General features: G+C 51.8%; 102 protein-coding genes, 1 tRNA gene and 1 other annotated feature (1 of these 104 cut by a window edge). Of the genes, 18 read left to right on the forward strand and 85 right to left on the reverse strand.

Annotation, left to right across the window (positions count from 1 at the left end; translation table 11 throughout):
• The 4 genes from PGL01S_RS11100 to PGL01S_RS11115 all read left to right on the forward strand — a co-directional run.
• On the forward strand, positions 1-562 hold the 3' portion of the coding sequence (locus PGL01S_RS11100; protein ID WP_127494491.1) for a FecCD family ABC transporter permease. The gene continues 425 nt to the left of window position 1, outside the view; the window shows 562 of its 987 coding nt (coding positions 426-987); the start codon falls outside the window, past its left edge; it ends in the stop codon at positions 560-562.
• Positions 559-1,602 (forward strand): FecCD family ABC transporter permease, encoded by a 1,044-nt coding sequence (locus PGL01S_RS11105; protein ID WP_127494493.1) that lies wholly within the window; start codon positions 559-561, stop codon positions 1,600-1,602. The genes PGL01S_RS11100 and PGL01S_RS11105 overlap by 4 nt, the downstream gene beginning before the upstream one ends.
• A 21-nt stretch (positions 1,603-1,623) precedes the next feature.
• On the forward strand, positions 1,624-2,415 hold the full coding sequence (locus tag PGL01S_RS11110) for an ABC transporter ATP-binding protein (RefSeq protein WP_127494495.1): 792 nt from the start codon (positions 1,624-1,626) through the stop codon (positions 2,413-2,415).
• Positions 2,416-2,764: 349 nt separating this feature from the next.
• Positions 2,765-4,051: a GHKL domain-containing protein gene (locus tag PGL01S_RS11115; RefSeq protein WP_127494498.1), complete on the forward strand. Its 1,287-nt coding sequence runs from the start codon at positions 2,765-2,767 to the stop codon at positions 4,049-4,051.
• Between the two features lie 547 nt (positions 4,052-4,598).
• Here the strand turns inward: PGL01S_RS11115 and PGL01S_RS11120 are convergent.
• A complete protein-coding gene (locus PGL01S_RS11120; protein WP_127494500.1) occupies positions 4,599-5,909 on the reverse strand; it encodes a replication-associated recombination protein A in 1,311 nt (436 codons plus the stop codon).
• A gap of 284 nt (positions 5,910-6,193) precedes the next feature.
• Between PGL01S_RS11120 and PGL01S_RS11125 the strand changes: the two genes are divergently transcribed.
• The 3 genes from PGL01S_RS11125 to PGL01S_RS11135 all read left to right on the forward strand — a co-directional run bounded on the left by PGL01S_RS11125 (position 6,194) and on the right by PGL01S_RS11135 (position 11,733).
• Complete coding sequence (locus tag PGL01S_RS11125) at positions 6,194-6,763, forward strand: GNAT family N-acetyltransferase (RefSeq protein ID WP_127494502.1); 570 nt, start codon at positions 6,194-6,196, stop codon at positions 6,761-6,763.
• A gap of 39 nt (positions 6,764-6,802) precedes the next feature.
• A complete protein-coding gene (locus tag PGL01S_RS11130; protein WP_127494504.1) occupies positions 6,803-8,290 on the forward strand; it encodes a methyl-accepting chemotaxis protein in 1,488 nt (495 codons plus the stop codon).
• Between the two features lie 155 nt (positions 8,291-8,445).
• Complete coding sequence (locus PGL01S_RS11135) at positions 8,446-11,733, forward strand: PAS domain S-box protein (protein ID WP_127494506.1); 3,288 nt, start codon at positions 8,446-8,448, stop codon at positions 11,731-11,733.
• 276 nt (positions 11,734-12,009) lie between these two features.
• On the opposite strand, the gene PGL01S_RS11140 is transcribed toward PGL01S_RS11135, so the two are convergent.
• The 17 genes from PGL01S_RS11140 to PGL01S_RS11215 form a co-directional block, all read right to left on the reverse strand.
• On the reverse strand, positions 12,010-12,765 hold the full coding sequence (locus PGL01S_RS11140) for a tRNA threonylcarbamoyladenosine dehydratase (RefSeq protein ID WP_127494508.1): 756 nt from the start codon (positions 12,763-12,765) through the stop codon (positions 12,010-12,012).
• Between the two features lie 84 nt (positions 12,766-12,849).
• Positions 12,850-14,652: an aspartate--tRNA ligase gene (gene aspS / locus PGL01S_RS11145; protein WP_127494510.1), complete on the reverse strand. Its 1,803-nt coding sequence runs from the start codon at positions 14,650-14,652 to the stop codon at positions 12,850-12,852.
• 24 nt (positions 14,653-14,676) lie between these two features.
• Positions 14,677-15,927 carry a histidine--tRNA ligase gene (gene hisS / locus PGL01S_RS11150; protein WP_127494512.1) on the reverse strand — a complete coding sequence of 417 codons (1,251 nt, stop codon included), beginning with the start codon at positions 15,925-15,927 and terminating at the stop codon, positions 14,677-14,679.
• A 710-nt stretch (positions 15,928-16,637) separates the two neighbouring features.
• On the reverse strand, positions 16,638-16,805 hold the full coding sequence (locus PGL01S_RS30815) for a hypothetical protein (RefSeq protein ID WP_015845938.1): 168 nt from the start codon (positions 16,803-16,805) through the stop codon (positions 16,638-16,640).
• Between the two features lie 91 nt (positions 16,806-16,896).
• Positions 16,897-17,340, reverse strand: a complete 444-nt coding sequence (gene dtd, locus PGL01S_RS11155) for a D-aminoacyl-tRNA deacylase (protein WP_127494515.1) — start codon at positions 17,338-17,340, stop codon at positions 16,897-16,899.
• 17 nt (positions 17,341-17,357) lie between these two features.
• Complete coding sequence (locus tag PGL01S_RS11160; protein ID WP_127494517.1) at positions 17,358-19,541, reverse strand: RelA/SpoT family protein; 2,184 nt, start codon at positions 19,539-19,541, stop codon at positions 17,358-17,360.
• 119 nt (positions 19,542-19,660) lie between these two features.
• Positions 19,661-21,427 carry a sensor histidine kinase gene (locus PGL01S_RS11165; RefSeq protein ID WP_127494519.1) on the reverse strand — a complete coding sequence of 589 codons (1,767 nt, stop codon included), beginning with the start codon at positions 21,425-21,427 and terminating at the stop codon, positions 19,661-19,663.
• A gap of 1 nt (position 21,428) precedes the next feature.
• Positions 21,429-22,232 (reverse strand): response regulator transcription factor, encoded by an 804-nt coding sequence (locus tag PGL01S_RS11170; RefSeq protein WP_127494521.1) that lies wholly within the window; start codon positions 22,230-22,232, stop codon positions 21,429-21,431.
• Positions 22,233-22,349: 117 nt separating this feature from the next.
• Positions 22,350-24,044, reverse strand: a complete 1,695-nt coding sequence (locus PGL01S_RS11175; RefSeq protein WP_127494523.1) for an extracellular solute-binding protein — start codon at positions 24,042-24,044, stop codon at positions 22,350-22,352.
• Positions 24,045-24,159: 115 nt separating this feature from the next.
• Entirely contained in the window at positions 24,160-25,059 is a 900-nt protein-coding gene (locus PGL01S_RS11180) for a carbohydrate ABC transporter permease (RefSeq protein WP_127494525.1), read from the reverse strand.
• 36 nt (positions 25,060-25,095) lie between these two features.
• Positions 25,096-26,055 (reverse strand): ABC transporter permease, encoded by a 960-nt coding sequence (locus PGL01S_RS11185; RefSeq protein WP_127494527.1) that lies wholly within the window; start codon positions 26,053-26,055, stop codon positions 25,096-25,098.
• A gap of 320 nt (positions 26,056-26,375) precedes the next feature.
• Entirely contained in the window at positions 26,376-26,888 is a 513-nt protein-coding gene (locus PGL01S_RS11190) for an adenine phosphoribosyltransferase (protein WP_127494695.1), read from the reverse strand.
• A 45-nt stretch (positions 26,889-26,933) separates the two neighbouring features.
• Entirely contained in the window at positions 26,934-28,967 is a 2,034-nt protein-coding gene (gene recJ / locus PGL01S_RS11195) for a single-stranded-DNA-specific exonuclease RecJ (RefSeq protein ID WP_127494529.1), read from the reverse strand.
• 25 nt (positions 28,968-28,992) lie between these two features.
• Positions 28,993-29,883 carry a cation diffusion facilitator family transporter gene (locus PGL01S_RS11200; RefSeq protein WP_127494530.1) on the reverse strand — a complete coding sequence of 297 codons (891 nt, stop codon included), beginning with the start codon at positions 29,881-29,883 and terminating at the stop codon, positions 28,993-28,995.
• Between the two features lie 96 nt (positions 29,884-29,979).
• Positions 29,980-30,900, reverse strand: a complete 921-nt coding sequence (gene secF / locus PGL01S_RS11205) for a protein translocase subunit SecF (protein ID WP_127494531.1) — start codon at positions 30,898-30,900, stop codon at positions 29,980-29,982.
• Complete coding sequence (gene secD, locus PGL01S_RS11210) at positions 30,890-32,122, reverse strand: protein translocase subunit SecD (RefSeq protein WP_127494533.1); 1,233 nt, start codon at positions 32,120-32,122, stop codon at positions 30,890-30,892. Before secD ends, secF begins: the two co-directional genes overlap by 11 nt.
• Positions 32,123-32,217: 95 nt before the next feature.
• On the reverse strand, positions 32,218-32,457 hold the full coding sequence (locus tag PGL01S_RS11215) for a post-transcriptional regulator (RefSeq protein WP_127494535.1): 240 nt from the start codon (positions 32,455-32,457) through the stop codon (positions 32,218-32,220).
• A gap of 197 nt (positions 32,458-32,654) precedes the next feature.
• Here PGL01S_RS11215 and spoVB point away from each other — a divergent pair, with 197 nt between their 5' ends.
• A complete protein-coding gene (gene spoVB, locus PGL01S_RS11220; protein WP_127494537.1) occupies positions 32,655-34,214 on the forward strand; it encodes a stage V sporulation protein B in 1,560 nt (519 codons plus the stop codon).
• 75 nt (positions 34,215-34,289) lie between these two features.
• Here the strand turns inward: spoVB and PGL01S_RS11225 are convergent, their stop codons facing one another.
• Positions 34,290-35,042, reverse strand: coding sequence for a YetF domain-containing protein (locus PGL01S_RS11225; RefSeq protein ID WP_127494539.1), 753 nt, complete (start codon positions 35,040-35,042; stop codon positions 34,290-34,292).
• A gap of 116 nt (positions 35,043-35,158) precedes the next feature.
• On the reverse strand, positions 35,159-36,478 hold the full coding sequence (locus tag PGL01S_RS11230) for an ArsB/NhaD family transporter (protein ID WP_174806551.1): 1,320 nt from the start codon (positions 36,476-36,478) through the stop codon (positions 35,159-35,161).
• A 149-nt stretch (positions 36,479-36,627) separates the two neighbouring features.
• Between PGL01S_RS11230 and PGL01S_RS11235 the strand changes: the two genes are divergently transcribed.
• Positions 36,628-37,020: a TIGR04086 family membrane protein gene (locus PGL01S_RS11235; RefSeq protein ID WP_127494542.1), complete on the forward strand. Its 393-nt coding sequence runs from the start codon at positions 36,628-36,630 to the stop codon at positions 37,018-37,020.
• An 87-nt stretch (positions 37,021-37,107) separates the two neighbouring features.
• On the opposite strand, the gene yajC is transcribed toward PGL01S_RS11235, so the two are convergent.
• The 36 genes from yajC to PGL01S_RS11415 form a co-directional block, all read right to left on the reverse strand.
• Complete coding sequence (gene yajC, locus PGL01S_RS11240; RefSeq protein WP_127494544.1) at positions 37,108-37,422, reverse strand: preprotein translocase subunit YajC; 315 nt, start codon at positions 37,420-37,422, stop codon at positions 37,108-37,110.
• 31 nt (positions 37,423-37,453) lie between these two features.
• Positions 37,454-38,587 (reverse strand): tRNA guanosine(34) transglycosylase Tgt, encoded by a 1,134-nt coding sequence (tgt, locus tag PGL01S_RS11245; protein ID WP_127494546.1) that lies wholly within the window; start codon positions 38,585-38,587, stop codon positions 37,454-37,456.
• A gap of 49 nt (positions 38,588-38,636) precedes the next feature.
• Complete coding sequence (gene queA, locus PGL01S_RS11250) at positions 38,637-39,683, reverse strand: tRNA preQ1(34) S-adenosylmethionine ribosyltransferase-isomerase QueA (protein ID WP_127494548.1); 1,047 nt, start codon at positions 39,681-39,683, stop codon at positions 38,637-38,639.
• Between the two features lie 7 nt (positions 39,684-39,690).
• Positions 39,691-41,796, reverse strand: coding sequence for a SpoIID/LytB domain-containing protein (locus PGL01S_RS11255; protein WP_127494550.1), 2,106 nt, complete (start codon positions 41,794-41,796; stop codon positions 39,691-39,693).
• A complete protein-coding gene (locus tag PGL01S_RS11260) occupies positions 41,796-42,239 on the reverse strand; it encodes a thiol-disulfide oxidoreductase DCC family protein (protein WP_127494552.1) in 444 nt (147 codons plus the stop codon). The genes PGL01S_RS11255 and PGL01S_RS11260 overlap by 1 nt, the downstream gene beginning before the upstream one ends.
• 5 nt (positions 42,240-42,244) lie before the next feature.
• On the reverse strand, positions 42,245-43,246 hold the full coding sequence (ruvB, locus tag PGL01S_RS11265) for a Holliday junction branch migration DNA helicase RuvB (protein ID WP_127494555.1): 1,002 nt from the start codon (positions 43,244-43,246) through the stop codon (positions 42,245-42,247).
• A 20-nt stretch (positions 43,247-43,266) separates the two neighbouring features.
• Positions 43,267-43,905, reverse strand: coding sequence for a Holliday junction branch migration protein RuvA (gene ruvA, locus PGL01S_RS11270; protein ID WP_127494557.1), 639 nt, complete (start codon positions 43,903-43,905; stop codon positions 43,267-43,269).
• Positions 43,902-44,402, reverse strand: coding sequence for a crossover junction endodeoxyribonuclease RuvC (gene ruvC, locus PGL01S_RS11275; RefSeq protein WP_127494559.1), 501 nt, complete (start codon positions 44,400-44,402; stop codon positions 43,902-43,904). Before ruvC ends, ruvA begins: the two co-directional genes overlap by 4 nt.
• 150 nt (positions 44,403-44,552) lie before the next feature.
• Entirely contained in the window at positions 44,553-45,143 is a 591-nt protein-coding gene (locus tag PGL01S_RS11280; RefSeq protein WP_164775442.1) for a BofC C-terminal domain-containing protein, read from the reverse strand.
• 217 nt (positions 45,144-45,360) lie between these two features.
• Positions 45,361-47,691 (reverse strand): LysM peptidoglycan-binding domain-containing protein, encoded by a 2,331-nt coding sequence (locus PGL01S_RS11285; RefSeq protein ID WP_174806552.1) that lies wholly within the window; start codon positions 47,689-47,691, stop codon positions 45,361-45,363.
• Positions 47,692-47,848: 157 nt separating this feature from the next.
• A complete protein-coding gene (pheA, locus tag PGL01S_RS11290; RefSeq protein ID WP_127494565.1) occupies positions 47,849-48,721 on the reverse strand; it encodes a prephenate dehydratase in 873 nt (290 codons plus the stop codon).
• Positions 48,718-49,692 carry a homoserine kinase gene (thrB, locus tag PGL01S_RS11295; RefSeq protein WP_127494567.1) on the reverse strand — a complete coding sequence of 325 codons (975 nt, stop codon included), beginning with the start codon at positions 49,690-49,692 and terminating at the stop codon, positions 48,718-48,720. Before thrB ends, pheA begins: the two co-directional genes overlap by 4 nt.
• Before the next feature lie 58 nt (positions 49,693-49,750).
• A complete protein-coding gene (locus PGL01S_RS11300) occupies positions 49,751-51,037 on the reverse strand; it encodes a homoserine dehydrogenase (protein ID WP_127494569.1) in 1,287 nt (428 codons plus the stop codon).
• Positions 51,038-51,055: 18 nt separating this feature from the next.
• Positions 51,056-51,493 (reverse strand): ACT domain-containing protein, encoded by a 438-nt coding sequence (locus PGL01S_RS11305; protein WP_127494571.1) that lies wholly within the window; start codon positions 51,491-51,493, stop codon positions 51,056-51,058.
• A gap of 146 nt (positions 51,494-51,639) precedes the next feature.
• Positions 51,640-52,959, reverse strand: a complete 1,320-nt coding sequence (gene obgE, locus PGL01S_RS11310; protein WP_127494573.1) for a GTPase ObgE — start codon at positions 52,957-52,959, stop codon at positions 51,640-51,642.
• A 13-nt stretch (positions 52,960-52,972) separates the two neighbouring features.
• The gene (locus PGL01S_RS11315; RefSeq protein ID WP_127494575.1) at positions 52,973-53,710 is read right to left on the reverse strand and encodes a Spo0B domain-containing protein; all 738 of its coding nucleotides are present in this window, start codon (positions 53,708-53,710) and stop codon (positions 52,973-52,975) included.
• A 165-nt stretch (positions 53,711-53,875) separates the two neighbouring features.
• The gene (gene rpmA, locus PGL01S_RS11320; protein WP_015845972.1) at positions 53,876-54,187 is read right to left on the reverse strand and encodes a 50S ribosomal protein L27; all 312 of its coding nucleotides are present in this window, start codon (positions 54,185-54,187) and stop codon (positions 53,876-53,878) included.
• Between the two features lie 17 nt (positions 54,188-54,204).
• Positions 54,205-54,540 carry a ribosomal-processing cysteine protease Prp gene (locus tag PGL01S_RS11325; RefSeq protein ID WP_127494577.1) on the reverse strand — a complete coding sequence of 112 codons (336 nt, stop codon included), beginning with the start codon at positions 54,538-54,540 and terminating at the stop codon, positions 54,205-54,207.
• 12 nt (positions 54,541-54,552) lie between these two features.
• Positions 54,553-54,864 carry a 50S ribosomal protein L21 gene (rplU, locus tag PGL01S_RS11330; protein WP_015845974.1) on the reverse strand — a complete coding sequence of 104 codons (312 nt, stop codon included), beginning with the start codon at positions 54,862-54,864 and terminating at the stop codon, positions 54,553-54,555.
• Between the two features lie 164 nt (positions 54,865-55,028).
• Positions 55,029-56,279, reverse strand: a complete 1,251-nt coding sequence (locus PGL01S_RS11335; protein ID WP_244935566.1) for an Rne/Rng family ribonuclease — start codon at positions 56,277-56,279, stop codon at positions 55,029-55,031.
• An 84-nt stretch (positions 56,280-56,363) separates the two neighbouring features.
• On the reverse strand, positions 56,364-57,245 hold the full coding sequence (locus tag PGL01S_RS11340; protein WP_127494580.1) for a M50 family metallopeptidase: 882 nt from the start codon (positions 57,243-57,245) through the stop codon (positions 56,364-56,366).
• Positions 57,238-58,227, reverse strand: a complete 990-nt coding sequence (locus PGL01S_RS11345; protein WP_127494582.1) for a M23 family metallopeptidase — start codon at positions 58,225-58,227, stop codon at positions 57,238-57,240. The genes PGL01S_RS11340 and PGL01S_RS11345 overlap by 8 nt, the downstream gene beginning before the upstream one ends.
• Before the next feature lie 516 nt (positions 58,228-58,743).
• Entirely contained in the window at positions 58,744-59,892 is a 1,149-nt protein-coding gene (locus tag PGL01S_RS11350; RefSeq protein ID WP_127494584.1) for an FtsW/RodA/SpoVE family cell cycle protein, read from the reverse strand.
• A 7-nt stretch (positions 59,893-59,899) separates the two neighbouring features.
• Entirely contained in the window at positions 59,900-60,691 is a 792-nt protein-coding gene (gene minD, locus PGL01S_RS11355) for a septum site-determining protein MinD (RefSeq protein WP_127494587.1), read from the reverse strand.
• A gap of 13 nt (positions 60,692-60,704) precedes the next feature.
• Positions 60,705-61,361 carry a septum site-determining protein MinC gene (gene minC / locus PGL01S_RS11360; protein WP_174806553.1) on the reverse strand — a complete coding sequence of 219 codons (657 nt, stop codon included), beginning with the start codon at positions 61,359-61,361 and terminating at the stop codon, positions 60,705-60,707.
• 66 nt (positions 61,362-61,427) lie between these two features.
• On the reverse strand, positions 61,428-61,961 hold the full coding sequence (gene mreD / locus PGL01S_RS11365) for a rod shape-determining protein MreD (protein WP_127494589.1): 534 nt from the start codon (positions 61,959-61,961) through the stop codon (positions 61,428-61,430).
• A 1-nt stretch (position 61,962) separates the two neighbouring features.
• Positions 61,963-62,799 (reverse strand): rod shape-determining protein MreC, encoded by an 837-nt coding sequence (mreC, locus tag PGL01S_RS11370; RefSeq protein WP_127494592.1) that lies wholly within the window; start codon positions 62,797-62,799, stop codon positions 61,963-61,965.
• 77 nt (positions 62,800-62,876) lie between these two features.
• Complete coding sequence (locus tag PGL01S_RS11375; protein WP_127494594.1) at positions 62,877-63,905, reverse strand: rod shape-determining protein; 1,029 nt, start codon at positions 63,903-63,905, stop codon at positions 62,877-62,879.
• A 41-nt stretch (positions 63,906-63,946) separates the two neighbouring features.
• Complete coding sequence (gene radC / locus PGL01S_RS11380) at positions 63,947-64,633, reverse strand: RadC family protein (RefSeq protein WP_127494597.1); 687 nt, start codon at positions 64,631-64,633, stop codon at positions 63,947-63,949.
• 84 nt (positions 64,634-64,717) lie between these two features.
• Positions 64,718-65,344 carry a Maf family protein gene (locus tag PGL01S_RS11385; RefSeq protein WP_244935567.1) on the reverse strand — a complete coding sequence of 209 codons (627 nt, stop codon included), beginning with the start codon at positions 65,342-65,344 and terminating at the stop codon, positions 64,718-64,720.
• 42 nt (positions 65,345-65,386) lie between these two features.
• Positions 65,387-65,629: a DUF4321 domain-containing protein gene (locus tag PGL01S_RS11390; RefSeq protein WP_015845986.1), complete on the reverse strand. Its 243-nt coding sequence runs from the start codon at positions 65,627-65,629 to the stop codon at positions 65,387-65,389.
• Positions 65,630-65,691: 62 nt separating this feature from the next.
• Positions 65,692-67,197 carry an SPOR domain-containing protein gene (locus tag PGL01S_RS11395; protein WP_127494603.1) on the reverse strand — a complete coding sequence of 502 codons (1,506 nt, stop codon included), beginning with the start codon at positions 67,195-67,197 and terminating at the stop codon, positions 65,692-65,694.
• A gap of 152 nt (positions 67,198-67,349) precedes the next feature.
• Complete coding sequence (murC, locus tag PGL01S_RS11400) at positions 67,350-68,738, reverse strand: UDP-N-acetylmuramate--L-alanine ligase (RefSeq protein ID WP_127494606.1); 1,389 nt, start codon at positions 68,736-68,738, stop codon at positions 67,350-67,352.
• 7 nt (positions 68,739-68,745) lie between these two features.
• A complete protein-coding gene (locus PGL01S_RS11405; RefSeq protein WP_127494609.1) occupies positions 68,746-70,122 on the reverse strand; it encodes a bifunctional folylpolyglutamate synthase/dihydrofolate synthase in 1,377 nt (458 codons plus the stop codon).
• A 27-nt stretch (positions 70,123-70,149) separates the two neighbouring features.
• On the reverse strand, positions 70,150-72,801 hold the full coding sequence (locus tag PGL01S_RS11410) for a valine--tRNA ligase (RefSeq protein ID WP_127494611.1): 2,652 nt from the start codon (positions 72,799-72,801) through the stop codon (positions 70,150-70,152).
• A gap of 224 nt (positions 72,802-73,025) precedes the next feature.
• Positions 73,026-73,260: a binding site (T-box leader), on the reverse strand.
• A gap of 72 nt (positions 73,261-73,332) precedes the next feature.
• On the reverse strand, positions 73,333-74,835 hold the full coding sequence (locus tag PGL01S_RS11415; RefSeq protein ID WP_127494614.1) for an MDR family MFS transporter: 1,503 nt from the start codon (positions 74,833-74,835) through the stop codon (positions 73,333-73,335).
• Positions 74,836-75,067: 232 nt separating this feature from the next.
• On the opposite strand from PGL01S_RS11415, the gene PGL01S_RS11420 reads away from it, so the two are divergent.
• Complete coding sequence (locus tag PGL01S_RS11420) at positions 75,068-75,670, forward strand: TetR/AcrR family transcriptional regulator (RefSeq protein ID WP_164775443.1); 603 nt, start codon at positions 75,068-75,070, stop codon at positions 75,668-75,670.
• Positions 75,671-75,721: 51 nt separating this feature from the next.
• Here PGL01S_RS11420 and PGL01S_RS11425 read toward each other — a convergent pair whose 3' ends face one another.
• From PGL01S_RS11425 to PGL01S_RS11515, 19 genes are all read right to left on the reverse strand, one after another.
• Positions 75,722-77,131: a LysM peptidoglycan-binding domain-containing protein gene (locus tag PGL01S_RS11425; protein ID WP_127494619.1), complete on the reverse strand. Its 1,410-nt coding sequence runs from the start codon at positions 77,129-77,131 to the stop codon at positions 75,722-75,724.
• Between the two features lie 107 nt (positions 77,132-77,238).
• Positions 77,239-78,237 carry an RluA family pseudouridine synthase gene (locus PGL01S_RS11430; RefSeq protein WP_127494621.1) on the reverse strand — a complete coding sequence of 333 codons (999 nt, stop codon included), beginning with the start codon at positions 78,235-78,237 and terminating at the stop codon, positions 77,239-77,241.
• 30 nt (positions 78,238-78,267) lie between these two features.
• Positions 78,268-79,569, reverse strand: coding sequence for a glutamate-1-semialdehyde 2,1-aminomutase (gene hemL / locus PGL01S_RS11435; protein ID WP_127494623.1), 1,302 nt, complete (start codon positions 79,567-79,569; stop codon positions 78,268-78,270).
• A 6-nt stretch (positions 79,570-79,575) separates the two neighbouring features.
• A complete protein-coding gene (gene hemB / locus PGL01S_RS11440; protein WP_127494625.1) occupies positions 79,576-80,571 on the reverse strand; it encodes a porphobilinogen synthase in 996 nt (331 codons plus the stop codon).
• 54 nt (positions 80,572-80,625) lie between these two features.
• Positions 80,626-82,188, reverse strand: a complete 1,563-nt coding sequence (gene cobA / locus PGL01S_RS11445) for a uroporphyrinogen-III C-methyltransferase (protein WP_127494627.1) — start codon at positions 82,186-82,188, stop codon at positions 80,626-80,628.
• 4 nt (positions 82,189-82,192) lie between these two features.
• Positions 82,193-83,167 carry a hydroxymethylbilane synthase gene (gene hemC, locus PGL01S_RS11450; RefSeq protein ID WP_127494629.1) on the reverse strand — a complete coding sequence of 325 codons (975 nt, stop codon included), beginning with the start codon at positions 83,165-83,167 and terminating at the stop codon, positions 82,193-82,195.
• Between the two features lie 19 nt (positions 83,168-83,186).
• Entirely contained in the window at positions 83,187-83,825 is a 639-nt protein-coding gene (locus PGL01S_RS11455) for a precorrin-2 dehydrogenase/sirohydrochlorin ferrochelatase family protein (protein WP_164775444.1), read from the reverse strand.
• A 14-nt stretch (positions 83,826-83,839) separates the two neighbouring features.
• The gene (gene ccsA / locus PGL01S_RS11460) at positions 83,840-84,655 is read right to left on the reverse strand and encodes a cytochrome c biogenesis protein CcsA (RefSeq protein ID WP_015846000.1); all 816 of its coding nucleotides are present in this window, start codon (positions 84,653-84,655) and stop codon (positions 83,840-83,842) included.
• Positions 84,656-84,701: 46 nt separating this feature from the next.
• Complete coding sequence (gene hemA, locus PGL01S_RS11465) at positions 84,702-86,072, reverse strand: glutamyl-tRNA reductase (RefSeq protein WP_127494633.1); 1,371 nt, start codon at positions 86,070-86,072, stop codon at positions 84,702-84,704.
• 195 nt (positions 86,073-86,267) lie between these two features.
• Positions 86,268-86,666 (reverse strand): adenosylmethionine decarboxylase, encoded by a 399-nt coding sequence (speD, locus tag PGL01S_RS11470; RefSeq protein WP_015846002.1) that lies wholly within the window; start codon positions 86,664-86,666, stop codon positions 86,268-86,270.
• 363 nt (positions 86,667-87,029) lie between these two features.
• Complete coding sequence (locus tag PGL01S_RS11475; protein WP_127494635.1) at positions 87,030-87,620, reverse strand: non-ribosomal peptide synthetase module; 591 nt, start codon at positions 87,618-87,620, stop codon at positions 87,030-87,032.
• A gap of 181 nt (positions 87,621-87,801) precedes the next feature.
• Positions 87,802-88,407 carry a ribosome biogenesis GTP-binding protein YihA/YsxC gene (gene yihA, locus PGL01S_RS11480; protein WP_015846005.1) on the reverse strand — a complete coding sequence of 202 codons (606 nt, stop codon included), beginning with the start codon at positions 88,405-88,407 and terminating at the stop codon, positions 87,802-87,804.
• Positions 88,404-90,914: an endopeptidase La gene (gene lon, locus PGL01S_RS11485; protein WP_127494637.1), complete on the reverse strand. Its 2,511-nt coding sequence runs from the start codon at positions 90,912-90,914 to the stop codon at positions 88,404-88,406. Before lon ends, yihA begins: the two co-directional genes overlap by 4 nt.
• 36 nt (positions 90,915-90,950) lie before the next feature.
• Positions 90,951-92,654 carry an ATP-dependent protease LonB gene (lonB, locus tag PGL01S_RS11490; RefSeq protein WP_127494639.1) on the reverse strand — a complete coding sequence of 568 codons (1,704 nt, stop codon included), beginning with the start codon at positions 92,652-92,654 and terminating at the stop codon, positions 90,951-90,953.
• Positions 92,655-92,825: 171 nt separating this feature from the next.
• Positions 92,826-93,935, reverse strand: coding sequence for a flavodoxin-dependent (E)-4-hydroxy-3-methylbut-2-enyl-diphosphate synthase (gene ispG, locus PGL01S_RS11495; RefSeq protein ID WP_127494641.1), 1,110 nt, complete (start codon positions 93,933-93,935; stop codon positions 92,826-92,828).
• Between the two features lie 91 nt (positions 93,936-94,026).
• Positions 94,027-95,283 (reverse strand): ATP-dependent protease ATP-binding subunit ClpX, encoded by a 1,257-nt coding sequence (clpX, locus tag PGL01S_RS11500; RefSeq protein WP_015846009.1) that lies wholly within the window; start codon positions 95,281-95,283, stop codon positions 94,027-94,029.
• A gap of 27 nt (positions 95,284-95,310) precedes the next feature.
• Positions 95,311-95,898: an ATP-dependent Clp endopeptidase proteolytic subunit ClpP gene (gene clpP, locus PGL01S_RS11505; RefSeq protein ID WP_127494642.1), complete on the reverse strand. Its 588-nt coding sequence runs from the start codon at positions 95,896-95,898 to the stop codon at positions 95,311-95,313.
• 219 nt (positions 95,899-96,117) lie between these two features.
• Positions 96,118-97,422 (reverse strand): trigger factor, encoded by a 1,305-nt coding sequence (gene tig / locus PGL01S_RS11510; RefSeq protein WP_127494644.1) that lies wholly within the window; start codon positions 97,420-97,422, stop codon positions 96,118-96,120.
• A gap of 88 nt (positions 97,423-97,510) precedes the next feature.
• Positions 97,511-98,404: a hypothetical protein gene (locus PGL01S_RS11515; RefSeq protein ID WP_127494646.1), complete on the reverse strand. Its 894-nt coding sequence runs from the start codon at positions 98,402-98,404 to the stop codon at positions 97,511-97,513.
• A gap of 265 nt (positions 98,405-98,669) precedes the next feature.
• Between PGL01S_RS11515 and PGL01S_RS11520 the strand changes: the two genes are divergently transcribed.
• Positions 98,670-98,746: transfer RNA gene (locus tag PGL01S_RS11520), tRNA-Arg, on the forward strand.
• 108 nt (positions 98,747-98,854) lie between these two features.
• On the opposite strand, the gene PGL01S_RS11525 is transcribed toward PGL01S_RS11520, so the two are convergent.
• Positions 98,855-99,256: a winged helix-turn-helix transcriptional regulator gene (locus tag PGL01S_RS11525; RefSeq protein WP_127494648.1), complete on the reverse strand. Its 402-nt coding sequence runs from the start codon at positions 99,254-99,256 to the stop codon at positions 98,855-98,857.
• Between the two features lie 196 nt (positions 99,257-99,452).
• Between PGL01S_RS11525 and PGL01S_RS11530 the strand changes: the two genes are divergently transcribed.
• Positions 99,453-100,142 carry an NAD(P)H-dependent oxidoreductase gene (locus PGL01S_RS11530; RefSeq protein ID WP_127494651.1) on the forward strand — a complete coding sequence of 230 codons (690 nt, stop codon included), beginning with the start codon at positions 99,453-99,455 and terminating at the stop codon, positions 100,140-100,142.
• A gap of 54 nt (positions 100,143-100,196) precedes the next feature.
• Here the strand turns inward: PGL01S_RS11530 and PGL01S_RS11535 are convergent, their stop codons facing one another.
• Both PGL01S_RS11535 and PGL01S_RS11540 read right to left on the reverse strand, forming a co-directional pair.
• Positions 100,197-100,802 carry a P-loop nucleotide/nucleoside kinase family protein gene (locus tag PGL01S_RS11535; protein WP_127494653.1) on the reverse strand — a complete coding sequence of 202 codons (606 nt, stop codon included), beginning with the start codon at positions 100,800-100,802 and terminating at the stop codon, positions 100,197-100,199.
• Positions 100,803-100,967: 165 nt separating this feature from the next.
• Positions 100,968-101,309, reverse strand: a complete 342-nt coding sequence (locus PGL01S_RS11540; protein WP_127494655.1) for a hypothetical protein — start codon at positions 101,307-101,309, stop codon at positions 100,968-100,970.
• Between the two features lie 132 nt (positions 101,310-101,441).
• On the opposite strand from PGL01S_RS11540, the gene asnB reads away from it, so the two are divergent.
• Positions 101,442-103,286 carry an asparagine synthase (glutamine-hydrolyzing) gene (gene asnB / locus PGL01S_RS11545; protein WP_127494657.1) on the forward strand — a complete coding sequence of 615 codons (1,845 nt, stop codon included), beginning with the start codon at positions 101,442-101,444 and terminating at the stop codon, positions 103,284-103,286.
• A 207-nt stretch (positions 103,287-103,493) separates the two neighbouring features.
• On the opposite strand, the gene rdgB is transcribed toward asnB, so the two are convergent.
• The 3 genes from rdgB to PGL01S_RS11560 form a co-directional block, all read right to left on the reverse strand.
• Positions 103,494-104,126, reverse strand: coding sequence for an RdgB/HAM1 family non-canonical purine NTP pyrophosphatase (gene rdgB / locus PGL01S_RS11550; RefSeq protein WP_127494659.1), 633 nt, complete (start codon positions 104,124-104,126; stop codon positions 103,494-103,496).
• A gap of 4 nt (positions 104,127-104,130) precedes the next feature.
• Positions 104,131-104,868, reverse strand: a complete 738-nt coding sequence (gene rph / locus PGL01S_RS11555; RefSeq protein WP_127494661.1) for a ribonuclease PH — start codon at positions 104,866-104,868, stop codon at positions 104,131-104,133.
• 160 nt (positions 104,869-105,028) lie between these two features.
• Positions 105,029-106,093, reverse strand: coding sequence for a GerMN domain-containing protein (locus PGL01S_RS11560; protein WP_127494663.1), 1,065 nt, complete (start codon positions 106,091-106,093; stop codon positions 105,029-105,031).
• Positions 106,094-106,225: 132 nt separating this feature from the next.
• On the opposite strand from PGL01S_RS11560, the gene PGL01S_RS11565 reads away from it, so the two are divergent.
• The 3 genes from PGL01S_RS11565 to PGL01S_RS11575 all read left to right on the forward strand — a co-directional run bounded on the left by PGL01S_RS11565 (position 106,226) and on the right by PGL01S_RS11575 (position 108,247).
• The gene (locus PGL01S_RS11565; protein ID WP_127494665.1) at positions 106,226-106,765 is read left to right on the forward strand and encodes a phosphatidylglycerophosphatase A family protein; all 540 of its coding nucleotides are present in this window, start codon (positions 106,226-106,228) and stop codon (positions 106,763-106,765) included.
• 130 nt (positions 106,766-106,895) lie between these two features.
• Positions 106,896-107,531: an adenylyl-sulfate kinase gene (gene cysC, locus PGL01S_RS11570; protein WP_127494667.1), complete on the forward strand. Its 636-nt coding sequence runs from the start codon at positions 106,896-106,898 to the stop codon at positions 107,529-107,531.
• Positions 107,528-108,247: a sulfotransferase family 2 domain-containing protein gene (locus tag PGL01S_RS11575; protein ID WP_127494669.1), complete on the forward strand. Its 720-nt coding sequence runs from the start codon at positions 107,528-107,530 to the stop codon at positions 108,245-108,247. Before cysC ends, PGL01S_RS11575 begins: the two co-directional genes overlap by 4 nt.
• 42 nt (positions 108,248-108,289) lie before the next feature.
• Here the strand turns inward: PGL01S_RS11575 and PGL01S_RS11580 are convergent, their stop codons facing one another.
• On the reverse strand, positions 108,290-109,276 hold the full coding sequence (locus PGL01S_RS11580) for an MBL fold metallo-hydrolase (protein ID WP_127494671.1): 987 nt from the start codon (positions 109,274-109,276) through the stop codon (positions 108,290-108,292).
• 87 nt (positions 109,277-109,363) lie between these two features.
• Positions 109,364-110,434, reverse strand: coding sequence for a type 2 isopentenyl-diphosphate Delta-isomerase (fni, locus tag PGL01S_RS11585; RefSeq protein ID WP_127494673.1), 1,071 nt, complete (start codon positions 110,432-110,434; stop codon positions 109,364-109,366).
• A gap of 260 nt (positions 110,435-110,694) precedes the next feature.
• Here fni and nagB point away from each other — a divergent pair, with 260 nt between their 5' ends.
• Together nagB and nagA are read left to right on the forward strand one after the other, a co-directional pair.
• Complete coding sequence (gene nagB / locus PGL01S_RS11590) at positions 110,695-111,420, forward strand: glucosamine-6-phosphate deaminase (RefSeq protein WP_127494675.1); 726 nt, start codon at positions 110,695-110,697, stop codon at positions 111,418-111,420.
• Entirely contained in the window at positions 111,420-112,598 is a 1,179-nt protein-coding gene (gene nagA / locus PGL01S_RS11595) for an N-acetylglucosamine-6-phosphate deacetylase (protein ID WP_127494677.1), read from the forward strand. Before nagB ends, nagA begins: the two co-directional genes overlap by 1 nt.
• A gap of 116 nt (positions 112,599-112,714) precedes the next feature.
• Here the strand turns inward: nagA and PGL01S_RS11600 are convergent, their stop codons facing one another.
• Both PGL01S_RS11600 and PGL01S_RS11605 read right to left on the reverse strand, forming a co-directional pair.
• Positions 112,715-113,512, reverse strand: coding sequence for a DeoR/GlpR family DNA-binding transcription regulator (locus PGL01S_RS11600; RefSeq protein WP_127494679.1), 798 nt, complete (start codon positions 113,510-113,512; stop codon positions 112,715-112,717).
• A 2-nt stretch (positions 113,513-113,514) separates the two neighbouring features.
• Positions 113,515-114,471 carry a sugar kinase gene (locus tag PGL01S_RS11605; protein WP_127494681.1) on the reverse strand — a complete coding sequence of 319 codons (957 nt, stop codon included), beginning with the start codon at positions 114,469-114,471 and terminating at the stop codon, positions 113,515-113,517.
• Between the last annotated feature and the right edge of the window lie 30 nt (positions 114,472-114,501).

Here is a 114,501-nt window from a genome sequence, read left to right on the forward strand (position 1 = left end):
CGTCAAAATCACGTTGGCGGGTGCTTCAATCGCCGCATTCTTCGCGTCGCTCACCCAAGGCTTTATGCTCTCCAGCGGCAAAATGTTCGATCAGGTGCTGGTCTGGCTTGTCGGCTCGGTTGCCGGCCGCGACATGCATATGCTTGTCAGCGTGCTGCCTTACATGGCGGTTGGCCTAATCATTGCCATGGCACTTTCCCGTCATTTGAACGTCCTTGGCATGGGCGACGATATTGCCCAGACGTTGGGCCAGCGGACCGCTGTTGTCAAATGGCTCGCTTCCGCAGCGGTTATTCTGCTGGCGGGCGCATCGGTTGCCGTTGCCGGCCCGATTGCTTTCGTGGGTATCATTATTCCGCATATCGTCCGTTATTTCGTTGGCGCGGATTATCGCTGGGTTATCCCTTATTGCGCCGTTCTTGGCGGCGTGTTGCTGGTAGCAGCCGACATCGGCTCCCGCTACATCGCAATGCCGCGAGAGGTGCCGGTGGGCGTTATGACCGCCGTAATCGGAGTACCTTTCTTTGTCTATATCGCCAGGAAAGGAAGACAGACATCATGAGCAAATACAAGACGGTCCGGCTGAGCAGCCCCAAGCTGTCCTATCTTCTCGAACGCAGAGCATTATGGACAACGCTCTTTTTGCTCCTGCTATGCGCTGCGGGCGCCATTATAAGCACCGGAATCGGCAGCCAGTTCATCTCGCCCCTTGACGTGGTCAAATCGATCATCGGCAAAGGGAGCGCCATGCATGACGTTATCGTATTAAAACTTCGGCTGCCTCGCATCGTAATCGCCATGCTTGTTGGAGCGGCCCTGGCTTCGGCTGGCGCCGTGCTGCAGGGACTGATCCGCAATCCGCTGGCTTCGCCCGATGTTACCGGGATAACGGAAGGTGCGTCCCTCGGCACGGTCTTGTTTCTCTTTTTCCTTGGCGGCCATGTCTCCGTCCATTGGATGCCCGTAGCCGCGATTCTCGGCGCTTACGCGGTTACGTTTATTCTCTATATTCTGTCCTGGAAAAACGGCGCTTCGCCGCTCCGGATGGTTCTCATCGGAACCGGATTGTCGGCTGCGTTCAAGTCCATCTCTTACATGTTTATTATTTCCAGCCCTTATTTCCTGGCAAACCGGGCGATGACCTTTATGACGGGCAGCATCTACGGTTCCTCCTGGGCGAAGGATGTTTATACGCTGCTTCCATGGCTGATTGTCCTGCTTCCTGCCACGTGGCTCATGGCCCGTCATATTAATGTACAAGCGCTTGGCGATGAGGTTGCCGGCAGCGCAGGCGCTCACGTGCAGAAGCACCGGTTTATCCTGCTGCTTCTAAGCGTATCGCTGGCAGGGGCTGCCGTTGCGATTGGCGGCGCGATTGCCTTTATCGGACTGATGGCCCCGCATATGGCGCGGAAGCTTGTCGGCTCATCCTTTGGCGGTCTGCTGCCTGTCAGCGCTTTGATTGGCGCTATTTTATTACTTGTATCCGATCTGATTGCCCGAACTGTCTTCGCTCCGCTGGACATACCGGCCGGCGTCTTCACCGCGGCGATCGGCGCGCCGTTCTTCTTATTTATGTTATATCGCCACCGCAACCAATAACGAAGCTGGAGGAAGTCAACCATGAGCATGCTTGAAGCGAAAGGAATCTCCCTTTCTTACGGCGGAGCATCCATATTTGAACAATTAAACCTATCCATCCCCGATGGTAAAATAACAGTCCTGATCGGAAGCAACGGCTGCGGCAAATCCACGTTGCTGCGAGCCCTGTCCAAGCTGCTCAAGCCAACCAAGGGCGAAGTAACGCTTGGTGGCAAGGATCTGTCGTCCATACCGGCCAAGGCTGCCGCCAAGCAGCTTTCCCTGCTCCCGCAAGGCCCTGTTGCTCCGGAAGGACTTACCGTGCTGCAGCTTGTGAAGCAGGGCCGTTATCCTTACCAAACCTGGCTGCAGCAATGGTCAAAGGAAGACGAAGAAGCCGTGCAATCCGCCTTGCGCGCAACAGGCATTGAAGAGCTCGCGGAGCGTTCCGTCTCCTCCCTCTCGGGCGGGCAGCGGCAGCGCGCCTGGATCGCCATGACATTGGCGCAGCAGACAGGCATTATTCTGCTTGACGAGCCTACCACGTATTTGGACCTGACGCATCAGATTGAGGTGCTTGATCTGCTCCAGGAAATGAACGAGCGGGATGGCCGGACCATTGTTATGGTTCTGCATGACATTAACTTGGCCTGCCGGTACGCCGATCATATTGCAGCCGTGAAGAACGGTGCCATCTATTCGCAAGGGGCGCCTTCCGAAATTGTTGATGCTTCGATGATCGAGGAGGTGTTCCACCTGAAATGCGATGTCATTCGGGATCCGCTGTACGACACGCCGATGATTGTGCCCCATGGGCGGAAAAAAGCGAAGTAACGCCGAGGGGTAACATGACGAGGGATAGTGAATTGATCGCCATGGACAGGTATATCTCCTTCCAGCCGCTGTTGTTCTCCCTTTTCCTTATTCAAATGTTTATCGTTGAAAAGGGAGAACAAAGGCGGGCGCTCCGCTCTTCCACGAGATATACCTTTACCCCGGCGCCATTCACTTTTAAAAAAAGAATAAAGAAGGAAAAGGACCACTAATTAGGTCCTTTTTATTTTTCATAAAATAAGGGTTGATGTAGGTATGAATTTGATTAATAATGAAGATTGGACGTTTTTTACAAATACAAAATATGTATATTTATGCATACAATCTATTTTGAAAAGGATTATTACATATGAATTCTCGAAGGCAACTTCTTTTTTTAGTAACTTCCTTTACTATATTGAGTATTTTAACCTGCTCAAAACTCGTTCTGACTTATTACTCCACGGGGAACGCAACTCAAACGACTTTGGCGAAGCAGTATATAACCATTGCGCAAGATATGGCGGCCGGACTGGACAAAACGGCGTACGAACGTTTTCTTCAAACCAAGCAGCCGGATCCCTCCATCATTCAGTATCTCGAGGAGTACCGCTCCCGGATCCATGCTCTGTACGTTTATACGCTGCTCCTGGATGACACGGATGTCGCCAAGGTGATGTTGTCGGCGGTTCCAACCGAGTCCGAGCTGCTGCCAATCGGCTCTCCTTGCACGGTGCCGCCCAAACAGGTCAATCAGGCTAAAGACGGATTGGAGTATTATACCGGCATCATACAGGATAAGACGCATGGCGTCTATTTGTCCATAGGCGTGCCTATTGTCAGCGAGTCCGGGAAGCTGCTTGGCGTTATGGCCATCGATATTGATGCCAGCCAGCTGGAATCCATCAGCCAAGAGGTTATTAACAGCAACAAAGTCGTCTTCACCATCGACATTCTTTTTGCCGTCATTTTGCTGCTCGCCTTTTTTGTCCTTAGAAAATGGCACAAAACACGGCTCAAGCAGGATCTTTACGAATCCGAGCAAATGTATATTTCCGAGATGGGGAAAGTCATCGATTCCATCAAATCCAGCCGTCATGACCGAATGAACCATCTTCAGGTGCTTCACGGTCTACTGACGCTGAAGAAGTACGACAGGGCAACGGAATATTTGAAGCAGCTTGCAGCCGACTCCAGGGCTCTTGATCTGTCGATGAAAATCAATAATCCGGTTATTCTGATTTTGTTCCAGAGCAAATGGGAGCTGGCGCAATCCAAAGGCATAGAGATGCAGTTTGAGACCGGTACCGATGAATACAGCAAAATCGAATCGATGGATCTGGTCAAAATATTCTCGAACCTGCTCGACAACGCCATTGAAGCTACCGAGGTTTACGAGGGCAAGCTGTCGCGGCGTATTGTGGTGACCTCCCGCTCCAAGGGTGTCAAAACCGTCTATACGGTAGAAAATCCGGCCATATTGCATGCGAAGGATCAGAAGAATTTGTTCCACACCGACGGATATACGACCAAAGCGAATCCGAACGCCATGCGCGGCAACGGGCTGTCGATTATAGCAAAGACGGTTCATAAATATAACGGCGATATCCGCTTCCGCTACGAAAACGAAACCGTCAAAATTCAAATTACGCTCTAAGAAAAGAGGACCTTCCGCCGGAAGGTCCTCTTTGCGAATTATTTGCCTCGCTTCTCCGGGTACCTCTCGATAATGTCCCACGTACTGTATTGTCGTATCCGAATATAATTAATAACAACTGTCATTAAAGACACTACTCCGGTAAAAGTATATATCGCCGTGCTCTTATCGTTTTCAGCGGAAGCCCAAGACCCCAAACCGTAAATTAAACAAATAAGAGTTAAGATAGAGCCTGCTAGTATATAGGCGAATCTTCTGAATCTCGACCTTTTCATCTTAGTCATAAAATATTGGTAACAAGTTTCGCATATAACTGTTTTTCTTTTTCCAACCAGCTGTAAACATTCTGGGCAGTAGTCTTTCCCGCAAAAAGGGCAAGTTGTTGCATATTCCTTTTCATCATGCACAAAACAAGTTTTCAAGATGATATCCCCTTATTATAAAAAATCTCCGTTTCGTAATGACAGTATATCTTTGATCCTATTCGTTGTCTGTCGAATAATGTAAAATAACAGGAAAGGACCTTCCGCCGGAAGGTCCTTTCCTGTTATTTTTTCCGCTGCCGGAGCTCCTGGTTCTGGCGAATTTTCCCTTCCATCCCCTGCTCGGTCGCTTTGTAGATCGTTACGCCCTTTAAGTTGTCCGGCAAATATTGCTGATTCACGTAATGGCCGGGGTAATCATGCGGATACTTGTAGCCCTCGTGGCCAAGCTGCTGGGCGCCTTTGTAATGCGTATCCCGCAGATGAAGCGGCACTTCCGCTTGTCCCGCCCCCTCGATAACGGACATCGCTTTGCCGATCGCAACCGCTGCCGCATTCGACTTCGGACTCTCGACGGCAAACAATATGGCCTGAGCAATATTGTACTTCGCCTCCGGCCAGCCGATCTTATGGTACGCATCCATGGCCGTTACCGCCTGCACCATCGCCTGCGGATTGGCAAGACCGATATCTTCGCTGCAAGCCACGATAAGCCGCCGGAGGAAGGTCATCGGATCCATGCCAAGCTTCTCGACCGCATAGAGAAACCAGAACAAAGCGGCATCGCTCGAGCCCCGGATACTCTTATGGAACGCCGACAGAACATCATACTGCGTAGACGTATCCGCCCGGACGGTTGGCTTCCGGATCGATTCCTGCGCAACCTCCATCGTAATCCGGACCGAACCGTCCGGCTCCGAAGGGGTTGTGACCGCTGCGAGCTCCAGCGCATTCAGCGCGCGGCGGATATCGCCGCCCGCCATCTCCGCGATGTGCTGAAGCGCCTCTTCCTCGGCGTGAAGCGTCATAAAGCCAAGTCCGCGGTCCCTGTCCGTCAAAGCCCGCTTCATGGCCTCCAGCGCATGCTTCTCATTAAGCGGCTCCAGCTGGAACAGCGTTGAGCGGGACAAGAGCGCCCCGTTCACATGATGGAACGGATTCTCCGTCGTTGCCCCGATAAATATAATGATCCCCTGCTCAACGGCCGGCAGCAGCGCGTCCTGCCTGGACGTGTTAAACCGGTGAACCTCGTCGAGGAACAAAATCGTTTTTTTGCCGTACATCAGCTTGTTTGTCTTCGCCGTGTCAATGACTTCCCTGACGTCCTTCACCGACGCGTCTACCGCGTTTAGCTTGACGAACTCCCCTGCCGTACGTTTCGAAATAATATTCGCGAGCGTCGTTTTGCCGCAGCCCGGAGGGCCGTACAGCAGGATCGACGATACCTGGTCGCCTTCTATCGCCCTGCGCAGCAGCTTGCCCGCTCCAATGATATGCTCTTGCCCGATATAGTCATCCAGCGTCTCCGGCCGCATTCGGTCGGCAAGCAGTCTTGCCCGCGGCGTCTCCGCCTCCTGATAGGAGAATAAATCCATTATGAAGTCACAACCTTTTTACCTGCATAAATGCGTTACTATGATGATAGCATACTCGCACATACGTTCGCCACCATTCGGAAATGGGACTGTTGCCATATTTTTTTGTTAAAACCTAGTTAATTTGTAGGTATTACTATAATATTTCACTACTAAAGAGCCGATATAAATTGCAGGAATATATTTCCTTTGTCATGCCGCGCAAAGCGGATGGCAAGCCACGAGAGGGAACTTAAAGAGATAAAAAACATTAGACAGAGAGAGAGGATAAGGAGAGTTGTGTTTTGTTCAAATCTGTGAAGAGCGAATGGGAATTAGCGGTGTTCAACAGCATTTGGGTCTCTGTATGGGAGGAAAAGGGCTATGAGCTCGAGCATGCGGCACAGGTCGTCGAACGGTACCTGGCTGTAGCCGAGGACGGACAATGCGTAGGAACGTCCGAAATTAAACCTTACCTGCCCGGCCTTAACGAGATCGATACGGTCGCTCCTTTCCAACAGCATTTCAAAATCACCGAAGATCCCACCCGCGTAGCGGAAATCGATAAAATCGCAGTCTTACAGCATTATAGAGGACAACAGCCGATCTCGGATTTATTATCATCCGCCGTATATTGTGCCGAGAAGTACAATTTCCGCTACTTTATATCGCTGCTGGAGCCCGTATTCTACCGTGCTCTACGAATTACTTTCCGCGTTCCGATGGAAAAGGTTGGCGGCAAAACGTTCTATAAGGGAGATGACGTCATTCCCGTCATTTTCGACATGGAGTCCATCTACCGCAATAAAGAACAATACAACTGGCTGGTCTATCCGGCCGCCTCGCCTGCCAGATCTGCCAGCAGAGCTATGTAAGCCTTATAAAACCACTGTGTAAAGGTAGAGATCACGACTATGACCAAAGATCAGCTTATACTCGACAAACGGAATCGTTTATTTGTAAAAATTTTATGGGGACTGCTTGCTCTAGGCCTTCTTGCCGATCTAGGAGCAGGTCTCGGGACGGATATGATTGTTCTGCTGGCTGTCGTTGGCCTTATCAGCTGCGGGCTGGCAACCTTTATGACTTACAAACGGATTATGGTCCAGTACATCATGTACGTCGTTCCGGTCATTCTAACCGCCTTAACGGTGCTGCTGATCGTATCCGATCCGCATCCGATTATAAGTACATATTTCCTCGTCTACGTTAATATTGCCGTCATGACGCTTTACGCGGATTATAAGCCTATCATCTTCACCGGTGTTCTCGGCATGGGCGTCAGCACGTACATTTTCCTGGATTCCGATTTGCAGCAGCAGTTATTCCCGAATGATTCTCTGCTCTACCTGTTCTTATATCTGATCTTTGCGACGGTCGCGCTCTCCTTCTCCGCGAAATTCAGCCAACGTCTGCAGTCCGATGTTACGAGCGAGCGGCGCGAAGCGCTGGAAGCGAAGGAACTGACCGAGAAGGTCGTCGAGAAGCTGAAATCGATGATTCTTATTCTTGGCGAATTCAGCAACGAGCAGAAAGGCACGGTCGAATCGACCGGCCAGATCTCGCGCGAGGTCACCACTACCTTTGCGGAAATGTCCGCTTCCATTGAGAAGCAGACAAGCATGGTGCTTAGCGTCAGCGATTCCGCCCACACGATTGAGAGCGCCGTCTCCCAGCTTCGCGAAGGCTCAACGCAGCTGCAGCAGTATTCCGCGGATACGGCCGTGCTTACCGTGGAAGGCAATGAGCTGATCCAGACCTTAACAACGGATGTGAACAGCGTCAAGGCGATTATCGCACAGACCGTATCCTTAATGGAGCAGTTGATTGAGCAGAACGAGCAGGTTAGCTCGATCGTTGGCTCGATCCGGGAGATTTCCGAGCAGACGAATCTTCTGTCCCTGAATGCGGCGATCGAAGCTGCCCGTGCCGGCGAGCATGGCCGAGGTTTCGCTGTTGTTGCCGGTGAGGTTCGCAAGCTCGCTGATAACGCGAATATTGCAGCCGGCGAAATTACGAACATTCTGAGTACCATCCATACGTCGGTTACAGCCGTAAGCGAGCAGGTGCATCTCGGTCAGCAGGCTGTGGATACCAGCTACGAAGCATCGCAAAAGGTAGAAGGCATTATCAGGAGGATTAACAGCAATACCGAGCAGGTCAAGCAGCAGTCCGATACCGTTGGCGAATCCTCCAAACAGCTGTATGACCGTTACTCCTCCATCGCAGACGAGATGACGGGCATGGCGGCCATAACCGAGCAGAATATGGCTTCCGTTGAAGAGGTTTGCGCGAGCATGGAAACGCAGGATGTGAAGATCGGCCATCTCGTGGAAGGTTACGCGCAGCTGGATGTCTTGATCTCCGAGCTTAAGCAGTTGGTTGAGCCAACAACTAAATAACGTAAAAGACAAAAACCGCAAGCGGATTCCGCTTGCGGTTTTGTTCTTATTAACAGCCCCGTCCATTTATGACTTCTCATAGTAAATCGACAAAAAAATACAAAGCTTGATATAATGATTCAACATACATAGTTGCAGGTGGGCGGAAAACTGATATGAGTTTATTTAAGCTGGATTTCTTGAAGAAAAATAAGAGACAAGAGGATATCCCGATTCTTTCCGAATGGTTTAATACTTCCTTGTTTGACCATCGGTCAGACATCTTCCTGCTGTTCGATCATAACGGACGTCTGACCGAAGCGAACCAGGCCTTTACGAATACATTAGGATACACCCCGGAAGAATTCAAGCATATGACCTACGGTTCCCTTTTACCGGGCAATCAGCGTCAAAGGGCAAAGGAGCATTTCGAAAGGCTGCTGCAGGGCGAAATTCAAATTTTCGAAATCCGCGTTCTTCATAAAACAGGCCCCTTCATCGATCTGACGGTTACCGCTTTCCCAAGAAAGATAAACGATGAGATCGACGGATTCTACGCCATTGCAAAGGATCTGTCGGATATCAAATTAATGGAGCAGCGTTACATTTCCCTGTTAAAAAATATGTTCAGCGCTGCCTTTATCATCGATTTGCAAGGCAACATCCTTGACGTGAACGATGCGGCCGTTAAATTAACCGGCTACGGCAAAGAGGAGCATATCCACTTTAGCCAATTCATTAAGCCTGAGGACCTTGAGCAAGCGACGGCTTATAATCAGAGGGCTCTTGATGGCGAGACTCTGTCTTTTCAGATCGCCATTCTCCATAAACACGGACATAGCGTTGATGTCATGACGACCCTCTCCCCTATTTTTATGCATGAGCAAATTACGGGCATCATTGGAATAAGCAACGATATCTCGGACGAGACCAGAAACAAGCAATTATTTCAGATTAACAAGCAGCGCTACGAATCCCTTTTTGAACAGAACCCCGATGCGATCTCTTATTTTGATTTGAACGGCAACTTTATGGATTGCAACTCCGCACTCGAAAAAATATTAGGCTACTCCAAAGAGGAATTATTGTATTCCAATTATAGTCGCTTGATTGCCGAGAATGAACGGGATAAAGCCCGCATTTATTTCGATCAGGCGCTGCAGGGTACGGTCCAGAGCTATGAACTGGTATGCCGGCATAAGCAAGGCCATCTGGTCTACATGAAAATGACGAAGCTTCCCATCACGATTGACAACCGTATTGTGGGAATTTACTCCATCGCCAAAGATGTCACAACGAAAAAACAAGCCGAGAATGCCCTTATCGAAGCCGAATCCAAATACCGCAGCCTGGTGGAAAAATCGATTGTTGGCGTCTATATCATTCAAAAAAATATCATCTTGTATGCCAATCCCCATCTGGTAGACATGCTTGGATATAAAGAAGCGATTATTGGAATGAGCATTTGGGACATTGTGTATCCGGACGACTACTCGTTTGTAAAACGAAACATTCAAATCCTGTATAACGAATCCGATGCCATACGTCATCCTCTGCGCGTGTTAACGGCGGAAGGGAAAATCCTTGAAGTAGAGATGTATTCCAACCGGATCATGTATCAAGGCGCCCCCGCCGTCATAGGTACCATCCTTGATGTGACGGAGCGGAAACGAGCCGAGGAATTGAATGCTTTTCTCGCCTATCACGACGCCTTAACCGAGCTTCCCAACCGGAGAAAGTTCGAAGAGATGCTGGAGCATGCCTTGGAGACAGCCAAGATAACCCGCCGTCATTTCGCGGTCATGTATCTCGACATGGACCGATTCAAATATATCAATGACTCATTAGGACATGCCGTTGGAGACCAGCTGTTGATTGCCTTCGCCAAACGCCTGCTGGAGCAGATCAGGGAGAACGACTTTGTCGCTAGAATGGGCGGGGATGAATTTACCGTCATTCTCCCGCACATCAAGGATAATAACAGTGCGATCGAAGTCGCCAGGCGTATTATAGAGAGAATTCGAGAACCCTTTATTATCGGGGATTACGAGCTGTATATTACAACGAGCGTAGGAATCAGCATCTATCCTAACGACGGGGAAGATTGTTCCACTCTGATGAAAAACGCCGACTCCGCTCTTTACCGGGCTAAAGACCTTGGTAAAAACGGCTATCAGATTTTCACCTCTTCGATGAACGTGCAAACCTACAAAATCTTTACGCTGGAGAAGGACCTCCGCAAGGCTATTCAGCGTGAGGAGCTGGAGATGTATTATCAGCCGAAGGTGAATATCCATACGGGCGAAATCGTTGGCGCCGAGGCGTTAATCAGGTGGAATCATCCTGAGTGGGGACTGATAGCTCCGAATGAGTTTATACCGATATCGGAAGAAACCGGATTAATCGTATCGCTTGGCAACTGGGTTAAGCGGACGGTATGCCGTCAAAACAAAGAGTGGCAGCTTGCGGGTCTAAAACCTATTCCGATCTCGATTAACGTAACGGCCAAACGGTTCCTATCCAAAGATATTATGGACTCCATCCAGCAGATTTTAGCCGAGACCGAACTGGAACCCCGGTACTTGGAGATTGAAATTACCGAATCCTCTCTGCTCGAAAATGCGGAAACGGTCATGCATACTCTTGATGCGCTGAACAAGCTTGGCGTTACTATCTCGCTTGACGACTTTGGAACGGGCTACTCTTCCTTATCCTATCTGAAAAGATTCAAGCATACGATCGGCATTCTGAAGATTGACCGGTCGTTTATTCATGACCTGCATCAAGGCAGCGACGATAATGCTATTATCAGCACGATTATTCAACTCGCCCAGCATATGAACATGTCGGTTGTGGCGGAAGGAGTAGAGACTGAGGAGCAGCTTCATATTCTCAAGCTTCTGAAATGCGATTTGGTGCAAGGCTACCTGTTCAGCAGACCCGTGCAAGCCGAAGCGTTTGCCGAATTGCTGAAGCGCGGGATGCTGACTCCCCTTATTAAAGGTGCTGATGCTCCATTCGAGAACAGACGGGCCTATTTCCGGGTTCATCTTCCTCACCCTATCAGCGCTTTAATGACCGTCAAAGAGATCAACGGAAGAAGCATTGACCTTGGCAAAACGGAAATCGTCATCGAAAATATAGGAGCCGGAGGCTTGCGATTTTTGTCCTCCATCCAGCTTGCCGTCCATTCCGGAATTCTGTTAGAGATCGAAGCCCAGCTTCTCTACAAAAGCTTCAAGCTATACGGCAAGGTTGTCTGGCTACAGGAACTGGAACCCGGCATTTATCAATACGGCTTGGAATTCCACATCGATGACCATGAACGAACGCCGTTAACCCGTGTCCTCAACGCCTTATCCGTGCAAATCATGAAGAACCCGATTGTTCCCGGCTGCAGGTTCATAAAAGAAGACAGCATTCAATATCTCCGTGCCTTCTCCGACCATCGCTCCTCCCTCTAATCCCAAAAAGAACCGCAAGCGAATCCCCGCTTGCGGTTCTTTCCGCCCCCTCCCCATGCAGGATCTTTTGGCACTGTCTTTTTCTTTTGATGCTGTGGGATTGGAAGAAAAGTATCGTCTGGAGGAGCGCAGCGCTTGCCTTTGCTTGTGCTTTGCCACCTCTGAATATTGTTCATGCAAAGCACAAGCAACAGCAACCGGAAGAGGATACTTTTCTGTAAATCCCACCCCAGCATCAACAAAAAAGAAAGGCCGCCCCAAAGGACAGCCTTCCTTCTATACTTCAATACCATGCTTCGCCAACAGATCCTGCACCACTACGCTTACCATGATAAGCCCGGCAACCGGAGGCACAAACGCGTTGCTCGCGGGCGGCTGCTTCGCTTTGCGGATCTCCGGAGCATTCTCCGGCACGATGCGCTGCGTCACGTCCTCGCGAGGCTTCTTGGGCAGCTCATCGGAGAAGACTACCTTCACGCCTTTCTTAATGCCGTCCTTGCGCAGCTTCGTGCGTACCACGCGCGCGATAGGATCCGTATGCGTCTTCGAGATGTCCGCAACGGTAAATCTCGTCGGATCCATCTTGTTCGCGGCACCCATGCTGGAGATGATCGGAATTTTCCGCTCCAGGCATTCCTTGATCAGATGGACTTTATACGAGATCGTGTCCGAAGCGTCCACGACATAATCAAGTTCATAAGCAAACAGCTGCTCATACGTCTCTTCCGTATAGAACATCCGCAGCGAGATGACATCGCATTCCGGATTAATCAGCTTAATCCGGTCGCGCATCAGATCAGCCTTCGGTTGTCCAACCGTTGTGGTGAGCGCATGAATCTGGCGGTTCACGTTTGTAATATCCACAACATCCTTATCGATAAGGATGATCCGGCCCACGCCGGTCCGGGCAAGAGCCTCGGCCGCGATGGAGCCTACGCCGCCGATGCCAAGCACGGCGACGGTACTCCCTCTCATCACGTCGAGGCCTTCCGGACCGATCGCAAGCTCGGTGCGAGAAAATTGATGCAGCATAATTCGTTGCCGCCCCCTAAAAAGAATTGTCACCTAAACAGCCTTATGGCTGTTCGTGATGATTCTTACATCGAAAGCATAAGCTTAAGCTTGCTTGTTGCCTGCAGCAGCCGCTTCCGGCTTAGGCTTCAGAACAGTGCGGATATGGAGCTGCTCAAGCTGCGACAGCTCGACCGGAGACGGTGCGTCGCAGAGCAGGTCGGTTGCGCTTGCCGTTTTCGGGAATGCGATGGTCTCGCGCAGGTTCGTGCGGCCTGTCAGCAGCATGACGAGACGGTCGAAACCGAATGCGATACCGCCGTGCGGAGGCGTACCGTAATCGAATGCGTCAAGCAGGAAGCCAAACTTCTCATGCGCTTCTTCCATGTTGAAGCCAAGCGCGCCGAACATTTTCTCCTGAATATCGCGTTTGTAGATACGCATCGAGCCGCCGCCAACTTCGTAGCCGTTCAGAACGATATCGTAGGCTTGCGCGCGGATTTGTCCCGGATCCGTCTCGAACAGGTGCAGGTCTTCTTCCTTCGGACGCGTGAACGGGTGGTGAACCGCTACGAAACGTTTTGCTTCTTCGTCCCACTCGAGCATAGGGAAGTCAACAACCCATACGAACTTGAACTTGGAGTCGTCGATCAGACCCAGCTCACGGCCGACTTTCAGACGCAGGTTGCCCAGAACGTCGGCAACGACTTTCGCTTTGTCGGCGGAGAATGTCAGGAGGTCGCCCTCTTCAACGTTCAGACGCTCAGTCAAAGCTGCGATTTCTTCAGGCTTCAAGAATTTAACGATTGGACCTTTCCACTCGCCGTCTTTAATCGTGATCCATGCCAGGCCTTTACCGCCGTAACGGGCAGCGAACGGCTGCAGATCGTCAAGCTCTTTGCGGCTCCAGTGGCCGCAGCCTTTTGCGTTGAACGCCTTCACGACGCCGCCGCTTGCCGCAACGCTTGCAAATACTTTAACGTCGCTGGTCGCAACGATATCGGTAATATCTTCGATTTCCATGCCGAAACGAAGGTCAGGCTTGTCGGAGCCGTATTTGTTCATTGCATCCGCGTAAGTAATGCGTTGGATCGGAAGCTCAACCTCTACGCAAATCGTTTCGCGGAACAGGCGCGCAATCAGCTGCTCCATCATGCCGAGCAATTGATCTTGCGTCAGGAACGAAGTCTCGATGTCGACTTGCGTGAATTCCGGTTGACGGTCAGCGCGAAGGTCTTCATCACGGAAGCAGCGAGCGATTTGGTAATAACGCTCAATACCGCCGACCATCAGCAATTGCTTGAAGATTTGCGGCGATTGCGGCAACGCGAAGAATTCGCCTTCGTGAACGCGGCTTGGTACCAGGTAATCGCGAGCGCCTTCCGGCGTGCTTTTTGTCAGGATTGGCGTTTCAACGTCGATAAAGCCTTCACCGTCAAGGAAGTCGCGGAATACTTTTGCCGCTTTCGAACGCAGCAAGAGCGTTTTGTGCATTTCCGGACGGCGCAGGTCGAGGTAACGGTATTTCAGGCGAAGCGATTCGTCTACTTCAACGCCGTCTTCGATAGGGAATGGAGGCGTCTTCGCAGCATTGATCACTTCAATCTCCGTCACGCGGATCTCGATTTCGCCTGTTGCCAGGTTTTTGTTAACCGTCTCCGCATCGCGTTCCACAACCGTACCTTTAACAGCCAGTACGAATTCGTTACGCGCACGGTCGGCGATTGCCAAAGCTTCGCCGGAGAAATCAGGGTTAAATACGGTTTGCACAATACCTGTACGGTCGCGCAGGTCGATGAACAAGACACCGCCAAGGTCACGGCGGCGTTGTACCCAGCCGTTTAGTGTTACTTCTTCGCCAATGTTGGCTTTTGTTAAAGTGCCGCACTGATGAGTTTTCAGCATCATAATGGATGTAACTCCCCTTTATAATTAGTTGGATTTCAGTTCCGAAGCCAGACTTGCAAGCGCCACTACGCGCTGCTCGCCTGTTGCCATTTCCTTCAAGGCAATCTCGCCGCGCGTCAGTTCGTCATCGCCGAGAATAGCCGTATACCGGGCTTGCAGACGGTCTGCCGATTTCATCTGCGCCTTCATTTTACGGCCCAGATAATCGCGTTCCGCGCGGATACCGGAGGTGCGCAGCTCGTAGACCAGTCTTGTTACTTCCCGTTCTGCCGCTTCGCCCAGCGCTACCACGTACACGTCAATCTGATGCGCGTTGTCCAGCTCGGCTTGTTGATGCTCAAGCAGCATAATCGTGCGTTCCAAGCCAAGGCCAAGTCCTACGCCTGGTTGATCCGGTCCGCCGATCTCGGCTACAAGTCCGTTATAACGGCCGCCGCCGCCAATCGTATCGATAGCGCCGATCCCTTCCGCCTTGTATTCGAAAGCGGTGTGAGTATAATAATCGAGGCCGCGAACAAGTCTTGGATTGATCGAGAATGGAATGCCCATATCCGTCAGGTACGTTTTTACCTTGTCGAAGTGGGTATTGCATTCCTCGTCCAGGCTGTCGAGAATCGATGGCGCCTCTTCAAAGCGGGCCTGATCGGTCTTGCAGTCGAGTACGCGCAGCGGATTGCGCTCCATGCGGGACTGGCAGTCCTTGCAGAGCTGGTCGCGCATCGGCATAAGGAAAGCAAGCAGCTTCTCCCGGAAGGCTGCGCGAACCGCGGGCGTGCCAACCGAATTGATCTCCACGCGGACGCCCTTTAGTCCTACCTCCTTGTAGAAGGTATACCCCAGCGCGATAACCTCCGCGTCAATCGCCGGATCCACCGATCCAAGCGCTTCGATCCCAAATTGGTGGAATTGGCGGTAACGGCCAGCCTGCTGGCGCTCGTAACGGAACATCGGTCCGATATAATACAGCTTCGAAACATCCGGTTCTCCGAACAATTTGTTCTCGACGTACGAACGGACAACGCCCGCCGTTCCTTCCGGACGAAGCGTAATGCTGCGATCGCCTCGGTCCGTGAAGGTGTACATCTCCTTCTCCACGATATCCGTCGTTTCGCCTACGCCGCGTTGGAACAGCTCCGTAGCTTCGAAGATTGGTGTCCGAATCTCGCGGAAATTAAAACGTCGGCAAATGTCGCGGGCTTTCTGCTCCGCATACTGCCAGCGCTCAACTACTCCAGGCAAAATATCCTGCGTGCCCGGTGACTTTTGAAAAGCCATTGCAAACCCTCCTAAAAAGAATTGTCGCGTCTTTTGCGGTAATTCTTGCTTCGTAAGCATAATCCAAAAGAATTGTCGCGTCTTTTGCGATGATTCTTGCCTCGTAAGCGTAATCTTCATAACAACTCATAATCACGCAAAAAACTCCCGCCCCTAACGACATGCCGTTAAAGGCTAATCGTTAGGGACGAGAGTTGAACTCCCGTGGTGCCACCCATATTCCGGACAATGCAGTCCGCTCATTAACGGTTAACGCCCGTTACACGCAGATTGGCTAATGGCAATGATCCTGCGGATCATTCGTTCACCGTCTGTTCTCCGGAAGGTCGCTTCATCCTGTCACCATAAAGACGCTTGCAGCCTTGGCGCCTCTCTCTGGGTACGTGCACGGGATTACTTTGTTCCATCAACGAATCAAAATTTATATACTGAGTCCTAATTCTAACCGTGTCGACAAAATAAGTCAATAGTCAATCACATTTCATCAGTATGCCTCTTTGCGGACAAAAAAAAACCTGCAGCCATCGTTGCAGGTCCAGAAATTATATTTTTAAAAAGGGGGTCGAGATTTATTATAGGATAGCGATGTTAAAAAACCGTTATAAACTCATTACAGTAATGTTACAAAATAGTAAGCGGTTCATTTACGAACATTCGCTTTTGAAGAAAAAAAGCTGCCCGGCAAGAGCAGCCTTTCCCTTAAGTTCCACTTACATGCGTCCGCCGGGCTCACGCCGGTTCGAAGGGAATGCGAAAAATTCCTCCGCCGTCTCCACCTGCTCCTCCAGCCTCGACATCACGATCGCTTCGCGGCGATCCGTATGAAGAAGTCTGCGGGAGGCCCGCTCCACGCCTTGTTCCTTGCGGGATTGATGCATAAGTTAAGCTCCTTCTGCCAACAGATACTTGAGGCCGATTAAGCCATGCCTGTCTCTATTGTTGCCAGCCGGAGCCTATCTTACCCGCTATTTACTGCTTGCTGTCGATAATTAATGTCACGGGTCCCGAGTTCACGAGAGCGACATCCATCATCGCGCCGAAACGGCCCGTCTCAACGATCAGGCCTGCCGCGCGAAGCTGCTCGTTGAACCGATTGTACAGCGGTTCCGCCAGCTCCGGACGCGCGGCAGCCATAAAGTTCGGACGCCGCCCTTTCCTGCTATCCCCGTACAACGTGAACTGCGAAATCGATAAAATCTGTCCGCCGACGTCAACGACGGAGAAGTTCATTTTCTCATTCTCGTCCTCGAAGATCCGCAGACCCGCTACCTTATCCGCCATCCAGCGGATATCCTCTTCCGTGTCTTCATGCGTGATTCCGACGAGTAGCACGAGACCGTTATCGATTGCCCCAACGACTTCCCCGTCGATGGTTACGCTTGCCTGCTTGCTGCGTTGCACAACTACCTTCACTGCGGGTAAACCTCCAACTAGCTGTTCATAATGCGCTGAACGGAGTAAACATCCTGAACGCGTTTGATTTTCTCTACTACCGAGGACAAATGATCAATATTACGGATAAGCACGGTCATATGAATCATCGCCATTTTGTTCTTCACCGAACGGCCCGTAACGGCCGAAATATTCGTCTTACTCTCGGACACGGCCTGCAGAACTTCGTTGAGAAGTCCCGAACGGTCATGACCGGTTATTTCAATATCTACGCTATAGTTGGATTCAATCGAATCCTCCCACTCCACCTCAATGACGCGGTCCGCCTCTTCACCCTCCGAATTGAACGGAATGTTCTGGCAGTCCATCCGGTGGACCGACACGCCTCTGCCCCGGGTAATATAACCGATAATCGTATCGCCCGGAACCGGGTTGCAGCATCGCGCAAAGCGGACCAGCAAGTTGTCGATTCCTTTTACCGTTACGCCGTTGGTCGGACGGTTCTTGCGGTGGCCCGGAGATTTCATCTCCTTCGGCTCGGAGGTCAGCTCGATCAGATTGGACTTTTCCGCTTCCTTGCGAAGCTTCTCCGTCAGACGCGTACAAATCTGAGCAGCCGTAATGCCGCCAAACCCGATAGCCGACATCATATCTTCGATATCGTTGAAATTAAACTTGTTCGCCACTTCCTGCAGCTTGTCGTCGCTCATCCAGGCAGACGGCTCAACGCCCAGGCGCTTCAGCTCTCGCTCGAGCAGATCGCGGCCTTTGGCCACGTTCTCTTCCCGCTTCTCGCGCTTGAACCATTGGCGGATCTTGCTGCGCGCGTGGGAAGATTGCGCGATCTTCACCCAGTCCTGGCTAGGACCGTAGGAATGCTTCGACGTTAAAATCTCGATAATGTCGCCGGTCTTCAGCTTATGGTCAAGCGGTACAATCCGTCCGTTGACCTTCGCGCCGATCGTCCGGTTGCCGACCTCCGTATGGATCCGGTAGGCAAAGTCCAGCGGTACCGAGCCGGCAGGCAGCTCAATGACTTCGCCGCTTGGTGTAAACACAAATACAAGATCGGCGAAAAAGTCCATCTTGAGCGATTCCATAAATTCCGAGGCGTCGCGCGCTTCGTTCTGAAGCTCCATAATTTCGCGGAGCCAGGACATTTTGTCCTCGAAATTGTTGTTTGGAACAATAGTCCCTTCCTTGTAAGCCCAATGGGCTGCGATACCGTATTCGGAGGTGCGGTGCATATCCCAAGTACGGATCTGCACTTCCGTCGGCTCCCCGTTTGGTCCGATTACCGTCGTATGCAAGGACTGGTACATGTTAGCCTTCGGCATCGCGATATAGTCCTTGAACCGACCCGGCATCGGCTTCCACAACGTATGAATAATGCCAAGCGTGGCATAACAGTCTTTGATATTGTCTACGATAATCCGGATGGCCATCAAATCGTAAATCTCGTTAAACTGTTTGTTTTTGACGGTCATTTTCTTGTAGATGCTGTATATATGCTTCGGACGGCCCGAAATATCCCCATCGATGCCCATCTCTTCGAGCTTCTCTTTAATCCGGCCGATTACATCTGAAATAAACAGCTCGCGCTCCGCCCGCTTCTTCTTCATCAGATTCGCGATCCGGTAGTATTGCTGCGGATTCAAATACCGCAGAGCGATATCTTCCATTTCCCATTTAATCGCGGAAATACCGAGCCGGTGAGCAATCGGGCAAAAGATTTCCAGAGTCTCGTAGGCGATGCGCCGCTGCGCTTCCTCGGACTGGAACTTCAGCGTGCGCATATTATGAAGGCGGTCCGCCAGCTTGATCAGAATAACCCGGATATCCTGCGCCATCGCCAGGAACATCTTCCGGTAATTCTCATTTTGCTGCTCTTCCTTCGAACGGAACTTGATCTTCTCGAGCTTCGTAAGTCCGTCGACCAGCATTGCGCAGGTTTCGCCAAAATTCGCGCGGATGACCTCAAGGTCAACTGTCGTATCTTCTACCACATCATGCAGCAGCGCTGCGATAATCGACAGTACGTCCATTTGCATATCCACGATAATTTCCGCAACGGCAACAGGGTGAAGAATGTAAGGCTCCCCTGACTTGCGCACTTGTCCGTGATGGGCTTGGTCCGCAAATTCATAGGCTTCCCTGATGCGTACAAGATCCTGTTCTTTTATATAGGCCGACGCCTTTTCGATTAACTGCTCTATGCCCATGAATTGTCCTTTCCGAACGCTTGACTCCGATTCGCGCATTTTCCGAGTTTTCTTAATATTATGCTGGAAGTAGGCATCCGCGTCAACCTGCATCCCTCACCAAATTTCGCGCGGGGAAGCTAAACGGAATCGGCCGGAATGCGAATATGAACACGCGTGCCTTCACCTTCCGCACTCTCAATCGCCACGCCAAATTCTTTGCCGTAATAAAGCTGTATCCTCTCATGTACATTACGGATTCCGTAGCCTACGCGTTCCGCTCCTTCTCCGCTAAATATATGGAAAATCGTCTCCTGGGGCATGCCATTGCCGTTGTCCGCAATAATCAAATGGACAACCTCCCCCTCCAGATAGCCGCTCACGTGCATATCAATCTGGTCTCCGCGCCAAGCATGCTCGAGCACATTCTCAACAAAAGGCTGAACGATCAGCTTGACAGTCGTGAGTTCGACAATTTCCGGGGAAATATTATAGTTGATTCGGACCCTGTCGCCGTATTTAATCTGCTGGATGTCCATGTAAGCCCGAACCTGCTCGATTTCCTTGCCGATTGGTATAATGGTCTGACCTTCATTCAAGGACAACCGGTAAAACTTGGCCAGATTCATGACCATCTGATGCTGCTTTTCGACCTGCCCGAATTTGGCCAGCCGGCTGATCGAGGAAAGCGTATTATATAAAAAATGCGGATTGATCTGCGCTTGAAGCGTCTCCAGCTCCGCCTCTTTCTTTTTCAAATTTGTCGTATAGACCTCTTCAATCAGGTTTTGCGTTCGTTTGCCCAGCTCATTAAGCGAAGACGCAATCGTCGTAAATTCATCGTTGCCGCTGTAATGAATCCGCCGCTGAAAGTCTCCTTGACGGAAGGATTGGAGTACGGACATCACCTTTAACACCCGCCGTGAAAACGTTCTCGAGACAAACGTCGCGACCAGCAAAATCAGTACGCAGCTCGCGCTGCAAATAATTAGCGTCAACAGCTTGACCTTTTGCGTATCCTTCTCTAACACCGAGGATGGAACCATTGCCGTGAGACTCCAATTCAGACCGGGAAGCGGCTGCCGGATAACGAGATAATTTTTGCCTCTCCCCTCATCCCACAATTGCTCCGTCGACTGCTCGGTTGCTCCCGATGCATACAAAATATTCCGGTTGCCATCGGTAATAAACAAGGTGCTGCCTGCGCCAATCTTGCGGGAATCCACGCTCTGGAACAAATCGGACAAATAGACGCTGATTCGCATAAAGCCGATCTCTTTCGGCTTGGCCGACTCCAGATCAACTAACCTCCGGAGAAGCGATATCCGGTTATAACGATCGTCATCCTCAATCTGTTTCCACTGTTTCGTCTCTCCGTATTGCTCGGCGGGGAATGATTCATACCAGGGCTTTTGCGTAATCCGATTCAAATGAAGCAGGTCAAAGAACTTGCCCTTCAAGGCAAGAGGATCGATATTTTTGCTGTCGTAGTAAACTTCCGGCAATGTCTCATTGCGCAAATAAACGGTCAGCCACATGCTGCGGTTCGTCGATTCGATGGTCTGCCGGAACTTCGGAAGCAGTAGCTTGGTGGTTGCTTCATAGCTGACCCAGCCTTCCTCGTAGTGCAGCAGCTGCTTCGACAAGGTTGTATCATAATAGAGAAGATCGGATAAGCGGACCGTATCCTCCAATTTATAGACGACGTTATCTTCGATTTGCTTCAACGTTCCTTTAATGGTGTTCGTCGTATTCGAACGGATCGAATCCGTCATGATGTCGCTGGCGAAATAGCCAAGCAGAAAGATTGGTATAATGATCAGCATCATATAAGAGATCAGCAGCTTGATGCCAAACGGAATAAACTTGCGGGGATGATTAGTGCCTGTAAGCGGCGATTGCGTCATATTAACGGTGTCTCCTGAATTCGATTGGCGTCATGCCGAAGGTTTCTTTAAACTGCCGGCTGAAATAAGGCATGTAGCGGTAACCCACCTGGTCAGCGACCTCATATATTTTTACCTTCGGATCCTTCAGCAGTTCTCCCGCCCTCTCCATCCGCATCGTGATGACATATTCGCTGAAGCCTACCCCCATCTCTTCCTTGAACATCAGACCCAAATAATTAGGGGAAAAAGCGAACCGGTCAGCCACTTCCTTGAGCGTAAGGGAACGATTCAGATGCTCCTTCATATAGGCGGTTACTTCCAAAATAAGCTTCGTATGCTTGCCCGGTTCAACGGTATCGGTCTGAGGCAGAGGCTGATATCGGGGAGCCGTACGTTTGGCAGCCTCCCGCCATTGCCTTTCTTCTTCCTGCTTTCTCGATACTTCATCCAGCTCCTTGGTCACGTGAACCAGCGCGTCAACAAGCTCGGAATCGTCCATCGGCTTCAGCACGTAGCTGTATGCCCGAAGGGACAAGGCTTGCTTAACGTAATGGAAATCCTGATACCCGCTGACGAAAATCACTCTAAGCCCCGAGCAGCTTTCGGTCTCCTGCGCCTTGCGCGCAAGCTCCAGTCCGGACATGCTGGGCATATGCACATCCGTAACGAGAATATCGATCTCCCCGTCCTTCAATACCTCGTAAGCGTCAAAGCCGTTGTTGACGGCTGCCACAACCTCAAGCCCAAGCTCGGTCCAGGGAATAAATAAACGCATGCCTTCCAGGTCAAGCACTTCGTCATCCGCAATCAACACTTTATACATGAGGCATCTTCCCCCGTTCCTGCAGAGTGGTTAAGCCGTGAAACGGCAGAACCGCCCCTATGCATAGGGACGGCGCCGACCGCTTGACCAAATTATACTCCAGCATTAGCCTGGATGTTAATTGCCTTTCATGCTTTTTAAGTTTTCCTGCCATTTCGTTGTCTTGTAAGCAAGCAGCTTGTCGTAGCCAATTGCTTCGGCATCCTTCTGCGCTTTATCGAGGATCGCAAGAACCTCTTCATCGCTCTTCGCGTACAGTGCTTTTGCTCTTGCTTCCTTGTACAGCTCTTCGAAGGTTTGTGCGATAATGCCTTCCTCGGAATCAGGAGCCGGCGCAAGGTTGATGAATTCCGTAGCGTTCTTCTGCGTTTTCCACGTAATCGCATTTTGCCAGCGCGCTTCCCATGACTGCTGCTCTTCAGGCAAGGTCAGCTCGAATTTCATTTTGGACGTATCGATAAAGACGGTGTTGCCGTTCCATTGGAAGTTAACCGTTGCATCCATCATTTTCGTGCGGCCTTCCACGTCGGAGGTGTAAGCATCCGTAAAGATTGGGGAACCGTCCGCGTCCGTGCCTTTCCAATAGATGCCTTCAGGACCCCAGAACAAGGTTCGCGTGCCTTCAGGACCAGTCAAATAATCGAGGAAAGCGAAAATTTTCTCCGGATCTTTAGCCGATTTGGTAATGACGCTTACGTTCCAGCCCAGCTGCGTGTAAGTGCCTGCCCAAATTTTATTCTTATCGAGTCCTGCTTTATGAACCGGCCACACCATCATGTAACCGGAATTCGGATCCTTCTTCTTCAGCTCGGCGTCGCCAACCGCGCCGTATTCCGTTGGGCTCGCGCCGGCAAATACCGCGGCCGTTCCGTTATAGGCCTGCTCCTTCACTTGATCCTTCGTTTGCGTCAGGGCATCCGGAGACATCAGCTTTTCGCGGAACAGCTTGCTTGCGAACTGCATCGACTCGCGGAAGACCGGATCAAGGAACAGCGAGGTGAGCTTATCGCCGGTAGGCACGGCACGGTTCGAAACATAAGCCGGCGAGTAATCCTCACCGAAGGCCGAATACAACACGTCAAGGCCTTGGCCGTCAATCGCCAAATCCGGGTTAAACGGCGTTACGTTCGGATATTTCTCTTTGACCATTTTCAAATAGTTGTAGAAATCGTCCGTTGTTTCGAGAGCCGGCTTGCCGAGCTCCTCATAAATCTTTTTATTCAAAAGGTAGCCGGCGTTGCCGTTTGGCTGGGACGTATACCAGTTCGGGAACTGATAAATCTTGCCGTCCTTCGAACGCAGCATGTTGATCGCCTCTTCGCCAACCCACTTCTTGAAATTCGGATATTTATCGAGATAATCGTCAAAAGGAACCAGCATGCCCGCTTCGCGCAGCTTCTCTACATCCGCTCCGCGGTCCATCCAGATGACATCCGGAAGGTCGCCAGAGGCAATCATGGTGTTCAGCTTCTGTGCGGCATTGCCGCCCGATTGAACCGGCGTAATATCGACCTTCATATTGTCCTTAATCCATTTGGTTGCTTCATCCCCGCCCCAGGCTGGCATCGAATACCAGTCGTAATGCCCGTAAAAAGAAAACTTCAGCGGCTCGCTGCCAAGCTTCCATGCTCCCGAATCGCCAGCCGTGTTCGCGGGCGACTCGCTTTCAGCCGGCTTTTGGCTGTTTGTCGCTGCCGGTTCGTTGTTTGTCTTGTTTCCGTTACCGCTGGAGCATCCCGTCATTGCCAAAGTGATCGCCATTACGCTTGCTAGTCCAATCGTTGCCGATTTCCTCCATCTGCTCATCTTCATAAAACCCCTCTCTCCCATGCTTTTAATTATGTTCAGCGGAAGCGGATTTGTCGATCCATGCTGCCGGGCAAGCGTATCCGTTTCACGTTGAAAACGCTGGTTGGACGCAAGCTCCCTATTCCTTCAAAGAGCCTACCAATACCCCTTTTACGAAATACTTCTGCACGAACGGATACACGGCGATAATCGGAATGGTAGCCACCATCATCGTAGCCATCGAAAGCGACTTGCTGGTCACGCTTTTCATCGAGCTGAGCCTGCTCTGGGATGCGGAATCCAGCTGCGAGAACTGCTCGCTCATAATATTGGAATTCAGAATCTGCTGCAGCATCGTCTGAATGGGAATAAGCTTTTCCTTCGTAATGTAGAGACTTGGGTAAAACCAATCGTTCCAGTGCCCCACTGCCGTAAATAAGGCGAGCGTAGCGATAACGGGACCGGATAACGGCAAAATGATGCGAAAGAATGTTGCCCAGTAACCGCAGCCGTCGATTTGCGCCGATTCCTCGAGACCTTTGGGAAGTCCCTGGAAGAAGGTCCGGAATATAATCATGTTCCATACGCTGATCAACCCCGGAATGATAAAGACAAGAAAGTTATCCATAAGGCCGAGACCGCGGATTAACAGGAACGTCGGGATAATGCCCCCGCTGAAGTAGAGCGTAACAATGCAGGCGATCATATAAAACTTGCGGCCGATCAGCTCGCGCTTGGTCATGCCGTAAGCGAATATGGCGGTAAACAGAATAGAGCAGGCTGTGCCAATCACCGTCCGCATGACGGAAATATAAAATCCGTTGATAATCCGTTTGTCCTGGAAAACGATTTCGTAGTTATCGACCGTAAAAGCCCTCGGCCAGAAGGTCACGCCTCCAAGCGCCGTGTCCATCCCCTTGTTAAACGAGATTACCGCGGCGTTCCAGAACGGATAAAAGGTAAAGAAGGCGATAACGGTCAGGCTGATATAAACGAAGATCGATAAGCTTCTATCGCTTAAGCTGGATTTGATTCTCATACGCGGCGGTCCTCCTTGTGCGATTATGTGCTTGCCTTACCATAAGCTGTTGCCGGTTCTTCTTGCCAGCAGATTGGCAAAGGTGAGCAAGCCAACGCTGATTACGGCCTTGAACAATCCAACTGCCGTCGCATAGGAGAAGCGCTGTCCGGTTATCCCCGTTCTGTACACGTACGTATCCAGCACATCCGATACGTCTCTCAGTACCGGATTAACGCCGAGCAGGAGCAGATCCTCAAAGCCTGCGCTAAGCAGGTTGCCGATTGCGAGTATAAGGAAGATGATGACGACGGGCATAATCGTTGGAATCGTAATCATAAAGATTTGCTTGAACCGGCTTGCTCCGTCGATGGAAGCGGCTTCGTACATGTTAGGGTCAATGCCGGCAATCGCGGCCAGGTAGACGATAGAGCTGAAGCCGATCTCCTTCCAGACCCCCGTCGTTACGATAATCGTCCAGAAGTATTCCGGAATGGACAGGAAGCTGATCGGTTCTTTGATGAGATGCACGGACTGGAGCAGAATATTCAGGCTGCCGTTCTCCACCGACAGGATCGACATCGCAAAGCCCGACACGATAACCCACGATAGGAAATGCGGCAAATAGCTCACTGTCTGTACAACGCGCTTAAAGTACATGTTCTTTACTTCGTTCAGCATAAGCGCCAGAACGATTGGCGCCGGGAAGCCGAATAAGAGCTTCAATACGCTGATGATGATCGTATTTCGCATCACCCGTTCAAACTCCGGCGCATGGAAGAACATTTCGAAATGTTTAAGCCCCACCCAAGGGCTGTCCAAAAACCCTTTAAAGATGCTGTAATCCTGGAACGCGGTCAATACGCCGTACATCGGTATGTAACTGAATACGAAAATGAGCAGAAGCGCCGGAATAACCATCAACTGCAAATCCCATTGCTTAACGAAGCGTACCAGCTTGGATTTGCGCTTTAGCGCTTGTTGTTTCTCTGCAACGGCTACGGTGATCTCTGTCATTCGTTGTCCCCCCAAAAAGAATGGCAACACGTTTTTGGTTGCGATTCTTGCTTCGTTAAGCTACAGATGGAAGCAAGTGGTCTTGCTTTTATTTTAGAATTAGAGAAGGTTCGTTTCTATTTGCCAGACCAACGAAAAATGATACATTTCAATTGATTAATGTTATTTTTCATAACACTCCATTCCGATGTATGCGGTTGCATTTTTAGCCCGGAAAATGAATCCGTTTCCACCTCACATCTCTTGAAAGGTGTATGAAAACAAAAAAAAACTGCCCCTTCCGCTCACGCGTCAGGGACAGTTAAGGTAAAGACTTGATTTTAGTATGTTACGAGGGAGAACACTTCCACGCCTTCCAGCTTCTCGCGGCCCGTCAGGTAGGACAGCTCGATCAGGAACGCGGCGCCAACCACTTCGCCGCCCAGCTGGCGGACAAGGTTCATCGACGTCGCGATTGTACCGCCGGTAGCAAGCAGGTCATCCGCAATAAGTACGCGCTGACCGGGAGAAATCGCGTCCTTATGCATCGCTAGGCTGTCATTGCCGTATTCCAGGTCGTAGCTGGCCTGAATCGTCTCGCCGGGCAGCTTGCCGCTTTTGCGGATTGGCGCAAAACCAACGCCAAGCGCCGTAGCAAGCGGAGCGCCAACAACAAAGCCGCGCGCTTCCGGTCCTGCGATAATGTCGATTTTCAGATGCTCAACCGCTTTGCGGATATCCTCGATAGCAGCACGGTATACGTCGCCATCCTTCAGAAGAGTTGTAATATCTTTGAATCTAATGCCTGGTTGCGGAAAATCGGGAATCACCCGGATGTAGTCTTTGAAATTAATATCGCTCATTCTCTTGTTCAATCCTTTCTCTACTTCCCATATCAATTATGCCATTACTTCGTTTGGAACATACGGCGAACGCAGCCTTTCGGCTTCGCGTTTCGCCTCTTGATACCTTTGCGACGTACCAAGATCACGCTTTTGCGGCGCTTCGGCAACAACGAAATGAGTGCCGTCAACCGCAATAAAGCCAAGCTCGAGGAATACCTCCAGCATGACGGTTATCATCTGCTCCGGCCAGCCGCATTGCCCGGAAAGATAGGCTTCGATTCCTTTTGCCGGAATACGCTGTTTTCTTCGGAGCAGCTGGTATACCTGTCCGAAGTGCTCCCGTTCAGGGAATCTCGCAAGCGCTCCCCCGAAATACAGATCATGAATATGAAGTTGGGCTTTGCGCTGGCCGTTCCATTCGTTAATCGACAGCTCGCCGACGAGATCAACGGGCAGACCGGCCTGCAGCTGATTCGACAGCTCTCCCAATCCGAATCCTACCGCATCCAGGGACGCACGCCCGCTTCGGAGCGACAGCTTCAAATGCCTGGCATCCTTGCCCATCGTTCGATAGTCGGACAGCTCGGCGGATTGCAGCAGCAGCCTAGGCGAAGGATTGCCCGCTCCAAACGGCTCAAGCAAAGCAAGCTGGCCGATCGTATGGATGCTTGCGTCCCCAACCGAGCAGACCAGATCAATAGCCGTCTTCGGAATCCAATCCTGCTCCGTCATCCATTCCATCGCCAGCTCGCCTAGCTTCTCCTCGAATGCAGGCAGCTGATCGCGGTGAAGGCTCATGCCGGCCGCCGCCTGATGACCGCCGTAATGGTCCAGCAGCTCGTCGCATTCGGTTAACGCGGCATGAAGATCATAGCCTTCAATGGATCTCGCCGACCCTTTGCACATTCCGTTGTCCGGATCGATGCCAAGGATAATAACCGGCTTGTAATAGCGCTCCAGGATCTTGGAAGCAACAATTCCGATTACGCCAACGTTCCAGCCTTCTCCAGCCAGGACGATGACGGCAGGCTCGGGTCTCGCTGCCGCTTGCGCAGCGTCCCGTTTCCCCTGCCACTGTTGTTCGGCTTCCTTCACGATGCCGTCTACGATTCGCTGTCTTTCCTTGTTGAGCACATCCAGCGAAGATGCTGCCCTTATGGCCTCGTCGTAATCGCCGGTCGTCAGCAGCTCTACCGCGCGCTTCGCATGATCCAACCGGCCCGCGGCGTTAATGCGCGGCGCCATGCCAAAAGCAACGGTCGTGGACGTCACTTGATCCAGCTCTATCCCGCATGCTTCCGATAAGGCGCGGAAGCCCGTATTTCCGGTATTTTGCAGCCGGGCGAGTCCAGCCCGGACCAATACCCGGTTCTCATCGGTGAGCGGCATGATGTCCGCAATCGTGCCAAGGCTGACAATATCCGTCCATTCCATTGGAGGACGCCCCATAAGAGCCGTTGCCAGCTTGAAGGCTACGCCAACGCCGGCCAATCCTTTGAACGGATAAGGGCAATCCTCCCGCTTCGGATTAACAACGGCAACCGCATCCGGAATCCGCTCCGGCGGTTCATGATGGTCGGTTACGACGATATCAATGCCTAGCGACTTCGCATATTCCACCTGCTCGTAAGCGCTGATGCCCGTGTCAACCGTGACGATTAGACGAACGCCGTCAGCAGCAGCCAGATCAATCGCCCCGGTATTCAGGCCGTAACCTTCCAAAGCGCGATGCGGAATATAATAATCAAAGGAATAACCTAATTCGCGGAATACATGAATCAGCAGCGATGTACTGGATACCCCGTCCGCATCGTAATCCCCGTAAATCCGAATGAATTCACTGTTATCCGCCGCCTGCCGAATCCGGTCAACGGCTTCTTTCATGTCCTTCAGCAGATACGGGTCATGCAGCCGGTCTTCCCCTCCCCGCAGGAAGGTTTCCGCCGCTTCCTTATCCTTATAGCCTCTCTGAACAAGAAGCTTGGCAACAAGAGGAGGAATTCCGAGCTGTGCCGACAACCGTTCCGCCTGCTGCTCATCCTCATTATTCCAAGGCGCCAAATTCCAGCGTGTTTTTGCCTGTATCACGCTAAAGTTTCAACCCCTTTCCATTCTATTGCAGAAGCGTTGGCATTTGCTCCTGGTTCGGATCATGATTCGATTTGTAAGGATAACCGGGATCATAAGGCTCTACATGGATCGTCACGTCCGTTACATGGCCGAACCGGGTAAGCAGCAGCTGCTTCGTCCGCTTAGCAATTTCATGGCCTTCCAATACGGAAATACGCGGATTTACACTGATCACGATATCGGCAACAACATAATGCCCTTGTTCCTTAGCTTGAATCGATTCCACGGTAATAACCCCTTCTACCCGCTGAATCAGCTGCATCAATATTTCCGTGTCTTCGCTTTGGATCTCAGCCTTTGCATCTTTTCTTACAAATCCGGCGATCGTGCGATAGCCGCTTAACATGACAATGACTGCAATCACAATTGCAGCCGCAGGATCCAGATAATACAAAGCCGGCAGCGCCGCTGCCTTCCCAAGCATGGCTCCACCTGCTCCAACAAGCGCCGCAAGCGAGCAATACAAGCTTGAGCCGCGCTCCTTCTGGGAAAAGAACATCTCACGAACAAGCAAACTAAGGAGAATGGCGGCAAGCGCGGTCCAGTGCGGCGGTTTATCGACCCCTTCCGCAATGGAGCGAATGGCGGAAATGCCAATCTCCAGGCTTGTAATCAGAAAAAACACGGCCAGGAAAACTTTCGTCAGCGCTTCAGTCCGGAGCATCGCGGCCGTTTTCTTGCTTCCCTCCTGCTTACCGGACAACAAAGCAAAAGCGGCGGCACATTCTGCCGCCGTACGGAAGGCATCGGCGAGCAGCGATTTGCTGCCCGCGAGTCCGCCTACTATGCCTTTAAACAACGCCAGCGCCGCAGTTCCCCATAAGCCCGCCTGTTCAGCCGGCTTTGCCTTCGCATATCGTTGTTCGGTTGACATTTATGCCTCCAGCGTGGAATGGAACGCCGGTAATGGAACAAGCCGGCTTCCATTCCACTTTTTCATAGAGTATTTTTCTATATTTGAAGCTAAAGCTTATACCGCTTTTTTAGCCGCTGCTTTCGTAGACGGCTTTTGCTTGCTCTTCATAACCATCCACAGCGGAGCCGCGATACAGATCGAAGAATAAGCGCCGCTCGCAAGACCAATCATCTTCGCGAGAGCGAACAGCTTAATCGATTCGCTGCCGAAGATGAACAGGCACGTAGCGATAATGAGAACGGCGAGCACCGTGTAAATGTTACGCGCCATCGTTTGCCACAAGCTTTGGTTCACAAGATCGCCGATTTGATCGGCATTTTTTGTTTTGGCAAAACGAAGATTTTCGCGGATCCGGTCGAAGATAACGATTTTATCGTTAATCGAGTAACCGATCGTTGTCAATACGGCCGCGATAAACGGCAGGTCAACCTGAAGACGGAAAATCGAGAACATCGTAATAACGACAAAGGCATCATACAAAATCGCAATGTTGGCCGCAAGCGCCATACGCCATTCGAAGCGGATCATTACGTAGAGCATAATCGCTACGCTCGCGATAATAACCGCGTAAATCGCTTTGACGCCAAGCTCCTGCGCCATATCCGGCGATACGACGTTAACCTCGGAAGATACTTTATCGCCGTATTTTTCTTTGAAAGCATCCTCGATCGCTTTAACCTTCGCCTGTTCGAGGACGTCGTCGAAACGGGCAGATACGCGGTCGCCGTTAGTGCCGCCTACCGTAGGCGTAACATTGGTATAGCCTTGTTGGGACAAAATATCTTTGGCTTCCGCCTGGGTAATCTTCTTGCCTACGAGAATATCCATGTTGGTACCGGCCTTGAAGTCAACCCCGAAGTTCATATGGAAGATGCTGACCATCAAAATGCCGACAATCGTCAAAATAGCCGAGAACAAGAAAAACTTGTTGCGGTGTTTAATAAAGTCGAACCGAACCTTTGCATTATAGAGCACGGATTTCTGCCTCCTTCACGCCGTAGTAGCCAGGTTTAGTAAAGAGGTTACTGCGGATCAGCAATTGAATCAGCAGACGCGCCAAGAAGATGTTGGTCACGATACTTACGAGAATACTGAAGATCATCGTTAGAGCGAAGCCGCGGATTGCGCCGTTACCGATGAAGTAAAGGACCGCACAAGAAATGATATTCGTTACGTTCGCGTCCATTATGGTACGGAACGAGTTTTTCGAACCGGCCTTCAGGGAAGACAGCAGGCTCTTGCCGCTGCGAATCTCTTCCTTGATCCGCTCGTACATAATGATATTGGCGTCAACCGCCATGCCTATACCGAGCACAAACGCCGCGATGCCCGGCAAGGTTAGCGTAGCGTTCATCAGCTCAAACACCACAACGAGCAGCCAAGTATAGGAAATAACCGTAATACCGGCCACAAAGCCAGGAACACGGAACAAGACGACTAGCAAAATCAAAATGATAACTGTGCCGATAACGCCAGCGCCTACTGTATCCTCAAGAGATTTTTGACCAAGCTTTGCGCCTACGCTTTGCGTATATTTCTCCGTCAGCTTCAGCGGCAATGCGCCGAGGTTGATCGTGTCTTTTAGGTTATTAGCCTCGTCAAGGGAATAGTTACCCGAGATTTGTGCCGTACCGCCTGTAATTGGATAGTTGACCGATGGGCTGGACAACAATTTGTCGTCAAGGTAAATCGACAACGTTTTGCCTGTCAGCTTGGTTGTTACATCCTCGAACTTTTTAGCGTCTTTCAGTTTGATGGTAATCATCGGATTGCCCAATTGGTCAAACTCGACTTTGGCGCCATTCTGCACGAAGTCGTTGCCTTGCAGCTCTACCGTGCCGTCCGGACCGCGGAATGTCAGATTAACCGGCTTTTTCAGCATTTCCCTGATTGCTGTTTCGTCCGTAACGCCAGCAATTTTTACGCGGATCCGGTTGCTGCCTTCACGTGTAATTTCAGGCTCGGCAATCCCGTTCGCGTCAATCCTTTGCTCCAGGCTTTTCGCTGTTTCCTTGAGCGATTCAGGCGTTACCTGTTCGCCGCCTTCAAGTGGTGAGGCTTCGTACAATACCTCGAATCCGCCTTTCAAGTCAAGACCGAGCCGGATATCTTTGACAAGAGCCGGGCTCGTCCATGCGATAGCGCCAAACATGATGACAACGACCGCAAGGAAGGCAGTTAATCTCTTCCAGTTCATACGTACATAGTCCCCCTTAAGATCTCAATATTCCTATTATACTTAGGTTGTACTTGCGTGTAAAATTGCACGACAAAAAAAAGAAAACCCTTCCGTTAGAAATGGTTTCCCCGAAAAGCGCTCAGCGTCATAAAGTTCATAAATTTTGTCACCTTTAAGGACAAGATATCGTTTACGATCTGATGAAGCTCCGGCTGACCGGTCTTGCTATACTTCTCGCTTACGCATTCCCAAATCTCTTTCCCCGTTACATGTTCGTATCCGATGAGATGAAATTCTTCCGCCTTGCTGTTGCACAGCTGTTCGATCGCGCTGTTCAGATCCTCATCTCCCACGGCTGTCTCCTCCTTCTGGCCTTGCAAATGCCTATCCCGATAGTGATAACTGTCCTCCTACCTATTCGCTGCCGCTTGTCGATTTTCCTGCTGAATCTTTTGAATTGATAAATTTGGATGATTCATGATTCGGACATGCCGCGCATAAAGATGTACGGATACAATAGGTGGGATTATTGAAGAGATGAGGGCGACGAATGACGAAGCAAACGTTTATAAAAGGGGCTATGATTCTGCTGGCCGCCGGCATCATTAACCGGCTGCTCGGTTTTGTTCCGCGTATTGCTCTCCCGAGAATCATCGGAGCGGAAGGCGTCGGGCTGTACCAGCTCAGCTACCCGTTCTTGACGGTTATGCTGACCGTTATAACAGGCGGCATTCCGCTGGCCATTACCAAATGGACGGCTGAAGCCGTATCTCGCGGCGACTCTACGCGGGTCAAACAAATTTTCCGGACAGCAATGGGCCTTACAATCGTACTAGCTATCGTGATGACGGCTGCGCTGCTCCTCTTCGCGAAATGGATTACGACCCATCTGCTAACCGACTCCAGGGTCTATCAGACGTTTTTGGTTATGACGCCTCTGATGCTTATCATAGGAGTTTCCTCGGTCTACCGGGGCTACTTCCAAGGCATGCAAAATATGATACCGTCCGCTGCCTCGCAAATCATTGAAACCGTCATCCGCATAATCGGCTCCCTAACCTTTGCTTCCCTGCTGCTTCCGCGGGGGATCGAATGGGCTGCTGCCGGCGCCATGCTTGGAGTTGTCGCGGGAGAGATTGGCGCTCTAGCCGTTCTTCTCTGGACATATGCGAAGGAACACGGGAAGTCCAAGTCCGCTCCAAAACATGAATCCGATGATCTGCACGAAGAAAATACCCCGGTGCTTCGCCGCTTGCTTGGCCTGTCCATTCCGGTTACCGGAAGCCGGATGGTTGGCTCCTTGTCTTATTTGCTGGAATCGATTCTAACCGCCCGGAGCCTTGCTGCCGCGGGAATTGCAACCGGTGTAGCCACTGCCCAATACGGCGCGCTGCAAGGGATGATCATTCCGCTGCTGCTCCTGCCAACGGCGCTAACCTTCTCGCTTGCTTCCTCCCTGGTTCCTTCATTATCCGAAGCGGCGGCCAAGGGAGACAAAGCATCCATCCATATCCGCATGCATCAATCGATGCGGCTGGCTCTTGTTGCGGGAGCTCCGTTTGTTGTCGTGATGTGGCTGTTTGCCGAACCGATCTGCCGTCTGCTCTACAATCAGGCAGATATTGCTCCGATGCTCCAGCTGATAGCTCCGATCGGCATATTCATTTATTTGCAAGCTCCCCTGCAGGCTGCTCTTCAAGCTTTGAACAAGCCCGGAACAGCGCTGATGAACACGTTTATCGGGGCGGCCGTCAAACTCGTTCTGATCGTTATGCTTGCCTCAAAGCCCGAGCTTGGCATATACGGCGCGCTTATCGCGATTAACGTCAATATCGTGCTCGTTACGGTCCTCCACGGCATCAGCGTATTGCGCTTTATTGGCTTCCATATGCAGGTTCTCGATTTCGTAAAGGTTGGAGCAGCCATGATCGTTATGGGCGCTGCCGCCAGATGGATGATGAACACCCAGCCATTAACGCTCGAATGGATCAATCTGATGCTGGCCTGCATGATCAGCGGAATCCTGTATCTGCTCTTAATGGTCTGGATGAAAATAATCGACCGCTACGATATCGCCCGCATCCCGGTTCTGGGACAATGGTTCAAATGAGACGCCGCAAGAAAAAGCCGTGCTTTCTTGACCGGAAGCGCCCCCCTGTCCAAATACGTCAGGGGGGCGTTCCGGCTAGGAGCGCGGCTTTTTGTCGCAATCGATAAACAGCTTTCCTTTATGGTCAATCGTGCAGAGAAAGACTTCCTTGAAATCGTGCACGCCCTGTTCCTGCAGCACATTTTTTAGCCAGAATCTGGTTTTGTCGAGCTTGGCCAAATTCTCATCCTGAACTTTGCCGTCCATGATCAGCGGGATCGGCAGCATTTCGAACCGGAAACGGGCAGGCGTCTGGGATTGAGGCTTTAAGATGGGCTCGTCAGCAGCCGTCTTTGCTTGTTGCTCTTTTTGCGGCTCCTCTTGTTCCTTGGTCTCCGCGTTTTCTTTCTCGACAATCGATAATTTGCCCGTCGTCTCGAGAATCGCAAACTCGACATCCGCCACGTTGGTGATCTTATTTTCCCTTAATTGAAGCAACAAATCGTCCAGATTATAGCGCTGCTTGCGCATGACATCCCGGTTAAGCTTGCCTTTCGCAATGATGAAGCTTGGTTTCCCGTCAAACCATAACCTGAGCTTGCGGTTTTTCAAAGCAATAAACGCAATGCCCACCTGAACGATTAACAATACGACCATGGGCAAAATGCCTTCCCACATGGAACGGTCTACATCTTCGATGACGATAACGGCAATCTCGGCGATCATGACGGAGATTACCAGGTCAAACACGGAAAGCTTTCCAATTTCCCTTTTTCCCATAAAACGCATGATCAGAAATACGATGAAGTAAATCAATACGGTTCGGAGCAGCATGCTCCCATATTCCATCCTAACCGCCTCCTCGTTTTTGTCATGCCAGCTTCGGAACAGCACGTAAAGCTATTCTGGCCTTCAGCCTGACACATCATGCGATAAACGGAGTAACGAATTTATGGGTAAATAACCTATGGCAGCACAATAAAATAGATATATATGGTGGATATAACAAGGGCAAGCAGCGTTAACGGCGCTCCGATTTTCAGGAAGTCCATGTAGCTGAAGCCTTTGCCTTCCCGCATGGCGAGACCCGCTACAACTACGTTTGCCGATGCCCCGATAAGGGTTCCGTTGCCGCCTAAACAAGCGCCAAGCGATAGCGACCACCATAAAGGATTAAGATCATCGGGATTGGCAATGTTCATCTGAACTCCCAGATCTTGAATAAGCGGAATCATCGTCGCCACAAACGGGATATTGTCTATCGTCGCGGAAGCGATACCCGACACCCATAAGATCAGCATAGAGGTCTTGGTCATATCGCCGGAAGTAATCTGCAGCGTGACATTGGCCAGATCCGATATGATGTTCGTCTCCACGAGACCGCCAACAAGCATAAACAATCCGATAAAGAAAAAGATCGTCTCCCACTCCACCGTGTCAAAGGCCGCCTCAGCGTCCTCCCTCTTCACCCCGATCAACATAAGAAGCGTGGCACCGCCCAAAGCAATCGCTGCCGCTTCAACGTGAATGACCGAGTGTAGAACAAAGCCGGCAATCGTCAGCAGCAGGATGGTTAAAGACTTTATCATCAACTTACGGTCCGTGATGTAATCCTCCGCTTTTAAGTCCATAAGCTCTTGCTTTGATTCGTCGGTTACAATGAGCTTTTTCCGATAAATCCAGACAAGCAGGGCGATTGTGACAACCAGGATAACAAGAATAACCGGCGCAAGGTTTACAAGAAAATCATTAAACGTTAAATTCTCGTTCCCCGAACCAATCATGATATTAGGCGGATCGCCAATCAAAGTAGCCGTTCCTCCGATATTGCTCGACAAGATTTCAGCCAGCAGGAATGGCACCGGCGTGATTTTCAGTATACGGGTAATCGAGAACGTAATCGGAACGATCAAAAGCACGGTCGTTACATTATCGAGAAAAGCCGAACCGAGACCCGTAAGCAAAGACAGGATAATAAAAATTTTAACCGGGTCGCCTTTCGCGGTCTGCGCCGCTTTTACGGCTGCATACTGGAACACGCCTGTCTTATTCGCAATGCCAACCAGGATCATCATCCCAATCAACAAGAATATGGTTCCCCATTCGATGTGTTCGGTAAAAGCCAGCTTCATATCCAATACGCCAAGCACAATCATGATGACCGCACCAAATAAAGCAATGACGGTACGGTTTATTTTCTCCGTAATGATGATGGCATACGTTATGAGGAAAATAACGACAGCAGCCGTTACCTGCCAGGCAGCAGGATGGTAAATCTGTTCCAAATCAACAACTCCTTGTTTCAGCGATTCAAACAATAAAGCACATTATACAAAAAAGTTGTAAATATCGTCCAGTCAAGCCAAACGACAGGTCTATTCGGGGCAGCTTGACCATAAGGTGTACTAATAGTCTTGTACAAGGGGGGAATAAGATGAATTCGATCAAATCGATCGCCCGGCCGCCGCGTATCGGCTCTCCGCTAATTGCAGGCGTTATATATTCGATTATTTGGCTTGCTATAGGCGCACTGTTGCTTTCGTGTTTGCTTTACTTCAGCAATATGAAGGAAAACAACCTGCCTCAGTACTCGCTTGCCATCCATGGCTTCTCCGCTCTGGCCGGAGGTTTCGTGTCGGGCAAACGCTCCGGCATGAAAGGCTGGTATCATGGCGCCCTGCTTGGCCTTATTTACGGCATTACCGTGTTAACCATCGGTTTCTTGGCAGCCAACAGCGGATTGTCCGGCAAAAGCGCCATTATGCTGCTTGCCGCTATGCTGGCTGGCGCCTTTGGCGGAATGATCGGGGTTAACCTTAAGAAATAACGGTAATGAATAACGAGGCCTCTGCACATACTACATGCATGCAAAAAAAGAAGCTGACCCTAAGGATCAGCTTCTTTTCATTTCGCATTATTCCGTTGCTGCCGGTGCGCTGTTCAATACGGAGCTGATTGCGCTGCGGTCAAACGTCATCTTAGTCGTATCGTTTACGCGAAGTACAACCGTGTCGTCCGTAAGTTCAACGATTGTGCCTTGAAGGCCGCCAATCGTTTGAATTTTATCGCCCTTCTTCAACTGGCTGAGAAGCGAGTTCCGCTGTTTCGTTTTCTTCTGTTGCGGACGGATAAGCAAGAAATAGAACACTGCAAACATCAGAATAAAAGGCCAAATCATTTGGAAAATATTCGTGCTGCCTGCTCCATCTGCTGCTAGATATGTCGTCATGGAAATTCCCCCCTTTCCCTAAAATCTAAGCTTAAAAGCCCTTCTCGTTATCAAACAGTCCATACTTCGTGAAAAACTCGTCGCGGAAATCAAGAAGCCTGTCTTCCATAATCGCCTGACGCACATCACGCATGAGCTGTAATAGGAAATGCAAGTTGTGATAGGTCGTAAGCCGGATGCCAAACGTCTCGTCCGCTTTGAGCAGATGGCGGATATACGCTCTCGAGTAGTTTTGGCAAGTGTAGCAGGAGCATTCCGGATCAAGAGGACCAAAATCCTCAGCGAATTTCGCGTTGCGTACAACAAGACGGCCTTGGCTTGTCATCGTTGTCCCGTTGCGGGCAATACGCGTCGGCAATACGCAGTCGAACATATCGACACCGCGGATCGAACCTTCGATCAATGCGTCCGGCGAACCAACGCCCATCAGATATCTTGGTTTGGTTGTTGGCAGCTCAGGTATCGTGTAATCAAGCACTTCATACATCAAATGCTTAGGCTCGCCTACACTTAGTCCACCAATAGCATACCCCGGGAAATCCATGGAAGTCAAATCCTTCGCACTCTGGATCCGCAGGTCTTTGTACATGCCTCCCTGCACGATTGCAAACAATCCTTGGTCATGCTTGCGGGCATGGGAATTAAGGCAGCGCTCCGCCCAGCGCGTCGTGCGCTCAAGCGATTGCTTCACGTAATCATAATCAGCCGGATACGGCGGGCATTCGTCAAAGGCCATCATAATATCCGAACCAAGCGCGTTCTGGATCTCCATTGCCTTCTCCGGAGAGATGAACAGCTTGTCCCCGTTCAGATGGGAGCGGAATTGAACGCCTTCTTCCGTAATTTTGCGCATGTCGCTTAAGCTGAATACTTGAAAACCGCCGCTGTCGGTCAGAATCGGACGGTCCCAGTTCATGAATTTGTGAAGGCCTCCTGCCCGGCCGACAATGTCATGGCCAGGGCGAAGGAACAAATGGTACGTGTTGCTCAAAATGATTTGAGCGTCCATCGTTTTTAATTCTTCCGGACTCATCGTCTTAACGGTTGCCTGGGTCCCTACCGGCATAAACGTTGGCGTCTCGATAACGCCGTGCGGAGTGTGGACTCGTCCAAGACGCGCGCCGGACTGTTTGCAAACTTTAATTAATTCATATTTTACAGCCACTAGTCATTCTTCCTGTCTATTTGAATTATCGTGCTTGCGCAAGCTGGTGCTAATAGATAAACATGGCGTCGCCGAAGCTGAAGAACCGGTATTCTTCACGGACAGCTTCCCCGTAAGCCTTCATTATCGCATCCCGTCCGGCCAGTGCGCTGACCAGCATAACAAGCGTCGATTTCGGCAAATGGAAGTTTGTCAGCAGGGCATCTACCAGCTTAAAGTCGTATCCCGGGAAAATAAAAATATCCGTCCAGCCGTTGCATGCCTCAATAGATCCGCCTTCAAACCTTGCGGCTACCGTCTCAAGCGTTCTCGAGGAGGTTGTGCCCACAGCTATTATACGGGCTCCCGACGATTTGGCTTCATTTATTATTTCGGCATTTTGTTCATCCAGCTCGTAATACTCCGAATGCATTTCATGCTCTTCAACTTTATCAACGGACATCGGCCGGAAGGTGCCCAAACCGACATGCAGGGTAATGTAGGCAAGCTTAACCCCTTTGTCGACCAGCTGCTGCAGAAACTCCTTCGTGAAATGAAGCCCTGCCGTTGGAGCTGCCGCAGAGCCCTCATGCTTGGCGTATACGGTCTGGTAGCGTTCTCTCTCCTCAAGCCTTTCCTTGATATAAGGAGGCAGAGGCATTTCCCCCAGACGGTCGAGCAGCTCCTGGAAGATGCCCTCGTACTGGAAGCGGATCGTCCGTCCTCCCATATCGCCTTCATCCTCCACTACCGCACGAAGAAGAGGTTCACCGCTTCCGTTGTCGCCGAACCACAACTCGGAGCCTACCTTTATACGCTTGGCCGGCTTGGCCAAAGTCTCCCAGCGGTCGCCCTCCAGCTGTTTCAGAAGCAACAGCTCGATCTTCGCGCCTGTATCGGGCTTTACTCCTGTGAGACGGGCCGGAATAACGCGCGTGTTGTTCAGAACAAGCACATCTCCCGCTTTCATATACTCGGCGAGATCCTTAAAGGTGCGGTGGGCGATTTCGCCCGTCTCTTTGTTAAGCGCCAGAAGTCTGGATGCCGTACGATCCGCAAGAGGCGTTTGGGCAATCAGATGTTCGGGCAATTCAAAATCAAACCAATCTACATTCATGAATCAATCATTCCTTAGCGATGGTTACATCTTTATAGTAGTATTGCAAGATATAAGAGTAGTCATACCCTTGCTGCGCCAGACCTAATGCTCCGTATTGAGATAATCCGATCCCGTGGCCGTTCCCCGATCCGACAAAACGGAAGGAAGGATCCTTGGTTGTCGCGCGGAGCTGGCTGTCTCCGTTCATAACCATAACGTTGCCGTCAGCCTGCGTGACTTTGCCGCCTGCCTGAATCATATAGACAGGCTGCGCGGAAGAAGTCTTCGTGCGGGTCGAGCCGTTAGCCCCAAGCATGGTCACCTTGGCCGTCTCGTCTACCTTAAATAACGTGCTAGGCAAACCGCCAAGCGCCGAACGAAGCGCATCTGGATATTTTACATTGTAAGCCTGTCCATTGACAAGCAATTGGGTAACACGGCCGGATGGTCCAGTTTTTCCGACCTGCAAGGAAGTGATCGGCCCCGTAACGCTCGCCTGCTTCGTCATCGTAGCGAGAAGCTCCGCGGACGTAAACGGACCTTTCACCCAGGACATCGCGTTATTCTCGACCGCTTTGTCCAGAACGGCAACAACCGTTCCTTTATTCACTTGTCCGACTAACGCAACGGAATCTTCCACCTTCGGATTTTTCCGCACTTTGGAGCCGTCCGTATTCACGGTCATCAGCTTAACGCCTGCCGCATTCGTCTGACCCGAATCGGTCAGCAGATCCTCGCGGATATAACCGGTCGCGTTGTTCGGAAGAGCAACGCGGTACCAGGCATACAAGCCTTTCTCCGAAGAGCTGTCCGTCGGGCTGGAAACGCTCTTCAGGTAGGCAACGGAATTGCCCCAAATTTCCGAAGCATCGGCCGTTTTGCCACCGCCGTTCGACGAGAACAAGGCCTCAATAAGCTTGCCGTTGTACAGCATCACTTCGCCGGCCGTCTCGTCCACCGCTTGAATGGTAGCAGGCTTCTCGGTTACAGTGCCTTGATATTCCTGGCTGCTTACGGTATCCACCACATTGGCGATTTGGAAGCCTGAACCCTGGTACAACGCATACGTGCGTGCCGCTACCGCCTGGGCTTTAAGCGCTTCAAGCGGCCATGACGCGATCATCTCTCCGCCTACTACCGAATACAAATATTGCTCGAACGGCAGCTCGTTAACGACGGCCAGCTTGCCGTTAAATTCGCTGACCTCGAATTGCCCCCGGTAAGTCCGGCCGCTGCGTTCCGTCAACTTGATCGCGCTGTCGCCGGCCGGCATGATCCGTACTTTAGCATTATTAACCGGGAACGCGTAAAGCGTAACCGGGTTGTCAGCTTTGCCGCTTAATGTATGGTCGTTGCGTTCCAGAAGATAAGCGGAATCGTCCGCCGTCTTCAGCCCGCTGCCCGCTGCGCCGGCTGCCGTCTTCACGACGTTAAGCTCGGCCGAGCTGGCTGCCGCGCCAACAAACACGGAATAACGCGCATTTGCGCTTCCGTCAGTCTTGCGTACGCCTACGAACGCATCCACTCCCGCTGCGCTAAAGGCATCGGAAGCTTTTACCGCCTCCGCTTCGGAAGCGTAAGTTGTTGCGCTTTCCAGATGGAACGGTCCTTGAATAACCGCTTTAGCGCTTCCGATAAGCTTGCTGATCGTGCTGTCCGCCGACCATTTGGTCATGGCCGCCGCAGCATCTGCCGCATTGCCGTATGTACCTTCCGCTACCTGATAAACCGTCTTTCCTTTTTTCTTCAGGGACGTAATAAAGCCGCTCCCCGACAAGGCTTGCAGCCTCTTATAAACGGCGAGAGCCGTATCAAAGCTTTCCGTCTCGATTACTTTTACCTTGTAGTCGTCCTTCGCAATCCGGGACTGCACATTCGCCCCGGTATTAACCCACGGTACCGTACCCGAAGGATCGCTCATGCCTATCGTTAAACCGCCGGCAGAAGAAAATGTAGCCGCAGCCGTATTTGCCTGATATTTCCCCGGCAATTGCAGATAGATGGCAACACGGATCGTATCAAGCTGCGGAACGGCGCCAAGCGAAGGCTTGGCCCACCAAGTCGATACAAACAAAAGTCCGGCGATCGTAAGCAGGGATAACCGCTTAAACGACCATCGTTGAAATTTCATCAATGATTCCCCTTTCCCTTCTCATGCTGCGAAGGCAAGCTGCACCCATTCACGGAGCAGCTTTGCTCCGTACGTCCAAACCAGTCATAGCGGCGTTTCGCAATGTATCGGTACAACCAATCGCCAATCCGGCTTAAGCCGGGCATGCGGTAAAGCGAGGCAAGCAAGCGGAAGCCTTTTATGGTGCGCAAAATCCGGACAACGCCGTCAGCGCCGGCAAACAGCCGGCCTTTTTCGTCTGCCACATGCATCTTCTCGTATAAGTCCGCTTCGGCAACCTTCTCGATTCCCGGGACACGATTTTCCGCGTCGCCAAGCGATTGAATAGGCACAAAAATCAGATCCGCGTTGGAACGGAGCTCTTGCAGCTTCTTGACCGTTCCCATGCACAAGTTGCAGGTTCCGTCGTATACGACATACAGCTTTTCCCGCTCGCTCCTCATCTTCCTCACCTCTCAGGTATAGGCATGCCGAGATGACGGTAGGCCTGATCCGTCGCGATTCTGCCGCGAGGCGTCCGCTGCAGAAATCCGATCTGCATTAAGTAAGGCTCGTAGACATCCTCAATCGTCTGGCTTTCTTCGCCAATGGACGCGGCAATCGTATCCAGGCCGACCGGACGGCCGGCGAACGTCGTCATCATGGCCAAGAGCATCTTGTGGTCGATACTATCTAGACCCACCGGATCGACTTGCTGCAGCTCCAGCGCGGACTTCGCAATCTCGTGCGTAATAATGCCGTCTCCGCGCACCTGCGCGTAATCGCGTACCCGCTTCAATAGACGGTTCGCGATACGCGGCGTTCCGCGGGAACGCATCGCGATTTCTTCCGATGCTTCTCCGATAATGGCAATGTCAAAAATTTCAGCCGAGCGGGATACGATGTAAGCCAGCTCATCCACCGTATAGAACTCCAATCGGCTGATGACGCCGAACCGGTCGCGCAGCGGCGCCGACAGGAGACCCGCTCTCGTCGTCGCGCCAATCAGCGTAAACGGCGGCAGGTCGAGACGGACGGATCTGGCGCTTGGCCCTTTGCCGATCATAATGTCCAGCGCGAAATCCTCCATCGCCGGATAGAGCACTTCCTCTACCGTCCGGTGAAGGCGATGGATCTCGTCAATGAACAGCACATCGCCCTCCTGCAGATTGGTCAGCAGGGCGGCAAGGTCGCCGGGGCGCTCGATTGCCGGACCCGACGTTGTGCGCAAATTAACGCCAAGCTCGTTGGCGATAATGTTCGACAGCGTTGTTTTCCCGAGCCCGGGAGGCCCGTACAGCAGAACGTGGTCCAGCGCTTCCTTCCGCATCTTGGCTGCGTCTATATAAATCTTTAAATTTTCCTTCGCTTTGGACTGCCCGATATATTCGGCCAGATACCGGGGGCGCAGGCTTAACTCCATGGCCTGCTCATCCATCATCAGGTTAGCGGATATTATCCGATCTTCCACCCTCGCTCAGCTCCTTTATGTTAGCCTTTAAACAGCTGCTGCAAGGCACGTTTCATTAATGAATCCACCGTTTCGTCCACGGTCACCGAAGGGGCCAGGGCGCTCCATGCCTTATCCAGCTCGGCAGCCGTATAACCAAGCGCGGAAAGCCCGTCGCGGGCTTCTTCCCAAGCGGTTCCGGCGCCTTGCTGCGCGCTTGCCGCGGAAACAGGCTGATGAGGCGCAAGCCCCGCTGCGGCGAGCAGCCCGGCATCCGTGGCAAAGCCGGCCAGCTTATCCTTAAGGTCAAGAATCATGCGCTGGGCAGTCTTCTTCCCAATGCCCGGAAGTCTCGTCAGGAATGCGATATTCTCCTGCTGGATCGCCCCGATAACCGCATCCGGACGCCCGCCGGCCAGAATGCCAAGCGCCACTCTCGGACCGATGCCCGACACCTCGAGCAGCTTTCGGAACAAGGTCTGCTCCTCCCTGGACTCAAAGCCGTACAGAAGGATCGCATCCTCGCGGACATGATGGTGAATGTAAATGGTGACGGCATCTTCCTTGCCCGCAAAGGCATACGGATTAGGCGTAAACACCCGGTAGCCGACATCCCTGACATCTAAAACGACATATTCGGATTCTACATGAGAAATAAGTCCGCGTAAAAAATCGATCATCGAAGCACCTCGTTAATTTTTTGCGACAACCCCGAAGAATGGGCATGACAAATCGCTACCGCTAGCGCATCCGCCACATCATCCGGCTTCGGAATGGCCGACAGCTTAAGAAACATTTTGACCATTTCCTGCACCTGGCGCTTCTCTGCTTTCCCGTAACCTACTACGGCCTGCTTCACTTGAAGCGGCGTATACTCCGCTACCGGCAGCCCCCGCTGGGCGGCAGCCAGAATAATAACCCCTCTCGCCTGCCCTACGGAAAATGCCGTGGTTACGTTACGGTTGAAGAACAGCTTCTCCACGGCGACGGTATCCGGCTTATACTTATCCATGAGCGCAACCGCCGACTCATAAATCTGTACAAGCCTCTCCTCCTGAGGCGTATGGGCAGCCGTCTGAATGCAGCCGTATTGGACCGGCTTCAGCTTATGGCCATCCTTATCGATAAAACCAAATCCCGCGATCGCAATGCCGGGGTCTATACCAAGAACGCGCAATCCGCCAACTCCTTTGCGGCAGTCATTACCGCTTCTTATCCGTCCATTATAGCAAAAGATGGACCGTATGAGAACACGCGTTTGAGATCGCCGCCGGGAGGAGCCTATGAAAAAACCTTCCGCTGAAGAACGCGGAAGGTCATGGGCCGATCAATAAGTCGGCTTCATCACTTTTTGGTTGGCGGGTATGGCAAAATCGCTGTAGGTGGACAAAACGCTGTTATATTCGTCCATATCGGTTATCTTAATCCCTTCGGACAAACGGTCTACCTTATCCTGAGGCAGGCTGCTTTCCATATATTTCACGTCCAACTGAAAAAAGGTCTTTACGACCTTCTCTTTTTTGGGAGCTCCCTCAAAGAGAGAAAGGTAGCCTTGTTTATCCAGCCCGATATAGATATTGCCTTTGCAGGATTGCGAGAAATCTTCAATCACCTGCTCAAGCAGGACGGTCTGACCGTCCTGCGACAGCATCGCCGTCCATTCCGGATGAGACACCAGCATGCGTATCACTTCAGCGGAGGTCAATTGGCCAAGCGGCTGCGTTTCCTCTCCGCAAATGTATTGGCGGTGCAGCTGAACGGCGAGCGGCTCCTCACGCTCCTGTAAAATACGGATGAGACCGGGATTACCTTCTCCCGGTTCCTTAACGGCTGCCCCTGCCGCAGCGGCAGCCGGCGTGACGCAAGCAGCTTGTATGAGCACTGTCGCTCCGATTAAGAATGATCCTAAAGTCCACATCGGACGCCGCCCCCGTCGCAGTCTTTTTTTCAATTGCTTCCATAAGCTGAACCTCATCATCATAATAATAGCCCCTTGTATTTCTTTTTGACCTAGTTTAACTCAAAGCTTCCAATAATATGTACGCATAAAGCGAAACGGCTATAGACGTAGTTTTTTAGTAACAGCAAACAGCCTCCTGCCTTTAAAAAGGCAAGAGGCTGTTCTAGATTATGCATTAGCGATTAATCCAAGGCCTGCTGTTGCGATCTGTTTTTTTTGACGATTTTGGAGTAACCGCACGAATTTTAGCCACTTTGCGCGGCTTGGTTTTTTTGATTACCGCTTCGGTTACCGCTTCAATCAATTCTTCTTCCGTACGTTTGCCTCCGCATCCGCATGGATCGTTCTGCGCGCCTGCCGTTTGGCCAGGCCAGTAGGAATACGGACTAAAGCCTTGAGCGCCGGCTACTTGATTGCCGTAATAGCCGTAGCCTGCTGGTGATACGTTAGAGCCGAGTGCAGCCGGGGCGGCATTTGGTCCAAGCGCAAGCGGCGATACATTAGATCCAAGCGCGGCTGGGGATACGTTGGAACCAAACGCTTCTGGCGATACGTTAGATCCAAGCGCGGATGGGGATACGTTCGAGCCTAACGCTTCTGGCGAGAAATTAGATCCAAGCGCGGATGGAGATACGTTCGAGCCTAGCGCTGCAGGCGAGAAATTAGATCCAAGCGCAGCTGGAGAAACGTTCGAGCCTAGCGCTGCAGGTGATACATTTGGTCCCATTTCCGCCGGCGATACCATGCCTGGATGACCGTAGCCGTAGCCGTAATCCGGGCCAACGTTAACCGGGGATACCATTCCGCCGTAACCATAGCCATATTCCGGCCCCATATTTGCCGGAGAAACGGCTCCCGGCCAACCATAACCATACCCGCCTACAGGACCCGTCATTTCAGGACTGACGGCTGTTGGAGCACTATTTTCCCCGAGAGCGGCCGGCGATACATTCTCTGGACCAAAGCTTGCCGGAGATACCGCACCAGGCCAGCCGTAACCAGGTCCCATCTCTGCCGGAGACACCGCCCCTGGCCAGCCGTAGCCGTAACCATGACCCATCTCTGCCGGGGATACTCCCGTCGGGCCATAGCCGTAACCAGGTCCCATCTCTGCCGGGGACACCGCCGTTGGGCCATAGCCGTAACCAGGTCCCATCTCTGCCGGGGACACTGCCCCTGGACCATAGCCGTAACCAGGTCCCATCTCTGCCGGGGACACTGCCCCTGGCCAGCCGTAACCAGGTCCCATCTCTGCTGGGGACACTGCCGTTGGGCCGTAGCCGTAACCATGCTCTGGGCCGACATTTGCCGGAGATACAAAGCCGTAGCCTTGCGTTGGGCTGACTGCAGCAGGGCTTACATTAGTCGGAGCGGCATTGCTGCCCAGAGCCGCCGGTGCAGCATTATTCCCGGCTGCCGCTGGACTTACATTTTCCGCGCCAAGTACCGGAGACGCATTTTCGGAACCAAATACAGCCGGGGATACGTTACCCATGCCGTAACCGTAGCCAGGACCAGCCGCGATAGGCATAGTTCCGGGAGGGCACCATGGCCCTTCGCTTGCAGGGCTGACATTGGATCCTGGCCAACCGCCATGACCGTAACCAAAGCCGGGGCCAACTTGCAACGGAGATACCATTGGCGCCATATTGCCGTAGCCATGATGGGGCTGGGAAGCCGCTTCTACCGCAGGAATCCCGAATTGCTTGAACAGGTCCACGCTTGGCTGAAGCTTAGGCTCCGGCTTGGATTGCATGATTGGCGACACGTTTGGCTTCATATTAGGTTGAACGTTAGCTTCCATGGCAGGCTTCATATTCGGTTTCATGTTCGGCTTCACGTTTGCCGCTTCTTCAGTATGCTTCGCTTTTTTACCCGGCGATTTCTGAATAGGCAGAGCTTTCTTTGCAGGCTGCTCTTTCGCTACCGGGGCTACTGGAGTAACAATTGGCGCCGTTGGCGTTTTCTCGATCGGAGCTACCGGGGCTATTGGAGCGGTTGGCGTTTTTTGAACCGGAGCTTGAGCTGCCGGCATCTGGCCTGTTGGCTTCTTGCCAACCCAATTCTGTACGCCATGCATCAGCGACATCGGATGAAGCGGATGATGCGCATTTCCAGTTCCTTGCGCGGTTACGCCGCCGCCGTTACCCTGTACTTCTGTTGGAGTAGCTGTTTTAGGTATGTTGACAATCTCGCCTGTCAGAAGCACATTCGGGTTCTTAAGCTGCGGATTCGCTTTAATCATGTCTGCCAGGGGCACTCCCCAAGCTTTCGACAGCTTCCAAAGCGTATCCCCTTGTTTCACTACATGCTGATGCATAATGTCCAGTCCTCCTGTCCCGCCGCCAACCTCGTTTGCCGATGGAACCTTCAGCTTCATTCCGACATCCAGCAAATCCGGGTTCGTAATGGAAGGGTTCAGCTTTAAAATGTCTTCAATCGATACATTATGTTTCTGGGCAATGAAATACAATGTATCGCCTTTCTTTACAACATGGATTTTCACTAGCGAAAAACCTCCTGTCACGTTCTTTGTATAACGGCACGGCGAATGCCTGCTATCAATCATTACATCCTATGCAGAACGTAGGCTGGTGTCTCCACCTTCACGCAAAAAAAATAGCGCTGCCCGCAAAAGGGCAACGCTATGGCACGTCATTTCATTACAAAAGCTGCTCGTAAGTAAAGCTTGGATAGCTGCCGAGAATCCGCACCTGGCATCCAAGCGCTTCGATTTCTTCGAGCGCCGAAGGCAAAAGCACCGTATCCAGCGCCATGTCGATATCGATATAAAAATAATAATTGCCCAGCTTTTTCTTCGTCGGGCGGGACTCGATCTTCGACAGGTTGATCTTCCGCCACGCAAACGCGGCAAGCACTTGATGCAAGGCACCGGGATAATCCTCGGGCAGCGTAATCAGGATACTCGTCTTCTGCTTATCGGATTGCCGTGCCGTAAACGGCTCGTTCCCAACCAACAGGAAACGGGTATAGTTATTGTCGTGGTCCGTGATTCCCTGGCTTAGCACATCAAGCCCGTTGTTGACGGCAGCGGTCATCGTGCCAATCGCCGCCCAGCCTTGGCCGGGATTTTCCTTCACGATTTTGACACCCTCCGACGTGCTGCCCGCGGTCTCAATCTCCGCATGCGGGAGCTCGCTCCGCAAAAACTGGAGGCATTGCGCAATCGCAACCGGGTGGCTGATTACTTTCTTGATCTTGCTGAAGTCAATCGCGCCTTCTTCTCCGGCTGCTTCGAAGCCGCGTCCGATCAAATTCTGGATTGAAGGATACACCCATTCCGCCTGGATGGGCAGATCCACCTCATGAACCAGCCAGTCCACATGCAGATTAACGGAGCCTTCAATCGTATTCTCGATGGGAACAACGCTATAATCGCTTACACCGTTTACGGTCGACATGAACACGTCCGCAATCAGGCGGTGATGCTTCCAATTCATGGATTCTCCGGCAAACAGCCGCTTCACTGCTTCATCCGATACAGAGCCGGCCGGAAGTACTGCAATCGTCTTCATCGGACAACCTCTCCCTTGATCCGTTCCATAAGACCTGGAGCAGGGGCTGCCGCATCCTCGACCGTAATAATCGGGCCTTCTTCGCCTGGCTTCAGCCACATGGTCTCTGCTTCGATCCCCTCTTGCTTCAATGTGGCAAGCAGGAATTGCTCCAGCTCGGATTTGCTCTTGCTGTCAGCATCAACAAACGCGATAAGAGTTGGCCCCGCTCCGCTAAGCGCAGCTCCAAGCGCGCCGTATTCGCAGGCCTGCTCCAGAATGGCCGACATGCCGGGAATAAGAGGTGCCCGATAAGGCTGGTGCAGCCGGTCGCGCATCGCATGCCGGATCAGGCCAAGCTCGCCGCTAGCCAGCGCAGCAACAAGAAGGGAGCTGCGTCCGACATTAAATACGGCGTCAGCCATGCTGATTTGCGAAGGCAGGGCGTGACGGGCTTTTTCCGTTGCCAGCTGGAAAGCCGGGATCGCAACAAGCGTCTCCAGCTTTTCATGCGGCGCAAGTCTTACGTAATCCGCACGTTCCCCGTCCCAGGCGGATACAACGATGCCGCCAAACAAGGATGCTCCGACATTGTCCGGATGTCCCTCCAGCTTGGTCGCAAGCTGGAACAGCTTATGATCCGTCAGAGGACTGCCGATCAGCGCATTTGCCGCAGCCAGCGCGCCAACGATAGCGGAAGCGCTGCTTCCGAGGCCTCTCGCAAGCGGAATGTCGCTGTACATCGCAACATCCAGCTCCGGAACGCTCACGCCCGCTTCATCAAATACGAGCTGGGCTACTTTATATAACAGATTCGATTTATCGGTTGGGATGCCTTGCATTTGATCGCCGTACAGCCGGAAGGTTGTAGTCTCCGCTGCCGACATCTCGATCCACGCATAGAGTGAAAGCGCCATGCCAAGCGTATCAAAGCCAGGACCCAGATTCGCCGTGCTGGCCGGCACTTTCACGATTACTCGACGATTATTCATGACGGATAAAGCTCCTTTGTTTGCTTTTGCAATAAATCCTGCTTAAAGTACGGACGGCTTAGCCTTCAACACGGTAAACGCTCTTCACCTTGCGAATAACGTCCAGAGACTCAAACTTCTGCAGAACTTTTTGGATGGCAGCTTTATTCGCATCATGCGTAATCACGATAATTTCGGCATCCGGATTATTCGGATTTGGCTGCTGGAGCACCGATTCGAGGCTTACTTCATACTCGGCGAAAATTTGCGTAATTTGCGCCAGTACGCCCGCGCGGTCATCCACATGCAGGAGCAGGAAATATTTCGAAGAGATCTGCTCGTCGGATTTGAGCTTCTTCTCCTTGTAAGTAAGTATGCCTTGCTTGCCGTTAACGCCAAGCTTCAGGTTTTTCACAACCGCCACAAGGTCGGAAACGATCGAAGTTGCTGTCGGCAGTTCGCCGGCGCCAGGGCCGTAGAACATGGTCTCGCCTACCGCTTCGCCATATACGTAAACCGCGTTGTATACGCCGTTAACCGATGCGATCGGATGCGATTTCTTCACCATTGTCGGCTGTACGCTGATGCTGAACTGGTCATCCTGACGCTCGGCGATGCCAAGCAGCTTCACTTCGTAGCCAAGACGCTTCGCGTACAGGATGTCCTCTTTCGATACTTTCGACATGCCTTGCACGGACACATCGTCAAGCGCTACCTTCGCTCGGAAGCCAAGCGTTGCGAGAATCGTCATTTTGCGTGCCGCATCCAGGCCCTCTACGTCGGAAGTTGGATCCGCTTCGGCATAACCTAGCTCTTGGGCTTCTTTCAGCACATCGCCATAGGATGCGCCTTCAAGGCTCATCTTGGACAAAATGTAGTTCGTCGTACCGTTCACGATACCCATAATCTTCGTAATCCGGTCGGAAGAGAAGCCCTCCACCAGCGTACGGATAATCGGGATACCGCCGGCAACGCTTGCTTCGTACAGGACGTCGCAGCCATGCTCCTGCGCTTTCGCCAGAATTTCAGGGCCGTGCAGCGCCATCAGATCCTTATTTGCGGTTACGACATGCTTGCCGCGGGAAAGAGCTTCCATGATGTATTCTTTCGTGGAACCAATGCCGCCCATTACTTCAACGATAACGTCGATGTCCGGATTGCCGATAATTACCCAAGGATCTTCCGTCAGCTTGTTTGCGTCGATCGAAATGCTGCGGGCTTTGCTTTTATTTTGCACGAGAATTTTCTCGATCACGATCGGGGAGCCGACCTGGCTTTGCAAATCTTCCTGATGTCCTTCAACAATACGCACTACGCCAGTCCCGACTGTACCGAGACCAAGCAAACCTATCTTCACTGGCTTCATACATTTCCCTCCATCTAATCAACCTTGTCCGATAACGGCAGCTTTACGCACGCCTTCCTGGCTGCGAATGACTTCAATCAGCGTTGTTAGTTCCTCATTCAGCTGTGAAATATCTACGGATATAACGACATTGGCCAAACCCTGCAGCGGTATGCTCTGGTTCATCGTCAGCACATTCCCTTCAAGGCTTGCCACAAGAGCCAATACCTTAGATAATACACCGGATCGATGCTCCAAATCCATCGCTATCGTCACGATCCGTTCTCTTTCCAGCTCCTGAAGAGCATAGACGCCGTCTTTATACTTATAAAAGGCGCTTCGGCTAAGTCCTACCTTTTCTACCGCCTCATGCACCGTGGACGCCTCGCCCCGGCCAAGCATCTCTTTGACCTGGATCGTCTTCACGATCGCTTCCGGGAGCATATCCTCACGAACGACATAATAACGTTGCGTCACTATTTCGTCCTCCCTACAAAGACAGATGTTCTTCTATAATGGACATTATATCGGAATATAAGAAATGCGGCAATAGGTAACTGCGATGCTTTTCAATGAAAAAAGACGGCCATTGGCCGTCTCTCCTCTTTTTTTGCTATATTTCATTAACCGTTATAGTCGCTGCCCTCGAAGAATTCGAACGTAAAGTCGGCAATCTGAACCGTATCCCCGTCTCTTGCGCCTTCGCGGCGAAGAGCCGCGTCAACGCCCATTTTGCGCATCATTTGCGCAAAACGCATAATCGCGTCGTACGAGTTCATGTTCATGCGCTTCAGATAATTCTCGATTCTTGCGCCCTGCACGACAAAAATCTCGTCTTCGCGGTGAATCGTAAAGCTGTCGTCCTCGCGCTTCTCGAACGTGAACACTTTGCGTTCCGCGACATCCTTCACTTCTTCTACCGATACTTCTTCCGGAACCGAATCCAGCGTATCCGCCGCTTTGTACAGAAGCTCCTGCACGCCTTGCTTAGTCAGCGAGGAGATCGGCACGATAAGGTATTCCCGGTCGCCGCGAACCTCGTCCAGCTGCTGCTTAAACAGCTCCAGATTGTCGGCCGCCTCCGGCATATCCATCTTGTTCGCCGCAATGATCTGCGGGCGTTCCGACAGCTTTTCGTTGTATTTCACGAGCTCTTCGTTAATTTTGACCCAATCCTCGAATGGATCGCGTCCTTCCGTGCCCGCCATGTCCACGACATGCACGATAACTCTCGTGCGTTCAACATGCCGCAGGAATTCATGGCCAAGCCCTACGCCTTCATGAGCGCCTTCGATCAAGCCCGGAAGATCAGCCATAACAAAGCTGCGTCCGTCGCCAACGTCTACGACGCCAAGATTAGGCGTAATCGTTGTGAAATGGTACGCGCCAATCTTGGGCTTGGCACCGGACACAACCGAGAGAAGCGTCGATTTTCCTACGCTCGGAAAGCCCACAAGACCAACGTCCGCCATCACTTTAAGCTCCAGCGTTACCCAGCGCTCTTGTCCTTCTTCGCCGTTCTCGCAAATATCCGGTGCAGGATTGTTAATCGTTGCGAACCGGATGTTGCCGCGTCCGCCGCGTCCGCCGCGCGCAACGACAACCTCTTGCCCGTGGCGCGTCATGTCGGCGATAATTTCCTGCGTATCGTCATCCACAATGACAGTTCCCGGAGGGATGCGGATGATCATGTCGTCCGCGCTGGCGCCATGCATCGATTTTACTTTGCCGCGCTCTCCTGCCGGTCCTTTGAAATGCTTCTGGTAACGGAAGTCCATCAGCGTTCTGAGGCCCTCGTCCACCCGGAAAATAACGTCGCCGCCATTTCCGCCGTCGCCGCCCGCAGGTCCGCCTTCAGGCACGTATTTCTCGCGGCGGTAAGACACGATCCCGTTGCCCCCGTTGCCGCCTTTTACAAATATCTTCGCTTTATCGACAAACATGTTTTGCCCCCGTTCAAGCGCGCCATTCCGCTTTTAATACCAATTTCCGCTGCGGATGCTCCACATCGACCGGCAATAAAGACGCGCCTTCCAACTGCTGTTTTATTTTATCCGCAAGCTGTTGCTCGCTGGTTAAGTCGCCCTCGTAATAAAAAGCTGCAATCAGCATCTCCTCTTCGCGGGAGAGCTGCATAGTAAGCACTGCCGGATCGCCGTATCCTGTCTTCACCGAAAAACGGTAGGCGTTGATCAGATTGATCAAGGCTTCCGCAATAGGCTTTCCCCCATCTTCCAGCTCGTTCAGGTAAATGCCTTCGTCCAGCTTCACCTGAAGCTGCATGGCATTGGTGAGGGTACGGAAGGATTGTATATAGCTGATCAGCGACGGAACGCCAAGCTTTGCGATTTGGCTCTCTTCCGTCATTCTAGCCCTTATTTTCTCCACGTATTCCACGGTTTTATCCAGCTTGTTCATCCGTATGTAACCAAACAATACTTGGAGATCGTTCATCCAATCGTGCCGGTGGTGATTCAGCGTCTTTACGCTGGCCGTTTGCAGCATATAGACGGTCCGTGCCAGCCTTTGTTCCTGTTCCTTGCGTTCTGTCCTGATCCAAAATACCGCAGCTGCTATTGTCCATAAGAGAAAAAGTGCAACCAGCCATACCGAAGAAGGCCAAATGAGCGCAGCCGCACCGGGCAGCACAACGGAAGCCGCTGCCGACTGTCTCGCCATTCTAATGCGATCCATCCTGATCGTTCCCACTTTCTGCTTGATTCCTAGCTAAACCAGTATAGCATGCGAATTCGGTAGCCGAAAGATCTAAAACCAAGGTGAAACATCTTCGCTATCATAATACTCTTTAAATTAAACAAAAACCCCGGCCTGTTCATCAGGCCGGGGCACTTGGTGCTATTAAGCTTCTACTGCTGCGGCTACCGGAGCCAGATCAACAGGGTACACGCTCACTTTTTTGCGATCGCGTCCCAGACGTTCGAACTTCACTACGCCTTCAACCAGTGCGAACAGCGTGTCGTCTTTACCGATACCCACGTTAGTACCTGGGTGAATCTTCGTACCGCGTTGGCGGAACAAGATGCTGCCAGCGGATACGACTTGACCGTCAGCGCGTTTAGCGCCAAGACGTTTCGAATGGCTGTCGCGGCCGTTCTTAGTAGAACCTACACCTTTCTTCGATGCGAAAAGCTGAAGATCTAATTTCAACATGGTGTTTCCCTCCTTCTTTAAAGAAGTTGATCATGAATTACGACGTATTTGCCGTAAGTTTTTGCGATTGTGCCGAGCATAACGACCATCGATTCGAGCAACAGCTGCACTTTGTCGTCAATTTCCTTATCCGGCTGCTCCGGAATGTCCGACGATAGCCAGCCATCCTTCATCTTAGCGGGTAATTCCACTGTCGCCAAAGCCTCGATAGCGTTGACGGTTCCGACCGAAACGGCCGACACCCCGGCGCAGATAATATCCTTGCCGCGGTCTGCATATTTAGCGTGTCCGGAGATCGCGAAAGATACAATCCGTCTGTCAGCGGCTCTACGTTTCACTGTAACGGAAATCATAAGAAAGTCCTCTTACGCTTGGATTTTCTCGATTGTTACTTTAGTGAACGGTTGACGATGACCTTGCTTGCGGCGGTAGTTCTTTTTGGCTTTGTATTTGTAAACGATGATCTTTTGGCCTTTACCTTGTTTCTCGACTTTGCCGGAAACCGTAGCGCCGGAAACAACTGGAGTACCAGTTACGAGACCTTCGCCGTTAGATACTGCCAATACACGATCAAACGTTACGCTTTCGCCTTCAGTTACGTTCAGTTTTTCGATGTAGATTACATCGCCCTCTTGAACTTTGTATTGCTTGCCGCCAGTTTCGATAATTGCGAACATGAGTTGCACCTCCTTATTGTCGAAGACTCGCCTAATCCAGGTGGCTGCAGCAAAAAGCCGCGGCGCTTATACCCGATTGGAGCGGTTCATGCATGTCCACACAGTTATAGGATGAGACATACTAGAACATTCTATCACACTATGCCTAACCAATCAACTATTACCTAGGAATGAATTGAAGATTTCTTTCCCGTTCCGCCGCATGCCGGGCATCGCTCGGTTAACTGCCGCGCGGCATTGTCCCGGGCTTTCCTTCTCGTTAATTCAAGAAGTCCAAGTCTTGTCCAGCCGAACACCGTGCATTTGGTCCGGTCCTTTTTCGCCCATTCCGACAGTCTGGCCATAACCTTCTCCCGGTTGGACTCATTCTCCATATCAATAAAATCGATAACGATAATGCCGCCTACGTCACGAATCCGAAGCAGCCTTGCGATCTCGTCCGCCGCTTCCATGTTTGTCTTGAAAACCGTGTCCTCAAGTCCTGTAGCTCCAATGTACTTTGCCGTATTTACGTCAATTACGGTTAAGGCCTCCGTCTCATCCCAGACGAGGGAGCCGCCGCTTTCAAGACGGATGCGGGACGAAAAAGCCGCCTCAATCTGATCGGTTACCCCAAATCGGTCGAATAAAGAAACCTTTTCCTTCCGGGCTTCAAACAGCTTCAACCGTCCGGCAAGATGCGGAGTCATCTCTTTCAGAAGCGAGACCGCTTCGCTGTAACGGGAAGGATCGTCCAGCCACACCTCATCCATATCGTCCGTCAGCGTATCTCTTACCGCCCGACGGAGCAGCCCCGCTTCGCGGTGCAGCTCCGCAGGCGCCTTCGCATGTTCGGAGCGCTGCAGCACGCTTGTCCACAGCTGACGCAGCTGATCAACGTCGGCTCCAAGCGATTCCTCGCATTCGCCTTCCGCCGCGGTACGCATAATTATGCCTTCTTCGCCTTGCCTCAGCCGCTCGCCAATCATCCGGATCCGCGATCGTTCGCTTTCGGCCATAATTTTCTTCGATACTCCGACATAACCGGCAATCGGCATATAGACCAGCCAACGGCCAGGCAGCGTAAAATGCGTCGTTACGCGGGCGCCCTTGCTGCCCATCGGTTCCTTCATCACTTGCACAACAAGCTCTTGACCGGGCTTTACCAGCTCCGTAATGGAGGGTTTGTGCTCCGGCTGTTTCTCCAAATGCGGATGCAACAGATCATCTATGTATAGAAACGCGTTTTTTCCCAGACCAATATCTACGAAAGCGGCCTGCATGCCTGGCAGAACATTGACTACTCGTCCCTTGTATACATTACCGACTAATCCGCTGCTCTCCGACTGTTCCATAAAAAAATCGATAAGCCGACCGTCCATCAGCACGGCGGTCTGCAGCAGCTCGCCGTGTCCGTGCATTAACATCCGCTTCATTCCCGAATATCAACCGCCTTACTTTTTGTCATCTACTCTATTCTACACCAAGGCTCCTAAGCGAAAAAGTGGTCTATTTTACCTCTATCGAAAAAGTTCGATAACAGCCCGGTTCGGATCCGGCTCGGTCAAATAGCGGTCAACGATTTCTTTCTCGGGGACAACCTTGACGACTCGGCCTTCCAGTTCCATCAAATAATAGAGATGGTACTGTTCCCGCCATAATAGACGAACAACGCCAATAATTGGTTGCTTTAAATTTACAATTATTGGTCGAGCCAGCGCGCCACGCGAGATAGCACGCACGGCAACCTTGTCGCGGTGCATCAGGAAACGGACGAACAAATACGGCATGTTGCGGTAGTACGTCCAATTCGTCATCAGCAGGAACAAGCCAACGACAAGCAGATTAAGCTGAATGCCGGTATCCGGCCGGAATGCGGTAGACAATGCATAGCCAATCATCAGTATGCTGAGGCCAATGCTGATCCGGGAGGTCCATTTCATCATGGAATAGTAAGTAAAGCCATAGCTGAAGGCAGCCTGCATCAACTTGCCTCCATCCAGGGGATAAATAGGCAGCAGGTTAAATAAGCCGATCATGAGATTTGCTTGCCACACGTAGGAAGCCCATTCCGGATCCCACAAGCCCAGCTGGCCGCAGCCCCAGGCGGCTAGTCCCATCCATACGTTTTGAAGAGGACCCGCGATGGCGATCAACGCATCCTGCTTGGCCGGAATGCTGCCCGCATCTTCGATCTCCGCAACGCCGCCAAAGGGAAGCAGCTTCACTTCCCGCACCGTCAAATCAAAGCCTCTTGCAACCACGACATGTCCAATCTCATGGACTAGCACGATCAGAAATAAAGTGAAGAGCTCGGCGAAATAGCCGGTCACAACAGAACCAATCATGACAAGCACAAACAGCGGATGAACGGACCAGCGGATGCCCTTCCATTTAATCAATCGGAATCACGCCCACGGGATCGACGTATTGGTTATTTTGCCGCACGGCAAAATAAAGAAGACTTGGCTCCTCGCTTGTCGTTTCTTTCAGCGTCCCTATTCCGTCGCCCGCTTCGACCCAATCATTTTGTTTAACGGTTGCCGCCCCCAGCTTGCCATACACCGAATCACGGCCGTTTGCATGCTCGATTACAACCGTAACGCCGCTGCCGTTCTCCGCTTCGGATACGACCAGGACTCTGCCCGTCTCGATGGCCGATACCTGCTCCTTGGACGTGCCCGCCAGCTCAACCCCGTTCAGGAGCTCGGCAAAGGTGCGGACGATGGCACCGTCCGGAAGAGGAGACACAACGGGCAATTCCACTGAACCGTTCGCGGATTCCGCTTCTTTCGCATTATGGTTGAATATCGGAATAAAAGACGGCGCGCCGGCAAAAGTCTCTTTATACCACGTAGCGACAGCCGTAAAATCCATTTCATCCGTTAAAGCATTTTTGACGATGGCTTGCCCCTTCTGCGCAAGCGGCGATTCATTGTGAAAAACGCCCCAGATCCCTGCAAACAGAAGGGCCGCTACAATGACCTTCCATTTCAGTTCGCTGCGGAAAAAGGGCCTCTTGCCGCCTCCGTCACCCGACTCGTAGATCGAAGCGAAATCGCCTCCATAACGGCCGCCTTTTCCTTTTCCGTCTCCGGACTCCCATCCAAGCCACGGATGCGGATTTGTTTTCCACAGCTTCTCCGGGTCAAGCTCATCCCCGCCGCCCGTATCCATGTGATAAGGTACAGGTAAAAAAGACTCCTCCTCGTACCTTGCGTTCTGCTTCTCCCGGACCGGTCTATTTTTGGCCGGCATCACCTGATGCTTCTGCTCTTGCATACGCTCCTGCTGCTGCCACAGCTTGGCCTGCTTTTCCTGCTGCTCCAGCAGCTGTCTGATTTTCTCCTGTCGCCGCTCTCTTATACCGTCTTTTTTACTCATCGAATAGCCTCCCTCTCGCAAGACAAGCCGGCTGGCATTGGCGCAGCCCACATTTCCTTTCTACATAAATATGTGGCCAAGCTGACAAGTATGCTGCGCCAGAAACTGCGCAGTTGAATGTTCTTCGATCGCTGTTGTTCCCGGATTCCTTGAATTTACTGGTCAATGGTTGGAATCCGGAGAACAAAGGCGAACGCTGCAGCTTCTTCAGAATCATTCAACTGCTCCGTTTTGGCTTTAGGGCGAAAAAAAAGACCGAGCAGGTTTATATATCTGCTCGGACATGGCGGTTTCTTCACGAGCTGGGCGAAAGGCTTCAGCTCTTTTTGAGTTGCAGGTTAAAGGCAAGGGCGGAGCATCAAATGATTCTGGAGAAACGTAGTGGTCGCTTTTGTGAGGGGATTCCAATCCTATTGGAATGGTTCAAGGAATCCCCGAGCAATGGCGATCGGAAGAACATTTGAGGCGCAGCGCGCGATCAATTAACCTACCCACCGCATACGAAAAAAAGCTGGCCTACTCGGCCAGCTCGTACTTCTCTTGGTGCGCGTTAATACTAAACAAAATACCGATACACAGCATGTTAAGCAGCAGCGAAGTACCGCCGTAGCTGATGAATGGCAGCGTAATACCGGTGATCGGCATAAGCCCAATCATCATGCCGATATTTTGGAAGATCTGAAAGACGTACATGGAGGCGATCCCGATTACGATAAACGCAGCCCGATTATCGTAACATCGGAAAGCGATTAGTATCATCCTATATATCAATAGGAAGTACAGTAATAGCAGGATCGCAGAGCCCTGGAAGCCAAACTCCTCCCCGATTACGACAAAAATCGAATCGGAATAAGGATAAGGAATGAACTTCCCGTTAATCATATCGCCCTTCAAATACCCGTCGCCGCTGAGGCCGCCGGAACCGATCGCTATCTTGGCATTTTCCGATTGATGCTTATCATCGGATGACGCCTGGCTTGGGTCCAGGAACGTATTGATCCGTTTGTACCAGTGCTCCTTGTGATGGTCCTTCAGATAAGATTCAATCTCGGAGTTAAACATCGTAAACAAGGAGATAGACAATACGACCGCCGCAACAACCGCGGTCAAACCAACCAGCACGTGGGTATATTTGACGTTGCCAATCCAAAGCATCCCCAAGACGATAACGATATAAATAATCGCGTTGCCAAGGTCAGGCTGGATCATGACGAGCAGGAACGGCAAAAACGCAAAAGCAGCGATGGGAAGCAAGTCCTCGATAAAGGTTAATCGATCCCCCTGCCGGCGGCCCATTATATAGGCAATACCGATAATAATAATAATCTTCATAATCTCGGCAGGCTGAAACAAGAAGCCGCCCGGCAGTTTGAACCAACCGGACGCGCCGTTAATGTTTGCCCCGAAGAAGAAGACCGCGATAAGCAGTGCGACTCCGATACCGTATAAAACGTACCAGCTTTTCAGTAATATGCGATAATCAAAGACGGTAGCCGTTATAGCTACTAAAAAACCGGCTATATAAAAAGCGACTGTTTTCACATCATAGTTGTGATAAAGCGGGTTGTTATGCGTAGCGCTTCTAACCAGAACGGTACTAATGCCCATCAGGCAGACCAAAATGGCTACGATGCCCCAGTCTATCTTTTTCAGCTTGTTTAGCACAAGGCAATCATCCTATTCCAAGAAACTTGCGGAAGCGTTTGAAGGCACCGGCCTTCTCATCGAGCAGCATAAGCGGAACCATATCCCCCAGTATGCGGCGAGCGATATTGCGGTAAGCGATAGCGGCACGCGAAGAAGGATCCATCACCGTTGGTTCTCCGGAATTGGCAGCCTTGATAACCTTCTCGTCATCAGGGACAATCCCAAGCAGATCAACGGCGAGCACTTGGCAAATTTCATCAATATCAAGCATTTCGCCGTTCTTCACCATGTTCTGGCGAATCCGGTTAATAATTATTTTGGATGGAATCTGCTCTTTCTCGAGCAGTCCGATAACACGGTCAGCATCCCGTACCGCGGCATTCTCCGGCGTTGTTACAACAATCGCGCGATCCGCGCCTGCAATCGCATTGCGGAAGCCATGCTCAATGCCTGCCGGACAATCAATGATCACGTAATCGAAATCCTTCTTGAGCTCGAGTACCATATCCCGGACTTGATCCGGCGATACGTCCTGCTTATCCTTGGTTTGGGCAGCAGGCAGCATGTACAGCTCTTCAAAGCGCTTGTCTTTAATCAAAGCCTGATTAAGCCGGCAGCGTCCTTCGGCTACATCAATCAGGTCATAAATAATTCGATTCTCAAGTCCCATTACAACATCCAAATTACGCAATCCGATGTCGGTATCGACCATACAAACCTTTTTGCCAAGCAAAGCAAGTGCCGTACCTAAATTAGCCGAGGTCGTCGTTTTACCGACTCCACCTTTGCCTGATGTTACAACAATCGCCTCTCCCATGCATGAACACCCCTTATACCTTAATCGGATTATTGCGTAAACGGAATAATTGCGTCATTTTGTCAATCTGCATGTTTCCCTCATACAAATAAGCGAATTCCATGGCTGCATCCCCGGACATCCATTCCTCCGGAGGACGGCTGATGACATCGGCAATTCGAAGCTGGGTTGGACGCATAAGCGAAGCGGCGATAATGACATCCGTTCTGCCGTTTACGCCTGCATGGGCGACACCTCTCAGTGCGCCCATTACGTATATATCTCCGCTGCACAAGATTGTACCGCCCGGATTGACATCCCCAGCTAGCAGCAGGTCACCGTCATGCTCTATCGTTTGGCCGGAACGGATAATTCCCGTTATAACATGAGGGCCGGCGGGAGCCGTATTAGCTCCATCCTGCATCGCAGAGGACGATTCAATCGACTGAACCATTAAATTGCCCTGCGAGCGAATGACCGATTTGATCCGTTCCTTCTCATCCTCGCCAATCTGCCTTGTCCCAAGTTTCACATGCACGTGCACGAGCGGGCCGGTCAGCAGCTGCTGATGCGTTTTCTCAAGCTTATACTGCAGCTCGTCAAGCAAAACCGCAAATTCGCACTTATCGTCGAGAAGGAACACGAGACCTTCCTTGACACCTTTTATCATAATATGCTGCTTCTCGGTCACGTCTGTCCCTCCCCAACGTAATCCATTCTTTTCACGGAGTGCAAATTCCTGCTTCCTGCCTATAAATTATTCTTCCTCCGAATCCGGATTCAGCTTCAAATGGCTCTCGAAAAGACGCCTTGCCGGTACGTAGACCGCCAGCGCAAAGACCAGCTGAAGGAACAGGCTTGGCAAAATATGATCCATCAGCGCCCAGGCATACGTTTCTTTCGTAATCCGGAAAACCATATTTACGAAATACACGATCGTGTCGTACAGAATAGAGCCGAGGCCAACCACGGACAACGCCGTGAGCAGCGTGCTGCGCCGGCGCTCCAGCAGTACGCCGGTATAGTATCCGATAAGTCCCATGGAAAAGGCGTTAACACCCATTAAATGTCCGAAGTAGACGACATCCTGCAGAAAGCCAAAGCTTATTCCGAAAAATAAAGCCCGGTGCCGACCGCTGTATAAGGCTGCGAAAACAACAAAAACGAACATAAAATGAGGAACGATTCTTCCCGTCAGCTCAATCGGAATAAGCCAAGGCATGATAGCGCCCTCTATGATAAATAGGAGCAGCATGACAAGAATAAGCCGGTTGATGCCTTTGTCGCCCATCTTATTCATCTCCCGATTCCGTCGGCTGAACGACGAACACTTCGGTCAGATGATCGAACTTGGCTGCCATTTTAATCGTAGCGGTATGGGTAAGGCCAAAATCGCCGACCTGCCTTGTTTCTACCGTACCGATCACGAGACCGCGAGGGTAAACATTGCCGAGTCCGGATGTAATAACCGTATCGTCAACAATCATTTTATCGTTTTCGGCAATTTTGGTCATAATGAGGCGATCTGTTTCCTTATCATAGCTGCCGACAATGCCAAACGACTCGTTCTCCCTGCCGAGAACCGTTGCCGCAATGGCGTTTGACGTTGGAGAGGTGTCATCCAGTTCCGTAAGCGGAGTTACCGTTGCCGTGTACGGGCGGACATTGCTGACAAGTCCAACAAGCCCGTCAATTGTCGTTACGGCCATATTGGGCTTGATTCCGTTCTTGGAACCAAGGTTTATAACCATCGTATGATTGTATGGATCGTTATCAATTGCAATAACTTGGGCAATCAAATAATTGTATTTGTACATGTTCTTCTGTCGTTCCGTAAAGTGCAGCTCTTTCTGCAGCCGCTCGTTCTCCTTCTGGACAAAATTATAATTAATTTTGTCCCGCGCGTAAGCAGCAGCCGTCAGCTTCAGCTGTTCGTTCTCCTCATGCAGCGTCTTGAGCTCGCGAATGTCCTCAAAGAAGCCCGCTACTAATCCAGCGGGCTTGTAGAACCATTGCTGCGCGAATCCAACAGAATCGCCGAGAAATTTCTCGGGCCAAGTCAGCTCCTTGCGGTCGCTTAGCGAGAAACCGATAACCGCAATGAACAGGATTAATCCGATCATAAGCATAAACAACCGCTTATTTCTTAGCAGCTTAAACAGTTTTAATCACCTGCCCGTTCCATATCCTAACCGCTCTGGTTCTCTTATCGTTTCGAGCGGGAAGATCCGCCTTTTTTGAACAAGTGAATGTGGTCAAGCGAACGGCCTGTACCAATAGCTACGCAATCAAGCGGATTATCCGCTACAATGACAGGCATTCCTGTCTCGCGTGCCAGCAGCTTGTCCAGGTTGCGAAGCAACGCTCCGCCGCCAGTAAGCACAATACCGCGGTCCATAATGTCGGCAGACAATTCAGGCGGGCATTTTTCCAGCGTGATTTTCACCGCGTCTACAATCGAATTCACCGTGTCCATCAGCGCTTCCGTAACTTCTTCCGATGTAATAGGCAGCGTTTTAGGCAGACCGGTTACGAGGTCGCGGCCGCGGATTTCGATCGATTCGGAAACATCGAACGGAAGCGCCGTACCAATCTCCATCTTCAGCTGCTCGGCTGTTCTTTCGCCAATCATCAGATTATAGAAACGTTTGATATATTGGATAATCGCTTCATCCATTTCGTCGCCCGCTACGCGGATCGAACGGCTAGTAACGATACCGCCTAGCGAAATAACGGCAACTTCCGTTGTACCTCCGCCGATATCGACAACCATGCTGCCTGTTGGCTCCCAAACAGGAAGATCAGCGCCGATTGCGGCTGCAAACGGCTCTTCGATCGTATACGCTTCGCGAGCGCCCGCTTGCTTGGCCGCATCTTCGACAGCGCGTTTCTCTACCGCGGTAATGCCGGACGGTACGCAAACCATAACGTTAGGATGCTTAGGAAACAGCGATTTTTGCTTTTGCGCGGAACGAATAAAATATTTGATCATTGTTGCGGTTGTTTCGAAATCGGCGATAACGCCGTCTTTCATCGGACGAACGGCACGAATGTTGCCCGGTGTTCTGCCGATCATTTTTTTCGCTTGTTCGCCAACCGCTTCAATCGTTTTTGTGTCAGTACGCAGAGCTACAACAGACGGCTCTCTTACAACAATACCTTTTCCTTTTACAAATACGAGCGTGTTTGCAGTACCCAAATCAATTCCCAAATCTTTCGAAAAACCACCAAACATGTTAATGCTCCCTTCTAATTGCGACAATCCTACTTATTATATTACATGTAACCATGTTCCTTCAAACTGATAAACCTTCCATCCCCGATGACCAAATGGTCCAGCACTTCAATCCCCATCAGTTCACCAGCCTCCACAAGGCGCTTCGTTAATGTGACGTCCTCCGGGCTTGGCATAGGGTCTCCGCTCGGATGATTATGAACACAAATAATTGAAGCACTGCCGGCTTTCACGGCCGCTCGAAAAACCTCTCTTGGATGAACAAGAGACGCATTAAGCGTACCAACCGATAGCGTTTCCCGGGCAATAATATGGTTCTTCGTATTCAGAAACAGGCAGACGAAGTGCTCCTTTTTCAGGTAGCGCATCTCTTCCATCACATAGTTCGCAGCATCCTGCGGTTTACGTACCGTCACAATCTCGCCTTGTCCGCTCCGTACAATACGGCGTCCAAGCTCGATTCCGGCCCGCAGCTGGACCGCTTTTGCCGGTCCGATCCCTTTTATAGCCGTCAGCTCGCTCATGCTCATATCGAGCAAATTGCGCAAGCTTCCGCATTCTTTCAATATTTTACCAGCCAAATGCACAGCCGATTCTTGCTTTGTACCCGTACGCAGCAGAATCGCAAGCAATTCGGTATGGCTAAGCGCTTCGGCCCCATATTGCATCATGCGTTCTCTTGGTCGCTCTTCATGGGGGACATTTCGTAACAGATTGCCTTGCTCCATGTCCGTCCCTGCCTCTTCCAGCTAAAATGATATGGCATTACTTGGTGTTATGTCCAAATCAAGGTCACTTCATGAAAAGTTAATCTAGAAAACCTGAATTTCGTATTGAGCAAGCATGTCCGACAACAGAGACACCGGCAGGCCAACGACATTAAAATAACAGCCGTCAATCTTCTCGACCAGCGTTGCGCCAAGTCCCTGAATCCCGTATGCACCTGCTTTATCATCGGGTTCGCCCGTTGCGATATACCGCTTCAGTACTTCATCTCGCATCGGCTTCATATAAACCTTCGTCATCCGATGCGCGGAAGTCTCGGCACCGGTCTCCGCAACCACGCAAGCCACTCCCGTATAAACTTCATGCTCTCGTCCTTGAAGGCTCTGCAGCATGGACAATGCATCTTCATGGTCCTTCGGCTTGCCAAGCACCCGGCCGTCTACAACAACAATCGTGTCTGCTCCAACCACGAGAGAACAATTCTCTTCCCGGCGTTCCTTCAGAATAGCTGCGGTCGCGTGCGCCTTGCGGAGAGCCAGCTGCTCGACAATATGCGCAGGCGCCCAATCGGAAGGTACCGACTCGTCGGCATCAGAGGACAAAATATAAACCGGCAAGGAAAGGCCCAGGGATGCGACCAGTTCCTTCCGGCGCGGTGACGACGATGCCAGCACAAGCTGGCTGATCGGTTTAGTCGATTCATACTTGCTCAAAAGTCCCACTTGCTCCTTCATTTCCGGCCGTGTGTGGCCGGTTTACATTTTACGATATAACCAAATAGCGGCTAGAGCGCCAATAATACTGAACAAACTAATTTGAACATGTACATTCAGATCCAGGCTGAGCACATACAGATCAACGGCAGGAGACCAGGTTGTATCGATTGTTTTGGTCAAAAAAGAGATTCCGGATACCGGCTCAAGCCATCGCGCAACGAGTGCGCCGGCCACTAAGCCCAGCACGAGGAAAAGCAATAAAATCCAGCCGTTTTTCTTCATTATTCAACGCCTCTCGCCATTTATTGACACCTGCTCCCTATTATACTTAGGTTCGATTTCGTTTACAATGCGTTGATCGATTCATACCATTGTTTTTGCGTTGCGACCGCGTCCATCAGCGCGTCCTGGACAGCCCACAAATGCGATTGCGACGGCTTTTTATCGTATTCCTCTAGCGATTTGGCCGCTGTATTCATAGATTGAATTAATTTTATGAGAAATGCTTTTCCGGACTCATCCGTTACGCCTGCCTGCATCGCTTTTACGCTTCCCGTCCACTTCTGATACTCGGTTTTCCAGGATTCGGCAGCGGCGGAGCTAAGCGGCGACAAGCTTGGCTGCTCCAGCTGCGTTAAGGCCAGTTCATCTAGCATGCCGATCAGACCGATTGTATTGTTCATAAATGCCGCTGCCGCTTTGGCGTCTCCCGCAAACGGGAACTGCTCGGGCACTTGAATGTCGATCTGCTTGATATAGACGGGAACATCTTCGCCAAGATCATTGCTGAGGGCAAGCGCCCGATCACGGTCTATCGCCATTCCGGCATATACCCGGTAGTCGTTAGCCGTTTGCAGACCGGCAGCAGCCAGCCCTTTATCCGACAGTTCCTTAATGGCAGCGTCTCTGCCTTCCGTGTTGCTGAATACCCCGTATTGAAGCAGCTGATACGACTGAAGCGGTATGTCCAGCTTCACCCGGCCTGCCGCCTGACCAGTCGAAGGACTGGACGTGCTTCCATTCGTATTCGTTTTACCCCCGCTTGGCGACGCGCTAGGATTCGTTACGGATCCGTTAACGGGATTGGCCAGCTTATTATTGGAATCGGATTGATCCGGCGTATTCGTAAACAGGGAGAGCAGCAAGTAGCCGAACAACGCACCCGTTGCCAGCGCTCCGGCTACGGATAGAAACACTTTGATCCAGGATGGAGGTGCGGAATAATTATGAACGGGACCGGACCAGCGATTTGCCTTCTGTCCATTGTTATTCAGGTTCAGGTTCAGGTCCAGCTCCGGATAATGCTGAAGCTCGCCCCAAGGATCGGATTCCTGTTGCATAGGCACGGCATGCATCTCAGGCTGTACGGACTTTGGTGGTGCGGACTTTGAAGCGGACTTTGGTTCGGACTGCGGGATCGACTCTGCCGCGGGTTGCGCCTTTTGACGGGGATGCCACTGCGCGGGTCGCTGCGGCTGCTTGGCTGTCTGTCCAGGCTTCGGCTGAGAGTCAAGAACGGCCGAGTCTTGAACAAGCTTTGGCTTTGTTACCGGTAGAGCGGCGGGAGCTGCCTGCCTCTTCTCCGCTGCTGGAGCCGGTTTTGGATCCGTCTCGCGAATCAGATCCTCAAGCGCGCTGACATCCTCTTGGAACGGACTCATCCAGGGACTAAACGGGCTTTCCGCAGTCTCATATTCGGTTTTGGCATAGAGAGGCACAATATTCGAAGGCTTGCCCTGCTCCCGTTCCGGGGCTTGCTGAGGCTTAGCGCTGATTTCCTTGCGGCCTTTGTCTTCAACACTCTGGCCGGTACGGTCAAATCGGTAAGTGATCCGGTTATTCTTGTTCATGTCATTCTCTCCTTGTCCCGTTCTTCTACTGCTACTCTATGAGATTCGATAGAGAATTATGATAGATTTGCCTGACTCGCTCACTAAAAAAACGCCCTGAAAAACCTCGTTCGAGGCTTTCAGGGCGTTCTTCGCCATGCTTGATTTATGGTTTATGCTTTTGCTTTCAGCGTCTTCGCAAGCGCATCCGCCGTTTTCCAAATGTCGCCTGCACCCATCGTAATAACAAGATCGCCTGGAGCAACCTTGGCGGTCAAATGCTCCAGCACCTCTTCTTTCGTCGGGATATAAGACGTGTTCGCATTGCTGTTTGTCTTGATCATCTCAACCAGCTTCCGGGAATGAACCCCTTCAATCTGCTGCTCGCCAGCCGGCGAATAGATATCCGTAATGATTACCTCATCCGCCTCCGGGAATGCCCGGCTGAACTGCTCCAGCAGGAAGAAGGTGCGCGTGTAGCGCTGAGGCTGGAATACCGCAATAATACGCTTACCCGTTGCTTTTGCTGCGCTTATCGTTGCCTGAATCTCCGTCGGATGATGCGCGTAATCGTCAATGACCAGAATGTCATTCACTTCGCCAAGCACCTGGAACCGGCGTTTCGCTCCGATAAATTCGTGAATGGCTTCCGCAACCTTATCAAAGGACAGCCCTGCTTCCAGGCAGGTAATAACCGTTGCCAGCGCGTTGTACACATTGTGGCGGCCCGGAACGGACAATTCGATGGTGCCAAGCGTCGAACCGCGATGCGTCATTTCAAACGATACCTTGCGGTCGCCAAGGCTGATATTTTCCGCTTTATACTCGGCATCGCCGTCGATGCCGTAAGTAATCAGCTTCGAGGCTGTGTCCGCATCAAGCTTCGGAAGCAGCTCGGTGATCGTCTCGTCGTCCGCGCATACAATCGCCTTGCCGTCTGTCTTCACCTGGGACAGGAATTTGACGTACGCCGCTTTCAGCTTGCCGAAATCACCGTCGTAGTTCTCCAGATGGTCAGGCTCAATATTCGTTACAATAGCAATGCTTGGGTGATACTGCAAGAATGAACCGTCGCTTTCATCCGCTTCCGCAACGACGTATTCGCCTTTGCCGGCTTTTGCGTTCGTTCCCACATTGACGATCTCGCCGCCGATAATATAAGTTGGATCCGCATCGCATTTTTCCATAACAAGCGCGATCATGGAGGAAGTAGTCGTCTTCCCATGCGCTCCGGCTACGGCTACGCCTTTGCCGGCATTCATGAGCCGCGCAAGCATTTGCGCACGGTGCAGCACCGGAATATTCAGCTCTTCCGCTGCCACCCGCTCGACATTGTCTTTCGAGAGCGCCGTCGAATAAACGACAAGATCGGCGCCTTTGACATGCTCCGCCTCATGGCCGATATAGATTTGCGCGCCTTTCGCCGCAAGCTTCTCCGTCAATTCCTGACGGGCTACATCGGAACCGGTAATTTTATATCCCATTTCTAGCATAACGCGGGCGATTGCGCTCATGCCGTAACCGCCGATTCCGATGAAATGAACATGTTCTGCCGTATTCAAAGACGGTTCACCAACCTTTTTCAGAATCCGAGTTGTACAATATGCGGGAGCGAACGTCACCTATCAAATAAAGCGTACCAGTCACAACCCCAAGGTCTGTTTCCCCGGTCAATTGTTGCAATTTGCGGAGGCCTTCGCGCCAATCCTTCTCCACGATAAGCTCAAAGGAAGACTCCGCGGGCTTCACATCGCGGACAAGATCGGCTAGAAGCTCCGCATCAAACTTGCTGCGGAAATCAGGCTCGGTCACGATAAGCGTATCCACTATTGGTAGTATATGCTTTAGAACATCCCGATGATTCTTATTCTCTACCATCGCCATCATGACGTGAAGACGGTCATACCGGTAAGTCGAGCGAAGCGCCTGCACAAGCGATTCAGCGCCTTCCGGATTATGCGCTCCGTCAATCAGAATGCGGGGCGAACGGGATACCATTTCGAGACGTCCCGGCCATTTCGCCTCGCGCAGCCCGTCTGCGAGAGCGTCGTCTTCTACGATCAATGCGTAATATTGACGAAGCACTTCAAGCGTCATGACAGCAACGGCGGCATTCGTCCGCTGATGCGCGCCATTAAGCGTAATCGTGAGCGGTTCAATCGAACGGAACATGCCTTCGAAACGGAAGGTTTGCTCATCCTCTTCGCTGGACAGCTCCTTGATGTTGAACTGCTCGCCTAACAGATACAGCGTACTCTTCTTCTCCGCTGCCGTCCGCTTCACAACCTCAACGACTTCAGGCTGATCCACTGCGCTAACTACCGGAACGCCGGCTTTAATAATGCCGGCCTTTTCGGAGGCTACAGCCTCAAGCGTGTTGCCAAGCCGGTCCATATGGTCATGGCCGACATTCGTAATGACGGAGATGATAGGCGTAACGATGTTCGTCACGTCCATTCTTCCGCCGAGCCCTGTTTCCCAAACGACGTAATCCGGATAAGTAACGGTCGCATAGAACAGAATGGCAAGAGCCGTAGATACTTCGAACATCGTAGGCGAGCCGAACTCCGTCTCCGCTAATTCCTCTACATGAGGCTTAAGCACATTGGCTAGACGAAGGAGAGTCTCTTCTTCGATGTCCTTGCCGTTATATTGGAACCGGTTTGTGAATTTCGTAATGTAAGGCGAAGTAAACGTCCCTACGTCATATCCGCATTTCATCAATACGCTTGTTAAGTACGCGCAGGTTGAACCTTTGCCGTTCGTACCGGCAATATGAATAAATTTGAGCCTGCGGTGAGGGTTATTCAGTCTCTCCAGCAGCTGCTCGATACGGTCAAGACCCGGGCGGATTCCGAACGGAATAAGCCCGTTGATCCAATCGACCGCTTCCTTATAGGAACGAAGCATGTCGCTTCGTTCCGTTTCTGTTCCGTTTTCGATCATCGTAAACGTCCTTCTTCCATCAGATCATTAGCTGCGCAGCTCTTCGATGCGCGCAAGAACCTTATCGCGTTTGCTTGCGTAGTCTGCCATTTTGGCGCGTTCTTCATCAATGACTTTAGCCGGTGCCTTCGCAACGAAACCTTCGTTACTAAGCTTTTTCTCCACGCGCTCTACTTCGGAGCTCAGCGTTGCCAGCTCTTTCTCGAGACGGGCGATCTCCTGCGAAATATCGATCAGTCCCGCAAGAGGCAGGTAAAGCTCCGCACCGGTTACGATTGCCGTCATTGCTTTATCCGGAGCGGCCAGGCCAAGACCGGTCTCAAACGACGAAGTGCCGCAGAAACGTCTGATAAATTCCTCGTTGCGGCTGACAATCGCAGCCTCGGCTTCACCGGAAGGCTTGATCATCAGTTCAACTTTCTTGCTCATCGGTACATTCACTTCCGCGCGAACGTTACGAACCGCGCGGATGATATCCATGAGAAGCTCCATCTCTTTTACCGCTTCAGGCGCTTCAAGAGCCTCGTCGTATACCGGCCAAGCGGCAACGGTAATCGATTCGCCTTCATGCGGCAGATGCTGCCAGATTTCTTCGCTGATATAAGGCATAAACGGATGAATCAGACGCTGCGTACGGTCAAGCACATAAGCCAGAACCGACTGCGTCGCGCGTTTTGCCTGCTCATCCGTGCCGTACAGGTTAAGCTTGGCAAATTCGATATACCAGTCGCACAGATCATCCCAGATGAAGTTGTACAAAATGCGGCCGGTTTCGCCGAACTCGTAGCTGTCGATCAAACGGGTCGCTTCGCGCACCGTTTCGTTCAGGCGATGCAGAATCCAGCGCTCAGCCGTACCGAGATTGCTCTTGATATCGATGTCGGAAGCCGTAAAGCCTTCAAGGTTCATCAGAGCGAAACGGGAGGCGTTCCAAATCTTGTTCGCAAAGTTGCGGGCCTGCTCGACCTTCTCGATCCGGAAGCGCAGATCCTGACCCGGCGTGCTGCCCGTCGAGATCATGTAACGCATCGCATCGGCACCGTAGTTCTCGATGACGTCAAGCGGGTCAACGCCGTTGCCAAGCGATTTGGACATTTTGCGTCCTTCCGCGTCGCGAACGAGACCATGCATCAGTACGTCCTTGAACGGGATTTGATCCGTGAACTCAAGCGCCGTAAAGATCATGCGCGCAACCCAGAAATAAACGATGTCGTAGCCCGTTACAAGAACATCCGTCGGGTAGTAACGTTTGAAGTCTTCCGTTTCTTCCGGCCAGCCGAGCGTGGAGAACGGCCAGAGCCCGGAGCTGAACCAGGTATCCAGAACGTCTTCGTCCTGACGAAGCGATGTGCTGCCGCAAGCCGCGCAGGCCGTTACGTCCTCGCGGGCAACATGCATCTCGCCGCAAGATTCGCAGTACCATGCCGGAATACGGTGGCCCCACCACAGTTGGCGGGAAATACACCAGTCGCGGACATTTTCAATCCAGTTCAAATAAATTTTCTCGAAGCGATCCGGTACGAAGTTAACGCCATTGCCGGATTTTTGCGCTTCGATCGCGCGTTCAGCCAGCGGCTTCATCGCAACGAACCATTGCGTCGACAAATACGGCTCAACAACCGCGCCGCTGCGCTCGCTGTGGCCAACCTGATGCACGTGGTCCTCGATGCGGATGCAAACGCCTTGCTCCTGCAGATCCTTCACCAGCTTCTTGCGGCATTCCGCACGGTCGAGACCTTGATAAGGACCCGCATGCTCGTTCATCGTGCCTGTCTCATCCATGACGATGATTTGCGGCAGGTCATGGCGCAGGCCAACCTCGAAGTCGTTCGGGTCATGCGCAGGCGTAATTTTTACAGCGCCGGATCCAAAATCCTTCTCCACGTAATCATCGGCAATAATCGGAATCTCGCGGCCAACTACCGGCAGTACGAGCATCTGGCCAATCAGATGCTTGTAACGCTCGTCTTCCGGATGGACCGCTACGGCCGTATCGCCAAGCATCGTCTCCGGACGCGTTGTTGCAACGGTAACATAACCGCTGCCGTTCTTGAGCGGATATTGGAGATGGTACAGATGTCCGTTCAGCTCTTTGTACTCTACTTCAATATCGGACAAAGCCGTACGCGCGGCCGGGTCCCAGTTAATAATCTTTTTGCCGCGGTAGATAAGGCCCTTCTCATGCAAACGGACGAATACTTCGCGTACCGCTTTGGACAAACCCTCGTCCAATGTAAAACGTTCGCGGGAGTAGTCCAGAGACAGTCCCATTTTGCCCCATTGCTCGCGAATGGTGTTCGCGTATAGCTCTTTCCAGTCCCACACCTGCTCCAGGAACTTCTCGCGGCCTAGGTCGTAACGGCTCAACCCCTGTTCGCGCAGCTTCTGTTCTACCTTGGTTTGGGTAGCAATGCCCGCATGGTCGGTGCCAGGCAGCCACAGCGTGTCAAAGCCCTGCATCCGTTTGGTGCGGATAATGATATCTTGAAGGGTGAAATCGAGCGCATGCCCGATATGAAGCATCCCCGTAACGTTTGGCGGCGGGATTACGATCGTAAAAGGCTTTGCTTCCGGGCGCTGGCCCGCCTTGAAAAATTGACCCTGCTGCCAGAAGTCGTACCACTTCTGCTCGGCTGCCTTCGGATCGTAAGTCGTCGGCATTGTTGTCTTGTCTGACATCTTTACATCCTCCTAAAATGAATTGCCAAACTAGGTTGTTTATCAACCGTTTGTGGTGATTCATGCTTCGAAAGCATAAACCAAATGAATTGCCAAACTAGGTTGTTTATCAACCGTTTGTGGTGATTCATGCTTCGAAAGCATAAACCAAAATTTTACTTTGCAAGCATTGCCATTCCTGTCATTGCATGGATAGAAATACAAAAAAACCTTCCGCCCTTATAGCAAAGGACGAAAGGTTATCTTCCGTGGTACCACCTTTGTTCCGCACCTCAGACAAGCAAGCGCGGCACTCAAACAGATAACGGCTGCGGCCGGCTTGAAATAACGGATGAACCCGCTTCATTCAAGCAACTCCGGGGCGACAAGCGAAGCAGTAAATTCCTGCGGTACCTTTCAGCGTTACAGTCCCGCTCTCTGAAGGCTTGGCTGCTTACTCTTCCCCTTCAACGTCAATATATGTTGAAAAAAATCAGATATAGCATATTTTATCCAAGATGTCCCCGAAAGTCAACTTGCGTCTACGCCTAATTAGTGGCCCATCATCATTGGCATATCGGCTTTTTCCGTGCTTGCGCCTTCCGCGCGCTTCGGCTTCGAGAGCAGGAACCCGATCAGCGTGCCAACGACGCCGATAATCGTCAGAATTAGGAATGTATCTCCGTAAGAGGAAGCCGCCACATGGGAAGCAATCACTGGCGTGATATCGGCAGGATTCGTAATTCCCCCAGCCGCCATTTCGGAAGTCATGTAATGCTCGGTGCGTCTTGCCAGAATCGTTGCAAGTCCAGCTACCGCAAAGGATGTCATAACCTGCTGGGCTGCGTTTGTCAGGGAAGTTACGCGGCTGACCAGCTCGGGAGGAGCCGATTGAATAATATGCGTATTCAGCGGCATCATCGAAAGCCCCATACCCGCTCCAAGCAGAATAAGCGGCAAGATATACGAGCCTACCGTTGCGTCGGACGAGATGTTCGACAAGAGGAACGCGCCGATCGTTACGATTGCCAGACCGCTCATGACTAGCGGACGGGCGCCAATCTTGTCAAACAGCTTGCCGCCAATCGGCATAAAGACCGCTGCGGCCAAAGCCTGCGGAAGCAGGATCAAGCCGGTATCGAGCGCAGAGTAGCCTTTGGCCGTCTGCAGGAACAGCGGGAACAGGAACAAGGTGCCAAAGAGGGCGATCTGGGATACCCATTGAACGACAATCCCTTTGGAGAAATCCGCCGATTTGAACACGCGAAGCTCAAGAAGCGGCTGTTTGCGGTTCAATTCCACGATAATAAAGATGATAAGCGAGACGCCGCCTACGATAAGACCGGTCAACGTTTTCGCGGAGCCCCAGTCCGTACCGCCCTCGCTAACGCCGTAAGCAAGACCGGCAAAAGCCAGCGGAGCAAAAATCATGCCAAGCACGTCAAGCTGAGGTACCGTTTGGCGGGCCAAAGCCGGCAAGGTGCGAAGACCAAGGAAAACCGCCACAACGCCTACAGGGATATTAATAATAAAGATCCAGTGCCAGGTTACGTAGTCGACCAGCCAGCCTGCAAGCACAGGTCCAAGTGCAGGCGCGAGAAGCATCGGAATACCGATCATGCCCATCACGGCGCCTTGTTTGCCCGGAGGGCTTAAACGGTAAGTAAAGGCCATCGCAATCGGGGCAACCATGCCGCCGCCTAGACCTTGAATAATACGGAAAATAATCAATTGTTCAGCCGTTGTCGCAAATGCGCAAAGCGCGGAGCCAATCGTAAACAGAACGATCGAAGTCAAATAGATTTGCTTCGCGCCGAAACGGTCGGATAACCATCCGGCAAGCGGAATAACGGCAGCCTGCGCCAGCGCATACCCCGTTACCGTCCATTGAATAAGCGACAGGCTTGCTCCCCCGAAATCTTCGCGAAGCTTAGGGATCGCTACGTTCATCGCCGTGCCGTCGAGAATGACCATGAACATCCCCACAATGATCGCAAGTAGCGGTACCATTATGGATTTGATAGACATGGAGCTGTTGTTTGTTGCTTCAGTCATAAATTCCTCTCTCCTCCTAAAACATATTGAAGTAATTCTTGCTCGGCGGCAAGTTACTTTCTCTCTATTGCAAATCCGCTGACGCCTTGACCTCTTTACTATCCAGCAGTAAAATGAGTTAGGCGCAAGACGACTGCGGACAATTGTCCGCTAACGTATGATAACGGACAATTGTCCGCTTTGTCAATACAATCATGCTTTATTTATTTTTCATGAAATGGAGGGTGCGCGCATGACCGATAAAAAGAAGGACTCGCAAGAGGTTAGCAAGATGATTCTGCAAGCCGCAAGGTCCCTTTTTGCCGAACACGGCGTTGAAGCCGTCAGCATGCACCAGATTGCTAAATCCATTCAAATTGGACAAGGCACGCTGTACAGGCGTTATGCGAATAAATCCGACTTATGCATGGACCTGATGAATGACACCTTCGAGGATCTGATGGAGGAATTCCGCCGGCTGCTCGAGCCATTGGCGGATAAGCCTGTACTGGACAGATTGACAGTCGTTCTCCGGCGTCTAATCGTATTCTCGAACGACCAGCTGGAATGGCTGAATGTTATTAAGGTGAGCAAAACCTGCAAGCCGGATGACCTGGACTTCTATGAAAGTCCAAACTACCGGAAGCTAAATAATCTGTTTCTATCTCTCCTTCAAGAAGCGCAGCGCAAAGACGAAATTATAGCACTTGTTCCCGAATTTACGGCCCATATGCTGATCAGTGCCATGGCTCCCGAATCTCTTATCTATTATTCGAAGGTACTGGGTTATTCGATCGAACAGATTGCGGACAACTTCTGCATGACCATGTTGAACCCGCTGTTCAAGACGATGTAATAAAAGCTCCTCCGTCAGCCCAGAGAAAGGCTGACGGAGGAGCTTTTTTAGTTAGGGAATATAGAGAAGCTGGCCTTCCGCGACGGAAGATTCGTTCAAGCCGTTATACAGCAAAATCTCGCGAGGATTGAGGCTGTATCTGACCGCAATCGACTCCAGCGTCTCGTCTCTTTGGACGATGCAGACACGGATTTTGCGGAATTCGTTCTCCTCCGACTGTTTGCCGAGGAATAAGGTCTTCCACTCGATATCGTCGCCGGATGAGCGGGTTTTAGCCTGCTCGGCTTGCTTGGCTGCAACCTCTTCGGCCGCCTGTCGCGCAGCCTGCTCGCGCTTGCTCGTTTGCAGCAGCGTCATCAGACCAACATTGGGCGCTTGCTCCGGATTGTTTTCCGGCTGCTTACTGCCGACGCCTATCCGAATCTCCTGCTTCTCGTTGTCCGGCACGCGGGGAGCCTCCGGCTGCGCCTGCCATTCCGCTTCGCCTGCCGAGTCTCCGCCGAAGGAAGCAAATGCCTCCTCGTTAGGCTCATCCGCTTGTTCGGCAAAGGACTCCTCCTGCCATTCTTCTTCGCTTTCCTGTTCGAACTCGTAAGTATTCTCCCTCTGCGAAGGCGGAGGCGCCTGTGGAGGAACGGTTGGCTGATAGAACGAAGCAGCATTTTGTTGATTCGCAGGTTGATAGGACTGCGCTTCGGGCTGGGTTCCAGGCTGATTGGCCGGCTGGCTCGATTGGAACCACTGCGAAGCAGACCAGCCGCTGTCCCTCGGCGAAGCCGAAATCGTGACGGAAGCATCCGCTTCTTCGACTTCGTCTATCCCTTCTTCCTGCTCCTCTTCCTCGAATGCCTCGAAGCTTTCTTCTTCCTCTTCTTCCTCGAACTCTTCTTCCTGAGCTCTTTGCGTTCCAGGAAGCTGGCCTGCATAGCCCGTAAAATAAGGCTGCTGCGTCACCGACTGCCACGTTTCCTGAGGCTGGGCCTCAATGTCCGATTGCGCCTCTGCCTCGAAATCGGATTCCTCATTCGAAGCCTCGCGCTCATGAACGACCGTTATCGGCTCCTCCCGCCATGCCTCTTCCGCATCGGGAAGCGGTTCAACGAGTATACCTCTAAGCGATAACACGCCGGTCACGTTAAGCGTCCGCGCGGACAATAAATCTACGTCAAAATTATCGATTTCTACCGAAATGTCGTCGAGCCGAGATACCCGGTTGAGCGGCAGCGTAATTTCGACCGGAATCCAGTGCTCCAGCGTCTGCAGGCTTCCTCCGTCCGATTGGCCGCGATACACGCCGTTTAAGAGCAGCTGCCCTTTCAGCACCGCATGATCACCCTGCTCAATCACCTGAATACGCGGGGTTAGTTCAATTTCCTCCAGTTCGTCAATCGCCGCTACCTCATCCGGCAAATGAATACGCTCATACAAATCAAATCGCAAGCCTTTGGATTGATCTGTCACGCGATATCCTCCCTCCCAATACCATAAATGAAAAGCAAATGCCTAAAGCTTGGGCTAAAGTTACATTCACTACTATCTATATGGCGCGGAAATAAGGCGCATGACTATCAATTTGTCCGTCTGCCCAGCTTGTCAAGAAGATTCGCAAGCCATTCGGGCTCCGCTGCGGCCGCTTCTACGAAATCACCCGTCCATGGATGAGGAAAAAGCAGCCGTTCGCCATGGAGCGCCTGATGCTGCAGCAGTCTCGTATCCCCGCCGTACAGCTTGTCGCCAAGCAAGGGATGGCCAAGATGGCTCATATGCACGCGAATTTGATGGGTTCTGCCGGTTTCCAGACGCAAACGGACAAGAGTAGCATCCGAAAAAGCGCGAATGGTTTCATAGTGGGTAATAGCCGGATCGCCGCCGGGCGTTACGCGTCGCCTTGAAGAATGATGACGGTCTTTACCGATTGGAGCGTTTATCGTGCCGGACGGCTTTTTCACCTTTCCTTGGACGACGGCAAGATAACGCCGATCAATCCGTTTCTCGCGCATGGCTTCATCCAGCACCCATTGGGCAAGATCATTCTTCGAATACAGCACCGGACCGGATGTATCGTCATCCAGACGATGATTATGCCGGACGGGAAGCGGATCCCCTTGCTCCAGCAGCCATCGCAACGCCGCTTCATCCAGTGTACCGGTCTGACCGGCATGGGATTCGTGAACCGGCATACCCGCTGGCTTGTTAAGGACAAGGCAGAAGTCATCCTCGTAGAGGACCTCCGGTGCCTGTGCTAGAGAGGAATAGCCGCTGCTCTTTACTTTGCGGTATAACGGATCCGAGACGGGGTCTACCGGCGGGAAAGCTAGGAGGCGAATCCTCTCTCCCTCCCAACCGATACCGCCAACCGAGAACAGACGGTTAATCCATTTTGCCGGAAATAAAGAACAGGCCAGCAGCCATTGCCGCACAAGATGCGGATGACTGCCGGCCTCCGGAATGGAAAGCTGCTCCGTTAGCTGCCCGGAAGCCGAATCCTTGCCTGTCGTCTGCCCGGCCAAATCCGCCGGCAGAAGCGACAGCCATTGCCCCTCGCGTCGATAAGGACGTTTATGCATGGATATCGAACCTTCCTGTTCTACATTTATTTATAAGCTTGCAAGCGCCTGGTCATGGACGGCAATCGTTGCGTCGATATCCTCGTCCGAATGGACGGCGGATACAAACATGCCTTCAAACTGCGAAGGAGCAATACTTACGCCCAGATCAAGCATTGCAGAGAAGTATGCTTTGAATTGTTCAAGATTAGACGTCTTGGCCGTCTCGAAGTTAATGACATGCGTATCGGTGAAGAACGGACATACCATCGAACCAACCCGGTTAATCGTTGTTGCAATGCCATGCTTGGCGGCATTTTTCTCAAAGCCGAGCTGCAGACGGACGGCTTGACGCTCGAGCAGCTCGTAAGTTTCTTTCGTTAACAGCTTCAACGTTGTATAGCCGGCTGCCATTGCAAGCGGGTTGCCGGACAAGGTGCCGGCTTGATAGATCGGACCGCTTGGCGCGATCATTTCCATGATCTCGCGTTTGCCGCCGTAAGCGCCGACTGGCAGACCGCCGCCGATCACTTTGCCGAAGCAGGTCAAGTCCGGCGTAACGCCGTACAGACCTTGCGCGCAGCTGTAATTGACGCGGAAGCCGGTCATAACTTCGTCAAAGATGAGCAGGCTGCCGTATTGCTCCGTCAACTCGCGGAGCCCCTGCAGGAAGCCCGGCAGCGGCGGGACAACTCCCATATTGCCCGCTACGGGCTCGACGATAATGCAGGCGATCTCTTCGCCGAATTTTTCGAAGGCTAGCTTAGCCGATTCCAGATCGTTATACGGAACGGTTATCGTTTGGGAGGCCACGCCTTCGGGAACACCGGGGCTGTCCGGAAGGCCAAGCGTGGCTACGCCTGAGCCGGCTTTGATAAGCAGGCTGTCGGCATGCCCGTGATAGGAGCCTTCAAATTTCAAAATTTTGCTGCGCTTCGTATAACCGCGCGCAAGACGCAGCGCACTCATCGTCGCTTCCGTACCGGAGTTAACCATACGGACGATATCAACGGACGGAACGCGTTCAACGACCAGCTCGGCCATCAGAGTTTCCAGCTCGGTTGGCGCGCCAAAGCTTGTTCCTTTTTCCGCTGTTTTCTTAATCGCTTCGATCACTTCGGGATGGGCATGCCCCATGATGAGCGGTCCCCAGGATCCCACATAATCAATGTAGCTGTTGCCATCGATATCATATACGCGGCTGCCTTTTCCGTGATCCATATAAACCGGGTTAAGACCTACGGATTTGAATGCGCGCACCGGGCTGTTCACGCCGCCGGGAAGCACCTGCTTCGCACGGGCGAAAGCCTCTCTCGAACGGTCATCGCGTCTGTTGCCAATCGATCTGCTCATCCTTCGTTATTCTCCTCTCAGCCAGCGCGAAGCATCCTTCGCATGGTAAGTAATGATCAGATCCGCGCCGGCGCGCTTCATGCTGATCAGCTTCTCAAGCACAATCGCCTTTTCGTCAATCCAACCGTTTGCCGCAGCGGCTTTCACCATGGCATACTCACCGCTTACGTTGTAAGCAACGATCGGCAGATCAAAGCTGTCGCGAAGCTGGCGAACGATATCGAGGTAAGAAAGGGCAGGCTTGACCATGAGCATATCCGCGCCTTCGAATACGTCGGAATCCGCTTCGCGCAAAGCTTCGCGGGCATTGGCCGGGTCCATCTGATACGTCTTGCGGTCGCCGAACTGCGGCGCGGACTTCGCTGCATCCCGGAAAGGACCGTAGAAGGCGGAAGCATATTTAACCGAATACGACAAAATCGGAACATGGCTGAAGCCCGCTTCATCCAGTCCTTCGCGGATAGCCGATACAAAACCGTCCATCATGTTCGATGGAGCAATCACGTCCGCACCCGCTTCCGCCTGGGAAACGGCCGTGCGAACGAGCAGCGACAACGAAGGATCGTTATCCACAACCGCCGTTCCCGTAGCTTCATCCAAATGCACCATGCCGCAATGTCCGTGATCGGTAAACTGGCAGAGACAAGTATCCGCCATAACGATCAGCTCAGGCGCCCATTTCTTGATCAGGCGCGTAGCTTCCTGAACGATTCCGTTCGGATCATAGGCCGAAGTACCTTCGGCATCCTTATGGTCAGGCAGACCAAAGAGCATAATCGTTTGAATGCCAAGGGAAGTAATCTCGCGAATCTCCGCTTCCAGAAGATCAAGGGAGAAGCGGTATACGCCGGGCATCGAGCTAATCTCTTCTTTGATTTTCGTCCCGTATTTCACGTAGATCGGATATATAAAATCATTCGCCGTCAGTACGGTTTCGCGTACGATATTGCGCATAGCGGCCGATTGACGCAATCTGCGGTGTCTCACAATGGGAAATGCCATTTCAAATTCCTCCTCTAATCCTGCTAGCGATGGGTATGCGATAATTGCCGGTAATTAAGACGGATCAGCCTTCAAACGTTTGGTGATTTGATGCTGAACCAATGCTTCAACCAGTGCTTCGATTGTAGCATCCTCCGGTTCAATGGTAACGGAAAGTCCGGCTTCGGAGGCCGTCTTCGAAGTCACGGGGCCAATGCTGGCCACATCGATGCCGGTCAGCTGCGCGACCGGATCCTCGAATCCGTTCCTGCGAAGCACCTCAAGCAGATTCGTTACCGTCGAGGAGCTTGTGAACGTAATCGCGTGAATTTCCCGGTTGCGGATCCATTCAAACGCCTGTTCATCCTGCGAATCCGCAATCACCGTCTCGTAAACATCCAACTCAATTGGGACAAGACCCTTAGCCTTCAACTCAAGCGGCAAAATCTCGCGCGCGAGATCGCCACGCGGGAGAAGAACCTTCTCTCCCGGCTTCAGCTGGCCTTCCAGCTGTTCGAGCAATCCTTCCGCCTGAAACTTGGCCGGCAGCTGATCCGCAATCAAGCCACGCTTGCGCAGAGCTTCCGCGGTCCGTGGACCAACCGCCGCAATACGGGCGGCATGGAAGCGCCGGATATCCATGTTAAAGCGATCCAGCCAGTTGAAGAAGTACTCTACCCCGTTCACGCTCGTAAACATGATCCAATTATACGACTCCGCATCCGCAAGAGCGGTACGGATCGCTTCGGCAGCAGCCTCCTCCCGGGGCTCGCGCGTCTCAATTACCGGCAGTTCGCAAGGCTCGCCGCCAAGCTCTTCAATCCGGTCGGCCAAGTCGCTGGCTTGTGCCCTGGCCCGCGTGACAAGCACACGCACCCCAAAGAGCGGCTTTTGCTCGTACCATTTCAGCTTGTCCCGCTGGAGAACCACATCGCCGACAACAATAACCGCCGGCGGCTGGAAGTTCGCCTCTTTCACGATCCGTTCAATCGACTCCAGCGTGCCGACAATCGTCTGCTGCTCCACGCGGGTCCCCCAGCGTATAAGGGCAACCGGCGTTGTTCCCGGCTTGCCGTGGCGGATAAGCTGCTCGGCGATATAACCGATCTTGGCTACACCCATCAAGAAAATAAGGGTGCCCGTCGCATTGGTCACCTTGTCCCAATGGATGGAGCGGTCGAGTTTCTCCGGACTCTCATGCCCCGTAACAATAGATAAGGAAGAAGCCAGGTCCCGGTGAGTCACCGGAATACCGGCATAAGCGGGCACCGCGATTGCCGACGTAATGCCCGGAACAATCTCGAACGATACGCCATTCTCCTGCAGCAATTCCGCTTCCTCGCCGACACGGCCGAAGATCGTGGGATCCCCGCCTTTCAGCCTTGTGACCGTATGCCCTTCCAAAGCCAGATCGACAAGCAGCTGGTTAATCTCTTCCTGCTTCATCGTATGGCGGTCAGGAAGCTTGCCGACGTAAATTTTACGGGCACCTTCCTTCATATATCTAAGCAGCCTTGGGCTCGCCAGGCGGTCATAAACAACAACGTCGCTTCGTTTCAGACATTCCAGTCCGCGGACCGTAATAAGCTTTGGATCTCCCGGTCCGGCGCCAACGAGATAGACAACTCCTTTATTCATCGCGTTATCCCCCGAATTCCGCCAAAATGCGATCCGCGCCTCTTGCCTTCAATGCCGCCGCAACATCGCGGCCCAGCTGCTCCGGATCGGTTCCCTTCCGGATTTCCTTCAGCATCACTTCTCCGTCAGGAGAGCCAACCATGCCGGTCAGCTCAAGCTCGGCGTTGTCGAAGCTCTCTTCCCCGGACTTCTTGTGCACCACGGCAAAAGCGCCGATCGGAACCTGGCAGCCGCCGTTTAGCGCGCCCAGGAAGCTTCTCTCCGCGCGGACGGACAGCGAGGTTTCGGTATCATTCAGCAAATCGAGCAGCTCGCGCACCCCGGGATCCGCCGTACGGCACTCGATGCCAAGCGCTCCTTGTCCAACCGCCGGGATCGACAGATCAACGGGGATAAACGCCGAGATTCGGTCCTCCCAGCCCATGCGGGTAAGACCGGCAGCGGCCAGTACAACCGCGTCAAAGCCTTCCGTCTCCAGCTTCCGGATCCTCGAATCGATATTGCCGCGGATGGAATCAAGCTCAAGATCCGGGCGTATATTTTTAAGCTGGCTGGAGCGGCGCAGACTGCTTGTTCCGACACGCGCGCCGGCGGGCAGATCATCAAGCGAGCTCCCCTGCTTCATAATCAGGCAATCGCGGGGATCAACCCGTCTCGGAGTTGCGCCGTTCATCAGTCCTTCCGGCAGCTCATAAGGCATATCCTTCATGCTGTGGACAGCCATGTCGATCTCGCCGTCAAGAAGGGCCTGCTCGATCTCTTTTACAAACAAGCCTTTTCCGCCAACCTTGGACAACGTGACATCCAGAATGCGGTCACCCTTCGTCACAATTTTCCGAATTTCAAAATGGTAATCAAACCCGTGTTTCTCGCTGATTCGCTTCAACTCGTCAATGACTTGACCCGTCTGCGTCAACGCAAGCGCGCTCTGGCGTGTCCCTACCACGATTGTACGCGGTCCATTCTCATGAGCTCCCATTATTGTCTTCCTCCCGTCGTCAATCCAAGGGCCTCTTTGCCCGAAGTCGTTCTACCCAAGCTTTCGGCTCCATGTCCGCATGATCCCGGAGCGGCACCTCTTCGGCGGCAAGCCTTAGAAGCATTTCCCTCTCGCCAGGCTCAGAGACATCAGCCTTTACGTAATCGCGCAGCCGCCTGAGCTGCTCCACGCTATATCCGTATTCTTCGCCGTATTGCCGTTCCAGCTCCCGCTTAATCCTTGCAGAGAGAGCCGGGCTTGCGCCAGTTGCGGAGACGGCAATCAACAGATCCCCGCGGCGTACTACCGAAGGATTCAGAAATCCTCTTCCTGCGTCCCCATCAACCGTGTTAACCAAAGCTCCGGCCCGCCTGCCATCGTCCGCGATCCGTCGGTTAAGTCCGGAATCATCCGTAGCGGCAAACAGCAGGCGTGCATCAGTCGCATCTTCCGGCTCATAGGTCCGGCAATTCCACTGAAGAGATCCGCAAGCGACAAGCTCCTGCAGCCGGGCGGTAATCCGCGGACTGACAAGAATGACGGTATCCGCTCCCGCCTCCATGAGGCCTATCGCCTTGCGCTCGGCAATCCGTCCGCCGCCTATGATGACGCAGCGTTCGCCGCGAAGCTGAAGCATTACCGGGTAATAGCCGTTCATGCGCATCCCCTCTTCTAGTGAAACGTCGACAAATAACTGGATAACAAATTAATAATCAACATAACGAATGCAATCAGATGAAGTCTTGCAAGCTGCGTCCCTGGACGTCTCAGCATCGCCCTTTGAATAATATAATTGACGTAAAAGATCAAAGTCGCAAACGAGGTTAGAACCTTCCAGTCAAGCAGCAGCTGCGGGCGTCCTTCCGCAAGCAGCACGGTAACGGCAACCGATAAGGACATCGCAAGCAGCGGTACCCCGATTATAATCGCCCTGTCCGAGAAACGTTCAATCCTATCGAGACTTGGCAGCCTCCGCGTGAACGGAGTCCATCGTTTCCCTTTCAGCTGCTTGTGCAGGAACAGGTACATCCCTGCGAAGATGGATCCTATCGTCAGCGATGCGTATGCGCATAGCACCAAACTAATATGTACAAGGAGCAAGTCGCGCATCGCCTGCGAAACTCCAAACTGCTCATCCATTCCAGGCCGGCTGTACAAGTTAAGCGCCAGCACGGAGAAGCTGATGATGTTAACCAGAAAGACGAGAAACTCGATTTTGAAAAACTGGCTGATGACCAGGGATATCGTAACTAGCAGCCACGAAAAGCCTAGCCAATATTCAAAGGACGAAATTGCCGTTATCTCGAAATGGGTCACGAGCCGGCTCACCAGAATGACGGTTTGCAATATCCATACAAAAATAAGGAGCCCTGTTCCAATCCGCTTCGCTCTCCGGTTCGCATCCATGAAATCGGAGAAGTAAAACAGAAGGCTCAGGGCGTAAATATAAAGTATCGCGTCGTAAAGCCACTTTTGCGTAAAAAACATAAGCTTCCACCTTGCCGCCCTTCGCGATTATTCGGGTAGCGCGCTGTTATCGAAGGATGGACGCCAGTGCCGAAGCTGCCGGACGTGCAGGCATCGTTTTCTTTTTCGCCGCAGACGCCGTGTCTGCTTCAGCTTGTTTCGACTGGGCCAGCTCATCTTCAAGCGCAAACAACTTAACGAACATATCCATTGCTTCCTCGGAATGTTTCTCTCCGGCCATTTCTTTAATCCGCAGGATCGGATCTTGCATCATCTGGTTCACAATGCTCTTCGTCAGCTTGCGGATTACCTTCAGTTCATGCTCGTCCAGATCCGGCAGCTTGTTCGTCAGGCTGTTAAGCGTCTCTTCATGAATGTGGGCAGCCTTTGTCTGGAGCGCACGGATTAAAGGAACAACGCCAAGCGTCTTGTACCATTGCTCGAACTGCTCCGATTCTTGTTCAATCATCGTTTCGATCTTCTCCGCTTCCTTCCGGCGCTGCTCGATATTGCTTGCTACAATACCTTCCAAATCGTCAATGTCGTACAGGAACACGTTCTCGACCGCGGCAATCGCCGGATCGAGATCGCGCGGAACGGCGATATCAATCATGAACAAAGGCTTCGACTTTCGGCGCTTCATCGCTTCGGCTACCGCTTGGCGTTCCAGCACATATCCATCCGCTCCCGTGGAGCTGATCACAATGTCCGCTTCATGAAGCTTGCTTGCCGCGTCTTCCATCGAGCAGGCAACCCCGTTAAACTTCTCCGCCAGTTGAGCCGCTCTTTCATACGTACGGTTCACCACAATAACGCGGTCAGCGCCGTTCGCATACAAATGCTTCGCCGTAAGCTCGCCAGTCTCGCCGGCGCCGATGACCATAACCGTCTTCTTGCTGAACTGGCCAAAAATCCGCTTGCCAAGCTCAACGGCCGCATAGCTGACCGATACCGCCGATTCTCCAATCGTTGTCTCCGAATGAGCACGCTTGGCCATCGTAACCGCTTGTTTAAACAGCATGTTGAACAGGGTTCCTGTCATCTTCTGCTGCTGCGCAAGCGCAAAAGCATCTTTTACTTGTCCCAGAATTTGCGTCTCGCCGATCACCATCGAATCAAGCCCGCTTGTTACCCGGAATAGATGCTCGATAGCCTTGTCATCCTCATGCATATATAAATGGTTAGTGAACTGCTCTCTAGGCAGCTTGAACCACTGCTCCATAAAGCTGCGGATATAATGCCCGCACAGATGGTGCCTGTCCACTACCGCATACAGCTCGGTACGATTGCAGGTCGCAACAATGACACATTCCATAATGCTGCTCGTGTTCATCAGCTGTTTCAATGCTTCCGGCAATTCTTTCTCGGCAATCGCAAACCGTTCTCTTACTTCAACCGGAGCGGTCCGGTAGTTCAAGCCGACTACGATAATGTGCATGCGCGTTCACCTGCCTTTCTTCAAAATTAACTTTAGAATGATTATAACATAGTTCGACAAGCCGTACGGCTTCATATTGGCTTCATTTATGAATAATGTTTGAAAACCCTCATTGCCATTATTCCCTGTTTATACAAAGAAAATAACCATGGACCGAGGTCTATGGTTATCTCTATATCTTTTCAATTTAAAAGCTTAAACAAGCTCAACTTGTTGCATTTTTGGTTCTTCTACTTTCAACTCGCCCATGCCGCGAACAAGCTTCTTAGCATGAGTAGTCGTTGGCTTCAGTACAGCGATCATGTAGTCAATCGCAAGCTGTGGATCCACAGTTTCACCGCATGTGTAGCAGTCGAGAGCGGCGAATCCTTTCTCAGGATACGTATGAATCGAGAGATGACTCTCCGACAGCAATACAAGTACTGTTGCTCCTTGAGGCTCAAATTGTTTCGATTGCACCGATAATACGGTAGCGCCGCATGCTTCAGCAGCCTCCACCATTTGGGCTTGCAAAAATTCAGCGTTGTTCAGCAGATCAAAGTCTACTCCCCAAGTATCAACAGCAACGTGTCTTCCGAAAGTTGAATATTCCATCTTCCGGTTCCCCCTTCCTAGGAATAAAATGTTTAAAAAAATTTCATCCGCTAGGACCTACGTCATTCACTTCCCGAGGGAATAATCTCTCGCAACATAACCATGTCCTGAGTGAATCCTGGTTCCTATTTTGTTTAGACCAATGTTTTCAACGAGATTAAAAATAACATCTATTGGGCAGAATTGCAACCCTTTTTTTCGGGAAGAAACGAAAACTTTTTTCCGCTTTAATCCCGTATACACAGTATGTAGGTGAGGCGGTTTCCGTACCTTGCGATGCGTCCATTCCGATATCATTTTTTTGTGAACAAAAGCAAAAAAAAGAAGCCGCATTCGGCGGCTCCCAGGTTCAAGGCTTATCGGTTAAGCTTCAAATACAAACAACTTCTTGGTCAGCATCGCTAGTCTTTCGTCGATGCCGGCAATCTGCAGGCGATCCTTCGTTTGATTGCGCAGGTCAAGCAACTCGTTAATCGCGTTGTTGACCAGCTCGATTTCACGTTCGATCAAGCGGCTCCGGAACACACGCTCCAACTGGCCGACCGTATCCTTGTATTCGAATACGACCCGTGTGCCCGACGATGTGCTTTCAACGATTTTGCGGACGCTGCCATTTGTATAATGGTAGATCATCGTATAATGGCTGTAGATACGATTAACAACTGCGTCTCCACGGAAAGCCGTTACGGCTTTGCGCATGGCGTTGGTCAGCTTGGGTTGAATCAGGCGGCAAGAGAGTTCACATACATAGTGGTCTTGCTGACGTTCAAACGTCAGTGTGACTTCTTCCTTCCCTGCTACGTCTTCGAGAACCAGCTCCTGGTTTCCGTTATCGAGGACCTTTACGTTCATGCATACCTGCTGGTCATCGAAAAACCGAATAAATTGCTTCATCTCATCGCTCGTCAATTGCAGTTTGGCACTTACATACTCTGTGGCTAGCCGCTGAGCCATAAAAATCTCCTCAATTCTTTAAACTTGCGCTTTTGTTCTTAATGCCTAAGTATATTATACGTGATCAGAGCTTTTTATTCCTGCCGTTCAGCCTCGATATTCTCGCATATTTCTGAAAAATCCCGTAGATTTCACGAGGAAAGCTGTATTTCTTGCTGTATCCTCTGCATTATAGAGGAAGTTATTGATCTATCTCCGTTATATGCCCAATCGCTCCGTTAATGACCTCCCACAGCTTCTCGCGGCCAAGCCCCGTCTCCGAAGAAAACATGACCAGCGAGTCGCGCGGATCCGCTTCAAGCGTCTCTTTGATAACCTTTACATGCTTGTCCCATTTGCCTTTGGGGATTTTGTCCGCTTTCGTGCAGACGATGCAGGTTGGCACGTTGTAATGCTTAAGCCAATGATACATGAGCACATCGTCCTTTGACGGAGCATGGCGCATATCGATAACGAGAAGCTGCAGCTTCAGTTCCTTGCGGTCTCGTATATAAGTCTCGATCATTTGCCCGAACAGCTCTCGCTGCGTTTTTGATACTTTTGCATAGCCATAGCCGGGAAAATCGACGAAATAGACCATGTCATTCACGCGATAATAGTTAAGCTGCTGCGTCTTGCCGGGCTGCGAGCTTGTTCTCGCCAGGTTTTTACGCAAGATCAATTTGTTAATGAGCGACGATTTGCCGACATTGGAACGCCCTGCCAGAGCAATCTCTGGCAAGGCGTCGACTGGATATTGCGAAGGTCTTACTGCACTTATGATAAATTCTGATTGGGTAATTTTCATCCGATTACTGTTCCTGCTTTCTCTTCGGTGTTAACCGGCAGCAGCGCATGCTGCAGAACTTCGTCCATATGGCTGACAGGAACAAAAGTCATTTCACTGCGTATGCTGTCCGGAATATCGCTTAAATCGCGTTCATTATCCTTCGGCAGAAGCACCTTTCGGATGCCTGCCCGGTGAGCGGCGAGCGATTTTTCCTTCAAGCCGCCAATCGGAAGCACGCGGCCGCGCAGCGTAATCTCGCCGGTCATTGCGACTTCCTTCGATACATACCGGTTCGTCAGGGCGGAGATCAAAGCGGTTGCCATCGTTATGCCGGCAGATGGTCCGTCTTTGGGAATTGCGCCTTCCGGAATATGAATATGGATATCCTTGTTCACATGGAATTCGGGATCGATACCAAGCTCAATGGCTTTGGAGCGCGTATAACTGAATGCGGCCTGCGCCGATTCTTTCATCACGTCGCCAAGCTTGCCGGTCAAGGTAAGCTTGCCGCTGCCCGGCATAACCGTTACCTCGATCACCAACGTATCTCCGCCAACCTCGGTCCAAGCGAGGCCTGTTACGGCACCAATCTGGTTCTCGACCTCGGCCGTGCCATGGCGGAACTTCGCAGGTCCAAGCCATTCCTTCAGCAGCTCCGGCGTTACCGTCAATGTCACTGCCGAAACCTCCGCTTGGTCTTGCTTAGCCTCGGCTTCTTCCGCAGCATCGTCTGCGCCGAAAGCCGCCTCCAGCGTATTCAGCTCGGGAGCTTCATAAGGCTGACCGGCCAAATCGCCTTCGCCCCGTTCCTTGCTGCCTGCCTGTGACTTGGAGCCCTCCGATACAATATGCTTCGCGGCCTTCCGGCTCAAAGCGGCGATCTGCTGCTCCAAATTCCGTACGCCGGATTCGCGCGTATATTCGCGGATCAGTTGCAGGACAACTTCATCCTCGACGACCAGCTGATCTTCCGACAGTCCATGCTCCCTGCGCTGCTTCGGCAGCAGATAGCGTTCCGCAATCTGCTGCTTCTCCAGCTCCGTATAGCCTGGAATGTAGAGCACTTCCATCCGGTCGAGCAGCGGACGCGGAATATTGTGGAGCGAATTGGCCGTCGTGACAAACATCACGTTAGACAAATCAAACGGCACTTCGATGAAGTGGTCGCTGAACGTATTGTTCTGCTCCGGATCAAGCACCTCAAGCAGCGCGGACGAAGGATCTCCGCGGAAATCGCTTGCCATCTTGTCGATCTCGTCAAGCAGAAAGACCGGATTATAGGATCCCGCCGTCTTCATTCCTTGAATGATCCGTCCAGGCATAGCGCCTACATACGTACGACGGTGACCGCGGATCTCCGCTTCGTCGCGAACGCCGCCCAGCGAGATTCGAACGAATTTGCGGTCAAGCGATTTGGCGATCGAACGGGCAAGAGAGGTTTTGCCGACACCCGGAGGCCCTACGAGGCAAAGGATCGGCCCTTTCATCTTCTTCACCAGCTGCTGGACCGCCAAATATTCAAGCACGCGCTCCTTCGGCTTCTCCAGGCCGTAGTGATCGTTGTTCAGGATCTCTTCGGCCTTGCTTAGGGATAAGTCGTCTTCCGTATGCTTGCTCCAAGGCAATGCTAATAACCAATCGATATAATTGCGGATAACGCCGCCCTCGGCGGACGTTGCGGGCATTTTTTCCAGACGATCGATTTCCTTCTCGACTTTCTCCCGTACGTTGCCCGGAACTCCCGCTTCATTCAGCTGATTGCGAAGCTCCTCGACCTCGCCGGCGCGCCCTTCCTTCTCGCCAAGCTCCTTCTGGATCGCTTTCATCTGCTCGCGCAAATAATATTCCTTCTGCGTCTTCTCCATCTGCTTTTTGACGCGCTGGTTGATTTTGCGTTCGAGCTCAAGCACCTCGCGCTCGTTGTTCAGGATATCAAGCAGACGCTCAAGACGCTCCCGAACATCGATGGTCTCGAGAATATCCTGCTTATCCTTGATTTTCAGCGACAAATGGCTTGTAATGACATCGGCCAACCTGCCCGGCTCATCGATATCCGATACCGCCGCAAGCGTCTCCGGCGTAACCTTCTTCGATAGCGAAATATAATGCTCGAACTGGCTGAGTACCGACCGCATAAGCGCATCCACTTCGGGATCGTCAGTCTCCGGCTCAGGAAGCTCGAGCACCGTTACTTCGTAAAACTGTTCATTTGGCACGTAATCCACTACCTCGGCTCTTACAACGCCTTCAACAAGCACGCGGATTGTACCGTTGGGCAGCTTCAGCATCTGTCTGACCTTCGCAATGGTGCCGACGCGGTAAATATCGTCTTCTGTAGGCTCTTCGATATTGACTTCGGATTGCGAGCACAGAAGAATCATATGATCGTCGATCATGCATTTCTCCAGCGCCCGCACCGATTTGTCCCTTCCCACATCAAGGTGGAGCACCATGCTGGGATATACAAGCAGCCCCCTTAAAGGAAGCAGGGGAAGCCGACGGCCTTTTGTTTTTCCGGATCCCACACCAGCACCTCCAATTGTTTCGAATACCCTATTTTATCATTCCACGGAATCCGCCTGCAAATAGGGAACCCCCGAAGCGATAAAAAGATCGGAACCGACATGGTTTTCAACCTCTGCGACAACGGTTTCGCCAATTGGGAAGACATATCTGAACACCTCGTCAACCCGGTCTACCGGAATGACCTTCAGCCCTTCCAAACCTGCGAAAATCGCCTGCCAGTTCTCGCGCGGAATAATAACCGTCTCCGCCCCAGCCTGGAACGCCGCTTCTACCTTCGCCAGCACGCCGCCTACCGGCTTCACGTTGCCGTGTATGCCAACCTCGCCGGTCATCGCCAGCTTGTTGTCAATCGGCACCTCTTTGATCGCCGAGGCAATTGCCGTTGCCATGGCAACACCGGCGGATGGCCCGTCGATTGGCGTGCCGCCAGGGAAGTTGATATGCAGGTCAAAGTCCTGCGGGTTCAGTCCGTAACGGCGGAGCATCGTCAGCACGTTCTCAACCGAGCCCTTAGCCATGCTTTTCCGTCTAAGCGTCCGGGAACCGCCTCCCAATTCTTCCTCGTCGACAACGCCGGTAATCGTATATTGACCTTTGCCGGCAGCCGCAGGAATAGCGCTGACTTCGATTTCAAGCAATGTCCCCATATTAGGACCATACACCGCTAAGCCGTTAACGAAACCGATCTGAGGCGCTTCCGGCACTTTTCGGTCCGGACGAGGCGGAATTTGGCTGCTGTTCACAACCCATTCCACATCCGCTGCCGTGATGGCATCCCGTTTCTCGGATAAGGCAATACCGGCTGCAAGCTGAATGACGTTAACCGCTTCGCGTCCGTTCGTCGCATATTTCTTCACGACGTCCACGGCATCCGGGCATGGACCAAAGCCGATTTTTTTAACGGCATTTTCGGCAATCGATGCAATCTCGCTTGCGAGCAGCGGACGGAAATAAATCTCCATGCAGCGCGAGCGGATAGCCGGAGGCAGATCCTGCGGCGAACGCGTTGTCGCGCCTACAAGACGGAAGTCGGCCGGCAGACCGTTCTGGAAAATATCGTGGATATAAACCGGAATATTCGCATCCTCCGAATTGTAATAAGCACTCTCCAGGAACACCTTGCGGTCTTCCAGTACTTTTAACAGCTTATTCATTTGAATGGGATGCAATTCACCGATTTCGTCGATAAACAGGATGCCGCCATGCGCCTTCGTCACCGCACCCGGCTTCGGCTGCGGAATGCCGGCCACGCCCATCGCCCCGGCTCCTTGATAAATCGGGTCATGAACGGAGCCGATCAGCGGATCGGCAATACCGCGCTCATCGAACCGGGCCGTTGTGGCGTCAATCTCGGTAAACTTCGCTTCATTCAGAAACGGCGAGGAAGGATTCTTTTTCGCTTCCTCCAGTACAACGCGGGCAGCCGCCGTCTTTCCGACTCCCGGCGGTCCGTAAATAATGACATGCTGCGGATTGGCGCTGCAAAGCGCCGCCTTAAGCGCGCGCAGACCGTCTGTCTGCCCGACGATATCCTGCATCGCCTGCGGACGTGTTTTCTCCGCAAGCGGCTTGGTCAGCGAGATGGAGCGCAGCTTGCGCAGCTTATCCATCTCCTTGCGCGACTCCCGATCGACCGCGGAGCGGTTCGTCTTCTGATTGCGCAGCAAATTCCAGAAATATAAACCAATAACCACAGCAAAAAAAACTTGGATCAGCATCAAAACCATACTTAAACTCATTAACATCTTCTCCTCTCAAAGCGAACTATTCCGGCAAAAGAGTACGTAATTGGTAGTATTGCCCCTTGCTGCAGGGAATAATCGCTTCCGGAAGAAAAAAGAGGCATTCCTCCGCAACCGCCGATTGGGGTTGCTTCCGAATGCCTCTTTTATCAGATGGCAGAGAGTTCGTTATGCATGCGCATGATTTTTGCGTCCCGGAATTTCGCCAGTCGCTTCGAATACGCGTACGATCTCGTCGATTTCTTTCTTAAGCTCGTTAAGAAGCTCTGCTTCCGGCACTTTGCGGATCATCTCTCCGTAACGGAACAACATGCCTTCGCCTCGTGCACCGGCAATGCCGATATCCGCCTCGCGAGCTTCGCCCGGGCCGTTAACCGCGCAACCAAGAACGGATACCTTGATTGGCACCTTCACCTTGGAGATATACTCTTCCACTTCGTTGGCGATCGAGAAGAGATCGATATCCAGGCGTCCGCAAGTCGGACAGGAAATAAGGGTTGCCGCGTTCGTAATCAGACCGAAGGTCTTAAGCAGCTCGCGGGCAACTTTCACCTCTTCCACCGGATCCGCGCTCAAGCTGATGCGAACCGTATTGCCGATCCCCATCGCGAGCAATGCGCCGATGCCAGCGGAGCTCTTGATGGTACCGGAATGAAGCGTACCGGCTTCGGTAATGCCAAGATGCAGCGGATACTTGATTTTCTCCGCAGCCATGCTGTAAGCCGCAATCGCCATCGGTACGTCGGACGCCTTCAGCGATACGATAATATCATGGAAATCCAACTCCTCCAGAATGCCGATATGGAAGAGCGCGCTCTCCACCATCGCTTCCGGCGTAGGGTAGCCGTATTTCTCCAACAGATGGTTCTCAAGCGAGCCGGCATTAACGCCGATCCGGATCGGAATGCCCCGTTCCTTGCAGGCCTTCACGACAGCTTCAATCTTCTCGCGACGGCCGATGTTGCCCGGGTTGATCCGGACCTTATCAATGCCGTTCTCGATCGCCTGAAGGGCAAGACGGTAGTCGAAATGAATATCGGCAACAAGAGGAATATGAATCCGTTTTTTAATTTCCTTAATCGCATCGGCTGCTTCCTTATTGTTGACGGTAACCCGCACAATCTGGCAGCCCGCTTCTTCCAGACGCAAAATCTCGGCTACTGTAGCCTCTACATCAGCCGTTTTTGTTGTACACATACTCTGAATGATGACTTCATTGCTGCCGCCAATCGTCAGGTTGCCGACTTTGACCGGCACAGTATCCTTGCGCAAATACATAAAATGATCTCTCCCATGAACGTCAAAAGTCCACCCTTTGACGAGCGAAAAAATCCGCAGCCAAAGGGTGGAGGCAATGACGGTAATGAACTTAGGCGCTTTCTTCCTTCTTCTTGCCCTTCTTAGCAGTCAGCTCCGGCATGATTTTGTCTTTTACGTTTTTCTCCGTAATGAGACAAGTGCTCACGTCGTCGCGCGAAGGGACTTCGTACATCACTTCAAGCATAATGCCCTCGATAATGGCACGCAAGCCGCGGGCACCCGTGTTCCGTTTGATCGCTTCTTTAGCGATTGCTTCCAGAGCGGCAGGTTCAAAGTCCAGCTTTACGTTATCCATCTCGAGCAGCTTCTGGTATTGCTTCACCAAAGCATTCTTCGGCTCGGACAAAATACGCATCAGGGCTGCTTCATCAAGCGGCTCCAAAGTCGAAATAACCGGCAGACGGCCTACGAACTCTGGGATCAAGCCAAATTTAAGCAAGTCTTCCGGCAGAACCATGGACAGGTATTCGCCCGGCTTCAGGTCCTTTTGAACCTCGCCGGTCGAGCTGAAACCGATCACTTTTTTGCCGATCCGGCGTTTGATCAACGATTCCAGACCGTCAAATGCGCCGCCGCAAATAAACAGGATGTTCGTTGTATCGATTTGAATAAACTCTTGGTGCGGGTGCTTGCGTCCGCCTTGCGGTGGAACGGATGCAACCGTGCCTTCGAGGATTTTGAGCAATGCTTGCTGCACGCCTTCACCGGAAACGTCGCGAGTAATCGACGGATTCTCGGATTTGCGCGCTACTTTATCAATCTCATCGATATAGATAATGCCGCGTTCGGCCTTCTCTACATCGTAATCCGCAGCTTGAATGAGCTTCAGCAAAATGTTCTCTACGTCTTCGCCGACATAGCCGGCTTCCGTGAGCGAAGTTGCATCCGCAATCGCGAACGGTACGTTCAGAATTTTTGCCATCGTTTGGGCAAGCAGCGTTTTACCCGAACCTGTAGGACCTACAAGCAGGATGTTGGATTTTTGAAGCTCAACGTCTTCAATCTTGCTTTGCGAGTTGATCCGTTTGTAGTGGTTGTAAACCGCAACGGAAAGGGATTTCTTCGCAAATTCCTGACCGATTACGTACGAATCAAGAATAGCGCGGATATCCTTTGGTTTCGGAATGTCCTTCAGATCAAGCTCTTCCTCATGCCCAAGCTCCTCTTCCACGATTTCCGTGCAGAGCTCGATGCATTCGTCGCATATATAAACGCCGGGACCGGCAACCAGTTTACGTACTTGCTCCTGGGATTTTCCGCAGAACGAGCATTTCAGCTGGCCCTTCTCATCATTGAATTTAAACATGCCATTTTCACCCCTTCGATTAAATCCTTAGGATACCGGAGTCGTTATTACTTTGTCAATCAAACCGTAATTCAGAGCGTCTTCCGCGCTCATGAAATTATCGCGGTCCGTATCGCGGTCGATCTTCTCGTAAGGCTGACCGGTACGCTCCACATAGATTTGATTCAGCTTTTGCTTCGTCTTCAGGATCCAGTCCGCATGGATTTTAATATCCGATGCCTGGCCGCGTACGCCGCCAAGCGGCTGATGAATCATAACTTCCGCATTCGGAAGGGCGAAACGTTTGCCTTTCGCGCCGGCAGTAAGGAGGAGCGAGCCCATGCTTGCCGCCATGCCCATGCAAATCGTGGATACGTCAGGCTTAATATATTGCATTGTATCATAGATCGCCATACCGGCCGTTACCGAACCGCCAGGCGAATTAATGTACAAGTGGATGTCTTTCTCCGGGTCGTCGGCCGCCAGAAAAAGCAGCTGTGCGATAACAGAGTTTGCTACATCATCATCGATAGCGCTCCCGAGAAAAATGATTCTGTCCTTGAGCAAGCGCGAGTAAATATCGTAAGACCGTTCTCCGCGATTCGTTTGTTCTACTACGATAGGTACCAGATTCATGCGACCAACCTCTTTTCTATTATGGCTTTTTGGTTCATGTTTTCTATTGTATCACGTCAAATGATCAATGTCATTTTTCCATAATACAGTATACGGTGAGCATCGCTCGATATGTACTGAAGATCATTCTTCAGGTAAGGCTCTTGCATTATGTAGGGTGAAAAGAAGGCACGTATCTGACGATGACGTGCCTTTTTTCCTATTTATTCAATTGATCTATTACGCTCCAGCAACTTCGGCTGTTTTGCTGTTTTCAACGAGGAATTCAATCGTTTTGCGAAGCTCGATGTCTTCTTTCAAGCTGTCGATTTGACCGTTTTTCTCGAAGATGTCGCGAAGCTCAGCCGCAGGACGGTTGTAAGCTTTCGACAGGGATTCGAGCTCTTCGTTTACGTCTTCTTCCGAAACCTGAATGTTTTCCGCTTTAGCGATTGCATTCAGAACCAGATTGTTGCGAACGCGTTTTTCTGCGTCTTCTTTCATTTGGTCGCGCAGAACTTGCTCGCTTTGGCCGGAGAACTGGTAGTACAGGTCGATATTCATGCCTTGCATGCGAAGACGGTTCTCGAAATCGCGGAGCATAAAGTCAACTTCCGTGTTGATCATTGGTTGCGGTACTTCTACTTCGGCAGCTTCAGCCGCTTTTTCGATTACAGCGTTTTGAAGGTTGCGTTCCGCTTCGCCTTCTTTGTTTTCTTTCAGCTTGGAGACAAGATCCTGCTTGTACTCTTCAAGAGTGTCGAATTCGCTGATGTCTTTTGCGAACTCATCGTCGAGAGCCGGCAGGTTTTTGCGTTTGATTTCATGCAGTTTTACTTTGAACACAGCTGGTTTGCCAGCCAGGTTCTCAGCATGGTAGCTTTCAGGGAATGTTACTTCAACATCCTTGAAGTCGCCTGTTTGCATGCCAACAACTTGATCTTCGAAGCCCGGGATGAACGAGTTGGAACCCAGTTCAAGGGAGTAGTTTTCCGCTTTGCCGCCGTCGAATGCTTCGCCGTCTACATAACCGTCGAAGTCGATTACAGCGATGTCGCCGTTTTGAGCAGCACCTTCTTCAACAACAGTCAGCTCAGCGTGGCGTTGTTGCAGGCGCTCCAGTTCAGCGTTAACTTCTTCGTCGCTAACCGTCGCTTCAAAGGATGGAACTTCCAGACCTTTGTACTCGCCGAGAGTAACTTCAGGGCGAACGATAACTTTAGCTTTGAATTTGAACGATTGGCCTTTGGCGAATTGTTCAACGTCGATTTCCGGACGGTCAACAGGACGTTGTTCCGTCACTTTCACTGCTTCTTCGTAAGCTTGCGGCAGCAGGATGTCGATTGCATCCTGGTACAGGCTTTCCACGCCGAAACGGGATTCGAACATTCCACGAGGCACTTTACCTTTGCGGAAGCCAGGTACGTTTACCTTTTGAACGACTTTCTTAAATGCTTGATCAAGTGCTGCAGCGACTTTCTCAGCATCAACCTCAACGTCGATCGACACGAGGTTCTTGTCTATTTTTTCCCAAGTTGCTTTCATTTTATGCTTTCCCCTCCAAAATTACGCATCACGCCAATTAGTATTCGCTTCATAAACCACTCTATTATAATCAACCTTGGCCATCATTTCAAGGCTGATGATCATCTTCGGTAGATTGCTGCATGGCAGCTACCTGCCGAAGAGTCCTGCATGCCTGCTCGTAACGGAACCTCAATGGTTCGGTTATGCCGTAAGCCTCGCGGATATCGTCATCGTTCGCGGAGCCGTAAACCGTGAGCAGCAAGGTTAAATGGAGCGCGGCCGCATAGCTGTCGACCGTCTCGTCGTCCTCTCTCTGCATCCACTGGTAGGCCGAAGTTCCATACAGAAATTGGAGACTTTCCTTCCACAGTTCCCTGGCAAAATGAGGAAGAGTCGGATCGTCCGCTTCCGTCACGGCTTCCACCCGCTCCAGAATCCGGATGACGGGCTGCGGAAAATCATCGAGCGCCAGCGGCGTCGCCTCTATGTCAAGCTCCACCTTCTCGCCCATCCGGTCAAGCATGACAATTCCCGATATCTCCCGCTTCTTCAAGCATTGCAAAGCCTTGAATTGCACAACCGGGTGAATGGTCTTGCCGTCCGAGCCCGTAAGCCAGTCCAGCATAACCTGGTCCACTTCCGGCGAGTGTATGTATGCCGCGCGTTCCAGCGCCAGGATCTGCTGGTCGATCATCGGATGATGCTCCATAATATAGAGCACTTGCTTAATATAAGCCTCATCCTGCTCCGGCGGGTTCAGGAGCTGCTCCCGGAAACTCTCTTCGCTCTCGCCCACTTCCTCGTCCGCGCCACTTGGCGTGCCGGCACCTTCGGAGCCCGGAAAGGCCATTTCCAGCCAGGTAAGGAGGCTGCCCCATTCCTCGTAATGCCGTTCATCCTCACCGCGGCACTGCAGCAGGAAGCGGAGCAGGTTTTTGGCTTCGCCGTATTGCTCGGATTCCAGCATGCGGGTGAGCTGAATTTGATAATGATCCAGCATCTTCGGAAATAAATATACGTTGTCTGGTGTAGTTATGGTATCACCGCCTTATCGGTCAAACCGCATCATTCGTCTGCCTATTGCTTGCGTTAGATTATATCACGGAACCTATAAATATAAAAACTTACTTCCCTTTAGTCTTGATTTTCTATTCGCGCCTATGCTATATTTACCAAGCGAATTTGATTCACGGGTACGGTTCAAGACTTTTAAAAAAATACCGCTTGCCAAGTTTATCAATTACATGCTATACTCACTCTTACGTGTCCCAGTAGCTCAGCCGGATAGAGCACACGCCTTCTAAGCGTGCGGTCGGGGGTTCGAATCCCTCCTGGGACGCCATTTTTATGCCTGTTAATAACCCGCAATTCCTTGTCCATCAAGGGATTGCGGGTTTTTTGCGTTGTTTCCGGACACATCCCAAGGAATTCCCCGCAAGCCGTACTTCCGTTACGCTTCAACCCCGCAGCTGCTAATGGACTCGCTATTCCTGGTCATTACGTTGTTGGTTTCACGATTGGTCAGAACGGTTTTCTCATGGGTCACGCCCCAGTCCCTCATCAGTATGATAAGCGGCCTTAACGATTCGCCAAACTCGGTTAGCGAGTACTCCACCCGTGGCGGGATCTCCTTGTAAATTTCCCTGTGGATGACGCCGTCGCTTTCCAATTCCCTCAATTGCAGCGTAAGCATGCGCTGCGTGATCCGGGGAAACAGTCTGCGCAGCTCGTTAAAGCGTTTAGGCCCTTCCGTCAAATGGTACAGAATAACGCCTTTCCACTTGCCGCCGATGACGTCTACCGTGACGGTAACCGGGCAACCGAAATTAATGATATCCGTTTTATTGTCCATGATTAAACTCCTTCGCTTTGAAACTATAAGCTGTTTTTTCCTTGCCAATCCTTTAGTATCTTTTTTAATACTATCACACAATATTGATATTATCCTACAAAAATGTGCGTACTTGTTGCCATGCATACGGGAATGTAAGATCTAATTTATCAACGCGTTGATCAATAACCGGATACATGGAAGGAAGGCACTAATAATGAATAACGTACAAATCGTGAATACCGCGCAAAAAAAGAAAGAAATTTTGGATGCATACGCATTCCGGCATGCCACCAAGCAATTTGATCCCGACCGGAAAATCTCCGACGAGGATTTTCGGTTTATATTGGAAACGGGAAGACTATCTCCGAGTTCCGTCGGGTTTGAGGGATGGAAATTCCTCGTCGTTCAGAACGAAGAGCTCCGGATGAAGATCCGCGAAGTTTCTTTCGGCGGACAAGGACAGCTCCCTACCGCAAGCCACTTTGTCATTCTTCTTGCCCGCAAGGATGTAAGATACGATTCCAAATACGTCGAGTACATTTACAAGAATATCAAGGGCTTGTCGGATGAGGCATTCAAGCAGATTCCATCGGCGTACAAGAACTTCCAAGAGAATGATATTCGCATCCTTGATAACGAAAGAACGTTGATTGACTGGGCATCCAAGCAAACGTATATTCCGCTTGCCAACATGATGACGGCCGCTGCGCAAATCGGCATCGATTCATGCCCGATGGAAGGGTATAACAAAGAAAAGGTTACAGCTATTTTGAAGGATGCGGGCATCCTGGACGAGGAAGTTTACGACCTATCGGTCATGGTAACTTTCGGATACCGCGCTGCTGAGCCGAAACATCCGCAAACCCGGCGTCCTTTAGATGAAGTTGTCGAGTGGGTGCATTGAGAAAGAGACCCGCAGCGCCTTATTCTGCAAGGCGCCTGCGGGTCTCTGGTTGATTTATACGGTAGCTGCGGATTTGCTCGCAACAAATTGATAAAGCGTCTCTACATGCTCGTCCGTCATTTCGCAGCTGTTGTCGTAAACAAGAATGGAAGATTGCGGGATATCCCAATGAATATCCGGCACAAAGGCTACGCGTTTCTCGAAATGCGACCAGTTGTCCAGCTTCCATTGGTCACGTTCGGTCTGGCGCCCGATAATGCGGTTCTTCTGAAGCTCAATGTTCTCCAGCGTAACCACGATTACTTTTACGTCCACTTGCTCTCTCGTCAGGCCCGCACCCGAGATGACTTCCTCGATCCAAGCATTATTTTTAAGCTCTGCCGTAAAGGGAGAGATCATAAACACGTTTTGTCCGGCAGCCAAATTCTCGATGCAAATATCTTTGGTTGTGTCGTATTCCAAATCGCGAAGGTTTTGTTTGTAGAAATCCGAATCCCGGTCGTTCTTGTCGAGCCCGTTGCGTTCCAGCATCGCCTCAACGAAACGTCCCCCTACCGTATCGCGGTCCAGAAAAGCAGCCGGAATGCGCTCCGAAATTTTTCTGGCTACGGTTGTCTTGCCTGTGCCTGCCACACCTACGAAAAACACTAACTTTTGCAATGCTTGATGCCTCCACCTTAATACTAGTTTTATCCTTCCATTGTACCACTCCTTGCCCAATAAAGGTATCACAAAGGTAACAAAATCCGTCAGTTTCGGACATTCCCCTTACAAAAAAAAGGATAATGTTCTCCTGAGAGCGTCATTATCCCTTGTTGGTCTATTTTATAGACGGCCCGGATCCAAAATTCCCATCGCCTCTACGTGCTTCCTGGTCGTCTCGGTTCCATGCTCGTGTATAAACAGATAAATATCGCGGAGAATGGCGTCGTACCCCGCATTCATCCGTTTATCGCTTGGAAGGTCCTGCAGCGTTCCCACCGCGTAATTGTAATGCCCGGTTATCGCCTCATCCATGCTGGATAAATCCTCGAACATCACCTGCAGCTGATTAAATTCCTCATCGTTTGCCAAAACCTCCAGCTCGTAGGAGGCCGCTCCCTGATCCCGCAAAATTTGCCCGGCCTGGACCGAGACATAATATTTTTTACGCTCATCGCCTGACATAGGTGAATACTCAGCTCCTTTTTACAAACATGCTCTTTTAGCATCCCCCGGCGGACAGACATTTTATCCCTTTTTTCCGCATATAACGGATATTATCGCTACAGGAGTCCAGCAGAAGAGAGGAATGAGATTATGTGTGGAATAACCGGCTGGATCGATTGGACCCGGGATTTAACCCAGGACAGCAGCAGCCTGATCAAGATGACCGAGACATTAGCGCTGCGCGGACCTGATGCGTCGGGTACATGGATTTCATCCCACTGCGCGCTTGGCCACCGAAGGCTTAGCGTTATTGATCCCGAGAATGGCGCTCAGCCGATGATTCGGCGCTCGGGCGATGACACATATGTCGTTGTCTATAACGGCGAGCTTTACAACGCGCTTGAGCTGAGGAAAGAGCTGGAGGACCGCGGCAGAACCTTTACGACCCACTGCGATACGGAAGTTCTTCTGGTGTCTTACATGGAATGGGGCAAGGCCTGCGTCGAACGGTTCAACGGCATTTTTGCCTTTGCGATTTGGGATGTTACCGAACAGGAGATGTTCCTGGCCCGCGACAGACTAGGCGTCAAACCGTTGTTCATCAGCTTTGCGGATGGACTTTTTATTTTTGGTTCCGAGCCAAAAGCCATTCTGGCCCATCCGGCTGTCAAAGCCGAAGTAGGGGCCGAAGGGTTGGCGGAAATCTTTATCATCGGTCCTGCCCGCACGCCGGGCCAAGGGATCTACAAAGACATTACGGAGCTGCTGCCGGGGCAATGCATGACGGTTACCCGCTCCGGCGTCCGCAAGACGAAATATTGGAGTCTTGAGACTATCCCACACGAAGAAGATGTGGAAGCGACCGCCGAGCATGTAGGCGAGCTCTTGAAGGATACTACCGAACGCCAGCTGGTATCGGACGTGCCGGTTGGGACGCTGCTCTCCGGAGGTCTCGACTCCAGCGCCTTAACCGCGTTAGCCGTGCGTTATTACGAGCAGACCGGCCAAGGCAATGTAAACACGTATTCCGTAGATTACCGGGATAACGACAAGCATTTCAAGGCGCATGCCTTCCAGCCGAACAGCGACGCTCCTTGGATAGAACGCATGGTTTCCCATCTGGATACGATCCATCATCCGATCCAGTTCGATACGCCGGAGCTGGTTGGAGCGCTGCGCGATGCAACGCTGGCACGCGATTTGCCTGGCATGGCAGACGTCGACGCCTCCCTCCTGCTGTTCTGCCGCGAGATTAAAAAGGGTGCCACCGTTGCGATTTCCGGTGAAGCGGCGGACGAAATCTTTGGCGGTTATCCGTGGTTCCACCGCGAAGAAGCGCTAAGCGCCAATACGTTCCCTTGGTCCCTTGCTTCTTCGATGCGGGCTGATCTTCTTGCGCCGGACGTTGCGGCATGGATCAAGCCGATTGATTATATCAACGACCGTTATGCGCAGGCGATTGCCGAGGTGCCTCATCTGGACGGGGAGTCCGAGACGGTACGAAAAATGCGCAAAATGTCGTACCTGAACATTACCCGCTTCATGCCTACTCTTCTCGATCGTAAGGACCGGATGAGCATGGCCGCCGGGCTGGAGGTGCGGGTGCCGTTCTGCGATCACCGGCTCGTGCAGTATGTCTGGAATATCCCTTGGGAAATCAAAACGGCAGGCGACCGCGAGAAGGGTATCCTTCGCCGGGCGTTACGCGGCGTGCTGCCCGAAGACGTGCTGACGCGCAAGAAAAGCCCGTATCCGAAAACGCATAATCCGAATTATCTCGCGGCCGTAAAAGGCCTTGTATTGGATATATTAAACGATCCTTCCTCTCCGCTGCTCCCGCTCATTAATGCAAGCAAGATCAGAGAGCTCGCTGAGTCGGATTCGGCAAAATCGAATATACCTTGGTTTGGTCAGCTGATGTCCGGACCGCAGCTGTTTGCTTATTTGTATCAGGTGAATACTTGGCTGAAGGAGTATGGCGTTAGCGTGAAGTGAGTGTGGAGTGATAATCGCTGCGCATTCGAATGTTCTTCCGGTCGCTGTTGTTTCCCGATTCCTTGAACGTATAGGAGAAGGTTGGAATCGGGAGAACAAAGGCGAACGTTACACTCCTCCAGAATCATTCGATCGCTCCGCTCACCAAACCTTAAAAGAGAGAGAAAAAACGTCACCGGATTAAACCGGTGACGTTTTTTTGCATGTTTACTTATTGGAAAGCTTTTCGATCAGCTTAGCGAGAGCATTGCCGCGATGGCTGATCCCCTGCTTCTCTTCCTTGGACAGCTCCGCCATCGAGCGGTTAAGCTGAGGAAGCCAGAATAACGGATCGTAACCGAATCCGCCTTCGCCGCGAGGCCGCTCGGCAATATAGCCGTCAACCGTGCCTTCCGTCTCGACAAACTCGCCGGTTGCCGGATCGTATAAGGCAAGCACGCAAACGAATTGAGCGGGGCTTAACAGCCGCGTGCCGTCCGCAAGAGGTTCGGCCACATCCGGCGCATTCAGGCGCTTCAGCTCTTCCAGCAGCTTGGCGTTATTCGAAGCATCCGTAGCGCCTTCTCCTGAGTACCGAGCCGAATAAACTCCCGGCGCTCCATCAAGCGCCTTTACCCGCAAGCCGGAATCATCGGCGAGCACGGGGACGTGAAACGCGTCTCCTGCCGCTTTCGCTTTAATCCGGGCATTGGCGGAGAACGTATCGCCATCCTCCACGATATTCGGGAAATCCGGATATTCGTTCAGGCTGACAACCGTCCGGCCAAGCTTCGCGAAAGCATGGGCGAATTCCCTAACCTTGCCTTCGTTTTTCGTTGCGATTAATATAGGCTGTGCCATTTCGTTACCCTCCGATCCGGTCCGCGATCTCTCCCAATACCAAACGCTGCTTCTCGATCAATTCCTCGATCCCGCCTTCCGCCAGCTCGAGCAGCTTGTTCAGCTCTTCTCGCGAGAACGGCGAGTCTTCGCCCGTGCCCTGCAGCTCGACGAATTTGCCTTCTCCGGTCATGACCACATTCATGTCGACCTTCGCTTTGGAATCCTCGTCGTAGTTCAGATCCAGCAGCTCGCGCTCCTGTATAACGCCAACGCTAACCGAGGCGAGGAAAGCCGTAATCGGATATTTGGCAAACTGCGTTGTTTTCGACAGCTTGTTAACGGCGAGACATAGCGCTACGAAAGCGCCCGTAATCGACGTTGTGCGCGTACCGCCATCCGCCTGGATAACATCGCAGTCCAGGGTAATCGTCCGTTCGCCCAGCGCCTGCAAATCCACGACAGAGCGCAACGCTCGTCCGATCAGACGCTGAATTTCCATCGTACGGCCCGACAGCTTCCCTTTTGCCGACTCCCGATGATTACGGGTATGGGTAGCTCGCGGCAGCATCGAATATTCGGCCGTAATCCAGCCCTTGCCTTGTCCCTTCATGAAAGGCGGAACCCGCTCTTCAACGCTGGCGGTACAAATGACCTTTGTCTCGCCTACCTCAATCAGAACGGAGCCTTCCGCATATTTGTTAACTCCTGTCGTTATCGTAACGGGCCGAAGCTGGTTCGGTTGCCGACCGTCTGTCCGCATTCTTATGTTCCTCCTGAATCATTCGCTTTTGCTTATGTACTGACTATGCAATCTTTCCTATTTTACCAAAGCAGCCTGCGAAAAGCATCTTTTCCGACAAAAAACAGTCCCGACCGGTCTGAGCGACCAGTACGGGACTGCTTTTAAAGTAGATGGTTTCTTAGCTTTTTATCGCATTGACATGATGAGGACGGGATACCGGCTTGCTGTAATCTACGTTATTCTCGTCGGTTACCGTCTGGCCGTTCATCGTAATTTGAACTTGCGCGGCACCGGTGTTCTCCGTAATCGACAGGACGATCGCTTCGAGCATCTCGGCCGGAGCAGGGAGACCCGTCTCAAAAGCCTGATCCTTCAGATCTACCGTCACCGTATCATCCTTCTGTTTGATGCTGTTCACTTCAACATCGTTAGTAAGAACCGCCGTCAGATTCTTGGCGTTCAGCGGGCCGGTAATAAGCTGCTCCATAGCCGCTTGCGCGGAGGACTCGTCGGTACGGTTAATCAAACGCGTAACTGGGACATAATACTGTTCGTCATTGGCGGTTTGCGACGAGAAGTAGAGAGTTACCGGCGTGGAGTTCAAATAGTTGACTCCGTCTGCAGCCTCAAGGTTGATCCCTACGGAACGCGTAAGCGGCTCGTCAAGCGGGAAGCCGCCCTGCGGCATTTCCGGCAGCTTCGCGCCGTCATACCACACTTCAACGCCTTTTGCTCCCATTGCCGTCAGTGTCCAAGTAATGGCTTCAACGATTGTACGCTCGTCCGTTGCAGGGTAATCCGTAAACGTTCCGCCGAATTCAACCGTAGCGATTTGCGTTTTTTGATCGATGTGAAGCGACTTCACTTCCGTGCCTTTTGGCAGTACCGCACGGAAATCTTCCGGTAGCTGGCTTGCGAAGCTTCCGCCGTCCACCATAATTTCGAGAGCTTTCTTGCCGGCTTCCTCTACCGCATTCTGCGTAAGCGGAGCTTTCAGCGACACCGGAGCGAGGTAACCGTTGCGGTCTTCCAGATACACGGTCAGGTTGGAGTCTTCATCTTGTCCAGGCATAACAGCCTGTCCCGTATTTGTGCCGTCTACGTTACCTGTTGATGCGGTTTGCTGTGGCGGGTCGATTTCCCCTTTCGTATCCTGCGAAATCAAGCCGCATCCTGTTGCAAGAATGGGAAAAACCAGCACACCGCAAATTGCTGCACGGCGAATCCATCTTGTTTGAGTCATTGAAATTTCCTCCCAAATAGTGTATTGCCTGTTCGGCGACTTTGTACATTTGTTGATTTGTAGTACTATGTATACGAGCCCTTCCCTTTTTTAGACCAGTTTTGTCCACAAAATCTGAGGGGGTTAACGAAATTGTTCAAACAAGTCACTTACAGCTTAAACAGCCGCGAAGTCGCGGAAGCCACCAATGAATGGCTCGACAAACGCGGGGTATCCAAAACATCTATTGCACAGCTCGTGCATTTTCTTCAGAAGGATTATTATCCCGAACTGACGCTGGACGAGTGCATCGCTAACGTGGAAGCCGTTCTGTCCAAAAGAGAAGTGCAGAATGCCGTATTAACCGGCATCCAGCTCGATCTTCTGGCGGAAGAAGGCAAGCTGATGGCTCCGCTGCAAGAGATGGTCCGAAATGACGAAGGCCTGTACGGATGCGATGAAATATTGGCTCTTTCCATCGTTAACGTATACGGCAGCATCGGGTTTACTAACTTTGGCTATATCGACAAGCTGAAGCCGGGTATTCTGAAAAAGCTTAATGACAAGAACGACGGTCAAATCCATACTTTCCTGGATGATATCGTTGGAGCAATTGCCGCTGCAGCCGCAAGCCGTCTGGCTCACCGCAAGCAAGCCGGTCGCGAAGAAGAAGCGGAAAGATTAAAGGAATAGAAACTGGCGAAAAAAGCTGTCCTGCATTGCAGGACAGCTTTTTCTATGATGCAGCTCCTCTCCGAACCTTTTCTATAATCTGGAATAGTTTGGTAGTAAAAGAAAATTGCGAGAGGAGTGGCCAGCAAGAATGAAAGAGAGGAATGAGAGACATATCAAATGGCATACCTCCTGTATAACCCGAGAAGACAGAGAACGACTGAATGGTCACCGAAGTTGTATCCTTTGGCTGACCGGCCTGTCCGGTTCCGGCAAATCCACTCTAGCTGCGGCTATAGAGAATGAACTGCATAAACAGCACTGCCGCACCTACATTTTGGACGGCGACAATCTCCGGCACGGAATAAACCGGGATCTGGGCTTTAGTCCGGAGGATCGGTCGGAGAATATCCGCAGGATTGGCGAAATAGCGAAGCTGCTTGCCGATGCCGGCATGATAACGATAGTAGCCGCGATCTCCCCTTACAGACAAGACCGGGACAAAGTGAGGGCACTGTGTAAACCGGGCGATTTTATCGAGGTGTACGTGCAATGCACGGTTGAGGAATGCGAGCGCAGAGATCCAAAAGGATTGTACAAAAAAGCAAGATCCGGGGAAATCATGCATTTTACCGGCCTTTCTGCCCCTTATGAACCGCCCCTTCGGGCAGAGCTTGTACTTAAGACGGATGAACGCTCCGTAGCCGATTCGGTTATCGAAGCGATGGCCTACATTCGGAGCCGGCTGCTTGCCCCCTCAAGCCTCGAAACAGAGATGGAACCATGACGAACAAGCTGCTATTTTATTTGCATATTCCAAAAACGGCTGGCTCCTCGTTTACCCAGACGATCACCGATAATTGTCCGAACACCGTTCATTTCCATACGCTGACGGACGGCATTCAATTAAGTGAGGAGCTTATCGACGCGGATGCCTTATGCGGACATTTCATTTACGGCATTCATCATTTTACGAAGCGGCCTTACCGGTATATTACGATGCTTCGCCATCCTCTCGAACGGACCCTCTCCCATTTTTACTTCAAGTATAAAAATCCTGCATACGAAGTCTCTTACGATAAAGAGCTTACCTTCGAGGAGTATGTTCTTAACCCTTACTACGATGCCGAGTACTGCAATCTTCAAGCCAGGATGATAACGGGCGAAATCAATAACCCGTATCCAAGTTTCAAAAAAGCCCGCTCTCATCTAGACAAACATTTCGCTTTTGTCGGCCTTGCGGAGCAATATGACATTTCGTTATTTCTGCTTGCGCAAATCATGAACTGGAAACCGCAGTATTACCCTAAAGTCAATGTAACGCCTAACCGCCCGGCATACAGCACGTTATCCGGCGATGCCATCAAAAACGTCATTCTAAAAAACGAGATTGACCGGAAGCTGTATGAGCATGCCTGCAACCGATTTAACGAAAGCGTATTGGACTTGTCATCCGAACAAACGAATCAGCTCAAATCCTATTTAAGAGCGGCCAGAAGTTAAATAAAAAAGGCCTCACAACCGTGAAGCCTTCTTCCTATTCCTTTATTCGGCAGTCCGGAACATGACCGTATCCGGCGTACCTGTCCGAATCACTTTCCCCCGCTTCTCCAAATAATGGAGATGGGCAATCGTCTCCGACATGGCAAAGCGCAAATTATGGGGATTCGTCCTCAGATGACCGCCAAATTGATGCTCGCATACTTCAAAAGCACTGCTTGGCTCTCGAAGCATATCCCACATTTTACTCAGCCGACGTTTATGATGCTCTTTTATTTCAAAGATCCGGTTGATAAAATCGTCAAACGGCTCCCGATGGCCGGGGAAAGCCAGCTTCACCTTGTAGCCTAACAACTCGTCCAGGCTGTTTAGGAAACAGCCAAGCGGATCCTCTTCCTCACCCGGATTAAAAGCAATATTCGGCGTGATATGGGGCAATACCTGATCCCCGCATATCATGATTTCCTTATTGGGCTCGTAGAAGCACAGCTGCCCGAAAGCATGTCCCGGGGCATCAATCATTTGCCATTCCGTTCCGCCAAGCCGTATCGTTCCGCCAGCTTTCAGGTAGGTCACTTCAGGCTGCGGCGATACTTGGCGGACAAATCCGTCCAGGTTGTTCTTAATGTCGAGCGTCAGCTCATCCGGCATCCCGTGGATGGCGAAATGCGCGCGGAGCTCCTCCGAGTACGTGCTGCTCTCTCCCCACAAACGACGCGTATAACCGTGGGAACGTTCCGATATATACACGGGCGCGCCCGTCCGCTCTTGGAAATACCCGGCAAGACCGTAATGGTCCGGATGCTGGTGCGTAAGCACAATGCGTTTGATTTGCTCCATACTTAAACCATGGTTAAGGAATACCTCCTCCCAAGCCGCAAGCGCGTCATCCGTATGCAGACCGGGATCAATAACGGTATATGCCCCGCCGTCCTCTGGAATCAAATAGCTGTTAACCCATTTTAATGAAAAAGGAAGCGGAATTTTCGCTTGAATCCATCCGCCGTCCCACACCTTTGTCTCCACCGTCATGGATGCTGTGCCCTCCCTATACGCCATTCAACCATCGTGTACCCAACCGACAGTCTAGTATTCGCCTAACTTCCCGTACTTAATTGCTTACCGCGCTGGAATAAGCCGGGTTGTATGCTGAAGATCGGAAATCGACGCGGCGCCGATTCCGAACATGGCTGCGCGCAGCTCAAATTCAATACGCTCGAACTGCTCAATGAGCTGCTCGACCGATACCCTTGTCTCTCCGTTTGCCGCTCGCGGAAGAAGAGCCCGTCCAAAGCCTGCAATATCGGCGCCAAGCGCAATCGACTTCGCCGCGTCAACGCCATGCTGAAGACCGCCGCTCGCAATGACCGTCGTATTTGGAAGGCGGCTTTTCACTTCCTTTATGCTCTCGGCGGTCGGAATCCCCCAGCCGGCGAAAGCTTCGGCCGCGAGCCTTCGCATCGGATCATTCTGGCGGTATTTTTCCACCTGGCTCCAGGATGTTCCGCCCGCTCCCGCTACATCTATAAAGGCTGCGCCTGCCGAAGCAAGAGCCGCAGCCGTACCGGCGTCAATTCCCCAGCCTACTTCCTTAACTCCCACAGGCACGGACAAAGCGCGGCACACCTCCTCAATCCGGGGCAGCAACGAGCGGAAGTTCGTATCCCCCTCAGGCTGAAACACTTCCTGCATGCTGTTCAGATGAAGAACAAGCGCATCGGCCTCCGCGATTTCCACCGCCCTGCGGCAGGCATCGACCCCATAACCGTAATTGAGCTGAACGGCGCCTAGATTTGCGATCACGGGTACGGATGGCGCGATATCTCTTATATAAAAGGAAGCCGCCAGCTCCTCTTGTTCGATTGCGGCCCTCATTGATCCCAGGCCAATCGCCCAGCCCCTTGTTTCCGCCGCTTCGGCCAGGCGCCGGTTAATCGCTCCTGCTTCGTTTGTGCCTCCAGTCATCGAACTGACCAGCAAGGGCGTTCGCATGCGGCGCCCCAGCCATTCCGTATCCAGCCTGATATCGTCAAACGCGATTTCGGGAAGGGCATTATGACGGAAACGAAATTGATCAAATCCCGTCTCAATTCCTTCCCCCGTTACGTTCTCCTGCAGGCAAATGCGGATATGCTCGCTTTTGCGTTTCGATGTGGAAGCGCTTGCCCCCGATATTTGCTCTACTGTCATATAGGGCAATCCTCCTATTTGTATAGCCAACCTCCGCCGTATGCTAAATGGCCACAGGCATTTAAGCATAAGCTTTAAGCTTTGCGAGAATACTTTTGTTCATCATAACCCAGCGATCGGGAGCGGAGCAAGGATAGGACAAGACCTGACTGTATTTTTGACGTTTATAATCATTAAAATGAAATTTACAATCAATTTTGTTGTTAAAATGAATAATATAATTTAGAATAGAGTCAAATGAGATTGAGGGGGCATCTTCCATGGACGTACGGATTTTTGACACGCAATTAGAGCTGGACGCCTTTGCGGCCGAGCTATTCATCGATATCGTTAAATCGAAGCCAAACGCGGTACTAGGACTTGCAACAGGATCGACACCCGTAGGCATTTATGCCAAAATGGTAGAGAAATACCGCAAAGGCGACGTATCCTTTGCCGATGTTACGACGTTTAACCTTGACGAATATGTCGGGCTGAAGCCTTATAACGATCAAAGCTACGCTTATTATATGAACAAGCATTTATTCGCTCATATCGATATTCCGGATACGCAGACTTTTCTTCCAAACGGCATGGCGGAGGATCTTGATGCGGAATGCGCGCAGTATGACCGCATGCTGCTGGAACGGCAGATTGATGTCCAGCTTCTCGGAATCGGCCATAACGGCCATATCGGCTTTAATGAGCCGGATCATGCTTTATCGGGCGAAACTCACGTCGTGAAGCTGAAGGATGAGACGCGGGAAGCGAATGCGAGATTTTTCGCCAGCATGGACGAAGTGCCGGAATACGCGATTACGATGGGCGTTGGCTCCATTCTGAAGGCAAATTCGATTGTTCTCGTGGTACGCGGCGCGGATAAAGCGGATATCGTCAAACAAGCGTTGACCGGCCCCATTACGACGGAGGTACCGGCATCCTTGCTCCAGACGCATCCGCGCGTAACCGTGCTTCTTGACCGCGAGGCGGGAAGGATGTTGGGATAATGACACAACCAGGCGGCAATTCGCTGCTCATTCATAACGTAAAGATCGTTCTGGAAGACCGCGTGACGGAAGGCAGCGTAAGCATCAAGGACGGTATTATTGCTGGCGTTAATGAAGCCAAGCTAGAGACAACGGGCTATGATCAAGTTCTGGACGGACAAGGCGCTTGGCTGCTTCCGGGCTTTATCGATGTCCACGTACACGGCGGATTCGGCGGAGATTTCATGGATGCCAATGAAGAAAGCTACGACACGATTACGAAGTTCCATGCTTCCCAAGGCACGACCGGGATGCTGGCTACAACCGTAACGGCCTCGCAAGAAGCGATTGAAGCGGTATTCCAAGCAACCAGCGCTTATATGAAAAAAGATATGCCGTACGCTCCGCTGCTTGGCGTCCACTTGGAGGGACCTTTTATCAGCCTCAAGTGGATTGGAGCCCAAAATCCGGCCTTCCTGTCGCCGCCGCGTATCGACTGGCTGGAGGATTGGACGGCGCGTTATCCGGGCATTCTCAAGCTGCTGACGCTCGCTCCCGAGAATGAAGGCGCCATCGACGCAATCAAATGGCTGTCCGACCATAACGTCGTTGTCGCATGCGGCCATACCGATGCAACCTTTGAAGTGATGACGCAAGCGGCGGAAGCTGGACTTACGCATGCCGTTCATACTTATAACGCCATGCGCCCGCTTCATCACCGCGAGCCGGGCACCGTAGGCGCCGTGCTGACCGATGACCGGATTTACGCCGAGCTTATCGCTGACGGCCATCACGTGCATCCGGGAGCGATCAAGCTGCTCGCTTCCTCCAAGCCGGAGGATAAGCTTATTCTTATTACCGATGCGATCTCCGCGGCCGGAAGACCGGATGGCTTGTATGACCTTGGCGGACTTCCCGTTATCGTGAAGGATGGCGTAGCAAGGCTGCAGGAAGGCAATCTGGCCGGCAGCAGCTTGACGATGATTAACGCTTTCCGTTACATGCTGGAGAATTCCGGGTTATCCGTCCATGAGATCAGCCGTTATGCCAGCGCCAACCCGGCAAGACAGCTCGGCTTGTTCGAGCGGACCGGCTCCATCGCGGTTGGCAAACAAGCGGACCTCGTGCTTGCCGAATCTGATTTCGGGAAAGTACGGTCGACTTGGGTAAACGGCAGACAAGTCTACTCGGTCGAGTAAAACAAAGAGCGGTTGAAGGGGATGATCTCCCTTTCAACCGCTCTTTCTATTTTTCGGCTAGGCCGCGCGAAAGTCATCCTTACGACTTTCACGCAGCCCTTATTCTATTGGGCCAGCTATTCCTGCTCCGCTGCCACATGGACAACGATCTGATGCTGCCCGGCTTTGTCCGCCAGATCTCCCGTTAACGGCACATCGGTAATAAAAGCCTGCAGCTCGGGAAGCGCAGCGATCGAGAATAACGAGGTTTTGCCTACCTTTGTCTGGTCAAACACCGCATACGTGGTATGAGATCGTTTGATAAGCGCCTTGGCAATCTGGGCTTCCTGCTCGGAATAGGTCGTAATGCCGCCGGCAGCGGATATGCCGTCCACTCCGATGAACATTTTGCCGATATTCAGATGCGCGACCATTCCCTCGCCAAGCGGCCCGCACAGCTCAAAGCTGTTATGCCGCATAATGCCGCCGGTTACGACAACCTGGACGCTGCTGCCCGCAAGCTCCATCGCGATATTGACGGCGTTGGTAACAACGGTAATCCCGCTTCTCAGCTTAAGCAGCTTGGCAATCAGATAGTTCGTTGTTCCGCCCGACAAGCCAATCACATCGCCTTCTTCAATAAGCGATGCCGCTTTGGCGGCGATACGCTCCTTCTCCAGATACGACAGCCCTTCCCGTTCCGCAAACGCCGTGTCGCGGACCGTATTCATGCCGTCATACATCGCACCGCCGATGGTTCGAATAATCGGATAAGTCGCTTCCATTTGCTCAAGATCGCGTCTAGCCGTCGCCTCCGAGCAATCAAAGCGTTCCACCAGCTCTTGAATCGTAATGCGTCCTTGCTGCTTGAGCAGCTGCAAAATCGCTTCGCGGCGGCGCTGCCCCTTGGATCCAGAAACGTTCGAATCAGCCATTGTTATCGCTCCACCCACGCTTTAGAGGACATTCGCTGTTCAACGGCGCTCCACTCCGGAAGAGCCTCCCAGTCACCGCGCATTTGCACGACAAGCGAGCCGTTGATGCTGGCCAGGCCAACCGCTTCCACTGGCGTCATGCCTTTCATCACGCCAGCGAGGAAGCCCGCGCAGAAGCCGTCGCCTGCTCCAACCGTATCGACTACCTTCTCGGCCGGATAGAACGGGACGCTTACTTCTTCGCCGTTATCAAGCACAACCGTCGTGTCGCCAAGTCCTTTAATAACCGTAACCGCTTTGAGCTGCTTCAGCTTTGCCTTCACTTCCTCGAAATCATCCGTCTGGTACAAAAGCTTCAGCTCGTCCCAACCCGGCAGGAAGTAATCCGCTTCTTCTGCAAGAGGGAGCAGCACTTCTCGCGCTTCCTCAATCGACCATAGCTTAAGGCGCAGATTCGGGTCAAAACAAATCTTTATGCCAGCCTCTTTTGCAATCTGCACGGCCCGAAGCACCGTTTGCTTCGCGCTTTCGCTAAGAGCCGTCGTAATGCCCGTAATATGGAGCAGCTTGGCTCCGCGGATATAATCCGCATCCAGCTCTTCCGGTGTCATCCGGCTTGCCGCGGAATGCTTGCGGTAGTAATGAACGGCAAGGCGGCCCGCTACCTGCTCGCGGAACATCATGCCTGTCGGGGCTTCGTCGCTGAATTTCACGCGCGATACGTCAACGCCTTCCCCGCGAAGCGTTTTCACAATCATGCGGGCGAATGGATCGTTGCCAAGCGCGCCGAACCAGCCTACGGAGCATCCGAGTCTTGCAAGTCCGATTGCCACGTTGCTTTCCGCGCCGCCAAAGCCTTGCTCCAGCGTTGCTGCCCGTTCCAAAGCCTTATGCTCCTGCGGCATAAACAATGCCATCGATTCCCCAAAGGTTACTACGTCTGGTGATGACTGATGCACGATTTCCCCTCCTAAAAAGAATTACTACAC

This window comes from Paenibacillus glycanilyticus NBRC 16618 (genome assembly GCF_004000805.1).
GTDB lineage: Bacteria > Bacillota > Bacilli > Paenibacillales > Paenibacillaceae > Pristimantibacillus > Pristimantibacillus glycanilyticus.

Bases quoted from the DNA above. Each gene is read 5' to 3' on its own strand.
- PGL01S_RS11105 (WP_127494493.1), top strand. From the start codon at position 559: ATGAGCAAATACAAGACGGTCCGGCTGAGCAGCCCCAAGCTGTCCTAT.
- PGL01S_RS11110 (WP_127494495.1), top strand. From the start codon at position 1,624: ATGAGCATGCTTGAAGCGAAAGGAATCTCCCTTTCTTACGGCGGAGCA.
- PGL01S_RS11115 (WP_127494498.1), top strand. From the start codon at position 2,765: ATGAATTCTCGAAGGCAACTTCTTTTTTTAGTAACTTCCTTTACTATA.
- PGL01S_RS11120 (WP_127494500.1), bottom strand. From the start codon at position 5,909: ATGGATTTATTCTCCTATCAGGAGGCGGAGACGCCGCGGGCAAGACTG.
- PGL01S_RS11130 (WP_127494504.1), top strand. From the start codon at position 6,803: ATGACCAAAGATCAGCTTATACTCGACAAACGGAATCGTTTATTTGTA.
- PGL01S_RS11135 (WP_127494506.1), top strand. From the start codon at position 8,446: ATGAGTTTATTTAAGCTGGATTTCTTGAAGAAAAATAAGAGACAAGAG.
- PGL01S_RS11140 (WP_127494508.1), bottom strand. From the start codon at position 12,765: ATGCTGCATCAATTTTCTCGCACCGAGCTTGCGATCGGTCCGGAAGGC.
- aspS (WP_127494510.1), bottom strand. From the start codon at position 14,652: ATGATGCTGAAAACTCATCAGTGCGGCACTTTAACAAAAGCCAACATT.
- hisS (WP_127494512.1), bottom strand. From the start codon at position 15,927: ATGGCTTTTCAAAAGTCACCGGGCACGCAGGATATTTTGCCTGGAGTA.
- PGL01S_RS30815 (WP_015845938.1), bottom strand. From the start codon at position 16,805: ATGCATCAATCCCGCAAGGAACAAGGCGTGGAGCGGGCCTCCCGCAGA.
- PGL01S_RS11160 (WP_127494517.1), bottom strand. From the start codon at position 19,541: ATGGGCATAGAGCAGTTAATCGAAAAGGCGTCGGCCTATATAAAAGAA.
- PGL01S_RS11165 (WP_127494519.1), bottom strand. From the start codon at position 21,427: ATGACGCAATCGCCGCTTACAGGCACTAATCATCCCCGCAAGTTTATT.
- PGL01S_RS11170 (WP_127494521.1), bottom strand. From the start codon at position 22,232: ATGTATAAAGTGTTGATTGCGGATGACGAAGTGCTTGACCTGGAAGGC.
- PGL01S_RS11175 (WP_127494523.1), bottom strand. From the start codon at position 24,044: ATGAAGATGAGCAGATGGAGGAAATCGGCAACGATTGGACTAGCAAGC.
- PGL01S_RS11180 (WP_127494525.1), bottom strand. From the start codon at position 25,059: ATGAGAATCAAATCCAGCTTAAGCGATAGAAGCTTATCGATCTTCGTT.
- PGL01S_RS11185 (WP_127494527.1), bottom strand. From the start codon at position 26,055: ATGACAGAGATCACCGTAGCCGTTGCAGAGAAACAACAAGCGCTAAAG.
- PGL01S_RS11200 (WP_127494530.1), bottom strand. From the start codon at position 29,883: ATGTCAACCGAACAACGATATGCGAAGGCAAAGCCGGCTGAACAGGCG.
- secD (WP_127494533.1), bottom strand. From the start codon at position 32,122: ATGAACTGGAAGAGATTAACTGCCTTCCTTGCGGTCGTTGTCATCATG.
- spoVB (WP_127494537.1), top strand. From the start codon at position 32,655: ATGACGAAGCAAACGTTTATAAAAGGGGCTATGATTCTGCTGGCCGCC.
- PGL01S_RS11225 (WP_127494539.1), bottom strand. From the start codon at position 35,042: ATGGAATATGGGAGCATGCTGCTCCGAACCGTATTGATTTACTTCATC.
- PGL01S_RS11235 (WP_127494542.1), top strand. From the start codon at position 36,628: ATGAATTCGATCAAATCGATCGCCCGGCCGCCGCGTATCGGCTCTCCG.
- yajC (WP_127494544.1), bottom strand. From the start codon at position 37,422: ATGACGACATATCTAGCAGCAGATGGAGCAGGCAGCACGAATATTTTC.
- queA (WP_127494548.1), bottom strand. From the start codon at position 39,683: ATGAATGTAGATTGGTTTGATTTTGAATTGCCCGAACATCTGATTGCC.
- PGL01S_RS11255 (WP_127494550.1), bottom strand. From the start codon at position 41,796: ATGAAATTTCAACGATGGTCGTTTAAGCGGTTATCCCTGCTTACGATC.
- PGL01S_RS11260 (WP_127494552.1), bottom strand. From the start codon at position 42,239: ATGAGGAGCGAGCGGGAAAAGCTGTATGTCGTATACGACGGAACCTGC.
- ruvA (WP_127494557.1), bottom strand. From the start codon at position 43,905: ATGATCGATTTTTTACGCGGACTTATTTCTCATGTAGAATCCGAATAT.
- PGL01S_RS11280 (WP_164775442.1), bottom strand. From the start codon at position 45,143: ATGTGGACTTTAGGATCATTCTTAATCGGAGCGACAGTGCTCATACAA.
- pheA (WP_127494565.1), bottom strand. From the start codon at position 48,721: ATGAAGACGATTGCAGTACTTCCGGCCGGCTCTGTATCGGATGAAGCA.
- thrB (WP_127494567.1), bottom strand. From the start codon at position 49,692: ATGAATAATCGTCGAGTAATCGTGAAAGTGCCGGCCAGCACGGCGAAT.
- PGL01S_RS11300 (WP_127494569.1), bottom strand. From the start codon at position 51,037: ATGAAGCCAGTGAAGATAGGTTTGCTTGGTCTCGGTACAGTCGGGACT.
- obgE (WP_127494573.1), bottom strand. From the start codon at position 52,959: ATGTTTGTCGATAAAGCGAAGATATTTGTAAAAGGCGGCAACGGGGGC.
- PGL01S_RS11315 (WP_127494575.1), bottom strand. From the start codon at position 53,710: ATGGATCGCATTAGAATGGCGAGACAGTCGGCAGCGGCTTCCGTTGTG.
- rpmA (WP_015845972.1), bottom strand. From the start codon at position 54,187: ATGTTGAAATTAGATCTTCAGCTTTTCGCATCGAAGAAAGGTGTAGGT.
- PGL01S_RS11325 (WP_127494577.1), bottom strand. From the start codon at position 54,540: ATGATTTCCGTTACAGTGAAACGTAGAGCCGCTGACAGACGGATTGTA.
- rplU (WP_015845974.1), bottom strand. From the start codon at position 54,864: ATGTTCGCAATTATCGAAACTGGCGGCAAGCAATACAAAGTTCAAGAG.
- PGL01S_RS11335 (WP_244935566.1), bottom strand. From the start codon at position 56,279: ATGAAGCGGATGTTAATGCACGGACACGGCGAGCTGCTGCAGACCGCC.
- PGL01S_RS11345 (WP_127494582.1), bottom strand. From the start codon at position 58,227: ATGAGTAAAAAAGACGGTATAAGAGAGCGGCGACAGGAGAAAATCAGA.
- minD (WP_127494587.1), bottom strand. From the start codon at position 60,691: ATGGGAGAGGCGATTGTTGTAACATCAGGCAAAGGTGGAGTCGGTAAA.
- mreD (WP_127494589.1), bottom strand. From the start codon at position 61,961: ATGGGCGACAAAGGCATCAACCGGCTTATTCTTGTCATGCTGCTCCTA.
- mreC (WP_127494592.1), bottom strand. From the start codon at position 62,799: ATGCTTATGATCGGATTAATCCTGTTCATTGCGGTTATCGGTTTCTCG.
- PGL01S_RS11375 (WP_127494594.1), bottom strand. From the start codon at position 63,905: ATGTTTGGTGGTTTTTCGAAAGATTTGGGAATTGATTTGGGTACTGCA.
- radC (WP_127494597.1), bottom strand. From the start codon at position 64,633: ATGGAGCAAGGCAATCTGTTACGAAATGTCCCCCATGAAGAGCGACCA.
- PGL01S_RS11390 (WP_015845986.1), bottom strand. From the start codon at position 65,629: ATGAAGAAAAACGGCTGGATTTTATTGCTTTTCCTCGTGCTGGGCTTA.
- PGL01S_RS11395 (WP_127494603.1), bottom strand. From the start codon at position 67,197: ATGAACAAGAATAACCGGATCACTTACCGATTTGACCGTACCGGCCAG.
- PGL01S_RS11405 (WP_127494609.1), bottom strand. From the start codon at position 70,122: ATGATCGAAAACGGAACAGAAACGGAACGAAGCGACATGCTTCGTTCC.
- PGL01S_RS11410 (WP_127494611.1), bottom strand. From the start codon at position 72,801: ATGTCAGACAAGACAACAATGCCGACGACTTACGATCCGAAGGCAGCC.
- PGL01S_RS11415 (WP_127494614.1), bottom strand. From the start codon at position 74,835: ATGACTGAAGCAACAAACAACAGCTCCATGTCTATCAAATCCATAATG.
- PGL01S_RS11420 (WP_164775443.1), top strand. From the start codon at position 75,068: ATGACCGATAAAAAGAAGGACTCGCAAGAGGTTAGCAAGATGATTCTG.
- PGL01S_RS11430 (WP_127494621.1), bottom strand. From the start codon at position 78,237: ATGCATAAACGTCCTTATCGACGCGAGGGGCAATGGCTGTCGCTTCTG.
- hemL (WP_127494623.1), bottom strand. From the start codon at position 79,569: ATGAGCAGATCGATTGGCAACAGACGCGATGACCGTTCGAGAGAGGCT.
- hemB (WP_127494625.1), bottom strand. From the start codon at position 80,571: ATGGCATTTCCCATTGTGAGACACCGCAGATTGCGTCAATCGGCCGCT.
- cobA (WP_127494627.1), bottom strand. From the start codon at position 82,188: ATGAATAAAGGAGTTGTCTATCTCGTTGGCGCCGGACCGGGAGATCCA.
- hemC (WP_127494629.1), bottom strand. From the start codon at position 83,167: ATGGGAGCTCATGAGAATGGACCGCGTACAATCGTGGTAGGGACACGC.
- PGL01S_RS11455 (WP_164775444.1), bottom strand. From the start codon at position 83,825: ATGAACGGCTATTACCCGGTAATGCTTCAGCTTCGCGGCGAACGCTGC.
- ccsA (WP_015846000.1), bottom strand. From the start codon at position 84,655: ATGTTTTTTACGCAAAAGTGGCTTTACGACGCGATACTTTATATTTAC.
- hemA (WP_127494633.1), bottom strand. From the start codon at position 86,072: ATGCACATTATCGTAGTCGGCTTGAACTACCGGACCGCTCCGGTTGAA.
- speD (WP_015846002.1), bottom strand. From the start codon at position 86,666: ATGGAATATTCAACTTTCGGAAGACACGTTGCTGTTGATACTTGGGGA.
- PGL01S_RS11475 (WP_127494635.1), bottom strand. From the start codon at position 87,620: ATGGCTCAGCGGCTAGCCACAGAGTATGTAAGTGCCAAACTGCAATTG.
- yihA (WP_015846005.1), bottom strand. From the start codon at position 88,407: ATGAAAATTACCCAATCAGAATTTATCATAAGTGCAGTAAGACCTTCG.
- lonB (WP_127494639.1), bottom strand. From the start codon at position 92,654: ATGAGTTTAAGTATGGTTTTGATGCTGATCCAAGTTTTTTTTGCTGTG.
- ispG (WP_127494641.1), bottom strand. From the start codon at position 93,935: ATGTATTTGCGCAAGGATACTGTGCCGGTCAAAGTCGGCAACCTGACG.
- clpX (WP_015846009.1), bottom strand. From the start codon at position 95,283: ATGTTTAAATTCAATGATGAGAAGGGCCAGCTGAAATGCTCGTTCTGC.
- clpP (WP_127494642.1), bottom strand. From the start codon at position 95,898: ATGAATCTGGTACCTATCGTAGTAGAACAAACGAATCGCGGAGAACGG.
- tig (WP_127494644.1), bottom strand. From the start codon at position 97,422: ATGAAAGCAACTTGGGAAAAAATAGACAAGAACCTCGTGTCGATCGAC.
- PGL01S_RS11515 (WP_127494646.1), bottom strand. From the start codon at position 98,404: ATGCTGGATCATTATCAAATTCAGCTCACCCGCATGCTGGAATCCGAG.
- PGL01S_RS11525 (WP_127494648.1), bottom strand. From the start codon at position 99,256: ATGGACAATAAAACGGATATCATTAATTTCGGTTGCCCGGTTACCGTC.
- PGL01S_RS11530 (WP_127494651.1), top strand. From the start codon at position 99,453: ATGAATAACGTACAAATCGTGAATACCGCGCAAAAAAAGAAAGAAATT.
- PGL01S_RS11540 (WP_127494655.1), bottom strand. From the start codon at position 101,309: ATGTCAGGCGATGAGCGTAAAAAATATTATGTCTCGGTCCAGGCCGGG.
- asnB (WP_127494657.1), top strand. From the start codon at position 101,442: ATGTGTGGAATAACCGGCTGGATCGATTGGACCCGGGATTTAACCCAG.
- rdgB (WP_127494659.1), bottom strand. From the start codon at position 104,126: ATGGCACAGCCTATATTAATCGCAACGAAAAACGAAGGCAAGGTTAGG.
- rph (WP_127494661.1), bottom strand. From the start codon at position 104,868: ATGCGGACAGACGGTCGGCAACCGAACCAGCTTCGGCCCGTTACGATA.
- PGL01S_RS11560 (WP_127494663.1), bottom strand. From the start codon at position 106,093: ATGACTCAAACAAGATGGATTCGCCGTGCAGCAATTTGCGGTGTGCTG.
- cysC (WP_127494667.1), top strand. From the start codon at position 106,896: ATGAAAGAGAGGAATGAGAGACATATCAAATGGCATACCTCCTGTATA.
- PGL01S_RS11575 (WP_127494669.1), top strand. From the start codon at position 107,528: ATGACGAACAAGCTGCTATTTTATTTGCATATTCCAAAAACGGCTGGC.
- PGL01S_RS11580 (WP_127494671.1), bottom strand. From the start codon at position 109,276: ATGACGGTGGAGACAAAGGTGTGGGACGGCGGATGGATTCAAGCGAAA.
- fni (WP_127494673.1), bottom strand. From the start codon at position 110,434: ATGACAGTAGAGCAAATATCGGGGGCAAGCGCTTCCACATCGAAACGC.
- nagB (WP_127494675.1), top strand. From the start codon at position 110,695: ATGGACGTACGGATTTTTGACACGCAATTAGAGCTGGACGCCTTTGCG.
- nagA (WP_127494677.1), top strand. From the start codon at position 111,420: ATGACACAACCAGGCGGCAATTCGCTGCTCATTCATAACGTAAAGATC.
- PGL01S_RS11600 (WP_127494679.1), bottom strand. From the start codon at position 113,512: ATGGCTGATTCGAACGTTTCTGGATCCAAGGGGCAGCGCCGCCGCGAA.